Genomic DNA, 115343 nt, shown 5'->3' on the forward strand with positions numbered 1-115343 from the left:
CAAGATTTTCTGCAATTTTCCAGTCTTCAAAAAAATCAGCATGAAAACCCAGTCTTATGGAAAACCCAATTTTTAGCAGTAAAACAATAAGGTTGAATATTAAAAAAATATTCCAGTTTAAAAACCAGCGGTGATGTACAGCAGTGACTAATTTCGACATATTAAATCATAAATTTATGAAAATAAAAAAAGCGGATTAAAAAAATCCGCTTTTATATATACATAATCCTGTATTAAACCTTTTCAACCTGCATGAAGCTAAGCTCCATTGGTGTTTTTCTTCCGAAGATCAATACAGAAACTTCAATTTTCTTTTTGTCTTCAAGGATTTTTTCTACTGTACCGTTGAATCCGTTGAAAGGACCATCGATTACTTTTACATTCTCTCCTACGATGAAAGGAATTTCAAGATCAGTAGCGAATTCTGAAAGTTCATCCATTCTTCCGAGCATTCTGTTGATTTCAGACTTTCTCATTGGAACAGGATCACCTCCTTTTGTTAAGCTTAAGAAAGAAATTACTCCCGGAATGTTTTTTATGACGTGGGGAATCTCTCCCATTAAATCTGCTTCCACCATTAGGTAACCAGGATAATATGGTTTTTCTTTTGGAACCTTTTTACCGTTTCTCATCACGATAACTTTCTCCATTGGAATCACTACCTGAGTAACATACTGCTCAAACCCTAAACGTTTGATCTCTGTTTCAATGTAGTTTTTCACTTTATTTTCCTGTCCGCTGATGGCTTTCAGCACATACCATTTCAATTCACTCATTATGGGAAAATCCTTTTTTAGTTGAACATATTGATTAGCATTCCGATGATGTTGCTGATTGCTTTAGAGAAAAGCTCATCAACTCCAAAGGTAAACAATGCAAGAATCACAGTAGCTATAGTCACTACAATTGTAGAAGACTGAAGATCTGACCATTTCGGCCATTCAACTTTATGTCTGAATTCGTTATAAGAACCTTTTATAAAATCAACAAATGAACTCATAATTTATATTTGCACGGGCACAAGGATTCGAACCCTGATCAACGGTGTTGGAGACCGGTATCCTACCATTGGACGATGCCCGTAGATTAAAAAGTTCCGTAAGTTTCCTTACGGAACTTTATTTTATTTTAGATGATTAGTCGATAATCTCAGTAACCTGACCTGATCCAACTGTTCTACCACCTTCTCTGATCGCAAATCTAAGACCTACGTTAAGAGCGATTGGCTGAAGCAATTCTACAGTGATCTCTAAGTTATCACCAGGCATTACCATTTCTACACCTTCTGGTAAGAAAATCTCACCTGTAACGTCAGTAGTTCTTACGTAGAACTGAGGACGGTACTTGTTGTGGAATGGAGTGTGACGTCCACCTTCTTCCTTAGAAAGGATATAAACAGATGCTTTGAATTTTTTGTGTGGCTTCACAGAGTCTTTCTTAGCGATTACCATACCTCTCTTGATGTCAGTTTTTTCAATACCTCTCAACAATAGACCTACGTTATCACCAGCTTCACCTCTGTCTAGGATTTTTCTGAACATCTCAACTCCTGTAATAGTAGAAGTTAATTTCTCATCACCCATACCTACGATATCAACTGGATCTCCAGTGTTGATAACACCAGCCTCGATTCTACCAGTTGCTACAGTACCTCTACCTGTAATAGAGAATACGTCTTCGATTGGCATCAAGAATGGCTTTTCAGTATCTCTTGGTGGTTGCTCGATCCAAGTGTCAACAGCGTCCATCAATTCTTCAACTGATTTGAACCACTTGTCTTCAGTATCAGGAGTAGCAGCAGTAGCAGCAGTAAGAGCTCCTAATGCAGAACCTTGAATTACTGGAGAGTTATCTCCGTCGAATTCGTAAGTAGACAATAGATCTCTAAGTTCCATTTCAACTAGCTCTAATAATTCAGCATCGTCTACCATGTCAACTTTGTTCATGAATACAACGATTCTAGGTACGTTTACCTGACGACAAAGAAGGATGTGCTCTCTAGTTTGAGGCATTGGTCCGTCTGTAGCAGCACATACAACGATAGCACCGTCCATCTGAGCAGCACCAGTTACCATGTTCTTTACGTAATCCGCGTGACCTGGGCAGTCAACGTGAGCGTAGTGTCTTTTTTCAGTTTCGTACTCGATGTGAGCAGTATTGATCGTGATACCTCTTTCTTTTTCTTCAGGAGCAGAGTCAATAGCAGAGAAATCTTTTTTCTCAGCAAGACCTTTGCTCGCTAATACAGCAGAAATTGCTGCAGTAAGTGTAGTTTTACCATGGTCAACGTGACCAATAGTACCAATGTTCAAGTGTGGTTTGTTACGATTAAACGTTTCCTTTGCCATGATTTAAATTATTTATTTATTGTTATTCAAATTTTCGGTGTGCAAATATAACGATTTTTTAAATATCAAAAACTTTTTATTGAAAAAACTTTTCGAAACAAACCAAAATACCCGCGAACCTTTTGTTTTCCAAATATGGAATTGCAAATTTAAACAAATATTTCAATTAAAAAAATCTCAAAGCAAATCCGAATCTATTTTTATCTCGTATATGAGAGAACTATTAATTCAAATATTAAATATTATGAACAAACTACTTTCTCTACTTGTAGCAGGAGCTGTTATGAGTACAACATTATCATGTAACGACGACGATGTAAACGGAATGGATCCAATGGTACAGGGACCCGATCTTATGGTGTATGGACTGACGGACAGTAATGAGATCACCTCATTCAATGCCAAAAACACCGGAACATTTATCTCTAAAACTGCAATAACAGGTATCACGGCTGGCGAAAAACTGATGAGCATCGATTTCAGACCTGCAACCGGTGAGCTTTATGCATTATCCAGTGCGAGTAAACTGTATGTAATTAATCCTGCGAATGCATCGGCACGGGTAGTAAGCACAACAGCTTTTACTCCGGCAATTTCAGGAACGATTGCTTCGATTGATTTCAATCCTACAGTAGACAGAATCCGTTTGGTGACCAGTACCGGACAAAATCTAAGATTACATCCTGAAACCGGAGCAACTGCCGCAACTGACGGCGCTATTGCAACAACTTCATCGATAACTGGAATTGCATACACAAACAGTACATCTGGAGCCACAAGCACTACTTTATATGATATTGATGTAACTGCAGGAAAATTATTTAAACAAGACCCACCAAACAACGGTACTTTGGCAGAAGTAGGAAATTTAGGTTTTACTTTTACAGGTCAGGCTGCTTTTGACATCAGCCCAGATAATAAAAATGCATTAATGGCAGTAACAAGCGGCGGACAAAATGCTTTATACAGTGTAGATCTTGCTACAGGAAAAGCTTCCAGCATTGGTGCTTTACCTTCAAAAGTAGTTGATATTGCGATCCCGACTAATCCGGTGGCTTACGCTGTGAATAATGCTAATGAGTTACAGATCTTTAATCCTAACGATCCTTCACAGGGTATGGTTTCTAAAGCTATTGGAGGTCTACAGGCTGGTGAGGGCATTTTAGGAATTGACTTCAGACCGCTCAACGGACAACTTTACGCTTTGGGAAGCTCAAGCAGAATCTATACAATTAATCTCGGTACCGGTGGTGCAACGCAGGTTGGTACAGGTACACTTACAACTCCTTTAGTAGGAACTGAGTTCGGATTTGATTTTAATCCTACTGTGGATAAAATAAGAGTAGTCAGCAATACGGGACAAAACTTAAGACTAGACCCTGTTACCGGTGCTGTAACAGCGATTGATACTGTACTGAATCCAGGTACGCCTAATGTAAGTTCAGCAGCGTACACTAACAATTTCGCTGGAGCAACTGCTACAGAACTTTTTGTAATTGATCATAACACTGACAGATTGTATCTTCAGAATCCACCTAACGGAGGTGTTTTAGTTGAAAGAGGTGCTTTAGGAATCAATATCACATCAGCGAACGGATTTGATATTGGTGCGATGTCTCAGAAAGCTTATCTTTTGGCATCTGTAGGTACTGAAAATAAAATTTATGTTGTAAATCTTACGACGGGAGCTGCTACATCTTCAGCATCATTCCCGAATCCGGTGAAAGGATTTGCAGTTGGTTTAGGATTCTAATCATTCAAAAATAATTTCAAAAAAAAATCTCACGAAATTTTCGTGAGATTTTTTTGTTTATGACGTTAAGATTTACACAGTGGTCAGTCTTAATGTATTTGTTTTACCACCTTCGAATGACGGTGTTGCGTTGATGTTGATTACAAAATCTCCTGATTCGATGTAACCGTAGTTGTGCGTAAGCATATTAACCTGAATAATAGTTTCATCTGTAGATTTATTCATATCATAGTAATACGCTCTTACACCCCAAAGAAGATTCAGCATGTTGATTACTCTTCTGTTTCCGCTGTAGACGATGATGTGAGAATTTGGTCTGTGTGCGGAAAGCTGGAAAGCTGTGTATCCGGAATTCGTTAAGGTTACAATAGCAGAAACATTGGTCGTTTTGGCAATTCTTACTGCTGCAAGACAAACACGGTTTGTGATGAAACGCTCATCGATACAGTTGTAATCTTTTTCAATAGGCGCATTTTTGTGCTGATAAAAATGAGTCATCTCAATATTCTTCACAATTTTAGCCATATTTTCAACTACCTGTACAGGATATCTTCCCACTGAAGTTTCACCCGAAAGCATTACGGCATCAGCACCATCCAGTACAGAATTTGCAACGTCATTCACCTCTGCTCTTGTAGGCGTAAGGCTGTTGATCATTGTTTCCATCATTTGAGTAGCAATGATTACAGGTTTTGAAAAGAATCTCGCTCTTTCTACCAGATTTTTCTGAATAGCAGGAACTTCTTCCATAGGAACTTCTACACCGAGGTCACCACGTGCAACCATCAGTCCGTCACATTCCAATAAAATTTCGTCGATATTTTTTACACCTTCAGGCTTTTCAATTTTAGCAATAATTGGCGTTTTAAACTTACCGTTAGGGTGAGTCGCAATTAAATCTTTCAGATCAATAATATCCTGAGCATGACGGACGAATGAAAGTGCGATCCAGTCTACTTCCATATCCATCATAAAGTTGGCATCCTGAATGTCTTTTTCCGTCAAAGCCGGAAGAGAAACATTGGTGTTGGGAAGGTTAACCCCTTTTTTAGAACTTAAAGGTCCACCCTGAATGGTTTTAGCCTTAACGGTATCTAAATTATTAGTTTCCAGAACTTGTAAAACAAGTTTACCATCGTCGATAAGGATTCTTTCACCAACCTTTACATCCTGAGGAAACTGCTGGTAAGTCATGTAAACTTTTGTAGAATCTCCCTCAATTTTTTCATTGGTAAATGTAAGTACATCACCAGGATTGAGATAAGAACCTTCTTTTACAACCCCTACTCTCAGTTTAGGACCCTGAAGATCTCCCAAAATCCCTACTGAATAACCATATTCCGCATTCAGCTCTCTGATAATGGAGATATTGCTTCGAACCAAATCGTAATCTGCGTGTGAAAAATTTATTCTGAAAATATCAACACCTGCCTTCATTAATCCCAACATGACTTCCTTTGAAGATGAAGCCGGCCCAAGTGTTGCAATGATTTTTGTCTTCTTTAAATACTTATTCATAATACTGTATTATTTGATAAAGTTCTTCATCAGAACTCAATATATAATCCTGTATTGGAAATACAAGATTTTCAGGGAGCAAAATTACGGAAAAATCAGCATATTGTTCTGAACTGTGCAGAATATATTCCACATCAGGCTGATTATTTAATAAAAATTTAATGTTATCTTCTTCCGCAAAGAGCTCGGTCTGAATTTTTTTTTGCCTACTTTCAGATGATCTGTTTGATATGAAAGTGTAGCATGTTTTTGTAAATTTGTGATATGCTTCAAAACGGGGAAAGCAGTAATCGTAGTAGGAACCATTAAATATGAGATCCTTTATTCTGGAGAAACTCAGATGAGAATTCCTGTTTATTTTAAAGAAAAACTCGTGATCGTGCATAGACTTTACCAACCTCACCAATCCAATGGTGATATCTTCGGATTCTATCTCATCAAGATCATAAAGTTTTTGTACTTCCAAGAATATTTTCCTTTTTGTTTAAAATATAAAATGCCCGCTGCGCAGCTTTCTCTTCGGCTTTCTTTTTTGAAGTTTCTGTGGCATTGGCTATTTTTTCGTCACCAAAGCAGACATGACATCTGAAAACCACCGCCTTATTGGGCTGAATTTCTTCGCAGGTTTCGTATTTTATATTCAGTTTCTTCTTCTGAGCCCATTCTAAAAGAAGACCTTTGTAGCTTACAATTTTGTTTTCAAGCTTGATAATTTCTGACGGTGTCAAAAGTCTTTCCAGCACGATCCTTTTGCAGGTATCATACTGAAAATCAAGATAAACCGCGCCAACCAGAGCTTCAAACAGATTTCCGCAGATATTTTCTCCCAAAGCCATTACAGCAGTCTGCTTCTGCAGGAGCTGTGTAAGTTTCAGGTCTTCGCCCAGTTTATTGAGGTTCTTACGGTTGACGATTTTAGATTTCATCTGCGTAAGATATCCTTCATTAGCCTGAGGATAGTTTTGAAATAAATGGCAGGAAATAATAGTTCCCAAAACAGAATCTCCCAAAAACTCAAGTCTTTCGTAATTTCTTTCGCCGTTTTTAGAAGAACTTTTCAGCGAAAAAGCCTCACGATAAAGGTCGACATTATTCACCTCAGCACCTAAAATTTTGTATAATTCTGTACTGAGGAAAAAGTCTCTCTCTGTGAGTATTCTTTTTCTTTGTTTGAGTAGGAATTTAGAAAAATATTTCTGTAACTCCATTTGTAAATTTAGATTTTCTTAAAAAGAACGCAAGCATTGTGTCCACCAAATCCGAATGTATTGCTCATAGCAACCTTCACATCTTTCTTCGCCGCTTCGTTAAAGGTAAAGTTCAGTCTGCTGTCGATTTTTTCATCATCGGTAAAATGATTGATCGTTGGCGGCACAATACCGTTAATGATCGTTCCGATAGCAGCAATTGCTTCAATTACACCAGCTGCACCCAGAAGGTGACCGGTCATTGATTTTGTAGAATTAATCTGAATGTTATAGGCATGCTCGCCAAGTAATCTTGAAATTGCATTGGATTCTGCGATGTCTCCCAATGGCGTAGATGTACCATGCATGTTGATATGATCTACATCATCAGCAGTTAAACCTGCATCTTCCAGACAGTTTTTCATTACAAGATAAGCTCCCAAACCTTCAGGATGTGGCGCAGTCATGTGATGTGCATCAGCACTCATTCCTCCACCTAATAACTCTGCATAAATTGTTGCTCCACGTTTCACAGCGTGCTCATACTCTTCAAGAATAATACATCCTGCCCCTTCGCCCAGTACAAATCCGTCTCTGTCTTTGTCAAAAGGTCTTGAAGCTGTTGTAGGATCATCATTTCTTGTAGAAAGCGCCATCATAGCGTTAAAGCCTCCCACTCCACTTGCAGTAACGGCAGCTTCAGAACCTCCGCACACGATTACATCTGCCTTTCCGAGCTGGATCAGCATTTTAGAATCGATAATAGCGTTGGCAGAAGATGCACATGCTGAAACCGTAGTATAATTCGGACCGTGGAAACCATATTCGATAGAAATATGTCCCGGTGTGATGTCCGCAATCATTTTAGGAATAAAGAAAGGATTAAATCTTGGAATATCCGTATTTGCCCAGCCCAAAACTTCTGTTTCGAAAGTTTCAAGACCGCCAATTCCGGAGCCCCAGATTACCCCTACCCTCAGTTTATCTACGTTATCTTCAATAATTCGTGAATGAGCTACAGCCTCTCTGGCTGCAACCATTCCGAATTGTGTGTTTCTATCCATCTTTTTAGCTTCCTTCTTGTCGAAGTGCTGAAGAGGATCGAAGTTTTTTACCTCGCAGGCAAATTTTGTTTTAAAATTTGTGGCATCAAAAAGAGTAATCGGAGCGGCACCGCTCTCACCTTTTACAAGATTTTCCCAGTATTCCTGTGCATTGTTGCCTATTGGCGTTAATGCTCCGAAACCAGTTACAACTACTCTTTTTAATTCCATAAATTTTCTTTAAAGTTCTTTGTTGAAGAATATTATTTATTTACTACTTCTTCGATATAAGCGATAGCGTGACCTACAGTAGTAATTTTTTCAGCCTGATCATCAGGGATTTGAATATTGAATTCTTTTTCAAATTCCATGATTAACTCAACTGTATCTAGTGAGTCTGCTCCTAAATCGTTTGTGAAGCTAGCCTCAGGAGTCACTTCTGTTTCTTCAACGTCAAGCTTATCAGCGATGATAGCTTTTACTCTTGATGCAATGTCTGACATAGTAAATATTTTTTTTATTGTTAGATGGTGCAAATATATAAAATTCTTTACGATAAAACATTTTTTTAGTCTTTTTTGTCGGTAGACTATCGTTATTTTAATACGGTGCGTTTTAGTGTTTTCGTAATCAAGGGATTAGAATTTTTATTATTTTATGACAAAATAGAATAGAGTTATAGTTTTAAAGTAGGTAAATCTAACTCCTTGTTTTCTTAAGTTATTATTTAATAGTCTTTTAGTAAAACGAATGACCTACAAAAGAGTTTCTAAATAATTCTTTAATTATGGATTTCCACATTTTTCATTGAAAATTCATGTGTAACTTTACGCTTTTACACAACTACAACTTGTTTTTAAGTTAGGATTGCTATATTGGAATTTAATTATTTTTGTTTCTGTAATCATATATTTCAGTTAAAAATCCTATACAATATTAAATTTCTCTCATGTCAAAAATAAAGATTTCTAAAAAAAATGCTAGTTCAGTAGGATCCTTTAAAGGTCTTGTCAGGACAGTCTTTGCTTAGAGTTCAGTCATTAAAATTATATAAGTTTTAGATTTAATTAAAATAAAAATGCTCAATTATTATTACTCAGACTCAATTAAAAATTTTCTTCAAAAATCTTTACAAACTATAATTGGAGAAATTTCTGTAAATGGAAGACTTGGGCACATTAACACAGAACTTTTTGCCTGGGAATTTCAAATTAATCTACTTCAGGAAATCCTGGTTGATTATGAGGGACGATTATTCTTTGAGTTTTCAATACCCAGAATGGGAAAAAGAGTGGATTGTTTACTGATAATAAAAAATATTGTTTTTGTAATTGAGTTTAAGGTAGGCGAAAAAGAATATCTTAATCACAATGTTGAACAAGTTTGGGATTATGCTTTAGATTTAAAAAACTTTCACCAACCAAGTCATAATTTACTACTGGTTCCTATTTTAGTGGCTACGCAAGCAAATTCCTCTTATATTGAAATAATTAGCACAAGTCATCAGGATAATCTTATAAATCCACTAAAAACAAATGCTGCAGATTTGCAGAAAACAATAAATTCGGTATTAAATTTCTTTTCGTCAAATGAATCCATTGATAGTGAAGACTATGTGCAAGGAAGTTATTCACCTACACCTACTATAATTGAAGCAGCAGTAAGTTTATACAATAATCATAATGTTGAAAATATTACGAGAAGCGATGCGGATGCTAAAAATTTAAGTATTACAACAAATTATATTTCTGAAACGATTGAGCTTGCAAAAAATAATAACAAAAAAATTATATGTTTTGTTACGGGCGTTCCTGGAGCGGGTAAAACTCTCGTTGGATTAAAGGTAGCTGCTGAACACCTGGATAAGGAGAAAGGTAATTCAAGCGTTTTTCTTTCAGGAAATAAACCCTTAGTTGACATTTTACAAGAAGCCCTTACAAGAGATAGAGTTGTTCAGGAAAAGCTAAAAGGGAATAAAATCACAAAAAAACAGGCAAGAGAAAGTGTAAAAACTTTTATCCAAATCATTCACCATTATAGAGATGAATACTTAAGAGATCCTAAAGCGCCTTACGATCACGTTGCAATTTTTGATGAGGCACAGCGAGCCTGGACCAAAGAACAAACGGTCAAATTTATGCAGCAGAAAAAAGGTATTACTAATTTTCAGTTTTCTGAACCAGAGTTTTTAATTTCTTGTTTAGATCGACATCAGGACTGGGCTGTTGTGATTTGCCTTGTTGGTGGCGGACAAGAAATCAATACAGGCGAGGCAGGAATTTCCGAATGGCTTAATGCTGTAAAAAATAAATTTCCAGATTGGGAAACTCATATTTCACCAAATCTATTTGATAGCGAATATGCAGCACAATTAGCAATTGAATCATTGGGAAAAAGTAATCAAATAGTATATAATCCTGAACTGCATCTTTCTGTTTCAATGCGTTCCTTTCGAGCTGAACATTTATCAAAACTTGTTAAGCAAATTCTTGATATTGATGATAATTCACAACAGACTTTACTCGATCTTCAAGATAAATATCCAGTTGTTTTAACACGAGATTTAAATAAAGCCAAAGACTGGTTAAAAGAAAAAGCCAGAGGATCGGAACGATATGGTTTAGTTGTTTCATCACAAGCTTACCGTTTAAAGCCTTTAGCGATTGATGTAAAAACTCCAATCAATCACGTAAATTGGTTTTTAGATGATAAAAATGATATTAGATCTAGCTACTTTCTAGAAGATGTTGCAACCGAGTTTCAGGTGCAAGGACTTGAATTGGATTGGTCTTGCGTCATCTGGGATGGTGATTTAAGGTTTGTCAATAATGAGTGGAAGTCATACTCTTTCGTTGGCAGCAAATGGCAAAATATACATAAAGACGTTAGAAAAAAGTATCTTCTTAATGCTTACAGAGTTTTGCTTACAAGATCTAGGCAAGGGATGATAATTGTTGTACCTGAAGGAAATCCTGAGGATCACACTCGACTGCCAGAATTTTATAATTCAACTTTTGAGTATTTAAAAAGTATTGGCTTTGAAATATTGTAGGTACAACAAGATATTATAAAAAGCCTAATGAGAAATCATAAAAAAATTTGGTACTAAAGCCTACAATCAGATTTGAAACAAAAAAAAATAAACCACTGAAATCCAGTGGTTTATTTTATCCCTGTGGAGTTGGAGGTTTTCGAACCTTATATATTTTAACATAACTTAAAATATGTAAGTTCTCTANTTTATCAGCATTTTAACTATATTTGTATAAACTAATATACTTAGTTTTTATGTCTAAATATAGAAGAAGTAGCACCTAAACTGGCACCTGATGAATTACACTTTTAAACTCAAGCAACCCAATGGTACAAAGGAAACTCTGATTTATTTCCGTTCATTTTTCAACAATGAAAGTAAGAATTTTATCTATTCTACTGGTGAGAAAATAAAACCAACCGAATGGGATTTTGAAGGTAGGCAACCTAATGACCTAAACGGAAGAACTAAAAGGGCAGAGATTCATCGAAGTGTTAAAATGCAGTTGGATAGATATAGTAGTTTTTTTACAGAGATTGTTAATCGATATAAGAACATAAATGAAGAACTTACCGTTGATATTCTTAAACAAAGATTTGATGAAAAATTCAAAAAAATAACAGTTAAAAGTGATTTCTTTAGAATTTATCAGGAGTTTTTAGATGAGAAGGAAAACGACTATACTGGTAATTCGATTTCAAACTCAACTCTAAAGCGTTACAAATGCAATAAGAATTTACTCGAAGATTTTGAAAGCAATAGCAAAGTAAAGATCAGCTTAGGAAAATTTGACAATAAACTTTATAACAAATTTCTAAAATATTGTATTGAAGAAAAGAAACATTCTGCAAATACATTACATAGAAATGTTGGTCTGCTCAAGACTTTTCTTCTTTGGGCTCTAAATAAAAAATATACTTACAATAACAATTTTATTGCTTTCAAGAAACCTGCGAAATTTACAACTGATGAAATAGCTTTGAATTATGAACAAGTTGAACTCATATATAATTACAATCTCAGTGAAAACAAAAGATTAGAAAAGGTTCGTGATCTTTTTGTTTTTGGTTGTACTACAGGAATGAGGTTTGGCAATTACAGTACGATTTCCAGAAGTGATGTTGACGGAAATTTCATACGGGTTATTGATTTAAAAAGTAAATCTAAAAACTTAGCAATTCCTTTAAACAGTATTTCTAAATCAATACTTGAAAAGTATGATTATAATCTGCCAAGTATTACAAATCAAAAGATGAATGAATATATTAAAGAGGTTTTTAAAAAGTTAGAGTTTACCGATGAAATAAAAAAAACTATGAAATATGGTGATGAGCTGGTAGACCAAAAAGCTGAATTTTGGACGAGAATTTCCTCGCATACTGCAAGAAGAAGTTTTATTACTATAATGAAGAACAAACGAGTTCCGGATAAGGTAATTATGAGCTACACGGGTCATACCAGCTTAGAAGTGTTTAATGCCTACTACAGACCAAGCGAAGATGATAAAATCAACTATATGAATGAGGTTTTTAAATAATCACTATTATAATTATGGATCATAAAAAACTTTACGGACGTTGGAATTTTTGGGAGGAATTTGTCGGCTATCCGATGATGCTTTATCATTTGATAAAACGAGAAAAGATTCAGGAGCGGTTTCAAAGGAGAATTGAAAAAGCCAAGCAAAAATCCTCTAAAGTTGTACTCAATGAAAAATTGAGGAATGAGTATTTGATTAGATATGAAAAGTTAGATAACTTCTTCAGTTTTCATTTTAAAGATATTGATACATCACGAAATCATAATTTTGAAGACAAGATCCAGTATTGCTTAGATCAATATAAGAAAGAATCAAACAGCCTGATAAGTTCAAGTAATTTAATGAAGTTGCAAGGCAATTTTCTAAGTGGCGCCGAAACAACGCTTTTTCTATATTTTGCTTTACAAAGCAAAACAAATAGAGAAATTCATTTATCAGATATTATGATTGGTGAAAATAGTTCTAAAATTTTCATCGCTTTTTTAAAAGATAAAAAATTCATCGATGAAAATCACAATCTGCTCGTGGATCAGAAATCTTCTTTCATCAGAATCCACCGATTCTTAAAAGACAATCATATTATAAATCCGGATTTTCAAGATACCACTATTATTGAGGCTATGGAAAACGAATATAATTCCAATTTTGACAAAGGAACATTTTCACGGGCAATAACTGTGAAACCTAATGATTTTGAGGAAACTATCTATCACGAAATATCTAAGCTGTTTAATATCAGGCATTAAACTTTACGCAATTGAGTAGAATTGCATTATTAGTTATTCCAATCATACAATTTTGTCTGCAAATAAATATCACAGATTATGCAGACAACAAACCCATTCCAAACCATTCTCGACGAATTAGGGGAAGTGAAAGACTTACTCTATTCTCTCAAAAAAGAACCTGAAATTGAGTTGAAAAAGAAACTATACTCTATCAAAGAATGTTCAGAAATTCTAAAACTCGATTATCAAACCGTACGCTCACATATTTTAAAAGGTAACATTAAGGCGGAACAAATTGGAAGATTCTACAGAGTCAACCATTTTGATCTTATGGATGCTTTAAACGAAGTCAAGTCGCTTAAGTATAGAAGATAGATAGAGACTTTTTATTTATCAAGCATTCCAATTCACCCTTCCGTATTTCCTGTACGGAATCAAAACTTTAAAATATGAGCGAAAAAATCCCATATCTAAGAGTAGGGACAACCTACTATAAAACTATTGAGAAACCATTAATCTCAGGAGATAAGATCTCAATACTAACTCGATGGAATCGTGAAACCATTATCAGCGATCACGGAAAGATATACGTCTCAAAAGTTCCTAAGTATGACGGTTTCTGTTGTATACCATCCCATTTGCAATACCAACAAATTATCCAAGGATTCTATAATGTTTACAATGAGATTCCTTACCAGCCGATTAAAGAGACACTGGAGCAAACAACCCTACTAGGAAAGATTCCATTTTCACTTAGATTTATGGAGCATATTTTTGGAGAACAGTTGGAATTAGGATTGGATTACATCAAGATCTTACTGCAATATCCAACACAGATACTCCCTATTCTTTGTCTTGTAAGCAAAGAAAGGTCTACAGGAAAATCCACTTTCATCAAATGGCTGAAATCTATTTTTGGACTTAATATGACCTATATCAAAGGTGACTCATTTAGCAGTCAGTTCAATTCGGATTGGACATCTATGTTGATCGTTGCTATTGATGAAGTATTCTTTGATAAAAAGGAAATTACAGAACGTTTAAAATATCTTTCCACGACTGATAAAGATAAGAAAGAGGCAAAAGGAAAAGATCGTGAAGAAGTGGAATTTTTTGGAAAATTCATTCTCTGTTCCAATAATGAAGACAACTTCATCCAGATTGATGAAAATGAGATCCGATTCTGGATTATCAAAATTAGATCAATCAAAAGCGAGAACACTGAATTTCTACACAATCTAAACAAGGAGATTCCCTATTTCCTTCGTTACCTAATCCAAAGACCTTTTCACAGCCGTAAGGAGACAAGAATGTGGTTCACAGATTCACAGATTAGAACAAAGGCTCTTCAAAGATTGGTTTGGAAAAATAACAATAAACTGGAATCTAAGATCATCGAACTTTTATATGAGTTTTTCCAAAGTACCGAAGACAAGATTATTAACTGTATTCCGCAAGATATTTTCAATATGCTTGGTAAAATGTTCAGCAAACAATATTGGACAGTAAACGATATACGGAAACTGCTGAAAGAAATCTGGAAGCTCGAGCCTCAAAACAATTCATTAGCCTATATCAAATACGACCTAGATTATGGCTTAAGTTTTTTTCAACAGAATAAAACAGGGCGGTATTTTACAATAGAAAGGAATTTTATTCTCCAAAAATTTGATGAAATGATGAATTAATAGATAATAAAAAGAAAATCAATGTGTTATCTCTCATCAAAAGCCTCATCAAACTTTTAAACCTTGATTTTTGATGAGAGGATGATGAGAAGAATATTTCCACTTTGATGAGGTGATGAGACTTTGATGAGAGTTTAAATTATTGTTAATCAATTTTTTAAAAGGCTTTCTCATCAATTCATCAAACATTAGACAAAACTAAATCCGTCTACTTTACCCATCAAAATTCATACGCTTATTACTAAAAACATTAAAAAGTACAACAATGAACTGCAAACAATTCAACAGCATATCGTTGGAAGAAGTCCTCCTTTCTCTCGGACACCTTCCAACGAAACAAAATGAAAAAGAAGCTTGGTATCTCAACCCTTTTGCCAACGAATCCCAAGCCTCTTTTAAAATCAATAAAAGTCTAAACTATTGGTATTTATTTTCAGAAGGGATCGGAGGAACGAATACCGACTTTATGAAGAAATACCTGAACGCTTCGGTCAATGAAGTTTTAGTATGGGCAGAAAATCAAAATTTTTCTTCATTTCATCAGCAAAGTATTTCAAATCAGAAAGCAGAAAATTTATCTAAACACTATGAGATCATTGAAATTAAAAACGTTCAGCATCCTGCACTTTTGGAATATTTAAGAGAAAGAAAAGTTGGAAATCAAACTCAGTTCTTAGACGAAATTCATTACCGAATGAAAGATAAAAACTATTTCGGAATTGGCTTCAAGAACTATTCTGGCGGTTATGAAATCCGCAATAAATATTCGAAAATTTGTTTGGGCAAAAAAGATATTTCAACCATAAAAAACGGATCAGAATCGCTTCGGATTTTCGAGGGCTTTTTCGATTTTCTTTCCTTTAAAAATGTAGAGAACTTTTTAGAAAAAGAACCTGTCGATTATCTCGTTTTGAATTCCGTTTCGATGATTTCTAAGATTAAAAATTCACTTGAAAATTATAAAAATATTGAGCTTTATTTTGATAATGACGAAGCAGGAAATCGTGCCGTTGAAATGATTAAAAATGAAAACAAAAACGCAGAAGATTGTCGGGTTTTATATTCAGATTTTAAAGATTTAAATGATTGGATGATTCACAAAAATCCATCACCTGAAAGGCAAGTGAAGCAAAGACGAAGGTGAGTAAAATAAATACAGGTAAAATATGGTGGTATGTTAGTGCAAAAAGTACCCAAAGTTTACAATAAGCGTACCCGCTGATTGCAAAATTGGGATTTTTGATTTCTTCCTATCGTCAGAAATGTTTTTTAAATGCAATAAAATTTACACAATGGAAAAAGACTTTTTACAAGAATTTATAAACCAAGCCACCAAAGAAAATGAAGTCAAAATTGCTCAGGAAAAGAGAAAAAAATATTTTCAGGAATTAGGTCGTAAAGGTGGTTTAAAAACCAAAGAAAATAAAAAATTGGACAAAGTTATTTCAATACGAATGACCAATGCTGAATATGAAATTCTACTTAAAAAACAAGAAAAACATCCGCTGAAATTGTCCACTTATATTCGGAATGTTTTGTTCGAAAAGGAACTTAAAATTAATGAATTCCAAACTGATGAAGTGTTGCTTCAATATGGAAATCATTTCAAAAAAATCACTAATCTTTTAAGAAATCGGGAATGGAATGTTTTTGAAAACAAGAAAGATATTTTAGTAAAAATTGAAAATCTGATCCAATTAATTCATCAATATTTATATTCTAAAACTCAGAAAAATGAATAATTCGGCAACCACAAGAACCATTACAAAAATTGCTTTGGAATACAATGCAAACGATAAAGGAACAGCAGAAATGGTGGCTTCGAATTATCTTTTGAGTGACACTGCTGAAGGTCAATTTAACGAAATGAAGACCGTAGCTGAAAGAAATCTCAAAGTGAAGAAATGGGCATTGACGGGTTATATTTCTCAACCAGACGAGATAGGCAGAGTATTAAAAGATGAGGAATTAAAACAGATTGCGATGGAAACTCTTGCAAAAGTTGGTGTGACAAACAAAAATCAGTACCGACTGGATATTCACAATAGTACGAAACATAAGCATATTCATTTTATCGTGAACAGGATTGATATTTCGGGAAAGTGCACCGTGAAATCACACGATATCGGAAAGAGATTTGGTGAAGCTGTCAGAGAAGTTTGTAAAGAGAAAGGATTATTAACCGATGTTGAAATTGGAGTGCAAAAAAAAGCCGAGATGTTGAAAATCTTGACCGAAACTATCAGGGCAGAAGATAATTTTGATGATCTGATCTTATCAATGAAGAAAAAAGGTTACGAAGTTCAATTGTCTTCAAATGTCAAAGACGGGATTTCGGGAATGCGAATTGTGATGGAAAAAGACAAAAATTTTCAAACTGAAAGGATTTATATAGCTGGTTACAAATTGTCTGAAATTTCAAATCAATTGAAAATCTCTGAAATAAAATCTTTTTTTGAAGTTAAAACTGCGGTTAAGGAAGTACAAAAATACGCTAGCAACTTAAAGGAATTTCGGGAAAATATACAACAAAAAGGATTTTCTGTAAAGATGCAATACAATGGAGAATTTAAAGCCAATCAAAAAAATGAAATTCAAGATATATGGATCAATAAAGTTGATAGTAATCAACAGAAAAGCGGATTCTTCTTCCGGAAAAATGTCGGATTCTCTCTGTCGGCAATAGATCCTGGTCTTGATGATCTGGTAAAATCATTAAGTCAAAATAGTGTAAATAATGATGCAAGTAATCATCTGAAATCAGACCCAAATGAAAGCTTAATAGATATTGCAGGCGATTTAATACGCGACTTCCTTAATCCAACCTATGTTTCTCAGGACGAAGATGAACTCTGGAAAAAGAAGCGAAAATTAAGAAGATAATTAAAAATATAAAACAATAAATATGGATAGTGAAAATAAAGAATCTAAAAGTAACGCAATGGAACTTTTAGAAAACGTGATCAAATCAAATATGGAAAATATTGAACAAAATATCAAACTTCAGTTTGCCATTGAAGATCATACGACTCTATTGAATGATTTAAAGATCTGCTTGGAAGACGGACAGTCACTCAATAATGAAACTGTGGTCTTTTTCAAATTAATGCAAGCCAAAATAACTGAATTTCTTGCCAGTATTCCTACCCAGACAGAAATGGTTCTTTCAAAAGAAACTAAAGATTATTTGGAGGGTTTAGGAAAGGATATACGATGGAAGAAGAAATTTATTTGGAGCGGAATTGGAGTTTTTGTCTTTGCGGTTTTAGTACTGATCGCCTCCATTAATTTCTCAACCAATTGGTACAAAGAAAGCATCAAAGCTAAAAGTGAACTACGCCAAGATATTTTAAATGAAATTGCTGATGAAGGAAAAAAAATCTACGATGAAAATGAGATAACAATTTTGAGAGAAAACACTCAAATAATGCAATTATGGATTAAAAATAATCCTAAAAAAGCGGAAGATTTTCTGAGGTTTAAAGATGGATATAACGCAAGTAAGGAAAATCATTAAAGAATTATCAATCAGCTGGAAAATTACTTTGGAGGTGAAAATTAAGGTAAAAACCTTCGGTGAATATATTTTCTACTATTTGAATTCTTTTTGAATTGGATCCCTAAGCTTCTCTTTAGACAATTTATTAAAAAATATTTTGCGAAGTAAATATTATATCGTAATATTGCGATATAATATTTTTGGAATTATGGGAGCTACTAAAACAGAACATTTTACAGACAAACAAAATCAAATTGCAACTATTGCAAAAGCATTGGGGCATCCTGCCAGAATTGCTATTATTGAGTATTTGATGAAAGTTAATGAGTGTATTTGTGGTGACATCGTGAATGAATTACCATTAGCTCAACCAACAGTTTCCCAACATTTGAAAGAATTGAAAAACGCAGGGATTATAAAAGGTAACATTTCCGGAAACGCTATCTGCTATTGTATAGACGAAAAGACTATCGAAATTTTAAACACTTATTTTTCCGCAATAGTACAAACCGTTACCAAATCAAAATGCTGTTAGCATTTTTTTATCAAAATATATCGCAATATTGCATTTAAACTATAAAGATTCAATTATGAAATTATCAGAAGTCAAACAAATTTTGCCAACATTAGAAAATGTTGAATTCCAATTAGAGAATGGTGCTTTTGTTCCTGAACATTTTCACGTTACGGAAGTAGGAATGATCAATAAAAACTTTATTGATTGTGGCGGTGTCATCCGTTCAGAGAAGGTTGTCAATTTTCAGCTTTGGAATGCAGACGATTTTGAACATCGTTTGAAACCTAACAAATTACTCAACATTATCAAACTTTCTGAAGATAAATTAGGAATAGAAGATTTTGATATTGAAGTTGAATATCAAAGTGAGACAATCGGTAAATATGATCTGGAATTTAACGGGAAAACATTTATTCTAAAAAATAAGACTACAGCTTGTTTAGCACAGGACGCTTGTGGAATTCCATCAGAAAAAGAAAAGAAAAACTTATCTGAACTTAATGTAAATCAAAACAATTCTTGCACACCAGGTGGCGGATGTTGCTAATTCAGTTGCTATGGAAATAAAGCCTATTACCAAAGAAAATTTTCCAGAGCTGGTAGAAATCTATGGTCAGGGATTAGAAACCAATATTGCCACTTTTCAAAATGATTTGCCAATATGGAAAGATTGGGATAAAGGACACCTTAATTTTTGCAGGATCAGTATTTATGAAAATAAAGAAATGCTTGGTTGGGCTGCATTATCTCCTGTCTCCAGCAGATGTGTTTATTCGGGCGTAGCTGAAGTAAGTGTTTATGTAGCAACAATTGCAAGAGGGAAAGGGATTGGTGAAATGTTGTTGAATGAATTGATTAAACAAAGTGAGTCAAATGAAATATGGACTTTACAATCCGGGATATTTGCAGAAAACCAAAATAGCATAAGATTACACGAGAAATGTGGTTTCAGGATCATCGGCTATAGGGAAAAAATTGGAAGAAAGAATGGGGTTTGGAAAGACACTGTCTTGATGGAATGCAGGAGTAAAATTACTGGAATAGATTAAAAATAAAAATTATAAAATCAACAAAAAATGAAAATTGCATTATTCAGCGACATTCACGCTAATCTTCCTGCATTGGAAGCATTCTTTACAGATGTTGAAAAAAGAAATCCCGACAGCATTTATTGTTTGGGAGATTTAGTAGGTTACAATATCTGGCCAAACGAAGTGGTCAATGAAATCCGTAAAAGAAGAATACCAACTATTGCAGGCAACTACGATTTTGGTATTGGGAGAATGAGCAATGAATGCGGTTGCGCCTACAAAACAGACGCTGAGAAGGACAACGGAAACATTTCCATTTCTTTTACTAATTCTTTGATGAAAGACGACGAACGTGCGTACCTGCGTACACTTCCAGCACATATAAAAGTAGAATTTCAATTGAATGAAGACAAACTAAACCTGCTTTTGGTACACGGGAGTCCGAGAAAAATAAATGAATATCTTTTCGAAGACCGTGAAGAAAAAAGTATGCTCCGCATTATGGAACAGGCCGATGCCGACATTATGTGTTTCGGACATACACACAAACCATATCACAGAGTTTTAAATTCGGGTATTGATGGTCAAGATCATTTTCGTCACGCAGTAAATATCGGTTCGGTTGGGAAGCCGAAAGACAATGATATCAGAGGTGGTTATGTGATGTTGACAGTTGATGAAAACAGTTCTATTTTGAACAAAGAAAGCATCAGTGTAGAATTTATCCGTTTTGACTATGACTTTGAAAAGGCAGCAAAGGCAGTGGAAGACAGCCCTCTTCCAAACGAGTATGCAGAAAATCTAAGACGTGGCTATTAATCTTCAAAAATCTAAAAAATGGAACTTTTAAAAGATTTATATTATTCTAAAGAACATACTTGGGTTCGTATTGAGAACAAAATTGCAACTGTCGGTATTACAGCATTCGCTCAAAAAGAATTGGGAGAAATCGTATACGTTGACTTGCCGAATGTTAATCATAACTTCAAACAAGACGAAGTATTTGGTTCTGTAGAAGCCATTAAAACCGTCAGCGACCTATTTATGCCTCTTTCAGGGAAAATAATTGAAACCAATGAGCAACTTTTAAAAGAGCCAACGATTGTAAATTCTAATCCATTTGATAATGGCTGGATGGTGAAAATTGAAATTGAAGACCTAAGAGAAACTGAAAATTTATTAACAGCGGAACAATACGCTCAACTCAATAATTAGACGATGCAACCAAAATTAAAATTCCTCGACCGCTTTCTTACCTTATGGATTTTTTTAGCAATGCTTTTGGGCGTTGGGTTGGGATATTTCTATCCTAATATCTCTACTGTCACAAATTCTTTGTCTGTCGGAACAACTAATATTCCTTTAGCAATAGGATTGATTTTGATGATGTATCCACCGTTGGCAAAAGTGGATTATACTCTTTTACCAATGGCTTTTAAAGACAAGAAAGTAATGTCGGTATCATTACTTCTAAATTGGATTATCAGCCCTATTTTAATGTTTGTTCTAGCTATCATTTTTCTACGAGATGAGCCGGACTATATGATTGGTCTAATTTTGATTGGTCTGGCAAGATGTATTGCAATGGTCATTGTCTGGAACGATCTGGCAAAAGGTAATCGGGAGTACGCAGCACTGCTAATCGCATTAAACAGTATTTTCCAATTGGTGTTCTATAGTTTTTATGTCTGGCTTTTCATTAATGTACTACCACAAAAACTAGGCTTAGGTAATTTCAATGTTGCTGTACCAATGAAAGACGTTGCCGAGAGTGTATTCATTTATTTAGGGATCCCATTTATTGCAGGATTTTTGAGCCGCTATTTCTTGATTAAATTGAAAGGAAAAGAGTGGTTCAATAGAAAATTCATTCCGGCTATTTCACCTATTACTTTGTATGCTTTGCTGTTTACTATAGTATTGATGTTCAGTTTGAAGGGAGACAAAATTTTAGAGCTACCAATGGACGTTGTTAAAGTTGCTATCCCATTAGTAATTTACTTTGTTCTCACATTCTTCATCAGCTTTTTCATTAGTAAGGCATTGAAGGTGCCTTACGATAAAAACGCATCGATTGCTTTTACGGCAACTGGAAACAATTTTGAACTAGCGATTGCCGTTGCTATAGCAGTTTTTGGAATCCATTCTTCACAAGCATTTGTTGGGGTCATCGGCCCTCTTGTGGAAGTACCTGTTTTAATTTTATTGGTAAGGGTTAGTTTGTGGCTGAAACAAAAATATTAGAATTCATCTTAATTGTAAACAGCTCGTAATACAGAAATAGTTATTTTTACCATTTTGATGATTTTCTAAAGTGTTTATCCATCTCATTTATCCCTTGACATAATGTAGTCCTACGATAATTTTTCGTTACAACCAAAGACACAATAATAAAATTATATTTAATACTTTTGTAAAGTGAAAGTTTTAAGACTCATATTGACATTCTATTTCATCGCATTATTGGTAATGCCTTGCAGTGATATCAATGCAAAGTCTTTATCAAATCATTCTTCCAAAACTTCGATGCAGGCGGAGGATACTCATTCTGACGAAAGTGATGATACCTGTTCTCCTTTCTGTTTTTGTAGCTGTTGCCAAATCACGGTTATTGCATTTAAGGTTGAACCTTTATTAGAAATTCCAACAAAGATTTCCTTCTATTTTTCAAAAAAGATTCTTTTTCACAAGAATAATATTGCCTATCAGGTTTATGACCACATTTGGCAACCTCCCAAAATTTAATTTTTTACCGATTTTTTGAAAGACACTGTAATTGATGCATTGTCTTCAATATTATGTTTGCTGTACTATTATTATTGATATTCGGACAGGTTCTGCCTATTATTCAACAGCAATTTCTATAAAAAGTTAAATTAAAAATTCTGTGTTAGATAAAATCATAAAATTTAGCATCAACAACAAGATTGTTATTGGCGTAATGACCTTGTTGTTGATTATATGGGGCTCGTGGAGTGCAACGAGATTGCCCATTGATGCAGTTCCTGATATTACCAATAATCAGGTTCAGATCATTACAGTTTGCCCGACATTGGCGGGACAGGAAGTAGAGCAGTTGGTAACGTTCCCAATTGAACAGAGCATTGCCAATATTCCCAATATCGAAGAAACCCGAAGTATTTCAAGATTCGGTCTATCGGTTATTACCGTTGTATTTAAGGAAAATGTTGATGTCTATTTTGCACGTCAACTCATAACTGAAAAACTGAAGGAAGCTTCCGAAGAAATCCCGAAAGGCGTTGGAACGCCTGAGCTTTCGCCAGTCAGCACTGGTTTAGGGGAAGTGTACCAGTATATTCTCCATCCGAAAAAAGGTAGCGAGAAAAAGTATTCCTCCAAAGAACTGCGAACAATGCAGGATTGGATCGTAAGAAGACAGCTGAACGGAACTCCCGGTGTCGCAGAAGTCAATAGTTTTGGAGGAGAACTGAAACAGTATGAAGTAGCTGTCGATCCCAACCGTCTTAGGGCAATGGGAATCAGCATCACAGACCTTTTCACCGCTTTAGAAAAGAACAATCAGAATACAGGAGGGGCTTATATTGATAAAAAACCAAATGCCTATTTCATTCGTGGAATCGGCGTCGTAACTTCGCTTGAGGATATTAGAAATATTGCCATTGATAATAAAACTGGCAGTGTTCCCATCTTTGTCAAAGATGTTGCGGAAGTCCGTCTCGGCAGTGCAGTTCGCTATGGAGCAATGACCTATAATGGTCAGGTAGATGCTGTTGGTGGTATTGTTATGATGCTGAAAGGAGCAAACAGTAATGAAGTTGTCAATTTAATTAAGGATAAAATTCCGACGATCCAGAAGTCACTCCCAAATGATGTGATTATAGAGCCGTTCCTGGACCGTACAGATCTTGTTGGAAGAGCAATTAATACGGTTGAGAAAAATCTTATTGAAGGTGCACTCATCGTAATTTTTGTACTGGTCGTATTCTTAGGAAATTTCAGAGCAGGATTGATTGTTGCCTCTGCAATCCCACTATCACTCCTTTTTGCATTAGGGATGATGAATGTTTTCGGAGTCAGTGCCAACTTGATGAGTTTAGGCGCGATAGATTTTGGATTGATCGTTGATGGTGCCGTGATCATCGTGGAGGCTACACTCCATCATTTGGGTCTTAGAAAATCTACTCAAAGACTGACACAGTCAGAGATGGATGAAGAAGTTTTCCTTTCCGCTTCTAAAATCAGAAACAGTGCTGCATTTGGGGAAATTATTATCTTGATCGTTTATATTCCTATTCTAACTTTGGTGGGTGTTGAAGGTAAGATGTTCACGCCAATGGCAAAAACAGTTGGCTTTGCAATTTTAGGAGCTTTGATACTATCGTTGACCTATATTCCTATGATGAGCGCCTTGTTCTTATCTAAAAAGATTTCGACAAAAGCAAGTTTCTCTGATAAGTTGATGGATAAACTGCAAGGTATCTACCAGCCAATATTGCAAAAAGCGGTAAAAATTAAAGGAGTGATTGTTTCAGTGACTATTGCTTTATTCGCATTGAGCCTCATTATTTTTAGCAGGATGGGAGGAGAATTCATCCCGCAATTACAGGAAGGAGATTTTGCTTTTCACTGCATATTGCCCCAGGGAAGTTCACTGTCGCAAAGTATTGAAACGTCTATGCAGGCATCCCGAATCATCAAAGGTTTTGATGAAGTGAAAATGGTAGTGGGAAAAACAGGGGCTGCCGAAGTTCCCACTGACCCAATGCCTCCGGAAGCGACTGATCTGATCATTGTTTTAAAGCCACAGGATGAGTGGAAGAGTAAAAAGTCTTATGATGAGCTGGCAGATGAAATTTCAGAAAAATTAGAATTGATTCCCGGTGTATTTTTCGAGAAGAACCAGCCTATACAAATGCGCTTTAATGAACTAATGACTGGAATCCGTCAGGATGTGGCGGTGAAAATCTTTGGTGAAAATTTGGATTCCCTTACAATTTACGCAGATCAGGTCGGTAAAGTCATTCAATCTGTTGATGGGGTTACTGCTCCACAAATTGAACGCATCAGCGGGCTACCACAGATCAATGTAGAGTATGACCGCACAAGAATGGCAAACTATGGGTTGAGTATTGAGGATGTTAACAATACTTTAAGTACAGCTTTTGCAGGTAAATCTGCTGGTCAGGTTTTTGAGAACGAAAGACGTTTTGACCTGGTTGTCAGACTCGACAGTCTTCACCGAACCAATATCGATGACGTCAATAATTTGATGATCTCAACTGGTACCGGAAACCAGATCCCACTTTCCCAGGTAGCGAATATCAGCTATAAACTAGGCCCATCTCAGATCAGCCGTGATGAAGGGAAACGTAGAATTGTGATTGGATTTAATGTGAAAGACCGTGATGTTGAAAGTGTAGTAAAAGATATTCAAACTAAGTTGGATAAGCAAGTAAAATTACCTTCAGGGTATTACTTTACTTATGGCGGTCAGTTTGAAAATCTCCAAGCCGCAAGCAAAAGACTGATGATTGCGGTTCCGGTTTCTTTACTCCTGATATTTTTTTTGTTATACTTCACATTCCGCTCATTTAAGCAGGCTGCATTAATTTTTACTGCGATACCGATGAGTGCAATTGGCGGAATTTTCGCATTATTGATAAGAGATATGCCATTTAGTATCAGCGCTGGGATTGGTTTTATCGCTTTGTTTGGCGTTGCCGTTCTTAATGGGATTGTTCTTATCGGAACCTTCAATCAATTGGAAAAAGATGGCGAAACCGATATTCTCAAACGTGTTTTTGAAGGAACCAAAACAAGACTTCGACCAGTCTTAATGACCGCAGCCGTAGCTTCATTTGGTTTTCTTCCGATGGCCATTTCAACAGGAGCCGGAGCGGAAGTTCAGAAACCGTTGGCAACAGTGGTTATAGGTGGCTTGATCACTGCGACTTTCTTGACGTTATTTGTTTTGCCAATGTTGTACATTATTTTCAATACAAAATTCAGAAAGAATCATTTTAAAATGAAATCTTTGACAACGATTGTCGTTGTAGGATTTTTACTTGTAGGGCAAACTTTAAATGCTCAAAATATAAAAACATTATCGGTGGAGCAGGCGACAGAAATGGCTTTGAGTAATAATTATTTAGTAAAAACGAAGGATCTGGATATTAAAGTTTCTGAAGCCTTAAAACCTACAGCCAATGAACTTCCAAAAATGAATTTTAGTGCGCAGCTTGGACAATACAACAGTCCGAAGTTTGACCAGTCGTTTTCCATTTCTCAAAGTATTCCTTTCCCGACTTTGTTTAAGGCAAGAAAGGAACTTATTGCTCAGGAAATCAAAGGGAAACAGATCAGCAGAGAACTAACTGTTAATGAGCTTGCAAAACAGGTCAGAACGTATTTTTATCAGATTGAATATTTACACTACAATCAGAAGAAACTAATGAAACTCGATAGTCTGTATCAGGATTTTATCAGGATTGCAACCGTCAGATTTAATGCAGGTGACATCAAGAAGATAGAAATCAGTACAGCGGAAACGCAGAAAGGTGAGATCAATCTATTATTAAATCAGAATAAAATCTATCTTGATAATGCTTACAAAAATTTGAAAACGCTTTTAAATACAGATGATCAAATCGAGATTCCGCTTAGTGAAAATTATCAGCCACTGAAATTTGAATATATATTGGACAGCACTACAATTGCCAATCATCCAACCGTCAAAGCATTCTATCAGGAAATGGAAATTGCCGAGAAAAATAAAAATGTAGAAAAATCCCAGGGCTTACCTGAATTCAGTTTGGGTTATACGAATCAATCGATCATTGGTTTTCATACCGTGAATGGGCAGGAAAAATATTACAATGCAGGGAACCGTTTTAACGTTGCCAACATTGGGATATCAATACCGTTGACGTTTGGAGCAACCAAAGCAAGAATTCAGTCCTTGGATTATCAAAAGCAAATGGCAAAATCCAATGCGAAACTTCAGCAAAAACAATTGTCCGCCCAACTTGAAAACGTATTGAACCAATACAAACAGGATATTCTGCAATATGAATATTATGTCGGTCAGGCTTTGCCAAATGCCGAAAAAATTGTGAAAGCTGGTCAGCTCGGTTATAAAACAGGAGAAATCTCCTACGTTGAATACCTTTTTGCATTGCAGACCGCAACCAATATTCAGCTCAAATATCTGGAATCAATTCAGCAGGTCAATCAGTCTGTGATCAACATTAACTCTTTAATCAATAAATAATATGAAACAACATATCATCTACATCGCCTTTGTCTTGGTTTTTTTCGTAGGCTGTGGAAAAAAGGATGCTTCAACTGAAGTGGAGGGCGAAGTGAAAACCGAACAAGCCGAAGAGCACGGCGAAGAAGCCCCACAGACTATCGCTAGCTTGACTGGAGAGCAAATGAAAGCGGTGGGCATCACTCTGGGCAAAATCGAGATGAAAGAACTGACTTCTACCATCAAAGCCAATGGAGCACTTAGAGTTCCGAACAATAATAAAGCGACCGTCACATCAATGTATGGTGGGATTATTAAAACTTTGAATGTGCAGATCGGGGATTTTGTAAGAAAAGGACAGGTAATTGCCTCCATTTCAAATCCGGAATACATTCAGTTGCAAGAGCAATACCTGACTGTGAAAAGTAGGATTGCATTTGCAGAACAGGAATACAGGAGACAGAAGGAATTATTTGATAATGATGCCGGCGCAAAGAAGAACCTTCAAAGTTCAGATGCTGAACTGAAAACCCTGAGAACACAAAGATCTTCTGTGCAGAGACAGCTTCAGATTATGGGCATCAATCCCGCCAATGTCAATAATGGAAATTTGCGATCCGGTTTAGTGATCACATCACCAATCAGTGGAACGGTCAGTACTATTTCTGCACAAATTGGAAGTTACGTTGACATCTCATCACCTGTTGCAGAAATCATAGATAACGGTTCCCTGCATCTCGATTTGCAGGTTTTTGAAAAGGATCTGCCAAAAATGAAAGTTGGGCAAATCGTCCATTTTAAATTAACAAATAATCCTGAAACCGAGTACGATGCAAAAATCTACAGCATTGGTTCATCCTTTGAAAACGACAGCAAAACAATTTCGGTTCACTGTTCTGTAACCGGAAACAAATCCGGACTGATCGACGGAATGAATATCACAGGAATTGTCAGCCTGGATAAAAGTACAACACCCGCAGTTCCAAACGAAGCCATTATAGAAGCCGACAGCAAATATTTCATTTTTGTCAGAACAGACAAAAAAGCTGAAGAACATCACGAAGAGGCGGAAGGTGAACATTTAGATGAGAAGAAGATATCTGAGAAAGAAGAAAAAATGACAAATTTTGAAAAAATAGAAGTTGTAAAAGGTTCTTCCGATATGGGATATACTGCAATTACAACCGTTAATGAAATTTCTGCAAATGTGGAAGTTGTTATTAAAGGTGCATTTTTTGTCAATGCTAAACTGAGTAATTCCGGGGAACACGAACATTAATTTTAAAATCTACAACAATGGAACACAAACATATTTACGACAAGGAAGGAAATCAGCTTTGCTGCACACCTCAGGAAGGCAAAATCTACAATGATGCTGGCGCCAAAAAATTACTTGAGGATGACAAATGCTGTTCTACCAAAAATAACAAAGCTGAAACGCACAGCGAGGACGACGGGCACGACCACGACCATAGCACTGGTGAGAAAAATACATTTCAAATGTTTTTACCAGCAATTGTTTCTCTGGTTATTCTGTTGATAGGCATCGTACTGGATAACTTTTTTCCGCAGGAGTGGTTTCAAGGCTGGGTACGGATCGTATGGTATGCGGTGGCTTATTTGCCTGTGGGTCTACCCGTTCTAAAAGAAGCGTATGAAAGCATTGCCAAAGGTGACGTTTTTTCGGAATTTTTTCTAATGGGCATTGCTACTGTAGGCGCATTTGCAATCGGTGAATATCCGGAAGGGGTTGCTGTTATGTTATTCTACAGTGTAGGAGAGGTTTTCCAGACACTTGCTGTTTCGAAAGCAAAGAATAATATCAAAGCATTGTTGGATCAGCGTCCTGATGAGGTGACCATTCTGGAAGGTAACCAACCAAAGACCATCCCTGCCAAACAGGCGAAAATTGGAGATATTGTACAGCTAAAATCAGGAGAGAAGCTGGCTCTGGACGGAGAGTTGGTAAGTGAATCCGCATCGTTCAATACTGCGGCATTAACTGGTGAGAGTAAGCCTGATACCAAAAACAAAGGTGAAAGCGTGCTTGCCGGAATGATCAATCTACAAACTATTGCTCAGGTAAAAGTGACAACTGCTTACGAAGACAGTAAGTTGAGCAAAATTCTGGAATTGGTACAAAATGCGACAGCTCAGAAGGCACCTACTGAACTTTTTATCCGAAAATTCGCAAGGATTTATACACCCATTGTCGTCGGACTCGCAGTACTGATATGCCTACTACCATATCTGTTCGTGGAAAATTATGTTTTCCGTGACTGGCTTTACAGGGCATTAGTGTTCTTGGTTATCTCTTGTCCTTGCGCTTTGGTTATTAGCATTCCTCTAGGTTATTTCGGCGGAATTGGCGCAGCTTCAAAGAACGGTATACTGTTTAAAGGAAGTAATTTTTTAGACATTATTGCCAATATTAAAAATGTGGTGATGGACAAGACCGGGACAATGACCGAGGGCGTCTTTAAAGTTCAGGAAGTTACTTTAAAATCTGAATTTGATAAAGATGAAATTCTGAAGATGGTAAATGCTTTAGAAAGCAAAAGTACCCATCCGGTCGCTACGGCAATCCATCAATATGTCGGCGAAATTGACCATTCTATACAATTAGAAAATACAGAAGAAATCGCTGGGCACGGATTGAAAGCCAGTATCAACGGAAAAGATCTACTTGTGGGAAATTTTAAATTGATGGATAAGTTCAATATCAAATATGATCTTGACCCTACGCAAATCGTTTATACAATAATTGCAATCGCATATGATAGAAAATTTGCAGGCTACATTACTATTGCAGACAGTATAAAAGCTGATGCACAGCTGAGCATTGATAAACTTAAAGCCTTAGGTGTAAAAACCACGATGTTAAGTGGAGATAAGAGCACTGTTGTACAATTTGTTGCAGATCAACTGGGAATAACTAACGCCTTTGGCGATCTGTTACCGGAAGATAAGGTCAACAAAGTAAAAGAGATCAAATCACAAAATGAAACAGTTGCCTTTGTGGGAGACGGCGTCAATGATGCCCCTGTTGTTGCCTTGAGCGACGTAGGTATTGCAATGGGCGGATTGGGAAGTGATGCAACCATTGAGACCGCAGATGTAGTCATTCAAGACGATAAGCCAAGCAAAATACCGATGGCGATCAATATCGGAAAGCAAACCCGGAAGATCGTTTGGCAAAATATTTTTCTAGCTTTTGCTGTGAAAGCGATTGTACTGGTATTGGGAGCTGGTGGATTAGCAACAATGTGGGAAGCAGTTTTTGCGGACGTAGGAGTTGCTCTATTAGCTATATTAAATGCTGTCAGAATTCAAAGAATGACTTTTTAATAATGCTATTTATAAGTATTAAAAAAACAGAGATGCTTTAAAAGTACATTTACAACTTCATATTTAAGGCTCAACTAGATGGTTGAGCCTTAAATATAAAAGTTATTATCCTGAAGTAATCGTTTAATCTATTAATGAGCGTTTGAAGTATTTTAAAACATAAGTAAAAAAAGAGCCCACGCCGTTGTATATACTCACTGAGTATTTAGTGAGTGTTCAACACCTCACCCTGCGGGTGTACAAGCACCCTCGTTATTTTTTTCCTATCCAATGATCAATTCTATACCCGCCTTTTCTGCTTTGTATTTTATTTTGGTCTGCAATTCATAATAACTCCAGTTGCGAAGCACAAATTCCTGTTCTTTAGCAATACCTATCTTGTCTTCCTGATTTTTAAGTATCAATGTGCCTGCCTTTTGCTGGATACAGAAATCGATAAGTTTTCGGCTATAAAGGTGAAGCCGATGACTTACATATCTGCTTTCCAGATTCTCTGTCTTATACAATGCTTTCTGTTTGCGTTTAACTCCATTTCCTGAACGGGCATAGGCGATACCGTCTTGAATCCTTTTCTGACTTGCCTGGATCGCAAGCCTGCGATACAGGAACTCCTCTTTCGAGCCAATATTGATTCGCACATTGTTGGCCTTTACCACTATCGGGTGTTCCAAAGACAGGGAAGCCTCTGCAATGATTTCGGGTTTTAATTTATGTTCTTCTTTTTCAAATTCAAATACTGCAAGCCAATAGATCTTTGCGGCTTTCAGCTGGATCTGTGATGTGCAAAGCTTTATCTCTCCCCTTAAAAGACGTTCCATTATCAATCGCTTGTCGGTAAAATCTTTCCCTAAATAAGTTTTAACCGGAATAGCAAACATATTGAAGCTATATGCTTTCTTTTCGGGATCATACTTCATTTTGCTGATGCATTTGACCGGAAGCGGAATTGGAATATCTTTCTTAAAGTTTCGCAATGATTTTGTTCCCTGCCAATAGTCGGCTTTGTTTTTAGAGAAGGTCGATTGAATCGTATTGTTCAGGCTTCCCAGAATATCAGTAGGTATTTCTCCCTTGAAACGATCGAAGACCATCCGTGCAGTTGTGTGTGTTTTTGATCTTGTAAATATTCCCATTTCATCTTTATTTACATCCGCCAGCTTGTATTGTATTTCTTCTGTAAGGTAAAAGAAATCCTTAATCATTTCCTGAACATACAGATGGGAAACGATAAAATTAGCCGCTCGGAAACAGCGGTTCTGATACCGGTAGAGTTTTTCCCACATCTCTTTTTGTTCATTTGCAGGAAGATCGATCAGCAACTGAATTCTTCGGGTCAATGTCATCGTGGATTTTTCCATTTCAAAGAGGTATTTCAGAAGTGTTTTGATTTTGTAAATATTGATATGCATACAGAAATTCCCGATGTACTTCCTTTTCAGGTAATTTGAGTTCTCGGGCAATAACTGTAAATGAAGATTTCTGCTCAAACCTTCTTTTCAAAATATCGAGTTGTTGACTACTGAGTTTTTCTGACTGTTCCTTGTTATCGAAAGCTTTTTCCTGTGGCTGTTCAAAAGAACTTCTATTAAGAATTTTTCGAAGATCATTTATAGCTCTGCTTACCTCATTGCTGATGTCTTTCACACTACTTCCCATTGCTTCTGCGATTGGTTTGTGCTGAAAGCCATATACCAAGCAAAGCTCGATCAGGTGTTTTCTTTTGGGATCCAGAACGGGTAAAACTTTTTTGACTTCATCGAAATTTTTCTGATCCGACTCGTGACTGAGGAGATTCTCTTTATCAGTCAGGGGATCATAACCCACAAGATAATCCTGATAATTCTCAAAACTTTCAAGAGAAGCCATTAAGCGGCTGAATTTATTTCTTGGAGCGGTTACATACGATATAGAATCTCTTTTCATCACAAACCGTAAAAAGCCAGTAATATGATTAGGCGTTTCAATGGTGTCACGATGCAGCCACAATTTAAGGAAGGTGTCCTGAACGATAGTATTCACCACAAAATCATCCTTAAGCACCTGCCATCCAACCCAGAAAAGAAGTCTCTTGTAACGCAGATGAATATGTTCCAAAGCGGTTGGATTGCCTTTTTTCAACAGTTCGTACAACTGAAGATCGGTCAACTTTCTAGGCAATGATTCTGTTCTTTTCATAAGCAGCTTATTTTATCTAAATTATTGCTGGAAGTAACTGCTTAGATAAATAAGGTGAATTCCTTTGCATCATTGAAAATACTTACTACATTTTTCCTAAAAGAAAAGGCGTGGAACTCAGCTTACAGCATTAGAGGCACTGGTATACCTGTGTACGATAAGTGAGCCCACGCCGAAGTCGTGGGCACATTTACTTATCTCCTCGTACACATAAAATTACCAGTTTTCTAATGCGAGAATCTAAGCAATAGCTTCTATATTTCTTTGAACTATCGCAAAGTTACACTCTTGTAACTTGTATTACAAAGATAACAAAAATAATTTAATTACGGTCGAACGACCGTAGAATTTCAATAACAAAATATTTCTTTTGTTATATGATTGACATAAACGAGAAAATCTGTTCGTATATAACTAAAAATTGGTTGATTCCTTGGCTTAAAGAAAATAAGTCACAGAACTCGTTTGCTAAAAGCCACGATATTGAAGAAAGTACTGTACGGAAAATCAAGAGTGATGGTACATATAGAATTCCTGTTGAAACACTTTATAGAATTTGTAAAGCAAGAAAACTTACTCTTGAACAATTTTTCAACCTCATTAACGAATAAAATACCGACAATAGTTGCTATTTTATTATTATAAAAATCTGTATTAAGATTATCGTTTGGTTAGAATATTCGTCACGCAGTTAAAAAAAAGAAGAGGTTTATTTACAATGAAAATTGTGAAATTTAGGTTTAACTTGATTATGTCGAGATTATATAAAAAAGGATTATTAATGGTTAATATAAATTATAGCAACAAAATCCATCTCAAAAAGATGGATTTTGTTTTAATGTAGAATAAAATTTGTGCGAATTTCTTTACATAATTCGTTGAAATTAATAATTAAGCGAAATACCAAATCCCCATCCCATATCACTGTCATAATGTGTACGAATACCCACATTTTTATTGATAATATATTTTAGCTCAGTCATATATTCCATATCGGTGTTTACCATAAAACCCGCCCTCAATCTTTTTGTAATCGGAATGTCTTCACGCATCAACGACAATCGTACAATACCATCGTGATATACTTCTGCCTGAAAGTTTACTAACATTGGCAAAGTGTACATCAAACCTAAACTAATGGCTCTACGTGTATCTTTTTCATTTTTTTGTCCAAATAAATTGGTTTCGTGTTCATCCATACCCATTTTACGATATCTCCAATCAAAACCAATAAAGGGCATAAACCATTGCATTTTACCTATGTATCGTCCTAAGTGCGTTTCTACTTCATACCCGTGCATATCATTATAGCCTAAACGCCATTCTGTACCTAAACTCCATCTTGCATTCTGAAGCATTGCGTCACCATCATTCCCATTGGTAGCGAAATCATTCTGCGCCATAAAGTGTGGCATATTACTCTCTCGCTGCAACATATTATATGCTTGTTTTTTGTCAGGTAAATTCGGATTTTGATAATCGTCAACTGCAAAAACTCTATTCATCCCCGACATCATATGGTAAAGTATATGACAATGGAAAAACCAATCTCCTTCTTCATTTGCTAAAAATTCGATGATATCTGTTTCCATTGGCATTATATCCAATACATTTTTAAGTGGTGATTTTTCGCCTTTACCGTTGATTACCCTGAAATCAAAACCGTGCAGGTGCATCGGATGTCGCATCATTGAGTTATTGTAAAGGGTAATGCGTAAGATTTCTCCTTTCTTTACAGGGATTTTATCAACTTCTGATAGGATTTTGTTATCCATACTCCACACATAGCGGTTCATATTTCCTGTAAGGGTAAATTTCAATTCTTTTACTGGAGCATCTTTAGGAAGTTCCGTATTGGAAGGAGATTGTAACATTGCATAATTCAGCGTTTTGATTTCTCCCAAAGCATTTGCATTGTAACGGTTGGGATCATTTTCCATATTCATATTGTGTTGACTATGATCTTCTTTCTGCTTACTATCTCCTGTGATTTCGGGATACATTACCACATTCATATCCATTTGGTTCAAGCTCATTTTCATTCCCATATCGTCCAAATCGCCATTCATCTTCATCATATCATTCATCATTTTCATCCCCTCAAAATATTTAAGGCGAGGAAGCGGAGAAATAAGCTGTTTAATACCATTGCCCACAAAATAACTTGCAGATTGTGTTCGGTCTTCAGTAGTGGCTAGAAACTCATAGGCAACCCCATCGTTAGGAATTGTTACTACTATATCATAAGTTTCGGAAACTGCAATGATTAATCTATCTACCTCTACTGGCTCTACATCATTACCATCATTGGCTACTACAGTAATTTTACCTCCTGCATATCGCAACCAAAAATAAGAGGATGCCCCACCATTTGACACTCGTAATCTTACTTTATCTCCTGCTTTTAACGTTTTACCATCAACCTTTTTTAAATCAGTAGAATGATTTCCGTTAATTAATATTTTGTCATAATACACATCGCTTACGTCCATTGCCAGCATCCGCTTCCATTCATTCTTTACTTTTGTTTTAAAATAACCTTCTCTAATGGCTTCTGCGTAAGATTGTGTTGCATTTTTTTTAATAGCCGCCCAATCATTGGCATTATGTAACATTCTGTTAATGTTATCCGGGTTAAGGTTTGTCCACTCACTTAAAATGATGGGTACGGTAGGCAAATCATCAATTCCCTCTCTAAAAGTTTTATCATCCTCACGCTTTTTCATTACAAAACTGCCATACATACCAATCTGCTCCTGCAGACCCGAATGTGAGTGATACCAGTGCGTTCCGTGTTGGATAATCGGAAAACGATAGGTATAAGTTGAACCTGCTGGAATGGGTTTTTGAGTAAGCCAAGGCACACCATCCTCTTTATTGGGTAAAAAAACGCCATGCCAATGTAGTGATGTACTTTCTTTTAATTGATTATGTACAACAATTTCGGCTGTATCACCTTCTGTGAAAGTGAGCGTGGGCATCGGTATTTGTCCATTTACTGCTATGGCTCTTTTTTCTTCACCTGCATAATTTACTAGAGTATCTTTTACAAACAGTTCGTAACGGACTGTTTTTGGCGGTTTTGTGTTTACAATTCTTTTTACGGTTTGAGGCTTTTCTTTTGGCATAGACATATTGTTCATTTTGTCCACCATTTTCGGCTGCTCTTTTGGAGGTATCTGCATTTCATCGTTCTTTTTGTTTGATGACTGCTTTACCGTTTTAGCCTTTTCTTTTATCAATTTCATACCACACTTTAGACAGTTGCCTGGTTTTGCGGCGTGGATTTCGGGATGCATCGAGCAAGTATAAGTTGCCTGTTGCACCTTTTCGTTTTTACTCATATCCATACCTTTCATATCCTGTGCTTGTGCAAAGGTGTACATGGCAAGGATGAATATTACTAATGTTATCTTTTTCATTTTTATTTTTTTATTTTTAAAAAACTTGCATTGATTGCAACTACAACTGTACTAACCGTCATTAAAACCGCACCTGCTGCCGGACTTAATAAGATGCCTTGTTTATATAAAACACCTGCTGCCAAAGGCAACGCAATAACATTATAACCTGTTGCCCAAATTAAATTCTGTATCATTTTTCGGTAAGTGGCTTTGCCAAATAAAATGAGGCTTACTATATCTTTTGGATTGCTGTTTACTAAAACAATACCTGCGGTTTCGGCTGCTATATCGCTCCCGCTACCAACTGCAATACCAACATCGGCAACTGCTAAAGCTGGTGCATCGTTTACGCCATCGCCTGTCATTGCAACAAATTCGTCTTTGCTTTGCAGTTCTTTTATTTTTTCTAATTTTTGATGTGGCAATACTTCGGCAATAAAACTATCCATGCCTAAAGTGTCACTTACACTCTTTGCTACTTTGTTGTTATCGCCGGTAAGCAAAATGGATCTGATATTGTTTTCTCTTAAGGTCTTGATTGCTTCTGCTGATTCAGGGCGGATTTCATCTGACAAAGCAATGTAACCTGCCAACTGATTATTGACGATTAGAAACACAACTGTCTCTGTGTCGTTGGCAGTAAAGCTTTCGGGGATTGCTACATTGTTTTCTTTTAAATATCCCGGACTAACCACCAATATTTTTTTGCCCTCAACAGTTGCTTCAACGCCTTTACCTGTGATGGCATTGAAATTTTCTGTTGCAGGAATTGTGATTGATAAGTCTTTTACTTTTCGCAATATGCCTGTTGCAATTGGATGTTCTGATTTTTGTTCCAATGCTGATGCAAGGCGAATGATTTCATTTTCGTCCAACTCTTTTTGCAACGAAACGACTTTTGATACTTCAAATTTTCCTACGGTCAATGTTCCTGTTTTGTCAAAAACTACGGTGGTTATTTTTCTTGCATTTTCAAAGGCTGTCCTGTTTTTAATAAGCAATCCGCTTTTAGCTGATAAGGCTGTAGATTTTGCAACAACCAATGGAACTGCCAAACCCAAAGCATGAGGGCAACAAATAACAATTACGGTTACCATTCTTTCCATTGCAAAAGCCAATGATTGCCCTGTGAGATACCAATATAAAAATGTGGCAATGCCTGTAACCATTGCTATAATCGTAAGCCATCTTGCAGCTTTGTCTGCTAATAGCTGCGTTTGTGATTTTGATTTTTGCGCATCGTCCACCAATTTAATTACCTGTGATAAGTAAGAGTCTTTTGCTGCATGGGAAACGGTAACTTTTATAGAACCGTTGCCATTGATTGCGCCTGCAATTACTTTATCGCCTTTTACTTTTTGTACTGGTTTGCTTTCGCCGGTAAGCATACTTTCATTCAGGTAGCTTTCGCCTTCTAATATTATTCCATCGGCTGCCACTTTTTCGCCTGGCTTTACTAAAATAATGTCGTTCTCTTTTAATGTCTCGGTTTTTACATCATGCACCATGTTGGGCATTACCATATGTGCATCGGCTGGCATTAACTGTACCAATAATTCTAATTCTTTTGACGCACCTGCAACAGATTTCATTTCTATCCAATGCCCCAAAAGCATTATGAGTATTAGGGTTGCCAATTCCCAAAAGAAATCCATACCCTGTAACCCAAACACAATTGCAACGCTGTAGATGTAAGCAACTGTTATGGCGAACCCGATTAAAAACATCATGCCGGGGTTCTTTGCTTTTACTTCGTCAACCAATCCTTTTAAAAATGGAAAGCCGCCATAAAAAAACACAACGGTTGACAATGCAAAGAGTATGTATTGCGAACCTGCAAACTGCCAATCAACTTTCATAAAATGTTGTATCATGGTTGATAGCAACATGATTGGAATGGTTAGGATGAGCACAACATAAAACCTTTTTTTAAAATCGGCAATCATCATGGCATGGTGGTTATGTCCTGCCATGCCCATTGATGGGTTTGCTCCATGCTGCATATTGCTCATGTCATGCCCTGTATGGATTTCTTTATTTTCTGTATGTTGATGTTCCATATAAATAATTTTATTTGCAACAATCCTTTTTGCGAATATAGATTGTTTTAAGAATGGTGATTAATATTTTTTTTGTGCACTGCTTTTAATTTTCTATTGAAAGGCTGTCTGCTTTTTTGTTCATCCAATCCATTATCAAACTTTTTTGCTCTTTTGAGAGCTTTGCGTAGCTGTGCATTATTTTATATGAAGCTAAAGGCATTTCATCGTCTTTAATTTGGTTTGCTATTCCTTTCAATTTACTTATTTGCCTTCGACTACTAATACTGCCAAACTCACTAAAGTTTAATTTTTCTTTGCCATTATCAATATGCCTTTTCATCATCCACGCCATAGGCTGTATGTTGGAATACCACGTATTTTTGGTATTATTGCTATGACAATCGTAACAGGCATTTTGTAAAATGTTTTGCACATTTTCCGGAACGGTATAAACTTTTGCAAAATAGGTTTTGTCAACCTGCCCCTTATTTACATTGAGGGCAGGCTGATATAATTGTATAGCAATAAAAAAAAACAGTACTATTGCCAAAATTATCTTTATTACTTTTTTCATTTTATAAATCCTTTTTCACAGAACCGCAGGTAAGCATTTGGCTACCGTAATAAGGATTTTTAATTGCCTTAGCTTCGCTAATCCAAATAGCACCTTTGCCGTCATTGTACATTGGGCAGAAGTCCTGATACAGCTTTTGTGTAGTTCCAAACAAGGTAATAAGGTCGGAGACATCTTTACTTAAGGATGCGAAATGTTCTCTTTGGTGGTCTACCTTTCCTGCGTTGTCGCCAATATGTTCTGCATTTTCCTTGGCATCTTCAGCTATTTCCATATATTCTTTATGTTTATTTGCTGGGATAGCGTTCATATCCACATTTTTTAAGGTAGTAAACAATTGCTTTCCTGCATTAGCAGCTGTTTTGTCATTATCTGCAACAAGTGCATTTTTTAAAGCCAAATAATCCTTAATTATAGGTGCGATAGTAAACTTTTGAGTTTGCTTCACATCGGATTTTTCTGCCTCTTGAGAAGACGTATCCGTTGAAGTAACAGTTGCTACCGTATCATTGTGTATAGGTGATTGTAACTCCGGAGTTGCAGCAATTGTTGTGCTATCATTAGCTTGCTGGTCGCTATTTTTATTTGAAGATTGATTGCAGGAAATTGTTACCGTTGCAATTGTTACTAATGTAATGATTGAGAAAATTATATTTTTCATTTTATTTACTTTTGATATTATTGAAGAACTTTATCTTATTTATTTGTTTTCAAATTCATTTAGCTTATGCTTCATAAATTCGATTTCTTGTGCCTGTGTTTCCAGTATGTTTTTTTGTAACTGTATCAATTCGGGGTCGGTAAGTTTAGCTTTTTCAGACATCAATACTGCTGCTGCGTGATGCGGTATCATACCTTTTACAAACTCCTTATCGCCCACAAATAATTGCTCCCGAATACCAAACCAAGAAAAGATGCCAATCGCAAAGGAAACCGTTATGATTGCCCAGTTGATTTTTTTGTTTTCATACATTCCTTTCATTATCAATAGTTCTATGATCAACATTGCAGAAATCATCAGCAATGTCATATATAAATTATTGATGTTCAGGATAAGGTTCTGTAAGCCGTCAATCATAGCATACATAATGAAGTACATAGCTATGAACATAGCAACAGCCATTACAGTAAAGCGTTTGTACATTGCTAAAGAATGATTAGTATTATGCTTTTCATTCTTATGATTGTGTTGTATTTCGTGTTGGTTTTCCATACTTTCCATAACAATTGCGTTTTATTTGTTATTAATAGTTTCCTGTACGCTTCCGCAAGTAAGCATTTTGGAGCCGTAATACGGATTTTTAATTGCTTCTTCTTTGCTTAGCCAATTTGCTCCTTTACCATTATTGTACATTGGGCAATGCTGATAATAAACAGGTGTTTCTTGTTTTGAAACTTTGGCTAATTCGTACATATTATTAGCCAGTAAAGCGAAAATTTCTCTTTGTTTGGTAACATCTTTTGCTACTGCAATTTTTTCTGAATTAGCAGTTAAATCTTTCATTACTTTCATCCAAACGGTATGTTCTTCGTTGGAAAGTTTTGTCATTTCTACTGCTTTAATTGCTTTTATCAGTTCAGAAGCTTTTGCGGATGAAGTACCTGCGTCGGTTTTCACCAAAGCATCTTTCACAGAAAAATAATTATCGAAAACTGCTTTCAGTTGTGGTGCATATTGGGTAGTTGCCATTTCTTTTGAGTTGTGGTTACCGTGTTCTGCTTTCATATCCATATTTGCAACTTCAACTTTTGCAACTGGTTTTAATTCTCTGTTGTATTGGCAGCATCCGGATAGTTTAGCATATACATCATCTGGAGCTAAAAATTTCTCGCTGTCATAACCTGCCAAAGCAATACGTTTCAGTATTTCATCCTGGCTTGTTTTTTTATCATCGTATTTAAGTGTAGCCATTTTGGTGTCTTTATTCCATTCTACTGTGGCTACATTTTTTACGTTTCCTGCTTTTTCAATTGTGGTTTTACACATATCACAGTTGCCATATATTTTTACGGTTTCTCTTTTTGCATTTTTGATTTGTGCAAAACTGTTTACTGCTGATAGTAATACGGTGATTACCATCAATATTTTTGATATTGATTTCAATTTGAAAATTTTAAAATTAATAAGATTTATAAAAGGGTTGCGAAAACCGGATTTAGTTTTCGACAAGACGTAACTGTGGCTAGCAAGCCATAGTTTTATCCTATTTTAGGCGGTTGCCAAAAAGAATGGTAACCCGAAGAATAATAGGTTTGTTTGAAACCGAATTTTTGCGTTTTAATTTCCGCAAAGTGATTTTCTGTTTTTATATCTACAAGTATAGGTAAACTTAATGGAGATGAAGAAGTGCTACATTTGCAAGAACTGTGTTTACACTTACCGTTGCAGTCGTGACCATCGTTGCACTTAGTACAGGACTTATCCTTACATCTGCTTTTATGTTCTGATTTTGAATATTGATCTTTAGAGCAACTTTTCTGTTCTGTATTAGCTGTTTTTTTTGCACAAGCATAGCTTAAGCTTGGAATTAGAAAAAAGCCCAAACATAGTAAGATAATAAAGCTGATATGTTTACTAAAAGTTTTCAACACAACAAAATTATGAAATTATTTCTTTTTGATAGTTATAATATGATTATTTTAATTAAGTAAATGCAATAAGAGAGCTGGATTTGTTATCATTGGCAAAGTATGATGGTAATTATTTGATAATTCTTAATAAAATAGAATTTAATATAGCACCTACACTAGCACCTTTAAAAATAAAACTCTGTAAATCAGCAATTTACAGAGTTTTAAGTGGAGTTGGAGGNGATTCGAACCCTCGTCCAAACAAGCAATACATAAGATTTCTACATGCTTATTTTACTGTTGGTTTTCGACTGGAGGCAGAGAGCAAACACCCAACTTCCAGCTTATCTTCTGAGGTTTTCGAGTTTTGGTCAAAGCTCCCAAAACCTTATTTCTGCATTACTATATCTCAGAATCAAACGCCGCAGAACAGAGCATTTGTGAGACATCTTGCTTCCTTACTATCTTCGGGAAAGCGCTTGAAATCTTACTTTATTCGGATTAAGCTGCAAGAGCGAACTCTTCGTTGCCAGTTAAAATTTTGTAGCAAGGGATTTAAGAGATCGCGCTACGGTTCTCTGCATGCTTACTTACCCATTGACCTTGCTGTCGAAACCAGTCAACCCCATGTTTAAGTGAAAGGCAAAGATACAAATTTTTGTTTACATTTTATTCATATTAAGACGGAGCTTGAAGAATGTGTAAAAAGAATTGATTTATAGAGAACTTTTTAAGCCTTATTATTCCTACCCCAAACCTAAGAGCCTGTTTAAATTCTTATCAAATCAATAATGATTGTTTAAAAACTCTTCGACAGGCTCAGAGTGACACCGTTAAATTGAGCGGTTAGCATTAGATTTGTCAGTCTGAGCCTGTCGAAGACTCAATTAATCAAAACAGTAAAAATCAATATAATCAAACTATTTTAATAATATTTAAATAGGCTCTAAATGTTGGAAAATAGCTTGAAAACTTCATCAGATTATAACGTTTACAGGTTAACAGCAAGCTAAATTTAATGAAGATATAAGATGGATTTAAAATAAAATCAATTTTTAATTAGAAATACTTTGGTAATCAATAATAAATTTCTATTTTTGCAATCCAAAATGAGATGTAATTTATGTTAATAATTCCAGTAAAAGACGGAGAGTCTATCGACAGAGCACTTAAAAAATATAAGAGAAAATTTGACAAAACAGGTACTGTTCGTCAATTAAGATCAAGACAGGCTTTCATTAAGCCGTCTGTAACTTTAAGACAGGCAAGACTTAAAGCTGCTTACAAGCAAGTAAATCTTAGCAAAGAAGAGCAGGCTTAAGAAATTTTCTTAACACGCATACTAAATTCACTCTTTAAATAGTTATATTTATTGAGTGAATTTTTTGTTTTTACACTTTTTTATGATTGACAAGTTTCTTCAGTACATATCGTTTGAAAAACGCTATTCTTCACACACCGTAACGAGCTATAAAAAAGATCTGGAAGATTTCTATGAATTCTACCTTCGTACTGAAGGTTCAGAAAATCTTTTAAATGCAGATAAAAAAATCATCCGCAACTTCATTGTGGAACTCAGCGAAAAAAACATTGCCAAAAGAAGCATCAACAGGAAGGTTTCTACCCTCCGCAGTTTCTATAAATTTTTACTGAAAATTCAGGAAATTAAAACTTCACCCGTAGAAAACATCAGTTCACTGAAATTTTACGCAGAAAAGCAAATTCCGATTTCAAGTGATGAAATGAAAAATCTTGATGAGAAAATTTCTCTCGAAAAAGACAACCTGCTGGAACACTGCATCATCGAAACACTTTACCAAACCGGCATCCGGAAAGCCGAACTTTGTGGCTTGATATTTGGAAATGTAAATCTGGAATCACAGGAGCTGAAGATCATAGGAAAAGGAAACAAGGAACGCTATGTTCCCATTTCAGAGAAACTTACCCAACTTTTATCTGATTATCTCGGTATCAGAAATCCAAAGGAAGATTTTGATGAATACTTTTTCATCAACAAAAACGGTAAAAAACTCACAGAAAAATTTGTTTACCTTGCCGTTAATAAGTATCTTAGTCTTGTAACATCCAAGGAGAAAAAGAGCCCACATATATTAAGACACAGCTTTGCTACACATGTTTTGGATAATGGGGCGGAAATTTCGAAAGTAAAAAAAATATTAGGACATTCAAGTCTTGCCAGTACTCAAGTCTATACGAATGCCAATATAGAGCAACTAAAAAAAGTGTTTAATCTGGCTCATCCAAGAGCCGCAAAAAAAGAAGAATTATGAAGATCACAGTACAGTCAATTGGTTTAACACCACATGCACCATTAGAAGATCACATTGAGAAAAAAGTAAACAAACTTGCTACGTTTTACGACAAAATTCAGGATTGTAAGGTTTTCTTAAAAGTAGAAAACACTTCAGACAGAGAAAACAAAACTACAGAGCTTATTTTAGCCGTTCCGGGTGACGATATCGTTGTAAAAAAGACCTGCTCAAGCTTCGAGGAAAGCTTAGACCAGTGTGTTGATACAGCTAAGAAGCTACTAATCAAGAAAAAAGAACTGGCCTAATAAAAAAGTCAAAAAAAACATACTAAAAATTTGAGAATTCAAAAAATCCGTTCTATATTTGCACACGCAAAAAAGGAACAGCGATCTTTTGAATTCTTTTTTATTATGCTTCCATAGCTCAGCTGGCCAGAGCACGTGATTTGTAATCTCGGGGTCGTGGGTTCGAATCCCTCTGGAAGCTCATTTTTAATATAAACTCGGGGAGATTCCAGAGTGGCTAAATGGGACTGACTGTAACTCAGTTGCTTCGGCTTCGTAGGTTCGAATCCTGCTCTCCCCACGGTTTATATTGATAAAAAAACTTGCAGGTTTCAGAAGATTTTTCTAGATTTGCAAACCGTTACCAATGATTTTGGAAACAAAATTGCGGAAGTAGCTCAGTTGGTAGAGCGTCAGCCTTCCAAGCTGAATGTCGCGAGTTCGACCCTCGTCTTCCGCTCAAAGAATCACACCTCATCAGGGTGATTTTTTTTTCACTGCTGAATTGTTGCAGAGTAGCTTTTCTCTCAGCCTTCAGTTTAGAATTATTAAAATGCTTCCATAGCTCAGCTGGCCAGAGCACGTGATTTGTAATCTCGGGGTCGTGGGTTCGAATCCCTCTGGAAGCTCATTTTAATATAAACCAAGGGGAGATTCCAGAGTGGCTAAATGGGACTGACTGTAACTCAGTTGCTTCGGCTTCGTAGGTTCGAATCCTGCTCTCCCCACAGTTTATATTCAAAAAAAAGTTTGCAGATATTGGCCAAAAAGCCTAAGTTTGCAAAGCGTTTACCAATAATTTTGGAAACAAAATTGCGGAAGTAGCTCAGTTGGTAGAGCGTCAGCCTTCCAAGCTGAATGTCGCGAGTTCGACCCTCGTCTTCCGCTCAGTAAAAAATCACGCTTCTGGTGTGATTTTTTGTTTCAGGCCGACTTAGCTCAGCGGTAGAGTGCTTCCTTGGTAAGGAAGAGGTCACGGGTTCAAGTCCCGTAGTTGGCTCACAGCAAATCCCGATTTCTTCGGGATTTTTTGTTTTCTGAAGGTTTGTAAATGATTTTTTTTGTTCAGATATTGTTCAGACATTTTATTTACTTTTAATTTGAATCTACATTCATTTTAAAAAAGTTTTATGAGTTTATTTTAGTTGTAATAGACTTGTCCGGCTTATTTGTCATTCCGCAGGAATCTCAGCACAATGAAATAAGCGGTTTAGATTCCTACGGAACGACAAAACTACTGTGAAATCAGCTTTAAGATAAAAATGGACTTTCATTAAAATCTGTAATAGAAAAAAAACTTAAATTATTTCTGAAGATTTATAAAAATTTAATCATAATTAAAATTTAATTAAACCTTTCTCTCAAATCCCATTTTCAAGCCACATCAAAATTATTTTTTCTACTTTAGTAAAAAATTAGTTCCAATATGAATATCCTTTTACTGGAAGACGACCTTATCCTTTCTGCAGAGTTGTGTAAATTTTTAGAATCCAATCAGATTACCTGTGCGAAGGTTTTTGATGGAGAGACTTTTCTGAGAGAAATTAAAAATAATGTTTACGACCTCTATCTTCTGGACATCAATGTTCCGAAAATGAACGGCCTTGACGTCTGCCAGACTTTAAGAACTTTCGACAAAACTACGCCTATCATTATTCTCTCGGCTTACGGCGACCTTTCAGATAAAAAGGATGCTTTTACAAGACTTGCCGATGATTATCTCGTGAAACCTTTCCAGTTTGAAGAACTTTTACTGAGGATCAATTCACTTCTCCGCAGAAAAACACAGTCTGATAACATTGAGCTCGACGTTATTACAGTGGAAGACCTCATCATCAACAAAACCGAACAGAAGGTTTTCAGATCCGGGAACGAAATTGCTCTTACTTTAAAAGAATTCCAATTGCTGGTTTATCTTGCCGAAGCGCAGGGCAGAACAGTTTCCAAACAACAGATTACAGAGCACGTATGGGAACATAATTTTAATACCAACACCAACACAGTCGAGGTTTACATCAACTTTTTGAGGAAAAAATTAGATAAAGATTTTCCTGTAAAACTCATTCACACAAGATCCGGTTTCGGGTATTATTTAAGTCCTTTATAAATGTCGTTAAAACGGAAAATTGCGCTTACTTTATGTATTTCATTTTCGATTCTGCTGGGGATCGTGATGGTAATTATTTATATTCTGTTTAATGACTTCAGAAGAGAAGAATTTAAAGAAAGATTTGTTCAGAGACTTGAATTTACCTCACATTTTATTTTAAAATCAAAAGATTTTGAAGAAGAAGCTCCTGTTTTCTTTAATGAAAATTCAGATAACGTTCTTTTAAATGAAAAAATTCTTATCTTCAATTCTGATAAAGAACTCGTTTATTCGACCATAAAAGATCAGAAAGTAACCTGGGATGCAAAACTTCTGAACGACCTCGACAAAAAAAAAGCTGTCTTCACCGAAAAGACTTTTCCCGAAATTTATGCCGCCAAAAGAAACATCAACGGCGAAAATTACTACATCATCACGAGTGCCTACGACACCAACGGAAAATCTAAACTTGCCTACCTGAAATATCTTCTGATTACCGCCTACATCGCAAGCACTCTCCTGATCGGCTTTTTCAGTTATTATTTCATGGGGAAATTCCTGCATCCTCTTGAACAGCTTAATCAGGAAGTTTCTGAGATAACGGCACACAAGCTTACCACCCAGATTCCGGTGAACAATTCAAAAGATGAAATCAGCATTCTCGCCCAATCTTTTAATACCATGATCGTAAGGCTGAACGATGTTTTTCAGTCACAGAAAGACTTTACAGCCAGTGCTTCCCACGAAATCCGTACTCCGATCACGAGAATTGCCTTTCAGATTGAAAACCTGATTAAACTCGAAGAGCACTCTCCCACTACTCTTTTGGGACTGCAGCAAATGTTGAGAGATGTGTACCTTCTTTCAGACCTTACCAATTCACTTTTGCTGCTGACGAAATTTGACAAAGAAAACATTCAGACCATCTACGAGGAAGTGCGTGTGGATGAAGTTATTTTTGAATCTTTCGACCGTCTCCAGAAAAGTTTTCCAAAACTGAAAATGGATTTCAACATTTCTGAACAATCTACAGAAGATGCCCTTCTTACCATCAGCGGCGTGCAGTCTTTGCTCGTAATAGTATTTGTAAATCTTCTCAAGAATGCAGCAATCTATTCTGATAATGAAGAAGTGGATATTCTGCTTAATGAGGATGTGAACAATATCACGGTTGACGTTATTTCCTGTGGAGACACGATCCCCGAAAAAGAACAGCCAAGGTTGTTCGACGCTTTCACAAGAGGTAATAATTCTCAGAATATCTCCGGTTCAGGATTGGGTTTAAGAATCGTGAAAAGAATTTTAGAATATCACGGAGCTGCTATTCTGTACTCGTCACCTGCTGAAAATTTAAATAAATTCACCGTTATTTTTAAGAAATAATTTACCGCGTATTGATGCACCTTTGCAGCTGCCTGAAAATTCATGCGGATGAATTACTGAATTCATGTGGGTGTATTGACCAAGTCATGCGGGTGTATTGACAACTTTATGCAGATCAATTTTTAAGAACAATAATTATTGGTTTCCTCAGAACTGTAAATAAGCAATCTGCTTATATCAATTTTAACTGATCCTTAAAATTCTTAATCCTTTAACTGACCTTAATGGTTCAAAATTTTTTAAACAATTCCCGTCATTTTTATAATTTAATTTTATTTTAAGCATCCTTTAAGTTCCTTTTAATCGGGTAGCCGCACATTTGTCATCAAAATAATGATAATGAACAAATTTGCAGGGCTGTTGATTGTTGTCTCGTCTTTCGTGGCCGCACAGCAGCAAATGTCGCTTCAGGATTGTGAGGAAGCCTTTCACAACAACAACCTTCAGCTTTTGGCAGAGCAGTATAATATCAACATGGCCGATGCGGATATTATTCAGGCTAAAATCTGGGAACTCCCTCAGCTAAGCGGTTACATCAATGCCTATAACCCCGAAGATAAAAGAGCTTTTGATGCCGGAAGAGCCAAAGGTGCCGAAATTACTCAGCTTATTTATCTTGGCGGAAAGAAAAAAAACGAAATCGCTTTTGCCAAATCCAATAAAGAACTTGCACGTCTGCAGTTTACACAGCTTTTAGCCAGTTTAAAAACAGAACTTCACATGGCTTACTTCAATCTGTACTATCAGAAAGTGAAGCTGGAAAGCATTACCAAACAGCTTGGCTACATGAATGAACTTTTAAAGGCGTACAAAGTACAGTCGGCAAAAGGAAATGTGTCTTTGAAAGATGAAGTAAGGCTTCAAAGCATCGTTGTACAGCTGAATGCAGACAAAACCGACATCAACCGGGAAATTCTTGAAGTACAGCAAAGCCTGCAGATACTCACCGGGATCAATAACACTATCGAACCACAGATCGCTGATTCTGAAGTGAAAGAAATTCTGGCGTCACAGCCGTTTGGAGATCAGGAAACGCTCAAGGAAAAAGCCCTGCAAAATAATGCGGAGTATCAATATAATTTAAAACTGATTGACAACAGTAAACTCTTTGCACAGTGGCAGAAGTCATTAAATGTTCCTGATCTTAATCTGGGTGCGCAATACGATCAGGCCAGCGGAACTTTCAGAAATGAAATCAATCTGATGGTGGGCATCCCGATCCCTCTCTGGAAAAGCAATAAGGGAAATGTAGAAAAGGCAAAGTTTGCGATTCAGCAAAATGAAAAGAATGCAGAATTCCAGAAGTTTTCGCTCGAAACAAAAGTGCAGGCCGCGTTCAATATCTGGAAAAACAATTATGATCAGCTTTCTGAAATCAGAACCAAAGACCAAAACAATCTGGAACTGGTTTACGACGGGATTCTCAAAAATTTCAGAAACGGAAATATCAGCCTTATTGAGTTTACCGATTTTATGGAGACTTACAGACAAACCGTTCTTCAGGTTTATGATATGAAAAACGATCTGATTCAGTCTGCCGAAAACCTCAATTTACTTGTCCAAACTAAAATCTTCTATTAAAATGAAAAATCTAATTATACCCATATTTTCAATATTTCTTGTATCGTCATGTTCAAAAAAAGAGCAGCCAAAAACGCCTGAGCCTAAAGGTTTTGAGCTGAGCAATACCATGCTTGAATCTATCTCCACAGCCAAAGTGGAAAATACAGTCATAGAAGATTTTTACAGCTTTTACGGTAAAATTTCTGCCGACAAAAATTCCTACATCGACGTTTTCCCACTCGTTGGAGGAAATGTGATGAGCGTAAATGTTGAACTGGGCGATTATGTAAGAAAAGGTCAGGTTCTGGCGACTATCAGAAGTACCGAACTGGCTGAAGTACAGCGTGAAGTGAGTGATGCAAAAACAGATCTGGTCGTTGCACAGAACAATCTCCGTGTTGCGAAGGAAATGTACGACGGTAAGCTGAATACTGAAAGAGAAGTTCTGGAAGCAAAAAGCCAGCTGCAGAAAGCACAGGATCAGCTGCAGAGAGCAAGTGCGGTGAGTACCGTTTATAATGTGAAAAACGGAAATATCTACAGCGTTCTAGCGCCGATTAACGGTTATATTGTTCATAAAGACATCAATAAGGATATGCAGTTGCGAAGTGACAGAAGCGAAAATATTTTTGATGTTGCCAATACCACCAACGTCTGGGCAATTATGAATATCAACGAATCTGATATTGATAAAATTACTCTGGGAATGCCTGCCCAGGTTTCCACACTATCTTATCCTGACAAGATTTTCAACGGTAAGATTGATAAAATATTTAAAATCATAGACCCCGAAACCAATGCCATGCAGGCGAGAGTTGTTTTAGACAATGCCAACGGATTGCTGATTCCCGACAGTAAGGCGACGGTAAAAGTTTCAAAATCTGACAACAAAACAGCTCTTTCCATCCCTTCGAAAGCGGTTATATTTGATGATAACAGAAGCTATGTTGTGGTTTTTAAATCAAGAAATGATATTAAAATTAAAGAAATTCAGATTTTAAAACAGAACAGAGATGTAACCTATATTTCTGAAGGTGTGAAGGAAGGTGAAAACGTGATTACCAATAATCAGCTGCTCATCTACAGATCTCTGAACAATTGATTTCAAGGCCATTGAGACATTTTACAGTAATTAAGTTTTATAGGTATATACCTTTACTTAACCATTCTCATAGCTTCGATGCTGCTTATTTAATTTAAATACACTTGTTCTCGATGGTTTTTTAATCATTCAGATTTCACTCAACATTTAGTTATTCATTCAATATCTAAAGCTTAACCTTTAATTTCTATCATGAATAAATTCATAAAAAATATTATCTCATTCTCACTGAAAAACAAGGCATTTACCTTTATCTGGGTCGCCGTTTTGGCAGTGGCGGGATTTATCAGTTTCAAAAATATGCCAATTGAGGCGTTTCCTGATGTTACCAATACCCAAATTGTGATTATCACACAGTGGGACGGCCGTAGTGCTGAGGAAGTGGAACGTTTTGTAACGACACCGATTGAGCTGGCGATGAGTCCGGTTCAGAAAAAAACAAGCGTGAGGAGTACCACAATGTTTGGGCTTTCCATTGTGAAGATTCTTTTTGATGACGGTGTAGACGATATGTTTGCCCGAAATATGGTCAACAATCAGCTGCGGAATATCAGTCTTCCCGAAGGAATTGATCCCGAAGTTCAGCCACCTTATGGCCCGACCGGAGAGATTTTCAGATATACATTAGAAAGTAAAAAGAAAGATTCCCGTGAACTTCTGACGTTACAGAACTGGGTGATCGACAGAGCACTTCGTGGCGTTCCGGGAGTGGCAGACATCAATGTTTTTGGCGGTCAGGACAAAGTTTTTGAGTTAAGTATCGACCCGAGAGCGTTGGACAAATACAATCTGACGCCATTGCAGGTTTATGAAGCGGTTACCAAAAGTAATCTGAATGTCGGCGGAGATGTTATCGAAAAAAACGGTCAGGCCTACGTAGTTCGTGGAATCGGTTTGGTGCAGTCTACAGATGATATCGCCAATATTACCATCCACAATGACAACGGAAACCCCATTTTGGTAAAAAATGTTGCTGAAGTGAGAGAAAGTTCGAGACCGCGGGTAGGACAGGCCGGATTAAATAATCAGGATGATACCGTAGAAGGAATTGTGGTAATGCGAAAAGGCGAAAATCCCCGTGAAGTTTTGATTGGCGTAAAAGCTAAAATTGCCGAACTGAATGAGAAGATTCTTCCTAAAGACGTGAAAATGGTCACTTTCTACGACCGTGATCACCTGATGGATTTCACTACAGAAACCGTGATGCACAATTTGCTGGAAGGAATTATCCTTGTGACAGTAATTGTATTAATTTTCATGGCAGACTGGCGGACGACACTTACCGTTTCCATCATTATTCCGCTCTCTCTGCTTTTTGCTTTTCTATGTTTAAAACTTTGCGGGATGAGTGCCAATTTACTGTCACTCGGAGCCGTGGATTTCGGGATTATCATCGACGGTGCGGTCGTAATGGTAGAAGGAATTTTTGTAATGCTGGATCATAAAGCCAAAAAATATGGCCCTGAGAAATTCAACAAAATGGCGAAGGCAGGCTGGATCAAACAGACAGGAACAGGTTTGGGAAAAGCAATTTTCTTCTCAAAATTAATCATCATCACTTCACTGATCCCAATTTTCGCATTCCAGAAAGTGGAAGGTAAAATGTTTTCACCTTTGGCATTTACTCTTGGTTTTGCACTGATGGGCGCTTTGATTTTCACCCTTACTTTGGTTCCGGTTTTGACGCATTTGCTTTTAAATAAAAATGTAAGGGAGAAGAACAATCCGTTTGTAAATTTCTGGGACAGGATTGTTTTAAGAGGTTTCAGATTTACATTTAAAAATAAGAGAATAAGTTTAATTGTTTCCATTTCGATTGTTGCCGTTACTTTATTTTCAGGAAAATTTTTAGGAACGGAATTCTTACCGCAACTCAATGAAGGTTCTCTTTGGATCACCGCCGAAATGCCGATGAGTTCTTCTTTAAATGAATCTTTAAAAACCGCAGATATTTTAAAGAAAGACATTATCAGTGTTCCGGAAGTGACGGATGTTTTGGCACAAACCGGCCGAAGTAATGACGGTACCGATCCGAATGGATTTGGATTTGTACAGTTTGCCGTCAACCTGAAACCAAAAGATGAGTGGAAACGCAAAATTACCTACGACCAGCTGATTGAAGACATCGACAAAAAACTGAGCAATTATCAGGGAATCACATTCAATTATTCTCAGCCGATCTCCGACAACGTGGCGGAAGCTGTTGCAGGATTTAAAGCCGAAAACGGAATCAAGATTTACGGTGATAATCTTGAAACTCTGGATGAACTTGCCGATAAAGTTTTAAAATCAATCAAAGATGTCGACGGTGTGCGTGATGCCGGAATTATTAAAAATATCGGTCAGCCGGAAGTCAATGTGGTTTGGGACAGGAATAAAATGGCGGCTTATGGCGTAATGCCCGAAGATGCACAGACCGTTCTGGAAATGGCTTTCGGAGGAAAAACAGCTTCAGAAATGTATGATGGCGAAAGAAAATTCCCGATTCGTCTGCGGTATTCCCACGAGTACAGGAAAGATGAAAACGATATGGCGTCCCTGATGATTCCTACACAGGACGGAACGATGATTCCTCTGAAGGAAGTGGCGACTATCGAAAGAAACAACGGTGCCGCATTTATCTACAGGGATGATATCAAAAGGTATATCGGAATTAAATTTTCGATCCGTGACCGTGATTTGGGTGGAACTATTGCTGATGCCCAGAAAGAAGTTTCAAAAATAAATCTTCCCGAAGGATACAAAGTAGGCTGGACAGGCCAGTTTGAAAACCAGCAGAGAGCAACGGCAAGATTAACGCAGGTAGTTCCCATCAGTATTTTAGGAATATTTTTCCTGCTGTTTATTCTTTTTGGAAATATGAAAGATTCATTTTTGGTTTTGGCGAATGTACCTTTTGCTTTAATCGGAGGAATTATCGCACTGCATCTTACCGGAATGAATTTCGGAATTTCTGCCGGCGTCGGAATGATCGCCTTGCTCGGAATATGTATTCAGAACGGAGTCATTCTGATTACCGAATTCCATCAGAACATAAAAGACGGACTGTTGCTTGATGATGCCGTTCTGAGCGGAGTAAAATCCCGTACAAGACCTGTAATTATGACTGCTCTGATGGCATCCATCGGACTTTTACCGGCAGCTTTATCAACCGGAATTGGTTCTGAATCTCAAAAGCCTTTAGCCATCGTCATCATCGGAGGTCTGATTACCGCGACCGTTCTCACCTTATTAATTTTTCCAATTATATTCTGGATTTTTAACCGAAGTAAAAAATCACAGGAAATTGTATAAATTATTTTTTAACCTAAAAAAAATCTCCCGGAATATTTCGGGAGATTTTGATTTTTATGACTAAATTTTTGAACCGTTAAGAGCAGTAAGTTGTTAAGAAATTTTTGATGCAGATCTAGCAAGTTACCAAGGTAAATCATTAAGCGGAGCGCTTAAACAATTTTCATTGATTCTTAACCAATAATGTCAGCTTACAAATATTAACGGTTTGAATTTTAAATTGTGAGATCTACTTTCCAATGATGGTTTTGATATTTACAAATTCTTTCAAAGCATGTAAAGAAAGCTCAGTCCCATAACCGGAAGTTTTGGTTCCTCCGAATGGAAAACGCGGATCTGAACTCGTCATTCTGTTAATATTTACAGTTCCGGATTCCAGGCCGTCAATGAAAAACTGCTGTCTGTTTTTGTCATTTGTCCAGACTGAATTAGACAAACCAAACGGAATATTATTGGCCATCTCTAAGGCTTCATTATCATTTTCTGCAATCATGATCATTCCCAAAGGACCGAATAATTCTTCCTGCAAAATTGGATTTCCTTCTTCCACTCTTATCAGTCCTGGATTAAATTCATTTTCAGAAATTCTTTCTAATGGAATAATCGCTTCTGCACCATGATTCAGAGCTTTCTGATATTGTTTTTCCAAGTCATCCGCTAAATCCGGTCTTGCCATTCCACCTAATTTTGTTTCCTTTACTTTTGGATCTGCGGGAACATATTTTTTGTATTCCTCAATAAATTTTGGTAGAAAATCGAATTCAATATCTCTCTGAATAATAAATCTTTTAGCAGCAACGCAGGTTTGTCCGCAATTCTGAAGTCTTGCCAAAGCACCAACTTTTGCAGCTTCATCGAGATCAGCATCATCCAAGACGATGAAAGCATCGCTTCCACCTAATTCCAGTAAAGATTTTTTGATATTTTTTCCGGCAATGGCAGCCACTTCCGCTCCTGCTTTTTCGCTTCCGGTAAGACTCACGCCCTGAATAGTTTTATGTTCCAAGACCTCCTGAACTTCTCTATGCCCAATTTCAAGATTCTGGAAAACACCTTCGGGAAAACCGGCTTCTGCAAAAACTTCTTCAATGGCATTTCCACTACCGAAACAGATGGATGCGTGTTTTAAAACCACTGTATTTCCAGCTAAAATTGCCGGTGTTGCAAATCTCAAAACCTGCCAGAAAGGGAAATTCCATGGCATCACACCGAGAATTACACCTTTGGGAACATACTTTATTTCTGAAATACTGTATTCGGAATCAATTTTTTCCGGACTTAATATATTTTCTGCTTCTGCATAATAATTCATCATCAGAGCACATTTCTCAACTTCTGCGATGGATTGCGAAATGGGCTTATTCATTTCACCGGTAATGATTTCACCAAATATTTCTGCTTTGGTTTTAAAAATATCTGCAGCTTTTGCAATAAGTTTCTGCTTTTCTTCAAACGGTACATTTTTCCATTCCTGAAAAGCCTGGTCAGCTTTTAAAAGCTTGTTTTCTATTAAATTTTCCATGTTAGATTTCCATTTTTAAAGATTCGGTTCAGAATCTTCTGCTTTTGGATAAAGCATTTTTAAGGCAACAAATGTTGTTCCTTATACCGTTTTAAATTAATGATAAATTCTATGAAATTGATTTATTATAAAGAAGAAAAATTTAAGTTTAATTAAAATATATCTCCCGCAGATCAAAAAGTTCAGGCAGATTTATTAATGTAAAAAACTGAATTATTTGCCAAATCTGAAAGATCATCGATCCTTAAATCATAAACCACTCATTCGCCAGACTCGCCGCCAGTCTCGCTGTACGCTCCTGAATATCAAAGTGCGGATTTACTTCTGCAATATCCAGTGCAAGCAGCTTTTTATTTTTGAGAATATGTCTGTAGATTTTCATAAAAGCTGCGTCTGCAAAAATCCCATTGTACGCAGCAGCAGAAACTCCCGGCGCAATTGAAGCATTGAAAACATCCATACAGATTGTTACATACAAAACGTCTACAGCATCAGTAAGTTCGCTGACTCTTTCGTATACCGACGGTAGATTTTCAAAAAATAATTCGTCTGCCAGAATATATTTCATTCCAAACTGATGTGCCGTATCAAACAGTTTCAAAGTATTTGAATTTTTCTGAATTCCGATATGCAGAGAATTGATTTCACCTTCCTGAGCAATCTGCCAAAAACCTGTTCCGGAGCTGGCTCCTACTCCATTTTCAGGTTGCCTGTTGTCGAAATGGGCATCGAAATTAATAATTCCTATTTTCTGTTCCTGAAAAGCTGTTTTTACACCACGGTAATGAGCGAATGTGACTTCATGACCACCACCAACAACGATAGACTTTCCACCTTTCAGTAAAACTTTAGAAACATTTTTCGCCAGCTGATTCTGTGTATTCTCCAGATCGCCATCTTCACAGGTGACATTCCCAAAATCAAGCAGTGAAAAATCCGGATGGATTACCGGAAAATTAGACATATTTTTCCTAATTACATCCGGTGCATCTTTAGCGCCCTGTCTTCCTTTATTTCTGCGAACGCCCTCATCTACGGCGAACCCGAGTAAAACGAAATCGTTAGTTGAAATAGAATCATAGTTTTTTTCTTCTTTTACTCTTTGAAATATTCTGTGATGCAATAATTCATCACCATCATTTCTTCCCTGCCAAATCATNGATAACTGTTTTAAATCTATTCTCTAAACTTCCCTCTCAAAGCAGGAATTATTGTTTTCAAAAATAGTCCTAGAAATAAAGTGGATGCCAAACCAAATTTCAATTGAAGACTACTATTTCGTCCCATACCCAAAGTAACTAAAAGTAATGCACTAAATGCAACACCGTAAAAAACGGAATAAAGATATCCGTTTCTATTTTCGTACTTGAACTCACCTCCATTTGCAGAAAACATCTCATCTATCATGTTGTTAGCTAAATCAGAATCAACATTTCTCACATCAGAGGTTAAGTTATTTATAATAACATCCCTTTTTTTTCCAGCTTTTACGGCTTCAAATGCATAAAGAACATGTTTTTCCTCAATACCTAAAGACAAATACTTTGATTTTATTTCACTTATCTTTTTCATTTTTAATCTATTTTTTTTATCAACATAAAATATTTCTCATCTTAATTAACCTCTATTTCTTCTATAAACGTTATGAGTAGTAAAACCATGAAAAACGAAGTAGTTAGTTGAAACAGAATCGTAATTTTTTTCTTCTTGTACTCTTTGAAATATTCTGTGATGCAATAATTCATCACCATCATTTCTTCCCTGCCAAATCATNTTCAATTTAATTTTGATTTACGTTATAACGTTCAAAACTCTGCCAGTATTTATCCTTATAAATTTCAAGTGACATTTTATATTCAGGATGATTTTTGATAATGCTCTGCAAAACCTTTGAAGGCTTTCTGAAATCTTTGCTTGCAAAATAAATCTCTCTTACATTATTGGCACTTTCCCTCCCGATGTAAACACTTCCGCCTTCTGTTTTCAGATTTTGATAAGCGTTTTCTTCGATACTGTCTAATTTTGCATAATCACCGCTCTCAGGAAGGCCGTTGTTTTCGTTTCCGTTGTATTCAATTTTCAACGCAGAAATCCATGGATAGGACGCTTTGGCTTCGTAGTTCAGCGCAGTTGTATTCACTGTCGCAATCAGAGGTAATCCGTTATTCAGGACAGCTTCTAAAATCGAGTAAGCGTCTTCGTCACCCATATCTTTCAGATCCTTATATTTCTCAATAAATTCTCTTTCCCTCCACGATAAAAAATCTCTTAATTTGGAAACAGGAACAAGCTCAGCTTCTGCCTCATCTGTACCGACAACATTAAATGTATCGATCTGCGTTGCAAAATTAAGTTCGCCCAGAAAATTATCCAGAAAAATGCAGACTCCGGTTACGCAGTCGTTTTTATTTTCTTCAGTAAGACCTTCGTAGACAAAAGTCACATCAATTTCATCCGGATAACCTTCGATTTCGTTGGAATAGAAGAAAATATTATCCAGCGAAAAGTCTTTGCCATCCATTTTTATTCCGTGGTCGAGATTCATTTCAGGTTTCAAGGCTGTGAATTTCCAGCGCTCAGATTTTGGAGCCTCGGCAATGATTTCTTCAGCAAAAACGATATTTTTAACATCTCCGTCCGCTGTAATGATGAGTTCGGCTACAGCATCGTCGCTCATCCCGCACAGGAAATAGTAGCCTTCATTAAGTTGCTTCAGCTTGGGTGAAATGATATCAAAAAAATCAGTCTCAATGTTTTTATGATTTTTAATGACTTCATAAAACTCTTTTTCTTTCGTTAAAAACCAATCCCAGAAATCTTTATAGGTTTTGATTTCCACTTCCTTTTTTTCTTCTTTCTTTCCGAAAACTTTATTGAAAATTCCCATATTATTTTATTTTTTCTCCATCAATAAAAACATTTTCCGCCTTCAGACTTCCCTGACTGTAAAGTACATTCTGGAAATTATCTGTTTTGAAAGTAACAAAATCTGCTTTTAAACCTTCCTTTAATATTCCTCTGTCTTCCAAACCTAATGCAAAAGCTGAACGGAAAGTCATTCCTGACAAAACTTCTGCGGTGGTCAGTTTTTCAAATGTGGCTAAGATGGAAGCCTGTGTAATCAGATTTCCCATCGGCGCTGACCCCGGATTCCAGTCGCTTGCAATGGCAACGATGGCTCCTGCATCCAACAGTTTTCTTGCCGGAGTAAATTTTTCACCTAACCCTAAACTCGCACCTGGCAATGCTGTCGCAACTGTATCTGAATTTGCTAAAAACTCAATATCCTCATCGATGGTTGCTTCCAGATGGTCGGCAGATTTTGCTCCGACTTCCACAGCGATTCTCGAACTTCCCGGCGTAAACTGGTCGGCATGAACTGTAATTTCAAAACCTAAATCTTTAGTTTTAAGTAAAAAATCTTTACTCTCTTCCGGCTGAAATGCTGATTTTTCGATAAAAATATCAACACGTTTTGCCAGATTCTCCTCTTTCACTTTTGGTAAAATTTCTGTTAAAATATAATTTAAATATTCTTCGTTTGTTCCCTCAAAATCTCTTGGTTTTAAATGTGCCGAAAGACAGGTCGGAACTAAAGTTGCCTTTGTCTGTTCCTGAGTTTTTTTAATGATCCGAAGCATTTTCAGTTCGTTTTCTACGTCTAAACCGTAGCCACTTTTTACTTCAATTGTTGTAATTCCCAAAGAAATTAAAAAATCAATTCTTTCTAAAAGCGTTTTGAGCAATTCGTCTTCTGATGCTTTTCTTGTATGCTGAACGGAACTCCAGATTCCACCTCCACTTTCAGCGATTTCCAGATATGTCTTTCCTGCATTACGCATTGCAAAATCATTCGCACGGTTTCCGCCAAAGCAGATGTGCGTATGAGAATCCACGAAGGCTGGAAGAACAATTTGATCTCCCTCAATGTTTTCAATTTCTATATTTTGATTTTCAGTTTTTAGCGTTTCGAAATTTCCGATTTGCAGGATTTTACCATTCTGAATTAAAATTCCGCCATCAACAATAATTTCGAGTTGTGTGTCTGAAAGTTTTCCTCTTAACGGAAGATTGGCAAGTGTGACAACCTGCCTGAAAGGACCAATTAGTTTCATTAAAAATTAGGTTAAGGTTGAGGTTGAGCCTAAAAAGTACAACGCTGCAATTTTCTATTTCAAAAATACTTAAAATATATCAATTCAGTGAACGAGATACGGCACGTCTTCCAATCTTTCACATTGTCGTAAATTTATCTCAGTCTCAACCTTTGCCTAAACCTAAATTTATTATCTTTACGATAAATGAAACTGAATTAATGCCCGATTTTTTACATCCAGATAAAGACAATTACTCCAATGAAGAGCTGATGCAGGAAGAGCAAATCCGTCCGCAGAGCTTTAAGGATTTCGCCGGACAGCGAAAAACACTGGAGAATCTTGAAGTTTTCGTCAGCGCTGCCAAAAGACGTGGCGGTGCGCTCGATCATGTACTGCTGCACGGTCCGCCCGGCCTGGGAAAAACTACTTTAGCCAATATTATTGCCAATGAACTGGGAGTTGGCTGCAAAATCACATCAGGGCCTGTTTTGGATAAGCCCGGAAGTTTAGCTGGTTTATTGACGAATCTTGAAGAAAACGACGTGCTTTTCATCGATGAAATTCACAGGCTTTCTCCCGTTGTTGAAGAATATCTGTATTCTGCAATGGAAGATTATAAAATCGACATCATGCTGGAAACCGGCCCGAACGCGAGAAGTGTTCAGATTGGTTTAAATCCTTTCACTTTAGTTGGAGCTACGACGAGAAGCGGAATGCTGACAAAGCCCATGTTGGCAAGATTTGGAATTCAAAGCAGGCTGGAATATTACACGATTGAACTCCTGTCGATGATTATTATCAGAAGCGCAAGGGTTTTGGGTGTGAAAATTTATGAAGATGCTGCGATTGAGATTGCGAGAAGAAGCCGTGGAACACCAAGGATCGCCAATGCTCTGTTACGGAGAGTGCGTGATTTTGCTGAGATAAAGGGTGACGGTGAGATTGAAATTGAAATTACAAAATATGCTCTGAATTCTCTGAACGTTGACGAATTTGGTTTGGATGAAATGGACAATAAAATCATGCGCGTGATGATTGAAAACTTCAGAGGAAAACCTGTAGGAATTTCTGCTTTGGCAACTTCCATCGCCGAAAACCCTGAAACTTTGGAGGAAGTTTATGAACCTTTTTTGATTCAGGAAGGTTTTATCATCAGAACACCGAGAGGCAGAGAGGTTACGGATAAAGCGTATCGACATTTGAATATCGCTGTGCCGAGAAATCCAGGGGAACTTTTTTGAAGAAAAAAAATGATTCTTCATCTTTTACAGTTTACCGAAATTGCACCATAACTTAAAATAAATAACATAAAATAATAAACAAATATGAAACTATATCCAATCCAATGCGGAAAATTTAAGCTCGACGGCGGAGCGATGTTTGGGGTCGTCCCGAAGAGTCTGTGGGAAAAAACAAATCCGGCAGACGAAAGAAATCTAATTGAGCTCGGAACAAGATCTCTGCTTGTGGAAGACGGCAAAAAATTAATTTTAATTGATTGCGGTCTCGGAAATAAGCAGGATGATAAATTTTTCGGACACTACTCGCTTTGGGGTGATGATACTTTAGATAAAAATTTAAAAAAATACGGTTTTGTAAAAGAAGATATTACAGATGTTTTTCTTACCCACCTTCATTTTGATCACTGCGGTGGCGCGATTGAATGGAATGATGACAAATCAGGTTACAGACCGGCATTTAAAAACGCCCAGTTCTGGACCAATGAAAACCATTGGCAATGGGCAACTGAACCCAACCCGAGGGAAAAAGCAAGTTTTTTAAAAGAAAATATTCTTCCAATACAGAAAAGCGGACAGCTGAACTTTTTACCGCTCCCGACAACCGGAAATTATGGCTTTGCTCCGGATCTAAAGATGGATGTTATTTTTGTAGACGGTCATACGGAAAAGCAAATGCTTCCGGTGATTCAGTATCAGGAAAAAACAATTGTTTTTGCAGCTGATTTAATTCCAACTACAGGACATATTCCACAGGTGTATGTGATGGGGTATGACACAAGACCTTTATTAACTGTTGAAGAGAAAGCAAAGTTTTTAAAACAGTGTGTGGACAATGATTACTTACTGTTCTTTGAACATGATGCGCACCATGAACTGGCAAGTTTAAAAATGACTGAAAAGGGTGTCCGTCTGGATGAAACGTTCACTTTTAATGATGTTTTCGGATATTAATTTTAGTTATGGAAGGACTGAATTCAGAAAATCAGAAAAACGACCCCGATCCCTTATCCGCTCCCAAAATTATTGGTCTGACGGGAGGAATCGGTTCAGGAAAAACAACCGTTGCCAAATTCATTGAAGACTGCGGATTTCCGGTGTATTATTCGGATGACCGCGCGAAAGACATCGTGAATGACAATGAAGATTTAAAATTAAAAATTAAAGCACTCCTCGGTCAGCAAGCCTATGATGAAAAAGGACTTTACGACCGCAAATTTGTGTCAGAAATAGTTTTTAACGATAATGAACTGCTTCATGCACTGAATGAAATTATTCACCCCGCTGTGCGTATTGATTTTGAAGAATGGGTAAAAGAGCAGAAGAAGTATCTGATTTTTAAAGAAACCGCTCTTTTGTTTGAATTAAAATTAAACAGGCAATGTCACCGCTCAATTTTGGTTACTGCAGAAGACAATATCAGAATAAAAAGAGTGATGGACAGAGACGGAAAAACCTACCGTGAAGTACAGACCGTGATGGAAAAGCAAATGCCCGAAAAGGAAAAGATCAAGCTGGCAGACTGCATCATTTACAACAACACCAATCTTGACGATTTGAAAGATCAAACTGAAAAAGTCATCTTTGAAATTGAATAAACAAAAAATCCCGCTGAAAAATTTTCAGCGGGATTTTTTGTGAGTTATAGTCCAACCATTTTTACTTTTGATTGTAATTCTACACCCAATGTTGTCGAAGGCACGAAGCGTTATGCTGAGATGTTTACAACTGTCTTAATTAAACAGATCCTTTAGAACTGAGAATTATTTGCTAAAAATAACAGGCTCCCATTTCTGAGAGCCTGTTCTATTTTAAAATTTAATTTATTATTCTTTAATAAATTTCTTCTGAACAGTTTTGTCGCCATCAACCAGTTCAATCACGTAAAGTCCGTTAATTAATCTGGTAACGTCAATTTTGTTGTTCAGGATCAATCCGTCTGATACCAGCTGACCTGCTGCACTGTAAATTTTGTAATTAGCTTTTTTGCTAATGTTTTTCACGTTCAGTATTGTACTTACCGGGTTAGGGTAAATCATAATATCAGTCTGGTTAAGTGGATTAATTACAGCCTGCTTAACAATTCGTACAAGATAATCTTCAACCTCACCATTAGCAAAACTGGTACAGTTTACAGGAACACCGTCCTTCTGCATTGCTACTCTCATCATTACGTATTTGTAATCTGTAAGGCTTACGAAAGCATCATCAGGAACTGTAAATGCGGCGCTTGCATTATCTGCACTGTTCGGTCCGTTTGAAAGGATTTTCTCGTTTACATCGAAGTATCCGTTTCTGTTAAAGTCAATCCATACTGCCACTCCGGTATTGGTACCGGTAGATGAAGTTTTATTAACTCTGATTACGTTACCCTGACTTCCCTGAACTAAAACAATCTGCTTACCGTCTGTGTTGGTTTCATAATAATGATATCCCGGAGCACCACCTGTAGTCTCATTAACATAGGCCTGACCCTGATAAGGTGTAACAGTAACCTTGTTAATGTATTCACTTCCAGCGTTGCTTCCTCCCATCTGACAGTAGGTTACAGTAGGAGTTGTAAAGTAGTACAGCGGTGTAAAGTTACCTGGAGTACCAGTACATACGTTGGCTATCTGCATTTCGTATTTGGTAAGTTCAAGTAAACCGGTTATTAAGTGAGTATTGGTATTATTTACTGTAACCGTCGTCCAGCTCGGAATTCCCACTTTTCTGTATCTTAAAATATAGCTGTTGGTAGCTCCGGTTCCGGTGTAAGCATCCCAGGTAACTTCAGCACTTGTAGGATTCAGCTGTGTAATCGTTAATCCCGGAGGCGGAATTTCACAAACTCTCACTGTTGTAAACACTACCGGATTAGACCATGGGTTTGGAGTGGTTTCTCCCACACAGATATTGGCAATCTGAACCTCATAAGTTACATATGAACTTAAACCAGTTAAGATATAAGTATTTGTAGGAGGAGCTGGTAATATAACATCGATCCATGTATTAGAACCAACTACTCTATATCTAAGGATGTAAGTTGCACTTGGCACAATAGGGTTCCATGTAACAGTTGCAGAACCTGAAGTCACATTAGAAATCGTCACGTTTGGAGGTGTAGGATCACATCTTGTAGTGAATGTTCTGATTGCTCCCGGAGTTCCGGCGATACCATTACAAACTGCAGATATCTGAACTTCGTACGTTGTAGCAGGCGTTAAACCTGTTAACGTCAATGGAGGGTTATTTGTTATTGTTGAAGCATTTACATTAGTCCATGTGGTAGTACCAATTGGTCTGTACTGTACAATAAAGTTAAGGTTGTTATTAGCATTAACCCAGTTTACAATAGCAGAATTATGTGTAACTGTAGTAAATGTAGGTGGTGCCGGAGCAACATTATTACAAGGTCTCAGTTTTACATAATAGTCTTCAACTTCTCCATTTGCAGGGCTCGTGCACATCGTTGGCGCAGCACCTCGATTTAATACAACTCTCATAGTAGTATTAAATGGTCCTGTATAAACCCCTGTTGCCGGCACATTAAATGTTGCCGTCACCGGTGTTGTAGTATTTGATGGAGAGATCAATATTCTCTCATCATTGGCAAAAGTTCCGTCTCTGTTATAATCAATCCAGGCCGTCACTGCGTCAGCAAATGTAGAACCTGTCCAACCTTTGGCAACTGAAATTTGGTTATTGGTAGAACCAATTTCCAGATTGATTAAAGTTGCAGGAGTATTGTATAATGTATAACCATTCTGAGTTGAGGTATTACTCATCACAGCCTGGCCTGTAGGACTCACTGTAACGTTGGCAATATGATCAGTAGTTCCTCCCCCAATCATCGGACAGTAAGTAAGTGGTGGAGTAGTGAAAGGCCATGATGCTCCCCATGCTCCCCAAGTAGTTCCACACTTAGCCTGAACCTGTACCTGATAAGCGGTTTGCTCTGTAAGTCCGGTAATTGTATGCCAGCTCTGACCTGCAGGCAACTCCAGATATCCAAGTGTTGCAGGCAACCATGCACCGGCCGTTCCCTGTCTCCATCTGATTCTGTATGTGGCATTTGCTGTCGGCATCCATGATACATACTGCGTAGTTGCAGTAGCTGTTCCGAAGTTCACTGGTGTTGGTGCAACAGTACTGCACGGCTGAAGATCAATCAGTTTAACAGAGTAGTCTTCCACTTCTCCCCAGCTGAAAGTTCCACACGCAGTAGGCGTAGTGCTTTCTCTGATGATAACTCTCATTCTGAGATTAAGATTGCCTGCATAAGCACCTGCCGGAACAGCAAAACCTGTTGAAGTATTAACCGGCGTATTATTAGATGCTTGATTTAGAACTCTCTCGCTATCTTCAAAAACACCGTTTCTGTTCCAGTCAATCCAAACTACAGTAGCACAGCTGTAAACTGTTCCCGGCCATGATCTGGTTACAGATACTATATTATTTGCAGCTGTACCTCGGATAAGTGTTATCAGACGGGCAGGATCTGCCGTATAATCTGAGTAATATGGGCTTGCAGTAGCCATTGTAGAGGTGCTCACCATTGGTGGCATTCCTACTGGGGTTACCGTTACATTAGAAATAAACTCATCGGCAGAAGTTGCCCAGGCAGTACAATAGGTAACCGCAGGTGTGGTAAACGTTGTTGTAGCTGAAAATGCTCCTGTTGTCCCTCCACAGATAGTGGCAATCTCTACGTCATAAGCTGTAAGCTCATTTAGTGAAGGTATCATGTAACTGCTTGTAAGAGGAGTATTAAGTGGAACAGTAATCCAAGGACCGCTTGGAGACAATCTGTATCTCAAAATATAAGTTGCTCCTGTAGCCGGTACCCAGTTAACCATTGCTGTAGTAGGTGTTATCGGTCCTACAGTAATATTAGACGGTGGATTTGTTGTACAGGCAGGAAGCGGAAGAACATTCACATTATAATCATGAGTTTCTCCCCATGTTGCGGAAGCACAGGCGTCAACATTTGTTGTACTGTAGATTAAACGGACACGCATTCTGTGAACACCAGGAGGTGCATTGGCAGGAATAGCAATGTTTGCTGTGGCAAAAGCCGGGCTTTGTGCCATCGGTAGATCTGTCAGCAGTTTTTCTGATGCGTCAAAAACTCCGTTGTCATTAAAGTCTATCCAGATACTTACAACTTCTGATGTTGGTGAGCTGTAAGTGGTATTCATTTGTACAGGGTATGACTGAGCAGGTAAAATATTAACCGGTGTAAATGCAGATGTTCTGTCATAATATCCATTACCGTTACAGCCGGTATTGAGATCACTGATTACAGATCCTGCCACCCCTGTAATCACAACGCTGTTGAGATTGTCACCACTACTACACCCAGTACTGTATACTGGAGTACAGTATGTTAAGCATTGCAATGGTGTATTCTGAGCTACAGAAACTACATTGGAAGTTTGAGTGCTTCCTCCGTTAGTACATGTCACAACACAACGGTAATCTGTTGCTGCAGTTTGGTTTGTAACAGAATAAGACATTGTTGTAGCTCCCACAATGTTGGTAAATGTGTTGGCTCCAGCAGGTGATGCCTGCCACTGATAGGTAATACCTCCTGCAGAAGTAGCACCTGCAAGTGAGAGTGTGAACGGAGTATTCGCACAGGCTGAAGATACTGATGCAGATGCTACACCAGCTGTTACTGCACCTGAACATGGCGTTCCCGGAGTATAGCCTATCTGTAAAAACGGTCGTCTGTCATCTATCGTACTGATTGAATTGGTAGTTGATGACAGTGTAGTAATAGGAGCTAAAGTTGTATTACCACTACCATAAATACGATTCGGCACTGTACTCCACAACCAGTCAAAAGTTCCGGTAGATGGACTCCCCGAAACCTGGTTAATATCCCATTCTACAGAGATTTCCAGAGATCCACCAGTGTAGGTAAATGGTGAATTCAATGCAAATACAATATAATTGGGAACTTGCGTAGCAGGGATTGCCTGGTTTAAATTCTGATAAACCATCGTCGCACCTGTATTTAAGTTAGCCCAGGTTTCTGATGCAGCTGCAAAGGCAGTCGCAGTTGTATTTTTCATATAAATGCGGAAGATTCCCCCTCCTGTCGTGGTGGCATTATTGTTTTTTACCCACCCCAGATCATTGATAATAGTTCCAGCGGTAATACCGGCAGTGGCAAGCTCACTGGAAGTATACAGGTAAGTATACCTGCTGGCATCGTATGAACTGGCCGCACTTGAACGGTAGACCGGTCCTGCATTGTAAGCCGGTGTCCCTGCTGTTCCAGTGGTTATCTGAACCACCTGAGCAGAAGAAAACAGACTGATCAGCAGACCACAAATCAGTAATAATTTTTTCATATTTTAAAATATTTATATCCGAAAGGATAATAAGAATTACACATAGTTTTATTGATAAAATTGTTTGAACTGCTTAAAACAGGGAATCTGTATTAAACCTTTTTGTGTGTTGAAATGAGTAAAATGTAAAGAATTTCTTCATAGGCTATAAAATTTTATATTAAATACAAATCTAATCATTTTTAATCATTATCATAAAGTTTAAATATAATTTTTTACGAAAATTTTATTAAAACCAATAAATGACGCCTGATTAGAAAATTATATATTTATTAATATACGAATATATAAGTAAATCAGATGCTTTAATCAGAATATTTCAAAACAAAAAACCCCAGAAAATTCTGAGGTTTTAAAAGATTTTTAGAAAAATCTATTTTTTAATAAACTTAACCGTCTCTGTAAGATCTTTATCTTTAATTGTAATCAAATATGTACCTTTCACCAATTCGGCTACTCTTACCTGATTATCATTAATCGTTCCAGATTTCACCAATTGCCCAACTGCACTGTGAATTTCAAATTTAGCATTACCTGAAACTTTTGTAATATTTAAAACATCAGTAGCAGGGTTCGGATAAATCTGAATACTGTTTTTAACCAGAGAAGTTTCGCTGGTACTTAAAGATGGAATTAATAAATTATAATCCTCTACTTCACCATAGCCAAAGGTACCGCAGCCCGCAAAGGTACCGCCTAACGATAATCCAGCATTTGCAGATCCAGCGTAATACAGGATAACTCTCATTCTAAGTGGAACACCTATTACAGCAGATGCAGGAACTGTAAATGATCCAGTAATAGGCGCAGTAGGAACTGCGGTTGGATAATTTAACACTCTTTCCGTACTTTCAAAAACACCGTTTGCATTAAAGTCAACAAAGACTGCTGAGGTATCCCAATCCGGAGTTCCGACAGTGATCGACAATCCGTAGGTATTTCCTGCTGCTACTGTTGTCTGAAGCGCAGTGTTGGTTGTATAATTTGTGTAATTTGAAGGTCCTGACGTATTATTCAACAAAGCCGTGCCATTGTATGACAATGTAACATTTGAAATATATTCGTACTGCGTAGCGTTAGTTGCTGTGATAGTACAGTACGAAAGTGTAGCTGTGGTAAAGTTTGTACTTGTAGAAAATGGACCCTGTGTTCCACAAACTGCAGCGACCTGGACTTCATAGGCAGTATTGTCAGAAAGACCTGAAATATTAACCGTGCTTGTTGTAGAAGTTGTTTGTTGCCACGTAGTTAATGAAGTTTTCTTATACCGAATAACGTACGAAGTGGCACCAGACACTGCAGGCCAGCTTACGGTAGCACCTGAGGGACCTATATTTGACACTACAACACCTGTAATTGCTGTACCACAAGCAACCTGTGCTGCAACCGTCATTTTCTTTAAAGCGTAAAATACATTTCCTATTGAAGAAATTCTCAGTGCAACAGTTTGTCCATTTAATGTTGCAGGCAAAGCAGCGATGGATTCTGTTCCGTCATTAGATGTTGATGCCAAAATAACTGTCCATGTAACACCATTATCTGTAGAATAATCAATCTTTACATTTGGAGAGTTGTACGCTCCAGCTCCTGTGTTGGCAACGTCCCATGTAATTATGTTGGCAGCATTGCTGAATAAAAATCCACCGGTAGTTAATTTAAAAGGTCCGTCAGCTCCTACATTGATGGTTTGTATTGCAGACTGTGTCTGCTGCTGCGTAGGTATTGGATGATTATCTCTTACTGTTATCGCAAAATTTGATTCTCTCGCAACATTAGAAACAGACTCCCATCCGCTGTTTGAATTATTCAGAACACCGTTTAATACCGAAGAAAGTTTTGGAAAGTAACGTGTAGGACTTGTAACAGGAGCAAACGATCTGAAAGAAGCACCGAATGTTGTTGTTCCTAAATTGCTTGCCGTAATCGGATCATCATTTACATTCGCAAAAACATCTGCTGCATCAAACTGCTCCCACGTGTAGGTAAGTGGGTCATTTTCCGCGTCTGTTACCGGTGCCGTCAGTACATAAGCAGTTCCTTTTGGAATAGTGTAAGTAGGCAATGTACCAATGACTGGTGCATTATTGGCAATTGTAGTTTCTACATCACACGTTTTAGCGATAAGATTGTTTTGAATCTGCACAATACTTGCTACATGAAAGTAAGGATCAGAGTTCATCTGAACATCCGTATTCGGGCCACCGGTAATACCCGCATATCCCATAATAGTAGACCCTGAACCCGGCTCCATATTTACTCCTGCACCTTCAAGAACGTGTGAGTAGGTATGATTTCCTCCCAACTGATGCCCCATTTCGTGAGCAACAAAATCAATATCAAAAGTATCTCCTACCGGACTTGTACTTTGAGTAAAAGCAGAACCTTTTCTCAGAGGAGCCGCTGTCGTCGGAGCTATACAGACACAACCAATACATCCTGCATTACCGTTGTTTCCGGCAGCATTAAAAACGTGTCCGATATCATAATTTGCGTTTCCGACACTAGCAGTCAAAGTCTGTTGCAACTGTAAATTCAAATTTCCGGTATACGGATCAGTTGCAGCATTTGTATATATAATTCCAGGATAATTCTGAATATTTAAATGCAATGCAAGATCTTTTTCGAAAACGAAGTTTACCCTCGTCATTGTAGCATTAATTGCCGCCAGTGCACTTGCAACAGTACCACCATGAAAGGCAGTATATTCTCCTGTAGCAGAGATTGCAAGCCTCATTGTTCTGTATTTCTTATCCGACATCTTGGAAAAATCACCAGGCTGATGAGAGAAAGACTGACCAGGCAGCTTCAATTTTTCAAGTTGTTCAACAGCTACAGGGCTTTCTGATGTGCTACACTGGAACACCTTATCTGAGCCACCAGATTTAGGATGAACCAAGTAAACAGTCTTTGCTGTATCCTGTGGATCAATAAATTCATAACTGCCATTGTGGCTTATCATCGACTGGAAATCATTGGGAGAAAGAGAGAATCTCACCAATTTGGTTGGGTCATCCAAACCTACACCAGAGTAAGATCCCAACTGATATTGGTCTGCGAGCTCCTTCACCATTACAGGAAAACTGTAAACAGCAAATCTTTCCATCTTTCCGTGCAACGTGGGGATTAAAATTTCAACAGGCTTGGCATTTGGGCCAGACTCCTGTGCGTTTTTTAATTTTGATCTTAATAAGTTCAGATCCAGTTTGTAGTACTCACCTATTGTTGCAGCTCCTATAGTAGACGTTCTTTTGCCACTCGCTGACGCTGCAGAAGCCTTCGTCCATTGCGCAGAAGCTGTAACTCCCAACACGCTACAAAACAAAACAGTAATCAATTTTTTCATATAATGAACTATTTTTGAATTATTTGTAAATTTTTGAATCTCAAATGTAAGCATTATCTTACAATTGATAATACGATTTATTTGATTTAACATAATAATTAGATTATAAGTATCAATAATATAAAAAAAACCTCCGAAGTTCGGAGGTTAATAAATATAATAAATTAAAATGTATTATTATTTTTTGATAAATTTCATTGTTTCTGAAATTCCTTTGTCTTTCACAGTAATAATGTAAGTTCCTTTTACCAATTCGGCTACTCTAACCTGGTTGTTGCTGATATTACCAGCTCTAACCAACTGACCTGCTGCATTGTGAATTTCATACTTAGCTTTATCTGAAACTTTTGTTACATTTAAAACATCTGTAGCAGGATTAGGATAAATCTCAAATTTTTCCAGCTTAACTTCACCTGTAGATAAAACTACTACATTGACAGCTCTTGTTTGAATATCCTGATATTGAGTACCTTGAAAAACTGTATTTCCTAAAGCATCTTTCAGATTATAAAACCCTCCAGTATCATAAATACCATCACCGTATTCATCTTCGATTGTAAATGTATAACAACCAGGAGCTAGAGTCCAGTTTTGGGTAATGACAGCCGGCAGCGGACTTGTTGCAGGAGTGTCCGTGTAGGGACCACCACTTTGAAGCGTTGTACCACCACTATTTTTTAAATTCCATGTGATTTCAGAACCATAACGATCTCTCTGTAAAGTAAATGTAAAGACACCCTGTCCAGCAGTAACAGGCCCCACACCTACATAGTAAGAGGTGAATGAATTGTTAGATGCTCTCTGATCCGCAGATCCGTTAACCGTAGTTACTGTAACAACCATATCGCCTGTAGGCATAGTTGCAGGAACTACTAAATCTACTAATGCATATCTGTTAGGAGCAAGATTGCCAGTCCAGTTTTGAGACACAATATTGGTTCCTACGCCAAAAGTGATTACAGCAGAAGTCATATTTGCAGTCCCTCTGTTATAAAGAGAAATTTTTACGTTGCGCGTGGCAGTTGCAGTACAGGCTGAACTAAAACCTAAACACTGAGTCTCCAATTTCACTTCACCGTCATTAGCAAATAATGGAATTGCAATATCTTTTGTAGAAGTTTTAAGGGAAGTTCTGCGTGGCGAATTATTCATTACTGTAATCATTCTCGCGGTTTGATCCACCGTGAAAATATTCATACAGAGATCGTAAGTATAGTTCATATAATTTCTCACCATATCTAACCCCGGTTGTGTAGGACATGAGTCCTGATTTGGGTTACAGATATAATGAGCGTTTCCTGCATTGGAAGAGAATGGTGTATCATTACAGTAATCTGTTGCACATGGACCATCACCCCATAAATGTCTCAATCCTAAAAAGTGACCCACCTCGTGTGTCATTGTACGGCCTAAATCAACGTCATCTGCCAATGAGAATGTTCCATCGTCATAATCAGCACTACCAAAACACCAGTAACCTGCCACTACTCCATCGGTTGTAGCCAAACCACCATTTACGTCCAAACCTGTTAAGGTTGAATTTGATGGAAATTGTGCATATCCCAAAAGACCTGTATCAGAAAAGTTTACACTCCACATATTCATATATTGTGTCGGATCCCAGATTGTTTTCGGTTTCACGTATGAATTCACGCTTGCCATTGTCCATGCAGAATAGCAAAGATTCACACGGTCAATACCATTAGTAGGATTTCCGTTTGGATCAACTTTTGCCAGAGCGAACTGAATTTTTGTATCAGCACCTACCGCCACATTGTTAAATCCACGGGTACCAGTCATTCTTCTGAAGTCTTCATTCATTACGGTAATTTGTGAAGTTACCTGACCGTCAGGAATGTTTGGAGCTGTACCATAAGCCTGACCGGAATGGATTACGTGCACTACTACCGGAATAGTGATGATATCCCCATTTTGCGATTTTGCAGCAGAATTTTTGATCAATGGAGCCAGCCATGCTTCAAATTCGGCATCAGACATTCTCCCAGGATACTTAGTCTGTAAGTATTTTTCGTATTCAGTTGAAGAACAACGTATAAGACCATTCATATCTCTCAGCTGATCTACAGTATACACCTTTCCAAACTCAAGTTTACTATTTTCATCAACTCTCTGCCCGTACATTGTGGCAAAAATGATAAATGAGAATAGAAAAACTACTTTTGAAATTGTAGAATTATTCATCATAACAAATATTATTTTACTTTCGCAAATATAATTTAATTTCTATTTAGATTAAAATTTTTAATACTTAATTTAAAAAAAATAAGAAAACCATCCTATATTTACAATAATTTTCACAAAATAAAATAATATGAAGAATTACGTTATTTTCGCTTCTGCCTTATTTCTAGCAGTTAGTTGCAATACAAACAAAGAAGTCGTAAACAAAACGAATAATGATCAAACTGTGGTAGATAAAGCCTTAATTCAAAGTATATCTCTCTCCGAAAGCACAAGAGGAACACAACGTGTTTTCAAGGTTACTCCCGGTAAAATAGAGACTACCAAGAATGGTGTTGTAACAGGCAGCATTTTATCTGATTCTGAATGGAAAACTTTATCCGGGCAAACCGTTAAGTTAAATCTCGCTGAAATAAGCACTTATCCTTCACCAACAACAAAAAGATACAGTGACGCTGCATTAGCTTCTGTAATCACAATTGAAAAAGACGGTAAAACATACAGCTCATCAGAATTTGATTCGGGAAATCCTCCGCAACAGCTGAGAGATCTGTATATGAGCATTCAAAATGCTGCAGGAACGAAAAAGGGCGGAAATTGATTCCACCCTTTTTTATTTAAAATTTATAAGCCAAACTCCAGGAGAATCCCATATTGAATTTGCCGGAGCTTCTTCCAAAACCCGGAACAATCATCGGTTCTACTTCGTCCTGTTTTGATGTGGCAATAAGATACCTCGGCTGCGCCTGTACGTCAATGAAGAAATTGGTTTCAAAGAGCTGTACTCTTCCACCAAGAACACCTTCCAGCCAGAATGAAGACTGTGAAGAGGCAGGCATTGAAACACTCGACGAGCTTCCTCCAAAACCTCTCACCGGAATTGCCTTATATTCCTGACTGTAAAAAGATCCTGCCACCTTTCCGCCGCCGTAAAAACCGTTGAAAGGGTTTTCTTTGTCGGTAGCCAACATGTAGAATGCACCAATTTTCGCAAACGGTCCGTTTGCTGTTGCATCATAACCGTTTTTCTGATATACATTTTTCTCAAAACCAGCTTCTATAATGGCGTGGGTATTTCCCTTCACTCGTGATGAAATAAAACCCTGAAAAAGCTGACGGTCTGAGAAGAAAGAAACTGTAGTATTCAATACGTCAATACCGACCATAAAGTTGGGTTCGTATTTCCATTTTTCTTTAGCCTCTTCTTCTTTTTTTTCCTGTGCAGAAATCTGCAGAGTCATCAGACTAAAAAGTAAGGAAAAGATTAGTCTTGTCTTCATTTTCGATAAAGTTTTGTCCGTTTTCTGCTGAAGTTACCACACCAGGTGTTACCAATTGTGAATTTACATTCTGATAGGTCTTTTTTATACCGCAACCCGGCGACACATAAGATGAAGTAGTGGTATAATTAACACGCACTTTTGATTCGGGATTGTTTCTTCTGGTTTTAAAATACAGATCTGTGTACTCAAAATCGTCTACTCTTAAAGGAATCAGAAGCGAATCTGCATTCGTTGTTTTTCCGAAGTTTACAATCCGTGTACCGTAATCAACTCTTAAATAAAGAGAATCAACAGTTCTCAGCTGCCCTCCTGCATTTCTGAATTTTACTTTCATTCTGGGTGTTCCTTCACCGCTTTCGCAGATATCGTCATCGCCGCCGCAACTTACCACGGTTCCGAGACAAAAAATAAGGAATGTATATTTTAAAAACTGCTTCATTTTATTTTGGGTCTAAAGCTTTTTCTATTCTGAAAACAAGATCTTCATAATGGTATTTATTCACAGTATTGTTATCTGTTTTTGCTGCCAGCTCTTTTTTAATTGAATTTAAATTTCCTCTAGCAATTGCTGAAACATCAGTTTTATCAAAAGATTTCGAATCTGCCAGTTTAATCTGCTGATCCACGTAGCTTCTCTGAAGATTTCTCACATAAACATCAGGATTATCTTTTCTGATAATGGATGTATTTAAATCTGAAAACAACTCGATTAAAGTATACGTTCTAGGATCAACAGTTTCCATCTGAGCCATTTTCTGTAAAACCATCGGGCTCAAAATTCTGGAAAGCACTCCGTTTTGTACATCCGAAACTGTTCCCGCAGGTGTTTTTCCTGTTTTCTCGAAAATTTCTTTTTTAATCAGCCAATTTGGCGTCGTAAAAATGTTTTCATCTAAAAATTTCATCGCCTCTTTCTGATCTTTTTTTGAAACCGGCTCGTAAACTACACCAGACTGCTCCACATTTTTAGGCGTTTCCATTTCACCGCCGATGTATTTTGAAACATGACCGGAATACCTTTTAAACTGAGTCACCACCTGATCATACATCATTCCGAGGTTATCGTAATCTTCGTTTGGCTTTTCAGTCCATTTTTCGAGATTGTCTACGATTCTTTTCAGATTTTTAATTCCGTATGTGCTTGCAATCATGGCGTTGTCACCTACCTGCTCGCTTTGAGATCTCGGGTCAAAAGGATTGGTTTCAGTTCCGAACCAAAGTCTTTCGTTTTTGAGGTTTTTGATGACCCATTTATTTAAAAATTCCTTTTCAGCTTCAGGAGTTTTGTATTCATTAAATCTTCTGTAGCCCCACTCAATCGCCCAGTCGTCATAGTCACCAATTCTTGGCATGATACCGGCATCGCTGATGTTATCTTCCGGCTGTGCAACATAATTAAATCTTGCATAATCCATAATCGACGGAGTGTGACCGTTTTTTTCAACCCACTTTTTATCTCTCAATTTCTCGACAGGAACAGTTGAGCTTGAACCATAATTATGTCTTAAACCTAAAGTATGACCCACTTCATGAGAAGAGACGAATCGTATTAATTCTCCCATCAGTTTATCATCGAAATCCACCATTCTCGCTCTCGGATCGTTCGGAGAAGCCTGTACGAAGTACCAGTTTCTCAGCAACAACATTACGTTGTGATACCAGTTGATATGACTTTCCAGAATTTCACCGGTTCTCGGATCTGAAATTGATGGACCTGAAGCGTTCGGCACGTCTGAAGGTTTGTAAACAATCGCAGAAAATCTCGCGTCTTCAAGGCTCCAGTCTGGATTGGTTTTTAAGTCAGGAACTTTTGCGATGATGGCATTTTTGAAACCTGCTTTTTCAAAAGCTTTCTGCCAGTCGTTTACGCCCTGCATTAAATAAGGAACCCACTTTTTCGGGGTTGCGGGATCGATGTAAAATACAATTGGTTTTGCAGGCTCTACCAGTTCACCTTTTTTATATTTTTCCAAATCCTGAGGCTTAGGCTCAAGTCTCCATCTTTTAACTAAAGAAACTTTCTTGACACCTTGGGGATCCAAATCGAAATCTGTGTATCCAACAGCAAAATATCCAACTCTCGGGTCGAAATATCTTGCCTGCATTTTGTTTTCAGGAAGGAGAACGAAAGAAGAATTCACTTCCACTGTATAATTTCCGCTGATTTTGGGTGCATCCTTTGCCAGTTCCGGCGGTAATTTACCTAAAGTTCTTGCGAAAGTTTTAGTGGTATTGATCTCAATATTTGTGGGATATGATTTTACGAAGTTCACGAAAGACATATCTTTCTGAAAAGCTCCAACACGAAAAGCGTCTTTTGCCCAAACGGAGAATGAAGTAAGCTCTGTATCTGCGTTCAAAACATCCGTAACTTCAATTACTGTTGTTTTTCTATTAACTCCGTACGTTTTAACATCAAAAGATTTGATGATGCTCTGCACATTATTTCTTGTTACAGAATTGTACATGTCTGAAGTAGAATCTTTCGCATAATCTACGAAGGAAATCGATCTTAAAAGAATTTTGTCTTTCGGACCTTTTTCGAAAGCTACAACCTGTTGACCAATCTGGTCGCCGGCATAACCTGACATTCCGGAACGCATTCCTGCAGCGGCTTTGGTTAATCTTGTCACGAGAAGAAATTCTTTTTTCAGTACAGAATCCGGAATTTCGAAGTAATATTTATCGTCAACTTTATGAACTGTGAAAACGCCGTCGTCTGAAACCGCTTTATCTGTAATGATTTCTTTGTAAGGCTTTATCGGAGATTTCTTTTTTTCATCTTCCTTTTTTGCACCAGCAGCAGCTGGTTCTTTTTTTGTAGCTGCAGAATCTTTTTCCTGAGCAAATAAAGTCTGCGTTGACAACATCATTGCAGCGGCAGCCATTGCTAAGCTTATGTTTTTCACGTTTTTCATTCAGTTCTTAAAATTATAATTTCAAAATTAAGCAATTATTTCTTGATAAGCAGAGCAATATTCTCCACGTGGTGGGTCTGCGGGAACATATCGACAGGGAGAATCTTTACCACATCATACTGTTCTTTCATCAAAGCCAAATCTCTTGCCTGAGTAGCTGAATTACAACTCACGTATACCACTTTTTGAGGAGCTAATTTTAAAATCTGCTCTACCACTTTCTGATGCATACCGTCTCTTGGCGGATCGGTAATTAAGACATCTGCCGGTGGATGATTTTCTAAAAACTCGTCGTTGAACACATTTTTCATGTCTCCACAGTAGAATGTTGTGTTGGTTAGACCGTTCAGTTCAGCGTGTTCGATGGCTGCATCGATAGCTTCCTGTACAGATTCAATTCCTATAACGTGTTTTGCATTTCTGGCAACATACTGCGCGATGGTTCCCGTTCCGGTGTATAAATCGTAAACGACTTCATCGCCTTTCAGATCAGCAAATTCAAGTGTTTTTCTATATAATTCTAACGCTTGCTTATAATTCGTCTGGAAGAATGATTTAGGTCCTATTTTAAATTTCAGTCCATCCATTTCTTCCATTAAAAATCCTTCGCCGAAATAGGTTTTCACATCTAAATCATAAATGGAATCGTTTTGTTTTGGATTGATGGCATACACCAAAGTTTTAATCTGCGGAAACTGCTCCAGAAGAAAATCAAATAGCTCGATGCGGTTTTCTTTTTCTTCTCTGTGAAGTTGGAATAAGACCATCCATTCACCCTTCGAATTCTGTCTCATCATCAAAGTTCTCAGGAAACCTTTCTGAATTTTAACATCAAAAAAGTGTAATCCTTTATTCTCTGCAAATTTCTTAACAGCAAGACGGATTGCATTGGACGGATCCTCTTGAAGCCAGCATTCCTTTAAATCTAAAATCTTGCTCCACATCCCCGGAATATGAAATCCTAAAGCATCTCTGCTTCCGAAATTTTCCTCTGAACTGATTTCATACTGAGTAAGCCATCTTGCGTTGGAGAAAGAAAACTCCATTTTATTTCTGTAGAAATACTGTTCTTCAGCGCCCAAAATAGGAACGGTTTCAAAATTTTCAATACCGCCGATTCTTTTAATATTGTTGTAAACCTCTTCCTGTTTAATTTCAAGCTGTTTTTCATAGCTCATATTCTGCCATTTGCATCCGCCACAAACACCAAAGTGAATGCATTTCGGCTCCACTCTGAAGGGAGATTTCTCAACAAGTTCTTTTACTTCAGCCTCGTAATATTTTGACTTCGACTTTTTAACTCTTGCGTTTACCACATCACCGGGAATCGCTCCGGATACCAAAACGGTTTTTCCTTCTTCAGTTTTTCCGATGGCTACACCTTTTGCGCCGGCGGCAAATAATTTTATATTTTCAAGAATGACGTCTTTCTTCTTTCTCATAACAATTTCTATCGCTACGGATTTAACTTTCTATTTTTATATCCGTAAAATTTCTATTTTTTTCTAATAAACTTTCAGAAACTTTTCAGTTTCAGTCTGCAAAAGTACAAATAAAAAAAACCTTATCCGAAGACAAGGTTTTGATCTATTTTGATATATATATTATTTTGTCTGAGCAGGTTGCTGTTGTTGTTGCTGTTGTGCTGCCATTTCCTGCATCTGCTGCATTTGCTCTGGCGTCAACATTTGCTGTTGCTGAGGATTTGGTGCTGCCATTGGAGCAGATAATCCTGTCTGCTTGTCAAGAATTGTAACCAATTCCTGCTCGCCTAAATTCATGTAAGGTCTGCTTGCCACTTTTCCTGCTTTGTCGAGTACGATATAACAAGGTAATTTGAAACCGTAGATTCCGAATTTTTTAGCGGCGTCAGAGTTTAAACCTCCTTCTCCATAAACGTTTGTTCCCTGTACTCCACTGAACATCGCTTTGCTAGTTTTTGTGAACTGATCTTTTGTATCATCAAGATTTACGAATACAAAATTCATTTTAGCCTTATAGAAATTCACCACTTCTTTCACTACAGGTACTGTGCCTTCTGAAATATAGGGATTCCATGAAGCGTAGAACATTACCACTGTTGGCTTACCTCCATTATCAGAAAGTTTGAAAGTGCTACCGTCCTGTTTAGTTAATTTCACATCAGGAGCCGCTTCACCGATTTTAACACCATTGATGGCAAACTGCATTTTTTTAAGATCTTCTTTCACTGTAGAATCTTTAATATCTTTTTCGATAATTTCTAAGATTTTCGCTGAGGCTTTCGCAGGTGTACCCAAATGCATATCGCGCTGGGCAATTACGAATGCCAAAAGATAATCTTTGGTAGTTTGAGAAAGGTCTTTTTTAGTTTTAAGGAAATCATTGAAAAGTTCTGATGTAGAAATATCTGTTTTTCCTTTAGCTTTAGCTTCAGCAAATTTCTCAAAATCCATGCTGACTTTCTGTAAAAGATACTGTCTGAAAAACGGGCTTGAAGCTACCATTTTTTCTTTGTCTTCCTGAAGTTTGTTTTCGTAATCTGTAAACGCTTTAGAAACTTTGAAAGAAGGATTTCCTGCATTCTGTTGCTTCTTAGACATTTCGTAACCAGCCATTACATTAAGAATCGCAGTGTTTACATCATTCTTTTTCCATTCAATAACCTCTTTTCCGGGATTGAATTTCTTTACGTTTTCTTCAATGTTTTTATTTAAATCTGCTGAAATTTTTTGAATTCCTTTAAGGAATGCATCTTCAGTTCCGCTGCTTAATGTCTGAATATCGATCGTCTGACCGTAAGTCATTAAGAATTTCTGACAAGCCTGATAAAATTCGTTATCTGCTTTACCATCTCCGGTTACTGTAAATTCGTTTGGAAATGTAGCAGAATTCCCTGAAATATTAATGTTCTGACCACCTTTCAAGAAAATTAGGTTAGATTTCCCTGCATAATTCATCAGGTACATTCCGTCTTTAGGAGCTTCAAAAGTTCCTGTAAAATTTCCGTCTTTGTCTAAACCGATATTGGTTAACGGTAAAGTAGCCACACCGGAAGCCTCCACAAACTCGATTCTTTCAAGCGGTGAACTTCCAGCGATCTTTCCTTTGATCTCAACTTTTTTTGAACAAGACATTACAAATATTGCAATGACAAATAACAAAAGATATTTCTTCATTTTTGATTTTAAATAATTAGGCAAAAATAAGTTTTTCAAATCAACTATAAACACTGTTTAAACTTATTTTATGAAAGATTTAACTAAAAAATCGTCCTCACAATAGAAGACGATTTTATAAAATTTATTTTAAAACAGATTATCCTCTGTCTGCATAAGCAGCCATGTACTCTCTGTTCATTCTTGCGATATTTTCAAGAGAAATTCCTTTAGGACACTCTACTTCACATGCTCCTGTATTTGAACAGTTTCCGAATCCTTCTTCATCCATAGCTTTCACCATATTCAGAACTCTACGTTTCGCTTCTACTCTACCTTGAGGTAAAAGAGCGTACTGAGAAACTTTAGCTCCCACGAACAACATTGCTGAACCGTTCTTACAGGAAGCTACACAAGCTCCACAACCGATACATGCTGCTGCATCCATTGCTTTGTCTGCATCTTCTTTAGGAACAGGAATTGCGTTGGCATCCAAAGTATTTCCTGAAGTGTTTACCGAGATAAATCCACCTGCAGCCATTACTCTGTCAAATGCGCTTCTGTCTACCATCAAATCTTTGATTACAGGGAACGCAGCACTTCTCCAGGGTTCGATCACGATGGTTTCACCGTCTTTGAACATTCTCATGTGAAGCTGACACGTTGTGATTCCTGTATCAGGACCGTGAGCTCTACCGTTGATGTAAAGAGAACACATTCCGCAGATTCCTTCACGACAGTCGTGATCGAAAGCGATAGGTTCTTTTCCTTCGTTGATAAGGTTTTCGTTCAGAATGTCGAGCATCTCCAGGAAAGAAGAATCTGTAGAAACATCTGATATTTTATAGGTCTCAAACTGACCTTTAGTTTTCGTATTTTTCTGTCTCCAAATTTTCAGCGTAAGATGAAGGCCTTTTTTTGCACTCATAATTATTTATTTATAGATTGGAGATTATTTATAACTTCTTGCTTTAACTTCGATGTTTTCATAGATAAGATCTTCCTTGTGCAGAACCTCATTTTTGATATCATCTCCCTGATATTCCCAAGCTCCTACATATTTGAAGTTTTCATCATCTCTTTCTGCTTCACCTTCCGGAGTTGCGTGATCTTCTCTGAAATGCCCACCACAAGATTCGTTTCTGTGTAATGCATCGATAGCCATAAGCTGTCCTAATTCAATGAAATCTGCTACTCTGAACGCTTTTTCAAGCTCTGTGTTCATTCCTTCAGTTTCACCCATTACTTTTACGTTTTGCCAGAAATCTTTTTTCACTTCGTCAATTTCTGCAATCGCTTCTCTTAAACCTTCAGGAGTTCTTCCCATTCCAACCTTATTCCACATAATGTGTCCCAGTTTTTTATGGAAATAATCTACTGAATGCGTTCCTTTATTATTAACAAAGAAATTTACTTTGTCTTTAATCTCTTTTTCAGCTGCGTCAAATTCAGCAGAATTTGTAGGAATTTCTCCTGTTCTGATGTCTGCAGAAAGATAATCTGCAATCGTGTAAGGAAGAACGAAATATCCGTCTGCCAAACCTTGCATCAAAGCTGAAGCTCCCAATCTGTTGGCTCCGTGGTCTGAGAAGTTAGCTTCACCGACAACGAAACATCCAGGGATTGTAGACTGTAAGTTGTAATCAACCCAAACACCACCCATTGTATAGTGAACGGCAGGGTAAATCTTCATTGGAGTTTTATAAGGATCATCCGCAGTAATTTTTTCATACATTACGAATAAGTTACCGTACTTCTCCTCGATCCAGGCTTTTCCAAGATCATAAATCTGCTGATCTGTAGGGTTGTTGATATGCTTTTCAATAGCGGCTTCTTTACCTTTTTTCATGATTTCTGTAGAGAAATCTAAGTAAACACCCTCTTTAGTATCATTATTTTCGATTCCGTAACCGGCATCACATCTTTCTTTACCAGCTCTGGACGCAACGTCACGGGGAACAAGGTTACCGAATGCAGGATATCTCCTTTCCAAATAGTAATCTCTGTCTTCTTCTTTAATATTTTCAGGTCTCAGTTTACCTTCTCTGATGGCAACTGAATCTTCAATATTTTTAGGAACCCAAATTCTTCCGGAGTTTCTTAATGATTCAGACATCAAAGTCAGTTTAGACTGCTGTGTTCCGTGAACCGGAATACAGGTTGGGTGAATCTGAACATAACAAGGATTTGCGAAATACGCTCCTTTCTTATGAATCTTCCAAGCTGCAGAAACGTTTGAACCCATTGCATTGGTTGAAAGGAAATAAACATTTCCGTAACCTCCTGAGGCAATTACCACTGCGTGAGCTGAGTGTCTTTCGATCTCACCTGTTACAAGGTTTCTTGCGATAATTCCTCTTGCTTTTCCGTCTACGATGACCAATTCAAGCATTTCGTGACGGTTGTACATTTTTACTCTTCCTTTTCCGATCTGACGGCTTAATGAAGAATATGCACCTAATAATAACTGCTGACCAGTCTGTCCTTTTGCGTAGAAAGTTCTTTTAACCTGAACCCCACCAAATGAACGGTTATCTAACTGTCCGCCGTAATCTCTACCGAATGGAACCCCTTGAGATACACACTGGTCGATGATATTAGCAGAAACTTCAGCTAATCTATAAACGTTTGCCTCTCTTGCTCTGTAGTCACCACCTTTGATGGTATCGTAGAACAGTCTGTATGTTGAGTCACCATCACCCTGATAGTTTTTAGCAGCGTTGATACCACCCTGAGCCGCAATCGAGTGCGCTCTTCTTGGTGAATCCTGGTAACAGAATGCCTTTACATTATATCCCTGCTCAGCCAGAGTAGCTGCTGCAGAACCTCCTGCCAAACCTGTACCTACAACAATAATATCAATCTTGTCTCTGTTGTTTGGTGCAACAAGGTTCATATGGTCTTTATGATTTTTCCATTTATCCTTAAGTGGACCACCTGGAATTTTTGAATCTAATTTACTCATATTAGTATATTGAAAATTATTGAGTTACGTAATGAAAAACTGCGATGATAATAAACCCAAGCGGAACGATTACCGAAAACCAAAAACCAATCGCTTTGATTACCGGAGTATATTTTGGATGTCTTGCACCAACAGACTGGAATGAAGACTGAAAACCGTGAGCTAAGTGCATTCCTAAAAGAACGAACGAAATCACATAAAGAACGACTCTCCAGATATCGTGAAATTTATGGTGAAGTTCGTCCCAGTATCTTGTTTCATCAGGAGTATTGGCCTGAATAAATTTATAATCCAGTTCCGGAAACCAGAAATCATAAAAGTGTAAAGCAAAGAATGCTAAAATTACAGCACCTGAAATAATCATATTTCTGGAAACCCATGTAGAATTTGCCGAACCGTTGTTGTTGGCATATTTTATCGGACGTGCTTTGTTGTTTTTGATTTCAAGGATGAATCCCATAATAAAATGGAAAAGTATCCCGATGGTAAGTACAGGCTGCAAAGCGTACTGAACCAAAGGATTGTAACCCATGAAATGAGCTACTTCATTGTAAACATCAACGCTAAAAATCGATGTGATGTTAGACGACAAATGTATCACCAAGAAACTCAGCAGAAACATTGCCGAAAGTGCCATTGCATACTTCCTACCTATAGTAGAACTTGTTAAACCTGCCATAATCAGCTTTTAATTTGAATTTCCACAAAATTAAGAAATGTTAACAAGACTAAAAACTGATGAATCTCACTATTAGGCAGTTTGTAATGTTTCTAAATAAGATTGTTCACGGCTTTTTAAGCAATATATTCAGCAGGATTTTAAGTTTATTTTAATGGATAAATTTTCCCTTTAAAAACAAACATTTCGGAAGACGGAGGAATTGTTTTGATTTTAAATTCTTCAATTCTACGGGAAGACAGATAGGGATTAATAATGTACTGCTGAATTTTATCTTTTTCATTTTCAGAATTCATCCAAAATTCTACCTGATTTCCGGTTTTCACCGAGATGATAATTTCTTTTTTGTAATGATGTACGAGCAATTCATCCTTTTGATTTTCAATTATATTAAATGAAATTCTTATGATAAAAAATAGGGAAACGGCAAGAATTACATTTGAAATATTTCTCAGATTAAATTTACTGAGCATGAACTTCAATAAATACACTATTCCGAAAAGAATAAAAACCTCAGCAAGATTCATCGGAATATTTTCGAAGAAGACCGAATCGAAACCGGCAAACCAGTGAATGATTTTGAGCAGCATCTGAATCACAAAGTCATAAATCAGATTTATAAAGTGGAAATCTACGTTTAAACCAATCAAAGACGTCATCAGAAAAGACAAAATGATAATCGCTTCAGAAAACGGAACGATGAAAAAATTCGCCAGAACTGAAATCAATGAAAACTGATGAAAATAATACAGAACCAATGGCAAAGTTGCCAGCTGCGCCGAAATGGAAATTGAAATGGTGTTAAAAATGAGCTTCTTAAAATAATTATCCTGTCTCGGGAGGTATTTTAAAATCGGTTGATTGAGCCAGTAGATTCCTAAAACCGCAAGAAAACTCAACTGAAATCCGACATCGAAAATCTGCTGCGTATCGATGATTAAAATGATGAACGCCGAAAGTGCCAAAGAATGAAGTAAATCTGGTTTTCTCTGAAGCAAAACATAAATAAAATAAACCGAAATCATAATGCAGGAACGCACTACTGAATTTCCAAAACCAATGAAAACTGCAAAAATCCAAATGAAAATGAGACTGATGACGATCGCATATTTTTTAAACCTTACCGGTGAAAACCTCATCATCAGGAAATAAAACATTCCAAAAATGACAACGATATGCGTTCCCGAAATCGCCAGAAAATGTACCAAACCAGAACGGTTGAAATCCTGAACGGTTTCAGAATCGATCTCTGTGCGGTCTGCGAGAATAATTCCTTTTAAAAATTCACGGCTTCGGAAATTCATTTCAGAATGATCGATTTCCTGTAAAGTTTCAAGACGTTTCTGCCGGATTTTTTCAGTTAAATCTAAATCATTTCTCGGAGCAGACGAAATTTCGCCATTGACAAAACACTGATAATAAATATTTTTCCGTTTCAGATATTTCGAATAATTAAACTGGAAATCATGCTCGGGAGATTTTGGCTGAATAACATAAGCTTTTGCCTTGTAATAATGATTAAAATCTAATTCTTTCTGATCTTTTCCAACACTAAAAACTGCATCAAAAGATTTTTGCCCCACCTGAGCCACAACTTCATATTTCTTATATTTCTCATTGGAATTTAATTTTTTGGAGACTTTAAAAACGACGGTTTCGTTTGTCTTTAAATTTAAATTTCCGGTATTCGAATTATTATAAAAATGAAAAGAAATTCCCAGTCCTAAAAACAGGATGGGTAAAAGAAAATTTCTGATTTTAAACAAAACGTTATTCTTTAAAAAAAGCAACCCTGAAATGATGAGCAAAGACAGCAGAATCCCGAAAACCGGTTTTTGCCCAAAAGAAAAATGATCCTGAAAGAAAATTCCGAGGATCAAGGAAATGACAAGAATCAAAAGAGGCTGCCTGTTCAAAATCATCTGTGTTTGAACAAACTAAATTAAAAAATTTTATAATATGAAAGTTAAAATATTTCTACTTTTTTAGATTTAAGATAATATCGGCTGCATTTTCACTCGCTCCTCTCCCACCTAATTTTTCCCTTAAAAGTTTGAAATCATTCAGCATTTCAGCTCTTTTTTCGCCTTCAATAATGAGTTTAAGCTCCTCAACAAGATTTTTCGTATTGAGCTCGCTTTGAATTAATTCTTTCACTACTTCCCTGTCCATAATCAAATTCACCAATGAAATATATTTGATATTCTTCACAAGTCTTTTGGCTATGGCGTAAGAAATTTTACTTCCACGATAGCAAACCACTTCCAGAATATTTAGCAAAGCCGTTTCCAAAGTTGCGGTTCCTGATGTGACCAAAGCAGCTTTCGAGCACCTCAGCAAATCATAGGTTTTGTTGGAAACGAAATGTACATTTTCATCCACATATTTTTGATAAAAAGATTGATCCAGACTCGGCGCACCTGCAATTACAAACTGATAATTCTGAAAATGAGGACGCACAGACAGCATAATTTCCAGCATTTTTTCTACTTCCTGCTTTCTGGAACCTGGCAGAAGAGCGATAATTTCTTTTTCGTTTAAACCATTTTCAGATTTAAAATCATCAACATTAATTTCATTCAGATTTGAAATGGCATCTAAAAGCGGATGGCCTACAAAATGAGATTTTACATTGTGTTTTTGATAAAATTCTTTTTCAAAAGGTAAAATCACCATCATTTCATCTACATACTTTTTGATGATTTCTACACGACCTTCCTTCCACGCCCAAAGTTGTGGCGAAATGTAGTAAACTACTTTAATTCCCAATTCTTTTGCAAATTTTGCAATCCTCAGATTGAAGCCCGGATAATCAACCAAAATCAAAACATCTGGCTTATTGTTTCTGATGTCTTCTTTGCAGATTTTAATATTGTTTAAAATGGTTCTCAGATTCATCGCCACTTCAAGGAAACCCATGAATGCGAGGTCGCGGTAGTGTTTTACCAAAGTGCCTCCCTGCTTCTGCATCAGATCTCCACCCCAGAACCGAAATGCTGCGTTGGAATCTTTTTCCTTTAAAGCTTTCATTAAATTGCTTCCGTGCAAATCTCCGGAAGCTTCACCTGCGATGATGTAATATTTCATAAATGATGAATGATGAGCGATGATTGATTTTCTAAATTTCAAATATCAAACCTTAAATTTCAAATTTGAAATGAGTAAATTTGCTTCAAAGATAATGATTAAAAATGTCAGAAGAATTTGAAATAAAAAATAAAGTAGCCGCCAGCGGATTAATCAACTTTGACCTTACAGATCTGGTTCCGAAAGGTGCAAGAAAAGGGATCGACCTTAAAGATTTTCTTTTTATGGAAATGGTTTTAAAGGAAAAGGATTTTCGTGAAAAAGTCGCTGCCATCAACATTGAAGATTACAGAGATTCGTTTGTTTATGTTTACAATTCTGCAGATGCGATTGTTCCGCTCTGGGCCTATTTTTTAATCACCGCTAAACTCAGTGATGTCACCAGAAAAATTGTTTTCGGAAACCTGCAGAATTTAGAAGTCATTCTTATGCACGACGCTATTTCCAGTCATGATTTTTCTGAAATGCAGGGAAAAAGAGTTTTGGTGAAAGGCTGTTCAGACAAAGAGATTCCTGAAAATGCTTATGTGGAACTGGTTGAAAAAATTCAGCCCATTGTAAAATCTCTGATGTTTGGTGAAGCCTGCTCGAATGTTCCTATTCTGAAGAATTAATTGAAAGTTTTAGCTTAGTGGGTTCCGATTAATATTTTTTATTAAATTTGACATCTAACAAATAAAATTTAAACACAATATGAGTTTATTAGACCTTTTAACAGGAAACACAGGCAACCAGGTTGCTGAGCAGGCAGAAAACAAATATGGAGTAAGCAAAACCCAGATTCTTGCACTTTTGGCGGTAGCTGCACCATTGGTAATTTCTTACCTTCGAAACAAATCGCAGGATGCAAAGGAAGCAGAATCTCTAAATAATGCTTTGGATAAAGATCACGACGGAAGTATTCTGGATGACGTATCACAGGCGGGTGCAAGACAGGGCGAAGGCGGATCTATCCTTTCCCACATTTTCGGAAACGAAAAAAACACAGTAGAAAACAATCTTTCACAAAATACAGGAATTTCAATTGATAAAATCGGACCTATTCTGGCTATGCTCGCACCTGTGATCATGGGTTATATCGGTAAAGAAAAGCAACAGAATAATGTAGGAGCAGGAGGTCTCGGCGACCTTTTAGGAGGAATTTTAGGAGGCGCACAGACCCAGGCGCAGGCATCAAATGATCCTTTGAGCAACATTCTTGGAAGTGTTCTTGGCGGTGGTAATTCTCAATCATCGGGAGGCGGACTTGGTGACATCCTTGGAAGCGTTCTTGGTGGAGGCGGAAACAACAATAAGCAAGGCGGCGGTTTGGGTGATATCTTAGGCGGTTTTCTTGGCGGAAAATAATAGATTTAAACTTAAATACTGAATACCGGAGATTTTTGTCTCTGGTATTTTTTTGTTTTAAAATTTTTAAATTTCAATAAATATTTATTGTTTTACGATAATAAATTATATATTTGCAATAATAAAATATTTAAACATGAAATTACTCGGACCAAAATCTATCTCCACAGGATTATCCTATCTTTTTTTATCAGTATTTATATTTCTTTTATTATATACCATTTACAGGAGTTTTTTGTTAAGCATAGGTTGGTATAATTACACTTACTCTGAAAATCTACTACCAAATTTGGTTAAGACAGGAAAAGCTCCGGCGGATAACCCCACTGATCTACAAATCTATTTAAAATTTAGATTTCCATTTTTTAAAGAATTTGTGCATACGTACCTCAATGGCAAGATTTCTTTTGTCTCCGTGTTTACAAATATGTTCTCCACTTTGTTTTTTTTCTTTGCTTATAAAATATTTAGAGAACTAAACAAACCAACACTTTTTAATCAGAAAATTATTATAAAGCTAAAAGCTTTTTCAATAATCAATTTCATTTATGCGCCAGTTTATATTCTATCTATAAAAATATTGTTCAAAACAGGTCTTGAAAGTTCAATGATAATCTCTTGTTTTGCTTTTACATTTTTAGGGCTAATCTCCTATTTCATAATGGTATTTTTTCAAAACGCATATCAATTACAATCTGAAAACGATTTAACCATTTAAAATTATTTACCAATATTTCATAAAATTAAAATCATGAAACTTTTAGGAAAAAACTCTCTGCTCTACTGGCTCAAATATCCTTTTGGAATCTACACCGTCGGATTTACACTGATGTCCATCTGGATTTTAGGCTTAATGTCAGTCTACGCATCCACCAATTCAACCAATCAATTTACGTCCGTTGATCACTGGAAAACTGAAAATCACAACCAACAGGATAATTCTGAAACTGTACAGTTTCATTATCCTTTTACAAAAATGGTTCTGACAACAGAAAATTCTGTGGAAGGCATTTCTCTGGCGTTTTTAGGTTTGGCGTCTCTCAGTTTTATATTAATTGTTGTTTTTAAAATTCTAAATGAACTTTCAAAAGACAATTTTTTTACTGAAAATGCAGTAAAGAATTTCAAAATTTTAGGTTTCGGCCTTATTGCTTTCGGAAGCATTCATTTAGCCATCGATCTGTTCACCTCTTCACAGAGATTCGATTTAACACCGCCACTTATCTTCATTATCACAGGATTAATTTTTATTTTTCTGAAAGAGATTTTTGCAAAAGGAAGAAAAATTCAGGAAGAAAACGATTTAACGATTTAAACTATGCCAATCATCATCAATGTAGACGTCATGTTGGCGAAAAGAAAAATGCAGTCTCAGGAACTTGCAGAAAAAATAGGAATCACTCAGGCCAATCTTTCCATTTTAAAAACCGGAAAAGCCAAGGCTGTGAAACTGTCAACTCTGGAAGCCATTTGCAAAGCATTGGATTGTCAACCCGGAGATATTCTAGAATTTAAACCTTAAAATAAATATGACAATGAAAAAACTATTATTTATATTAGCCATCGCAGCATTCAGCGTTACATCAGCACAGGAATTATCTGATGACCACAAAAAAATGATCAGTTATGATGCTACAGAAGAATTTACCAAACTTGTCAACAGAGAAAATATTGATCTTTGCTACAAAACGAAAGATGCATCCTATTCTCTGTTAGCCTTGGCCATCAAAGCAGACCGCCCGAAAGTGTTCCAGAAACTTCTTGACAGCAATGCCGATCTGGAAAAGGTTTGCGACGGAAAAACGCCTCTGATGTTTGCAGCAAAATATGGAAATGCAGAATTTGCTAAAAAACTGATTGAAAAAGGCGCCAACAAATCAGCTAAAACAGAAAAAGGTTACACCGCTCTGGATTATGCAAAAAAGTACGAGAAACCGGAAATCATAAAACTTTTGGAATGAAAAATTCCTGAGAAAATCTCATTATGATTTGTCTCTTTGAAAGTTGCATGAAAATTTATCAAAAAAAATATTTAGATTTGTAAATAATTAATCAGTAATATCTACAATATGAAAAATATAATTTCTACTTTTTTATCACTGGCATTCATTGTCATTTCTGTGTCAGTAAATGCACAGCAAATTACGAAAGAGCAACAAAAACGTTTTCAGACGGGAAATGTGGAGCAGTTTAAGAACGCTTTCCCAACAGATTCTTACAATAAATGCTTTTACGTAAAAGGAGAATCGTTTACACCGCTTGCATTCAGCACGAGACACAGTAAAACTGAAATTTTCAATTATCTTCTGGCAAATGGTGCAGACGTAAATCTTGCCTGCAACGGAAATACGCCTTTAATGGAAGCTGCAAAATTTGATGCTCCGGAATTGGCAAAACTACTTCTGAAAAAAGGAGCTGACAAAAATGCAAAGGACGCTGAAGGTCTTACCGCGAAAGATTATGCCGTAAAATATAAGCGTACAGAAATTTTGAAACTTCTGAAATAGAAAAATCATACAGACAATACTTAAAACTTCCTTCGGGGAGTTTTTTTTGTTTAGAATGCCCTTCAAAAATCTTATCTTTGCCCACGAAAATTCAAAGTTCAAAGTTCAATCATTCAAAGTTGATATACTGAACTTTAAGCTCTGTAATTTGAACTTTGAATTTTAAATATTGAATTTTAAATCAAAAAAAGCATGTTTCGATCGCACACAAACGGAGAATTATCTCTGAAAAATCTTAATGAAGAAGTTACACTTTCAGGATGGGTACAGACCATTCGTGATAAAGGATTTATGATTTGGATAGATCTTCGGGACCGTTACGGAATTACGCAGCTGGTTTTCGACCAGGACCGTTCTACAGCAGAGCTGATGGAAAATGCTAAAAAACTGGGACGCGAGTTTGTAATTCAGGTAACAGGAAAAGTGATTGAAAGAGTCAGCAAAAACCCAAATATTCCAACGGGAGAAATAGAAATTTTAGTTGAAAAACTAACCGTTCTTAATGAATCTCAACTTCCGCCTTTCACGATTGAAGATGAAACAGATGGTGGCGAAGAATTGAGAATGAAATACAGATATCTCGACATCAGAAGAGCTCCGGTAAGAGACAAACTGATTTTCCGTCACAAAATGGCGCAGAAAGTGAGAAATTATCTTTCAGACGAAGGTTTTATCGAGGTTGAAACGCCGGTTTTAATTAAGTCTACTCCGGAAGGAGCAAGAGATTTCGTTGTGCCAAGCAGAATGAATCCAGGACAGTTTTACGCATTGCCACAATCGCCACAAACTTTCAAACAGTTGTTAATGGTTGGCGGAATGGACCGATATTTCCAAATCGTGAAATGTTTCCGTGATGAGGATCTGCGTGCTGACAGACAGCCGGAGTTCACCCAAATTGATTGCGAAATGGCATTTGTAGAGCAGGAAGATATTATGAATGTTTTTGAAGGAATGACCAAAGTTCTTTTGAAAGACATTACCGGAAACGAATTCGGAAATTTCCCAAGAATGACCTTCGCCGATGCGATGCAGAAATACGGAAACGACAAACCGGACATCCGTTTCGGAATGGAGTTTCACGAACTGAATGATTTAACAAAAGGAAAAGATTTCAAAATACTCGACGATGCAGAACTGGTAGTCGGAATCAATGTTGAAGGCATTGCAGATTACACCAGAAAACAAATCGACGAATTGGTAGATTGGGTAAAACGCCCTCAAATTGGCGCAACAGGCTTGGTCTGGATTAAATTCCAAAATGATGGTGTCGTGACTTCTTCGGTAAATAAATTTTACAACGAGGAAGATTTGAAAAAAATCACAGAGGAATTCGGAGCAAAAGCTGGAGATTTAATCTTCGTAATGTCAGGAAATGCAGACAAAGTAAGAACGCAACTTTCCGCTTTGAGAATGGAACTCGGAAACCGTCTTGGCTTGAGAAAAGGAAACGAATTCGCACCACTTTGGGTGGTAGATTTCCCGTTGCTGGAATTTGACGAAGAAAGTGGACGTTACCACGCAATGCACCACCCTTTCACGTCGCCAAAAACCGAAGATTTCCACCTTTTGCAGACCGACCCGGGAAAAGCAAGAGCCAACGCATACGATTTGGTTTTGAACGGAAACGAAATTGGCGGTGGTTCTATCAGAATTTTTGATAAAGATTTACAATCCAGAATGTTTGACCTTTTAGGCTTCTCAAAAGAAGAAGCAGAAGCGCAGTTCGGATTCCTGATGAACGCCTTTAAATATGGTGCTCCACCTCACGGTGGTTTGGCGTTCGGATTTGACCGATTAGTAGCAATTCTTGATGGAAATGAGGTGATTCGAGATTACATCGCTTTCCCGAAAAACAATTCAGGGCGTGATGTGATGATCGATGCACCAGCGTCTATTGCTGATGAACAGCTCGATGAACTGGAACTGAAATTAAATTTAAAATCATAAATTAGAAGCGGGAATTTTTTTCTCGCTTTTTTATTATGAAAAAACTAATACCTTTTATTCTTTTACTGAGTTTCAATTTTTGCAATTGTCAATTTTTAGAGGAGCATTATTCACAGAGTAAAATTTACAAGCTCAAACAAAAGCTCGAATCAGGTCAAAAAAATGCTTTCTATGAATTAGCTTCTTATCTTGACAGTCATAAAAAACTGGCTGAATTTTTAGGTCATCATTATTTAGAAACTGAAGAAAGTTCTTTAGCAAAAAGAGCTATTGAAGAAAATTCAGTTTTCACAAATCAAGAAATTATTATCGACAGTATTTCCAGTTCGAAACAATTTTTAGATTTTCTGAAGAAAAATGATGGTAAAATAAAATATTCTACTGAGATACAGGCTTTTTATATCACGCCAATTGCACGAAGAAAAGAATCTGTAGAATTCAGAGAACTTCCGAAAGCAAAGTTTGAAAAACTGTCCAAAAGAATTCCCAAAATCCTTCAACAAGATTGGGCTACAAATGCTGGAATAGATGTTTTAATTCAACAAAATAAACCAGAAAGTCTACTGAAAATCTGCGAAGAATTTTATCGTAGAAGAGACAAATTCAATTTTTATAATCCTAACAAAGATGACCTTTATGACGTATTATCATTTTTGATTCGGAAAGATATTGGTTTGATAGGCAGAAACAACGGCTTGACTTGGAACACTACAGATTTCAATTTTGATAATAACTCTATTCTAAACTTACTGATTTATTTTTCGAAGAATTATAAAAATTTTGTTTGGAATGATTCTGAAAAGTATTTCATCAATAAAAATTTACAGTCAGAAAAAATAGATAACATTGCAGATTTATTCGAAGATTTGTACAATGAAAATGATACGATTGCTTTGAATTCATATATTAAACTATCCCAAAGCAATTCAAAAAGAGTTGGAGAATTGTCCACTGAAAAAAATAAAAACTTTCTTGATGGAACAAATTATGTAATTCCAATGTTTCCCTTTAGGTTTTTAATTCAACTTTCTTTACTGACAGAATATTGCCATCACAACAATATTGATTTTTTGGGAAATGATGTTTTAAAATCCAATATCGAAAAATTGAGTTCCAAATTAACTTTTGCAGAAAGGCGAAAACTTGAAAATCAATTAATAGATGACCTTAAACCCGAAGAGATTACGCCTTTAGAATATTGGACTCTGATTTATCAGAAGAAATCAAATCTGCAAGAATCCGTTTCCCGAATTCTGGATATTTATTTTACTAAAAACTGGGATGGAATTTTAAAAGATGACCAAAAACTAAAGTTCTATTTGAAAAAATCTATATTCTTTGCAAGAATTGGAATCAATGGGAATCTTAATTATTACATTTATAAATTCCTCGGAAATGGCTCTGAGACGATAGATATTCTAAGCAAAATCAAAACGGATGACACAGAACTACAATTGCAAATCAATCTCGCCAAAAAACTTTGTTTGGAAAAATTTGATTATCCTATTGATGATAAAAAAATCAGTGGTGGAAACTTTAATAGTCAGAAAATAAATATCCAACAGGAAGTAGATAAATTAAGAATAACCGCAAAAAACGATGATGATTTTGAATATGATGTTTTAAAAATATTCTCCAAAATTGGTTACTCTCAAATACTCGAAGCAATCAAAGTTGCGGATAAAATTAAATTTAAGAAAGAAAATTACAGAGATAAATACTCTTTCCTGAAACGGGACTTTGGATTTTTCAGTATTGACAATTGGGAAGCTGAGGATGTGAGAAGAGATTTTCTTTCCGTATATCATTCTCATAAAGAAAAGCAACTTTATGAATACTACCTGGACAAAGCAGGAATCGATTATAAAAATAATGATAAAAGTCTCGATTATGACAAAATCTACGAAATCCTAAAGTTTAATATTGTAACTCCATATACAGGAAGTCAAGAATACGAAAATGAAGTTGGATCGATCATCAAGCTTTTGGAACTGAATCACAAAACAACGTTAGGATATCCTGACAAACTATGCAATTCAGCGGGAATATACATCTGTCCACCTTCTGATAGAGCTTGGGAATGGAGAAAATATCTGAAAGATAAAAAGCTTTTAAAACAAAAACATTCTGACATTGTTTCGTTTAATTATGGATATTATTTAGATAAAGTTTTGCTTTACAAATCGCTTAACAAATAATCGATATCAATCTCTTAAAATTAAATTTGCTGAGAAAAGTAAATCAGAATTCACTAATTTTACTCAAACACAAAATATTTAATGATGAACTCTCCCCTGCAAATCTTACAGCAATATTTCGGCTACGACAACTTCCGCCTCGAGCAAGCCAACGCCGTTGAAAATATAATTTCGAAAAAAGATACATTTGTTTTAATGCCAACTGGTGGTGGAAAATCACTTTGTTATCAGGTTCCGGCGTTAGTTTTGGAAGGCACTGCCATCGTCATTTCTCCATTGATTGCATTGATGAAAGACCAGGTTGATGCGTTGCGCGTAAACGGAATTCCTGCTTTGTACATCAATTCTTCCATGTCTTCTTTTGAACAGAATGAAACTTTAAATCAATTAAAAAACGGTCAGCTCAAACTTTTATATGTTGCACCCGAAAAATTAAGTGCAGATAATGGTGCGTTTTTAAAATTGTTGAACGACGTCAACATTTCCCTGTTTGCAGTAGATGAGGCGCATTGTGTTTCGCACTGGGGTCACGATTTCCGTCCGGATTATTTGTTTTTAAATGGCTTAAAAAAACAATTTCCAGAAATTCCAATCATCGCTTTGACGGCAAGTGCAGACGAAATTACGAGGAAAGACATCATCAAACAGCTGAATCTTCAGAATCCTTTGGTTTTAGTTTCTTCGTTCAACAGAGCCAATATCAAATATTTTGTTCAGCCGAAAAAATCTGTCTTAAAAAATATCATTCAATACCTCAATGAGCATCCTGACGATTCGGGAATTATCTACTGCTTATCAAGGAAAGGAACTGAAGAAATGTCGAATAACCTGAGAGAAAACGGCATCAACTCGGCTTTTTATCATGCAGGAATTTCTTCTGCGGAAAGGGCAAAAGTTCAGGAAGATTTTTTGAAGGATAAAACCCGCGTAATGGTGGCTACGATTGCTTTCGGAATGGGAATCGACAAGAGCAATGTCCGTTTTGTGATGCACGCAGATTTGCCTAAAAATATCGAAAGTTATTATCAGGAAACGGGAAGAGCTGGACGGGATGGTTTGCAGAGTGAAGCGATTTTGTTTTATTCGAATGCGGATGTGATCAAACTGAAACGGTTTGCAATGATAGAAGGCAATGAGGAGCAATCCGAACTGATGTTGCGAAAGCTGAAACAAATGTCTGATTTTGCCGAAATGCAAAAATGCAGACGACAGTATTTAATGGAATATTTTGGCGAAAAGCACGATGGCAACTGCAACTCCTGCGATTATTGCCTCAGTGATTTTGAAACTTTTGACGCAACGGTTGATGCTCAGAAATTATTGAGTGCTGTTTACAGATTGAAAGAACGTTACGGAAAAACAATGATTATTGACTTTCTGCGGGGTTCCCAAAGTGTGAAAATTACAGATTACATGCGCAGTTTACCGACCTACGGCGTTGGAAATAATCAGGATAAAAATTACTGGCAAAACTTAATAACTCAGTTGCTCATCAAAGGTATTTTAGCTGAATCGAATGAGGAATTTTCTGTTTTAAAACTGAATGACGAAAGCAAATCAGTTTTATTTAAAGATAAAAAAGTAATCTTCGAGAAAGTAAAAGAACGGGCAAAAGCTGTGACCGTTGCAGAAATAGAAACTGACTATTCCACTCCAGATATCGATGCAAATGAAGAACTTTTTGCAGAACTGAAAACTTTAAGAAGGGAAATTGCCGAGCGTGAAAATGTTCCGCCTTACGTCATTTTTTCGGATGCTACTTTGCTTGAATTATCAGCTTACCTACCTAATTCAAAAGAAGAATTGAATCAGATCAGTGGGTTCGGAGTTTTTAAAATTGAAAAGTATGGAGAAATATTTCTTCCGACAATCATTGAGTTTTGTATTAAGAATAATTTGAGCAGTAAAATCTCCGAGAAAAGGCCTAAGAAAGCACGTGAACCAAAGAAAGCAGCTAAAAGTACATCGGGAACTTTCGCCACCACTTTTGAGCTGTACAAACAAAATCACAGTGTTGAGGAAATTGCCAGGCTGAGAAGTCTTTCAATAACTACAATTCAAAATCACCTATCAAGATTCGTTGAATCCGGAGAAATCGAAGCCAGTACTTTAATGGATATCGCCAAAGTTGCACCGATTATTGAAATCGCAAGAAGCCAGACCATTCAATCTCTGAAAGTCATTAAAGAACAATTAGGCGATGATTTTTCTTACTTTGAAATTCATGTTGCGATTGCTTACCATAAATTGCTGCAGAAAGATGTAACATAATTTTCTGATGCATTTGATCATTTCAAATATATTTTTTTTAGAACCTTAATAAAGTGGAGTAAATACCACTTTCAGAATAAACAAATTAGAACATAAAAATATGAATCCCACAAGTCTAACATACAATACACCAACTTCCGGGGAAATTACCAAAACGATTTATGAGTATGAATTTAAAAGGCTTTGGAAAAAAAATCTGGATGAAAATGTTGCAAATCTATTTTTTGGAATTTTCTGCCTGTTAATCGTAGTACTTACTCTTATTTTTGAACCGGATTTATTTACAGGCTTTTTTGCAGGAATGGGACTGATCGCATTTTCAACTTATATTTCCCGCTATCTTTCATACCGAACATCCAAAAAAAAATTAAAGGAAATAATTGAGAAAGACAATTCGGATCTGAAATTAAATTCAAACGATGTGATTTGGGAATTTACACCTGATCATTTTAAATTTAAAAACTATAAATCTGAGTACATATGTATTTGGAGTGAAATTACCTATTGCGTTTTAGATGACCAATTTCTCTATATTACAGCATCTTCACGACTCAATTTTGTTTTAGACAAAGCCAACGTAGACGAGGAAAACCTGAATAAAACCATTCAGTATCTGGAAGAGAAAGCTCAATTTAAAGAAATTTGATAAACTTCCTCGTTAAAATACATTAAATCTCACGGCACAATCATTGTAAGTTTTAAACAAAATAAAGACAATGAAAGCAATTTGGAACGGTGCCATTGGTTTTGGCTTAGTCAATATTCCTGTAAAGATTTATTCTGCGACAGAAACCAGCAAACTGGATCTCGATATGCTGGATAAATCTGATTTTTCTAATATTAAATTTAAAAGAGTTAACGAAAAAACGGGCAAGGACGTCAAATGGACAAACATCGTAAAAGGTTTTCTGATAGACGATAAATACGTTGTTCTGGAAGATGAAGATTACAAAGCTGCAAGTCCTGAAAAGACGAAAATACTCGGCATCGAACACTTTGTGAAAGAAGCCGAAGTGGATTCCGTTTATTTTGAAACTCCCTATTTTCTGGAACCTCAAAAGAATGGTGAAAATGCATACAGACTTTTAATCAAAGCCTTGCAGCAGACTAAAATGGTCGGTATCGGAACTTTTGTTTTACGTGATACTGAAGCGATTGGGATGATCCGTCCTTATAATGATGATGTTCTGGTTTTAAACCGGTTGAGATTCGATCAGGAAATCCGCGATTATAAACAGTTGAAAATTCCTGCTAAAAAAGCACCGAAACCTGCAGAGCTGAAGATGGCAAAAAATCTGATAGAGCAACTCTCCGAGCCTTTTGATCCTACTTTTTATAAAAACACCTATTCCGAATCACTGCTTAAAATCATTAAGAAAAAGGCCAAAGGAAAATCTGTAAAAGTGAAAAAATCTGAACCTGCAAAACAGGGCAAAGTAATCGATTTAATGGCTCAACTAAAAGCCAGTTTACAAACTCCGAAATCTAAAAACGCTTCCTGATCATGGCTCTTAAAGATTACAACGATAAACGAAAGTTCGATAAAACGACCGAACCCAAAGGAAAAACAAAAAAGAGTGATGACAAACTCGTTTTTGTAATTCAGAGACATGCGGCATCCCGTCTGCATTACGATTTTCGTCTGGAGATGGAAGGTGTGTTGAAAAGCTGGGCAGTTCCGAAAGGGCCATCACTGAATCCCGAAGACAAACGTCTGGCGATGATGGTGGAAGATCACCCATACGATTACAAAGATTTTGAAGGAAATATTCCTGAAGGAAATTATGGCGCCGGACAGGTGGAAATCTGGGACAGCGGGACATACGAACCTCTTGATGATACAAGCAAACTTTCTGACGAAAAAGAACTCTTGAAAGAGCTGAAAAGCGGTTCATTAAAATTTATTTTGCATGGTAAAAAACTGAAAGGAGAATTTGCTTTGGTGAAAATGAAAAATGCTGAGAACAATTCATGGCTTCTGATTAAACATAAAGATAAATTTGCTAAAGATGAATACGATGCTGAAGAAAATGTTTCGCCGAAATCATTAGTTTCAAAATTCATCGAGGAAAAAAAAAGCCTAAAAAGCAGCAAAAAGAAGTCATAACTTCCGAAACCAAACCTAAATTCCAGCGGTTCAATTCTTTGGTGGATGAGAAGAAATTAGAAAAATTCATCAAACCAATGCTCGCAAAATCTTCTGAAGATGCGTTTGACGACGAAGACTGGATTTTTGAGATTAAATGGGACGGTTACCGTGCAGTAGCCGATCTCAGCAAAAAACAGCCGTTGTTTTATTCCAGAAACGGAATTTCATTTTTATCTAAATTCAGTTCCATTACCGAAGATTTTAGTCAGCAGAAACACCACATGATTTTGGATGGTGAAATTGTTGCCTACGACGAAAACGGAAAACCAAGCTTTCAGCTGTTGCAGCAGATTGGCGACAATCCCCATTTGGCTTTGACGTATCAGGTTTTTGACCTTTTGTGGCTGAATGGTCATTCTACCGAAGAACTTTCCTTACTTCAGCGAAAAGAGCTTTTAAAAGATGCTTTAACTGAAACTGATCTGATCAAATTCTGCGACCACGTTCCTGAAAAGGGAATAGAGTTTTTTAATCAGATGAAAAAAATGCAGCTGGAAGGCATGATTGCCAAGAAAGCCGACAGCGTCTATACCGAAAGTTCCCGAAGCACCGACTGGCTCAAAATAAAATTCACCAATACTGAAGAAGCAATTATCTGCGGTTTCACAGAACCAAAAGGCTCCCGACAGGGTTTTGGCGCTTTGATTTTAGGAAAATACATTGATGGGAAAATAATCTACTCCGGACATACAGGAACAGGTTTTAACAACGAGTTGTTGATTCAGATTCATGAGCGGCTGAAAAAACTGGTGGTCAAATCGTCACCCTTTGAAACCGTTCCTAAAACCAATATGCCTGTGACATGGACAAAACCTGAATTGGTCTGTGAAATTAAATTCTCAGAAATCACCAAAGACGGAATGTTCAGACATCCTGTATTTGTAGCGATCCGTGAAGATAAAGAGGCAAAAGAAATCAGCAGTTCAGTTAAGAAACCTGCTCATAAAACTTCAAAATCCAAAACTATGACGACAAAAAAATCTACCGAAAACACAGAAGATGCCAGCGAAAAAGACAGTGAAATTACGCTGAACCGTCACAAAATAACACTGACCAATCAGGATAAAATCTATTTTCCAAAAGACAAAATCAGCAAAGGTGACGTGGTGGATTATTATCAGTCGGTAGCAGATTATATTTTACCGCATCTGAAAAACCGGCCCCTTTCACTCAACCGTTTTCCAAGTGGAATTGATCACTCAGGATTTTATCAGAAAGATGCAGGTGATTCTTTTCCGGACTGGATAAAAACGACCAAAGTTCACTCTGAATCCACCGATAAATACATTGATTACGCCATCTGCAACGATAAAGCTACATTGGCTTATCTCAACAATTTGGGTTGCATCGATTTCAATCCGTGGAATTCTTCGCTTCCCGATCTCGAACATCCTGATTATTTGGTTTTGGATCTCGATCCGTCGAAGAAAAACACTTTTGATCATGTAATTGAAACGGCACAGCAGGTGAAAGAAGTTTTAGATTTAATTAAGATAAAAGGCTACTGCAAAACTTCCGGAAGTACAGGAATTCACATCTACATTCCGATGGGCGGCAGTTACGATTACGATCAGGTGAAAGATTTTGCGTTGATCCTGATGCAGCAGGTTCACGAAAAGCTTCCGAAAATTACAACCCTGGAACGCAGTCTGCAAAAGAGAGATGATAAAAAAATCTACCTCGACTACCTTCAAAACCGACAGGGACAAACTTTAGCCAGCGTTTACAGCCTAAGGCCGAAAGAAGGTGCGGCCGTTTCAATGCCACTGGAATGGGCTGAACTGAAAAAAGGTTTGAAACCCACAGATTTCAATATTGAAAATGCGTTAGAAAGAATAAAATCAAAAGGAGATTTGTTTAAACCTGTTTTAGGAAAAGGAATTGATATGATGAAGGCGCTGGAATTGTTGGAATAGATAAATCGATGCCCGCACATAATAACAGTCTTTTTTTACAGTAGGTTTGTCATTCTGAAAGAATCTAAGCATAAATTGTAATATATTGAATCTACTGCTATATTGAGATCCCTACGGGATGACATACTGAGTGCTGATGAACTGAAATACATAATCAAGGTAACTTCGCCACCAAACTCTCCGGCAAAATTTTCAAAATAAAATAAATCAGTTTCCATTTAAAATTGGGAACGATGGTGAAAGAATTTCCCGCATCAACGATATGTTTTGCCACATAATCAGGTTCCATCAGAAGATTTTTATTGAGTTCCAAACCGGCATTGATCTTTGTATTGATATATCCGCTAACCAAAACGTTCACTGTAATATTTCGTTGAGCCAATTCCTGTCTTAAACCTGCAAGATAGGTTGTGAACGCAGCTTTTGTGCTTCCGTAAACAAAATTACTTTTCCTTCCACGAACACCCGAAAGTGATGACAGTCCGATGATTCTTTCTAAATTTTTATTGGATTGATCCATCGCCACAATATTCAAAATAGAAACACCGCCCATGTAATTGACCTGCATCATTTCCTGAGTTCCTTTAAAATCTCTCAAAGCATCAATGTTTTCTACCAAAAATCCTGCGGCGTAAACGACGATATGAGGTTTAGTAGAAAGTTCATCATAAAATTTTTGATGGGAATCAAAATCTGCTGCATCAAAATATAAAACAGAAACTTTATCTGACAAATTATTATCTTCAACAAAATCTTTCAGAGAATCTGTACTTCTAGAAGCGGCGGTGATGACAAAACCTTTTTCAACATACTGTAAAATACACTGTTTTGCCACATCGGAATTGGCACCGAGAATAAGAACGTTTTTGGCTTTGTTTTGATTCATGGAGCAAAGATATTTTTTAAAATATAGTTTTACAAATCGTTGTCTGCATTAAACACAAATTTCACGGATGGCTTTCACAAATGATTCTTCGATTCCCTGATTTGCATTGGAATTTTTAATGAAACTCAAGTTATTTAAAACGGTTAAAATATCTAAAAACATCAATCCTTAATTAGAAACCGACAGAAAATCTTCCGAAAACCCATTTTCGCTGTACGATGCATAAAAGCTGCATTCCGAAGTATTGGCGCTGCGTTCCGAAGCATTAAATCCGCATTCCGAAGCATTGGCGCGTCATTCCGAAGCCTCCGGGAGGGCATCTTTTTGCCTTCAGAATGGGAATTCTTGCCAGCTGACAACTTTGACCTTGCTTAAATCACAAAAAAACGGCTGGATAAAAATTTACCCAGCCGTTTTATCTTTATTTTAAATCTGAAAATTATTTCTTCTCAGTATCAATTACTTCTTTTTTATCACCGTCTTTCGCAGCTTTTGCTCCGAAACGTGCATCTGTAAATTCTCTCGAAATTGCAGCTTTCTCAAATTTTAATTTTCCGGAAAGTGTTTCGATCACAATTCCGTCATCATGAATCTGGGCAATTCTTCCGTGAAGACCGGAAGTAAGCACTACTCTGCTTCCCACTTTCAGCTCTTCCTGAAATTTTTTCTCCTGCTTCTGCTTTCTCATCTGAGGTCTGATCATCAGGAAATAAAACCCGACAAACATTACACCCATCATAATCAGCATCATTGAAGAATTACCTCCCTGTGGTGCCTGTAAAAATATTGTTAGCATAAGTATTATTGGATATTAGCTGTAAATGTAAGTTTAATCGGAGCTTTTTCCACATTGGCAAAAACATCCGCGTATTTGTTTACCATACCTGCATCAAAACTTGAAGAATCGAAGCTTAATGTAATCTGTCCTTTTTTACCTGGCAGGATTGGATCTTTCGTAAATTCCGGAGCTGTACATCCGCAGCCAGGCTTCACTTCAGAAATAACCAAAGGATTTTTCCCGGTGTTGGTGATTTCGTAAACATGGTTTACTTTATCACCTTTTTTAATTTTTCCGAAATCGAAATTGCTTTCAGAAAGTGCAATAGATGTTGTTGGCTGAGTAGAAACCGGTGCTGCTGCAGCAGAATCTCCTGAAACCGCCGGAGCTGTAAGAGAATCCTGAGTTGGTGCTGCAGTTGAATCTGCGTTCATACCTGCTGAATTTGTAGTTTCTGTTGTTTCTTTTTTACACGAAACCAAACCAAAACCTATGATCGACAATGCGATGATTGATAATGTCTTTTTCATTTTATATTCTGTTTAAATCTTTGCAATATTTATCTAAAATCCCGTTGATGAAAATGTTTGAACGGTCTGTAGCAAACACTTTGGCAATTTCAATATATTCGTTGATGATTACTCTTGAAGGTGTAAGAGGAAATTTGTCGATTTCTGAAATCGCACAGGATAAAATCACTTTATCCATTACAGCAACTCTTTCCAGATCCCAGTTTTCCAATCTTTCTGTAAGCACTTTTTCGGTGTTTTCCCAACCGTTCAAGGTTTCGCGGAGAAGTTTTCCGGCAAATGCTTTATCATCCTGATCTTTGATCATTTTAATCAGCGTTTTGCTTTCCTGATCTTCCTTTAAAAAACCGATTGTTTTCTGTACCATAGAATTGGCGATGTGCACATCATCAGACCAAGAAAGTTCCTTGTCTGAAATATAGTCCTGAAAATCTTCGTTTTCTGCCATATATCTTAGGAAAAGTTTACCGATGAATTTCTGATCAGCTTCAAAAGAATATCCTTCTTCCTTCATAAAATCCTGATACCTCTTTCCGGAAGTCATTCTCTGGAACGTTTTCTTCAAAAGATCATCATGCAGATCCCATTTAAGATCTTTGTGCAGACCTGTAAAAAATAATCTTTCCGGATTTTCTTCCAGTTTTTTGAGAACCTGATTGTTGATGAATTTCTGATTAGGGTTGGTGTCTGAATCAGTCTTTAAATATTTGTTCTTACTGATTTCGATCTGATTTTCTGCCAAATCTTTAAGGGCTACCAGAAAATTCAGTTCATAGATATACAGATGGTAGATCTTTTCGATTGAGGAGAACATATTTTTCTCCAAAACATCAAATTTGATCGGGTTTTGACAGTACGAGTACACCGATTCTACAACTTTCTCACGGATTTGTCTTCTTCCTAACATTCAAAGAGCTTTTTATGGGTGCAAAGATATGAAATTTAAAATTATTGAAATTCGTAGTCTGAACCTATTTTCGTAATTTTGTAAAAGTTTATGAAAGCGCTTAAAACCTTAAATCCATATTTCTGGAAACACAAAACACTCCTGTTTTGGGGATTACTTTTCATCATCGCAAGTAATTTTTTCAACATATACAAAGTACAGTTTATCGGGAAATCTGTAGACGAACTTACCAAAGGCGGTCATCTGGGGTTTAACAGACAGGTGTTGATATATGTTGCAATTATTGTCGGCTGCTCACTTCTTACGGGAGTTTTCACCTTTATGATGCGGCAGACTATCATTGTGGCATCCCGGAGAATTGAATATGAACTGAAAAATAAAATTTACAGGCATTATCAGGATCTTTCACTTACAGATTACAAGCAAACTACGATTGGGGATTTAATGAACAGACTCAGTGAAGATGTGGTGGCAGTAAGAATGTATCTGGGACCTGGCGTAATGTACGTTGTGAATCTCATCATTCTTTTGATTATCACCAGCATCTACATGCTCACAACAGATGTTTCAATGACGCTTTGGACGTTGTTGCCATTACCTGTACTTTCTTATGTGATTTTCAAAGTGAGCTCAATCATTAATCAGAAATCGAAGATCATGCAGAGAAGCCAGTCTGGCATTTCAACTTTTGTGCAGGACAGCTTTTCGGGAATCAGAGTGGTGAAATTTTTTGCTAAAGAAAGTTATATCAGGAAGAATTACGGTGCGAAAGTTTCCGATTATCAGGATAAGGCACTGGATTTAGCGAAAACAGAAGCGTATTTCTTTACCATTATTTTATTTGTAATCGGAATCCTGAATGTAGTTGTGATTCTAATTGGCGGTCAGAAATATATTGCGGGAGAACTTTCAGTTGGTAAAATTGCGGATTTCTTTATGTACATCAATATTTTGATATGGCCATTCTCTATGGTGGGTTGGGTAACTTCTATCAATCAGCGTGCAGATGCATCAATGGAAAGAATCAATGAGTTTTTGGATAAAAAATCTGAAATTCTTAATACCAATTCAGACAGTTATGGGATTATAGGAGAAATTGAATTCAGAAACGTCTCTTATATCTATCCGAACACAGGAATAAAAGCACTTGAAAACCTAAGTTTTAAAATTGAGGCAGGGAAATCGCTGGTCATCATGGGAAAAACAGGAAGCGGAAAATCTACGGTTGCTCTCCTTCTCTGCAGGCTGATAGACCCTACTTCGGGAGAAATTCTGATTGACGGTAAAAATCTGAAAGATCACAACTTAAAAAATTACAGAGACCACATCGGTTACACTCCTCAGGAAAGTTACCTTTTCTCTGATACCATAGAGCACAATATCGGTTTTGCAATTGACAATCCTTCACACGAGAAAGTTGTTGAATACGCTAAAATTGCAGATGTAGACAAGAATATCATTGGTTTTAAAGATCAGTACCAGACTACAGTTGGCGAGCGTGGCGTAATGCTTTCCGGAGGTCAGAAGCAGAGAATCTGTATTGCGAGAGCTTTAATTAAAAATCCTAAAATTATTATTTTTGATGACTCTCTTTCTGCACTGGATACTGAAACAGAACAGAATATTCTTGAAAATATTGAGCGTAAAATCAAAAATGCAACCTCGGTGATTATTACCCACAGAGAATCGAGTGCTCAGCGGGCAGACAAGATTATCAACCTGTCTGAAATTAACAATTCTGTAACTCCTTAACAGTTTCTTTCACAATTGTTAAATAAATCATAAAAAAAATTTCGTGGTTAAAAGAAAACTTTTATATTTGTTCTAAACAAGATTAAAAATTTATCTAACAATGAGTGATTATAAGGAACGCCATGAAAATGAAATTTTCACGAAGGTGTTAAAGGCAGGAAGAAGGACGTATTTCTTTGATGTGCGCGAGACAAAAGCGGGAGATTATTATCTTACGATTACCGAAAGCAAAAAGAATTTCGGAGACAATGGAGAAGCAACTTTTGAGAAGCACAAAATTTATCTCTACAAGGAAGATTTCAAAAATTTTCAGGATATGTTTAATGAATCTACAGACTTCATCATCAACGAAAAAGGTGAAGATGTCATCTCTGAAAAGCATGATAAAGACTTTAAAAGCAAATCATTCACAATCGATTCTGACGACGAAGTTTAAGTTTTAGAAAAATAAAAATATACAGCATCTTTTTTTGAGATGCTTTTTTTGCGCGAAACCGAAACCTGGAAGTTTTAGAGAATAAAAAAAGTACACTGTAAAAAGTGTACTTTTTTAGGGTGAATGAGGGGTCTCGAACCCCCGACCTCCGGAACCACAATCCGGCGCTCTAACCAACTGAGCTACAATCACCGTTTTTCGTGGTGCAAATATAAGAAAGATTTTTTAATTACAAAATTATTCCGTCAAAATTTTTCAAAGCCATCAACTTTTCCGTGGTAAAGCCCTCTGCGTAAGAAACTCCCGACAATCTGCCAAGATCCTGCGCACGGTAAGTTAAGCTTTCGTAGAAATCTTTTGAGGTAATCGGAGTTTCGGGCTCTGTAGATTTTGGATCGTAGAACTGAGTTTTGAATGCCATGCATGCTTCAATCTTCCTATCAAGATGTTCTGAGATATCCATTACAAAATCCGGTTTCACATCCTTCCACTGAATGTAGTGGTAAATTTGTTTCGGCCGCCATACTTCCTGTACTTCTCCCTCCAGTACTGTTTCTATCTTTCTCAAACCGGCTAAAAAGCACGCGTCCGACTCTAATTTGGCGGCTTTTGCGTGATCCGGATGTCTGTCATCAATTGCGTTGGCTAAAACTATTTCCGGTCTGTATTTACGGATTATTTTTACAAGTTCCATCTGATATTCTTCCGAGTTCACTAAAAAGCCGTCTTTCAAACCTAAATTTTCTCTTGCAGCCACACCCAAAATCTTAGCAGCTTCTGTTGCCTCTTCTTTTCTGGTCTGGTCTGTTCCGCGGGTGCCCAATTCACCTCTTGTTAAATCAACGATTACACAGGTTTTTCCTTCTGAAATTAATTTAGCTATTGTTCCGCCGCAGCCCAGTTCTACATCGTCTGGATGAGCGCCGAAAGCAAGTATATCTGTTTTCATAAATCAAAGATAATAGTTTCAGTTAAATAAAAAGAGACTGTTAAAAAACAGTCTCTCAATTTATGTATTGTGAAAATTATTTAGACATACTTTCTTTCAATGATACTGCCTCAGGAGTAGAGAAAGTTTCGATTGATTTATTGATATATTCTAAACTTTTTGCTTTATCACCTTTTGTAAGATTCGCAAGATTGTAATATACAGTTGCTAATGTTTCTTTACCTTTTTCCTTTTCAGCAGGAGTTTTTGTTGCCAGAGTAGAAACAAATCTTTCGTATGAAGCGATTGCATTATCAGCATCACCTGCTTTCTGGAAAGCGTAACCCAATCCATAGTATCCGGATTCCCATGTTGGAAGGACATCTGTAAGTCTCTGCCAAGCATAAGCTGCACCTTTCCAGTTTTCTACATTCTGATATTCTGTTGCAAGTTTATACAAAGCGTCAGAATCTTTAGGATCAGCTGCCAGCTGCTTGTTTAAAGCATCAATTGCCGGACTGGTAGGTCCATCTCCAGGACCCGCTACTGTTGTAATTGATTTTTTACTTCCGCTTACAATTTCAAATTCTTCATCCCAGTTGAATGTTTCATCTTTAGCCGCTTTTGCAACAGCAACCTTTGCTTTGGCATCCGCTAATGAAGACTGGTCATTATTTGCCTTCGCAAGCCCAGCCTGAATTAATCCCTGAAGACCAGTATCACTTGGCTGTACTCTAGACTTTTCAGCCTGTGAAATGAATGTTTCAATATTGGTTTTAGCTGAAGCATAATCTTTCTTCTGATAATCAAGATATGCTTTGATTCTGTACTTAATAGGATCCTGAACTTTATCAAAAACAGAATTCAATGACGTACCTGCTCCTTCAAAGTCTTTTGAAAGGAAAGCAAGTTTAGCATAATCCAGAACAGTATTCGGATCATTATCTGCTAACGAAAGGTATTTTTTGTAGTTTGCTGAAGCCTGTGCCCAGTCCTGATACATACTGAAGAATGTACCCAGATATTTGTAAGCCGGCGCATAACCCGGATCAGCTTTTACTGCCTGATCAAGATTAGTTTTTGCTTTATCCCAAGCCTTTGCATTCATCCAGAGCGCTCCCATTCTTGTATAAACTACAGCTTTTGATTTTGCAGACGGCAAAGCTCTTTCGAAAGCTGTCATTGCATTTCCGTAGTCTACTCCACTTTTTGTCTGAACACCTAAGGCACTGTGTGCATCACCCAGTGAATAAAGATACCATGCAGGAGTTCCGTTCTTCTCAGATTTTGCTATTGCGAGGTTAAGAACTTCAATTGCATATCTGGGATCATTATTTTTCTCGTATTTTACAAGCGTCTTTCCGGCTTCAGCTAAAAGATCTGTATCCTTTTCACGGGAATCCTTCACAATATTTTTGATGTCTGCTACCGCACCTGCTTTGTCCCCTTTACCTAATTTTACTGAGGCAAGACCCAATCTGCTGTAGAAAGATTTTTTAGCATCAAGTGCTACTCCTTTATTAAATGCTTCAGTAGCTTTTGCAAAATCCGGTTCCGGCTGCGACAGATAGGTGTTTCCTAAATAGAAAAAGTTTTTATCTGTAGCTTCTTTTGCAACCAACTGTGAAAATACCTCCTTAGCCTGACCAAATTTATAGCTCTCAACAAGATTCATTCCCTGCTCGGCAGTCTGTGCATAAGCAACATTCGCAAACGAGAATGCCGCAACTCCTACCATTGCTAATTTTTTTGATATTCCAACTCTTACTTCCATTGACATATTTTTGAAATTATAATTTTTTTTTAATTTTTTGACCGTTTATATTTATCAATTATCAGACCAATAATCTATTACTCACTGATTTTCACCTCTCTCGGAATAATATAAAATGGCTGTAATCCCTGTTTTTTTACGATGATCTGACCCGGCTGTGAACATGAAAATCTGATAAATCCATTTCCCAGACCAAAGTATGCTTCATTTGTAATGAAATATAGAACCCTTGTAAAAGGATAAGTATTATTTTTCATTGTCTGAGGCGAAATTGCCACGCTATTACCATTTGCATCTGTAACCGGTAAAATCTTCACAGATTCACGAAACATTTTTGACTCTGTATTGTGTGGTCTGCTTAAAGCATTAAATCCTACGACACCAATGCTGTTCGGATATTTATTGATCTGAGTGATAATATCCTCGTTGGATGCCAGCGTAGAATATTGTAAATCATTGGGTGCAATCCCGAGCCTTTTGGCAATAAAACTTGTGTTTGCAGAATTGGATCCGTCAAAAATTAATGAATTCTTGCCGTCAAGCAATCTTCTTTTAATTTCATCTACTGACACATTCTCCAGTGTTGAAGCTTTTGACACTATAAAAACAAGACCATCAGCCGCGAATCTCGCAGGTTCAATCTCAGATTTAAATTTCTGCTTAAATGCCGTTTTTTCATCTGCTGTAAGATCCCTTGACATTACAATTACCCGTGCGTTACCTTTTAGAAGATCCTGCAAAGCCTCATTCTCTTTTTTAATCTTCAGATTAATTTTTGTCTTAGGATAAAAAAGCATGTAACGGTCTTTTAAAACCCTTGTAACGTTTTCAAAGGATTCATCAGCAACTACTGTAATATCACCTGTCTGCGGAGAATCTGTTTTATCAGCAGAACATGACAGAAATATTGCCAGTGTAAAAAAGACGTAAAGAATATTCTTACTCATCCTGATCAGATTTTTTAATTTGATAAAAGCCCCTTGTTATTCTGAAAACTCCGTATCCGATCAGAACAGCACCTAAAGCATAAGCTGTTAACTGCTCCAGAGGAAATACGATAAATGCTTTGTAAATAATGGTAAAAACACCTACAAGAATGTAGCATAAGCCTACCAGGATTGATAAATATCTAAAGACCATATAGCAAAAATACTAAAATAATATCAGTCTCAAAGTTAAAAAAAGTTAATAAAAAAGAGCAACAAAATAAATTGCTGCCCTTTTAGTATTTAATTAAAAATCAGATTATTCAAATGCCATTTTTAATGGAAGTCTGAATCTTGATCTTACTGATTCTCCCTGCATTTTACCTGGAGACCATTTTCCTCTGATTCCTCTGATCGTTCTTTCTGCTTCTTTGTTGAATGCTGAATTCGGACCTGTAGCTTTTACGTCTGAAATGGTACCATCTCTTTCAACTACGAAACTGATGCTTGTACTTACTGTTTCACCAAGACCTTCAAAATCAGACTGATCGAAGTTTTCACCTACTAATCTTCTGAATTTCTCAATACCTCCAATGAAATCAGCCTGCTGCTCAAGACCTCCTTCAACGATCTTGTTAGGATCTACTTTAGGAGTTTCCATCACTCTACCCTGACCTGTCTCTTTCGGCATTTCAGGAGCTTTCCATACAACCTTCTTCTCACCTTCCTGATCCTTAGTACCGATGTTTGTATCTTTGGTTTCCTCCATTTTTTTAGGTGGTTCCTCGATTTTCGGGTTTGGTTTTGGCTCAGGAATCATATCCTTCACAATTTCCACTTTAGGCGGTTCAACCGGCGGTGGTGGAGGTGGTGGAGGCGGTGCTTTTTCTTCGATAGGAGGCGGAGGTAAATCTTTGATTTCATCTAAATTTACTTCCACAATTTTCTCTTCCTTCGCCTCTTCCTGGGTCATTTTTAAATATAAAAACGGACCTACAACGATGAGAACGAAAATAAGAGTTCCTAAAAGAAATGCCTTTGTTAACAATGGTCTGTACGCCTGTCTCAGATCATACGCACCATATTCTTTATTTCTGCGTTCAAATACCACCTCATCAAGAGTAGGACTTGTAGCATTATAATTATCTGTTGACATACTTTTTTAATTTATTTATTAATCAACTATTTATTACCAACTTTTTGGTCATAAACAGCTTTTTCCCAAGGCTTTACTTCACCAATACCGTAGTGGTCTGTTTTAGTAATTGCCATTTCATCCAGAATATCTACGAAATTCTCATAATTTGAGTCATCAGTAGGTTTAATGATTACTGTAAAGATATCCGGTCTTTTTGCTCTCGCTTTCGCAGTAGCAATCACTTTAGCAATATCTTCTGAATCAAGTGTAGATTCTGTAAGTTTACCTGGATCTGTAAGACCATTCTGATCTAACTGATGGTAATACATTTTATCATCCTTCCCCAAAAGAAATGTTACTGCATTTGATAGGTCAATTTCTGGTATATCCGTAATCTGCTGATCTTTTGGAGGTTTAGCCGGCAACTTCATATCCATAATATTGGGTTTACTGAAAGTTGTGGTAAACATAAAGAATGTGATCAAAAGGAAACCTAAATCCACCATCGGAGTCATGTCTACTCTGGCGTTATGTTTTTTCGAGCGGACCTTTCCGCCTTTCCCGCCTTTTTCCTGTACTTGTACTTCTGCCATTGTTCTCTTTTTTAATCCGATTACTCAGACGATGTAATCAGTACAAATTTATAAAACTCAATCTCTTTCAATCCATCAAACAATGCCTTGAACTGCGGATACTGTGCTTTAGCATCACCCTTAATAGCCAATCTGGCTTCAGGATTTGCCTGCAGAGAATATTTTACCCAGCTGGTCAATTCTTTATTCACAGAATCCATAGGAATTGAAACTCCTTTGATCTGTTGTCTCACATCTTCCGGCTTATCAAGATAAGATGGAAGCTGCTTCATTGGAACTCCGATGGCACTTGCATTTCTGAATGCTTTTTTCTGAGCCTCTGTAAACCCGATTCTGTACTCACCAGCCATATTATCAAGAATTTCATCTCTCTCGGTTGGTGTAACAGTAGGTGTAAAGAAGAATCTTCCGTCCGGAGTTACACTTATCGTCATCAAGTTGGTATCATCCAACTTTTGCGTTGAAACTGAAGATGGCGTAGTAATCTGCTCTGCATCCGGCTTTTTAAACTGCGTTGTAAGGATGAAGAACGTAAGGAGCAGGAAAGCAACGTCGCACATTGCCGTCATATCCGTAACTACCCCGTGTCTTTTTGGTTTGACTCTCGCCATATTAAATATTTATAAAATTTAACAAAATAAGATTGTGTCTGTTTGCAGACTAAATTCAATTCTTAGTTGAATTCTGCAAAAGATTGCTGAATGCTTAATCCGATTTCGTCTATTTTATAAGTTAATCCATCAATTTTAGATGTAAAATAGTTGTAAAGGATAATTGCAATCGCAGAAGTACCAATTCCTAAAGCTGTGTTGATCAATGCTTCAGAGATACCTGTTGATAATGCAGCAGCATCCGGAGATCCTCCACCTGCACCTAGAGCAGCAAATGCTTTAATCATACCAAGTACTGTTCCTAATAGTGCAACTAACGTTGCTACAGTACCTAAAGTAGAAAGAATCATCATGTTTTTCTCAAGCATAGGCATTTCCAAAGTTGTAGCTTCTTCCAAAGACTTGCTTAATGCTACCAATTTCTGCTCCTTGTTCAGAGTAGCGTCTTTCTCAAGAATTTTGTAAGTAGTAAGACCTTCTTTTACAACGTTCCCTACAGAACCCTGTTGTCTGTCGCACTCTTCCAAAGCTTCGTTGATTTGGTTTTTGTTCAGATACGTTCTGATTGTTGTTACGAAGTTATCCAAGTTGTTTTTACCGCTTGCTCTACCCAATACCATAGCTCTCTCGATTGAGAACACCAATACCGTGATCATAAATGTAAGCAAGATTGGAACTACAGGACCCCCTTTGTAAACGATACCCATCATTGATCCTTCAGCAGGCTCAATTTTCTTTCCTTCAACATCAGTTAAAGCAACAGAAGCTGCACCTTTAAACTGATCTGGATGTTGGAAGTTTGAAGGGTTACCCAATACAAACATATAAATTGCAACCCCGATCAGGAATAATACAGGAATTACAATTGCAGGGTTAAGACCACCCTTCTTTTTAGCAACTACTTGCTCATCATTTTTTGAAACATTCATTTCCATATTTAACTAAATTATATTGTTTAAAAATTTCAGATTGTAAAATAAAGATAAAATAATTTAACATGCAAGAGACATAAATAAACATTTTGTATTTTTAGAATAACAATTTATTAATCTGTTCCACTTTCATCAAAAATAAAAAACTATTTTATCAATCTTCTACTAATAATTAAAAAAACATTGAATATTCAAAAAAATAGATTGTGTATTTTTTTGAATATTCCAATGTTAATTATTTTTTAAATTACTATGTTCACTATTTTTTTGGGTACTACAATAACTTTTTTAGGAGTTTTACCCTCCAAAATCTGTTCCATTTTGTCATTTTGAAGCACTAAATCTTCCACTTCTTTAGCAGAAAGCTGTGCGGGCAATAAAATCTTGAATTTTGTCTTCCCGTTTACACTTACAGGATACTCAATTTCATCTTCTTCAAGATACTTTTCGTCAAGCACCGGAAAGTTTTTATATTCTATTGATTCATTATTTCCCATGAGACTCCACAATTCTTCGCAGATGTGTGGTGCATAGGGAGAAATTACAACGGCTAGAGGTTCCAAAATATTGCGTTTGTTGCATTTTAATTTCTGTAATTCGTTTACAGCAATCATAAATGATGAAACCGAAGTGTTGAATGAAAAGTTTTCTATATCATAGACTACCTTTTTAATTAAGGTATGCAAAACTTTATATTCTGCTTTTGTAGGCTCTTCATCCGATACTTCAAAAACCTCTCCATTAAAATAGAGATTCCAGAATTTTTTAAGAAAACCGTAAACTCCGCTTAATCCCTGAGTGTTCCAAGGCTTGGATTGCTCTAACGGACCGAGGAACATTTCGTATAATCTTAAACCGTCAGCTCCGTATTCTTCGCAGATATCATCGGGATTTACAACATTGTATTTTGACTTGGACATTTTTTCGACCTCACGGCCAGTAACGTATTTTCCATCTTCCAAAATAAATTCTGCGTCTGCGTAATCCGGCCTCCAGGATTTAAAAGCTTCGGTGTCTAACTCATCGGTAGTTCCTTTTAATAATGATACATCAACGTGAATTGCCTGAGTCTGATAATCTTTTGCCAAATTTTTAGAAACATATTGATTGGTTCCTTCAACCCTGTAAACAAAAGCACTCATCCCCAAAATCATTCCCTGATTGATCAGCTTTTGGAAAGGTTCATCATTATTAATATATCCTCTGTCCTTCAAGAACATATTCCAAAAACGGGAATACAGTAAGTGACCAGTGGCATGCTCGCTTCCACCAATGTATAAATCTACCTGTCCCCAATAGTCTGATAAATCTTTTTCAGCAAAAACCTCATCGTTATTCGGATCCATGTATCTCAGGAAATACCATGAGCTTCCTGCCCAGCCAGGCATTGTAGATAATTCTAAATGAAATACAGTTTTACCATCAATTAAATCTGTTGCGACTACTTTCTCAATTGCTTCATCCCACGCAAATGTTTTTGAATTTCCTAAAGGCGGATCTCCGTCTTCAGTCGGCAAATATTTTTCAACTTCAGGAAGTTCCAGAGGCAAAGCAGATTTTGGCAAAGTATAAGGCATTCCATCTTTATAATATACAGGAACGGGCTCTCCCCAGTATCTCTGTCTTGAGAAAATTGCATCACGCTGTCTGTAGTTTGTAGTGCCGTGACCAATTTTTCTGTTTTCTATTTCTGCAATTATCTTTGATTTTGCATCCTTATAATTTAAACCGTTTAAGAAATCAGAATTTACACAGACAGAATCTTTGGAATCAAAAGATTTTTCCTGAATATCCTCTTCAGTTTCTACAACTTTTATAATTTCTAAATTAAATTTCTTAGCAAAATGGTGATCACGCTCGTCATGTGCAGGAACAGCCATTACCGCTCCGGTTCCGTAACCCATCAGTACATAATCTGAAATATAAACCGGCATCTTTTTTCCGCTGAACGGATTCACTGCATAACTTCCCGTGAAGGCACCACTCACGTTTTTCACGTCTGCCATTCTATCACGTTCGGTTTTCTTGGAAGTTTCTTCTATATAAGAATCAACTTCAGCTTTCTGCTCCGGCGTTGTGATATTTTCCACCAAAGGATTTTCGGGAGCCAAAACCATGAAGGTTGCACCGAAAATGGTGTCGGGTCTTGTTGTGAAAACCTCAATAATCTCGTCGTGATTTTCTATCTCAAATTTAACCTGCGCTCCCTGCGATTTCCCTATCCAGTATTCCTGAGAATCTTTCAACGGCTGCGGCCAGTCTAATGTTTTTAAACCCTGCAACAATCTTTCTGAGTAAGCTGAAATTCTCATGCTCCACTGCATCATTTTCTTTTGGAAAACAGGGTAACCGCCTCTTTCGGATTTACCGTCTTTAATCTCGTCGTTGGCCAAAACTGTTCCTAAAGCAGGACACCAGTTTACTGTAGTTTCAGCTCTGTAGGCCAAACGGTAATTTAATAAAATATCTTCTTTATCAATTTCAGAAGCAGATTTCCATTCTTCTGCTGTGAAATTTAATTCTTCGTTTTGATTTGCATTTAAACCTTCCGTACCTTTTTCTTCAAAATATTGAATCAAAGTTTCGATAGATTCAGCCTTGTCGGTAATTTTATTGTACCACGAATGAAACAGTTCGATGAAAATCCACTGCGTCCATTTGTAATAAGAAGCGTCGGAAGTTCTCACTTCCCTGCTCCAGTCGAATGAGAAACCAATTTTTCTTAACTGCTCTTCGTATCTCGTGATGTTTTGTTCGGTGGTAACCGCAGGATGCTGACCAGTCTG

98 protein-coding genes, 9 tRNA genes and 1 other RNA gene (2 of these 108 cut by a window edge) are annotated in these 115343 nt (G+C 36.9%); 56 read left to right on the forward strand and 52 right to left on the reverse strand.

Translation table 11 applies throughout. The features are described from left to right. The 5 genes from ASG21_RS01225 to tuf all read right to left on the reverse strand — a co-directional run. Nucleotides 1–160 carry the 5' portion of a hypothetical protein gene (locus tag ASG21_RS01225; protein WP_056074828.1) on the reverse strand. The gene continues 1088 nt to the left of window position 1, outside the view, so the window shows 160 of its 1248 coding nt (coding positions 1–160); the start codon lies at nt 158–160; its stop codon lies off the left edge, out of view. A gap of 73 nt (nt 161–233) precedes the next feature. Beyond that, nucleotides 234–776, reverse strand: coding sequence for a transcription termination/antitermination protein NusG (nusG, locus tag ASG21_RS01230; RefSeq protein WP_056074830.1), 543 nt, complete (start codon nt 774–776; stop codon nt 234–236). Nucleotides 777–793: 17 nt separating this feature from the next. After that, a complete protein-coding gene (gene secE, locus ASG21_RS01235; protein WP_056074831.1) occupies nt 794–1000 on the reverse strand; it encodes a preprotein translocase subunit SecE in 207 nt (68 codons plus the stop codon). Nucleotides 1001–1012: 12 nt separating this feature from the next. Then, nucleotides 1013–1083 (reverse strand) — tRNA-Trp (locus ASG21_RS01240). 53 nt (nt 1084–1136) lie between these two features. Then, entirely contained in the window at nt 1137–2348 is a 1212-nt protein-coding gene (gene tuf, locus ASG21_RS01245) for an elongation factor Tu (protein ID WP_048508468.1), read from the reverse strand. Nucleotides 2349–2592: 244 nt separating this feature from the next. Between tuf and ASG21_RS01250 the strand changes: the two genes are divergently transcribed. Next, nucleotides 2593–4101 (forward strand): DUF4394 domain-containing protein, encoded by a 1509-nt coding sequence (locus ASG21_RS01250; RefSeq protein WP_056075230.1) that lies wholly within the window; start codon nt 2593–2595, stop codon nt 4099–4101. A 72-nt stretch (nt 4102–4173) separates the two neighbouring features. On the opposite strand, the gene pyk is transcribed toward ASG21_RS01250, so the two are convergent. The 5 genes from pyk to ASG21_RS01275 are packed head-to-tail and all read right to left on the reverse strand — an operon-like array spanning nt 4174 to nt 8352. After that, entirely contained in the window at nt 4174–5619 is a 1446-nt protein-coding gene (gene pyk / locus ASG21_RS01255; protein WP_056074834.1) for a pyruvate kinase, read from the reverse strand. Continuing rightward, nucleotides 5612–6085 (reverse strand): IPExxxVDY family protein, encoded by a 474-nt coding sequence (locus tag ASG21_RS01260; RefSeq protein ID WP_056074836.1) that lies wholly within the window; start codon nt 6083–6085, stop codon nt 5612–5614. The genes pyk and ASG21_RS01260 overlap by 8 nt, the downstream gene beginning before the upstream one ends. Further along, nucleotides 6063–6827, reverse strand: a complete 765-nt coding sequence (rnc, locus tag ASG21_RS01265) for a ribonuclease III (protein ID WP_056074838.1) — start codon at nt 6825–6827, stop codon at nt 6063–6065. The genes ASG21_RS01260 and rnc overlap by 23 nt, the downstream gene beginning before the upstream one ends. Before the next feature lie 8 nt (nt 6828–6835). Further along, nucleotides 6836–8080, reverse strand: a complete 1245-nt coding sequence (fabF, locus tag ASG21_RS01270; protein WP_056074840.1) for a beta-ketoacyl-ACP synthase II — start codon at nt 8078–8080, stop codon at nt 6836–6838. Nucleotides 8081–8112: 32 nt separating this feature from the next. Continuing rightward, nucleotides 8113–8352 (reverse strand): acyl carrier protein, encoded by a 240-nt coding sequence (locus ASG21_RS01275; RefSeq protein ID WP_002976354.1) that lies wholly within the window; start codon nt 8350–8352, stop codon nt 8113–8115. A 575-nt stretch (nt 8353–8927) separates the two neighbouring features. Here ASG21_RS01275 and ASG21_RS01280 point away from each other — a divergent pair. The 19 genes from ASG21_RS01280 to ASG21_RS01370 all read left to right on the forward strand — a co-directional run bounded on the left by ASG21_RS01280 (nt 8928) and on the right by ASG21_RS01370 (nt 30465). Then, nucleotides 8928–10901, forward strand: coding sequence for a DUF2075 domain-containing protein (locus tag ASG21_RS01280; protein WP_056074842.1), 1974 nt, complete (start codon nt 8928–8930; stop codon nt 10899–10901). A gap of 277 nt (nt 10902–11178) precedes the next feature. Next, nucleotides 11179–12420 (forward strand): tyrosine-type recombinase/integrase, encoded by a 1242-nt coding sequence (locus tag ASG21_RS01285; protein ID WP_056013289.1) that lies wholly within the window; start codon nt 11179–11181, stop codon nt 12418–12420. A 14-nt stretch (nt 12421–12434) separates the two neighbouring features. Continuing rightward, complete coding sequence (locus tag ASG21_RS01290) at nt 12435–13169, forward strand: hypothetical protein (RefSeq protein ID WP_056013291.1); 735 nt, start codon at nt 12435–12437, stop codon at nt 13167–13169. A 78-nt stretch (nt 13170–13247) separates the two neighbouring features. Further along, nucleotides 13248–13526, forward strand: a complete 279-nt coding sequence (locus tag ASG21_RS01295; protein WP_002976362.1) for a helix-turn-helix domain-containing protein — start codon at nt 13248–13250, stop codon at nt 13524–13526. A 74-nt stretch (nt 13527–13600) separates the two neighbouring features. Further along, a complete protein-coding gene (locus tag ASG21_RS01300) occupies nt 13601–14839 on the forward strand; it encodes a primase-helicase family protein (RefSeq protein WP_056074844.1) in 1239 nt (412 codons plus the stop codon). A gap of 265 nt (nt 14840–15104) precedes the next feature. Then, nucleotides 15105–15983 carry a toprim domain-containing protein gene (locus ASG21_RS01305; RefSeq protein WP_056074846.1) on the forward strand — a complete coding sequence of 293 codons (879 nt, stop codon included), beginning with the start codon at nt 15105–15107 and terminating at the stop codon, nt 15981–15983. A gap of 148 nt (nt 15984–16131) precedes the next feature. Beyond that, a complete protein-coding gene (locus ASG21_RS01310; protein ID WP_056075232.1) occupies nt 16132–16581 on the forward strand; it encodes a hypothetical protein in 450 nt (149 codons plus the stop codon). Next, nucleotides 16574–17722 carry a relaxase/mobilization nuclease domain-containing protein gene (locus ASG21_RS01315; RefSeq protein ID WP_082482326.1) on the forward strand — a complete coding sequence of 383 codons (1149 nt, stop codon included), beginning with the start codon at nt 16574–16576 and terminating at the stop codon, nt 17720–17722. The genes ASG21_RS01310 and ASG21_RS01315 overlap by 8 nt, the downstream gene beginning before the upstream one ends. Before the next feature lie 22 nt (nt 17723–17744). After that, nucleotides 17745–18356, forward strand: a complete 612-nt coding sequence (locus ASG21_RS01320) for a hypothetical protein (protein ID WP_056013305.1) — start codon at nt 17745–17747, stop codon at nt 18354–18356. A gap of 190 nt (nt 18357–18546) precedes the next feature. Next, nucleotides 18547–18873, forward strand: a complete 327-nt coding sequence (locus ASG21_RS01325; protein WP_002981116.1) for a metalloregulator ArsR/SmtB family transcription factor — start codon at nt 18547–18549, stop codon at nt 18871–18873. A 55-nt stretch (nt 18874–18928) separates the two neighbouring features. Further along, nucleotides 18929–19402: a DUF6428 family protein gene (locus ASG21_RS01330; RefSeq protein ID WP_027377091.1), complete on the forward strand. Its 474-nt coding sequence runs from the start codon at nt 18929–18931 to the stop codon at nt 19400–19402. Nucleotides 19403–19412: 10 nt separating this feature from the next. Next, the gene (locus ASG21_RS01335) at nt 19413–19904 is read left to right on the forward strand and encodes a GNAT family N-acetyltransferase (protein ID WP_056075235.1); all 492 of its coding nucleotides are present in this window, start codon (nt 19413–19415) and stop codon (nt 19902–19904) included. Nucleotides 19905–19931: 27 nt separating this feature from the next. After that, nucleotides 19932–20705 (forward strand): metallophosphoesterase family protein, encoded by a 774-nt coding sequence (locus ASG21_RS01340; RefSeq protein ID WP_056013307.1) that lies wholly within the window; start codon nt 19932–19934, stop codon nt 20703–20705. Between the two features lie 18 nt (nt 20706–20723). After that, nucleotides 20724–21101, forward strand: a complete 378-nt coding sequence (gene gcvH / locus ASG21_RS01345) for a glycine cleavage system protein GcvH (RefSeq protein WP_056013310.1) — start codon at nt 20724–20726, stop codon at nt 21099–21101. Between the two features lie 3 nt (nt 21102–21104). After that, complete coding sequence (arsB, locus tag ASG21_RS01350; RefSeq protein ID WP_056013313.1) at nt 21105–22130, forward strand: ACR3 family arsenite efflux transporter; 1026 nt, start codon at nt 21105–21107, stop codon at nt 22128–22130. Between the two features lie 174 nt (nt 22131–22304). After that, nucleotides 22305–22631: a DUF6660 family protein gene (locus tag ASG21_RS20705; RefSeq protein WP_082474554.1), complete on the forward strand. Its 327-nt coding sequence runs from the start codon at nt 22305–22307 to the stop codon at nt 22629–22631. Between the two features lie 142 nt (nt 22632–22773). Next, nucleotides 22774–27138 (forward strand): CusA/CzcA family heavy metal efflux RND transporter, encoded by a 4365-nt coding sequence (locus tag ASG21_RS01360; protein WP_082482327.1) that lies wholly within the window; start codon nt 22774–22776, stop codon nt 27136–27138. 1 nt (nt 27139) lies between these two features. Further along, nucleotides 27140–28396 (forward strand): efflux RND transporter periplasmic adaptor subunit, encoded by a 1257-nt coding sequence (locus tag ASG21_RS01365; protein ID WP_056013321.1) that lies wholly within the window; start codon nt 27140–27142, stop codon nt 28394–28396. A 17-nt stretch (nt 28397–28413) separates the two neighbouring features. Then, nucleotides 28414–30465 (forward strand): heavy metal translocating P-type ATPase, encoded by a 2052-nt coding sequence (locus tag ASG21_RS01370; protein ID WP_056074849.1) that lies wholly within the window; start codon nt 28414–28416, stop codon nt 30463–30465. Between the two features lie 263 nt (nt 30466–30728). On the opposite strand, the gene ASG21_RS01375 is transcribed toward ASG21_RS01370, so the two are convergent. Beyond that, entirely contained in the window at nt 30729–31823 is a 1095-nt protein-coding gene (locus tag ASG21_RS01375) for a hypothetical protein (RefSeq protein ID WP_056075237.1), read from the reverse strand. 1 nt (nt 31824) lies between these two features. Next, complete coding sequence (locus tag ASG21_RS01380; RefSeq protein ID WP_056012979.1) at nt 31825–32640, reverse strand: sigma-70 family RNA polymerase sigma factor; 816 nt, start codon at nt 32638–32640, stop codon at nt 31825–31827. 377 nt (nt 32641–33017) lie between these two features. On the opposite strand from ASG21_RS01380, the gene ASG21_RS01385 reads away from it, so the two are divergent. Next, on the forward strand, nt 33018–33251 hold the full coding sequence (locus ASG21_RS01385; protein ID WP_056012977.1) for a helix-turn-helix domain-containing protein: 234 nt from the start codon (nt 33018–33020) through the stop codon (nt 33249–33251). A 273-nt stretch (nt 33252–33524) separates the two neighbouring features. Here ASG21_RS01385 and ASG21_RS01390 read toward each other — a convergent pair whose 3' ends face one another. From ASG21_RS01390 to ssrA, 8 genes are all read right to left on the reverse strand, one after another. Further along, nucleotides 33525–36062, reverse strand: a complete 2538-nt coding sequence (locus ASG21_RS01390; RefSeq protein ID WP_117590171.1) for a multicopper oxidase domain-containing protein — start codon at nt 36060–36062, stop codon at nt 33525–33527. A 2-nt stretch (nt 36063–36064) separates the two neighbouring features. Continuing rightward, a complete protein-coding gene (locus tag ASG21_RS01395; protein WP_056012974.1) occupies nt 36065–38104 on the reverse strand; it encodes a copper-translocating P-type ATPase in 2040 nt (679 codons plus the stop codon). 85 nt (nt 38105–38189) lie between these two features. Further along, on the reverse strand, nt 38190–38660 hold the full coding sequence (locus ASG21_RS01400; protein ID WP_056012971.1) for a heme-binding domain-containing protein: 471 nt from the start codon (nt 38658–38660) through the stop codon (nt 38190–38192). A gap of 1 nt (nt 38661) precedes the next feature. After that, nucleotides 38662–39321: a DUF3347 domain-containing protein gene (locus ASG21_RS01405; protein ID WP_056012968.1), complete on the reverse strand. Its 660-nt coding sequence runs from the start codon at nt 39319–39321 to the stop codon at nt 38662–38664. A gap of 39 nt (nt 39322–39360) precedes the next feature. After that, complete coding sequence (locus ASG21_RS01410; protein ID WP_056012966.1) at nt 39361–39882, reverse strand: DUF305 domain-containing protein; 522 nt, start codon at nt 39880–39882, stop codon at nt 39361–39363. A 12-nt stretch (nt 39883–39894) separates the two neighbouring features. Beyond that, nucleotides 39895–40764: a DUF3347 domain-containing protein gene (locus ASG21_RS01415; protein WP_185113696.1), complete on the reverse strand. Its 870-nt coding sequence runs from the start codon at nt 40762–40764 to the stop codon at nt 39895–39897. Nucleotides 40765–40990: 226 nt separating this feature from the next. Beyond that, nucleotides 40991–41167, reverse strand: coding sequence for a hypothetical protein (locus ASG21_RS20135; RefSeq protein WP_157844499.1), 177 nt, complete (start codon nt 41165–41167; stop codon nt 40991–40993). A gap of 290 nt (nt 41168–41457) precedes the next feature. Further along, nucleotides 41458–41858, reverse strand: a transfer-messenger RNA (tmRNA) gene (gene ssrA, locus ASG21_RS19815). A gap of 496 nt (nt 41859–42354) precedes the next feature. Here ssrA and rpsU point away from each other — a divergent pair. The 15 genes from rpsU to ASG21_RS01500 all read left to right on the forward strand — a co-directional run bounded on the left by rpsU (nt 42355) and on the right by ASG21_RS01500 (nt 53219). Beyond that, complete coding sequence (gene rpsU, locus ASG21_RS01430) at nt 42355–42552, forward strand: 30S ribosomal protein S21 (RefSeq protein ID WP_056028873.1); 198 nt, start codon at nt 42355–42357, stop codon at nt 42550–42552. Nucleotides 42553–42634: 82 nt separating this feature from the next. Further along, a complete protein-coding gene (locus ASG21_RS01435; protein WP_056074854.1) occupies nt 42635–43522 on the forward strand; it encodes a tyrosine-type recombinase/integrase in 888 nt (295 codons plus the stop codon). Further along, nucleotides 43519–43809: an HPF/RaiA family ribosome-associated protein gene (locus ASG21_RS01440; RefSeq protein WP_056074857.1), complete on the forward strand. Its 291-nt coding sequence runs from the start codon at nt 43519–43521 to the stop codon at nt 43807–43809. Before ASG21_RS01435 ends, ASG21_RS01440 begins: the two co-directional genes overlap by 4 nt. Nucleotides 43810–43916: 107 nt before the next feature. Next, nucleotides 43917–43990: transfer RNA gene (locus ASG21_RS01445), tRNA-Thr, on the forward strand. Between the two features lie 18 nt (nt 43991–44008). Next, nucleotides 44009–44089: transfer RNA gene (locus tag ASG21_RS01450), tRNA-Tyr, on the forward strand. Between the two features lie 86 nt (nt 44090–44175). Then, a tRNA-Gly gene (locus tag ASG21_RS01455) sits at nt 44176–44248 on the forward strand. Between the two features lie 95 nt (nt 44249–44343). Next, a tRNA-Thr gene (locus ASG21_RS01460) sits at nt 44344–44417 on the forward strand. 18 nt (nt 44418–44435) lie between these two features. Continuing rightward, nucleotides 44436–44516, forward strand: a tRNA-Tyr gene (locus tag ASG21_RS01465). Nucleotides 44517–44603: 87 nt separating this feature from the next. Then, nucleotides 44604–44676 (forward strand) — tRNA-Gly (locus ASG21_RS01470). Between the two features lie 40 nt (nt 44677–44716). Further along, nucleotides 44717–44788, forward strand: a tRNA-Thr gene (locus ASG21_RS01475). Nucleotides 44789–45214: 426 nt separating this feature from the next. Then, nucleotides 45215–45895, forward strand: coding sequence for a response regulator transcription factor (locus ASG21_RS01480; RefSeq protein WP_056074859.1), 681 nt, complete (start codon nt 45215–45217; stop codon nt 45893–45895). Beyond that, complete coding sequence (locus tag ASG21_RS01485; RefSeq protein WP_056074861.1) at nt 45896–47260, forward strand: ATP-binding protein; 1365 nt, start codon at nt 45896–45898, stop codon at nt 47258–47260. Between the two features lie 339 nt (nt 47261–47599). After that, complete coding sequence (locus ASG21_RS01490) at nt 47600–48841, forward strand: TolC family protein (protein ID WP_082482328.1); 1242 nt, start codon at nt 47600–47602, stop codon at nt 48839–48841. Between the two features lies 1 nt (nt 48842). Further along, nucleotides 48843–49925, forward strand: a complete 1083-nt coding sequence (locus ASG21_RS01495; RefSeq protein ID WP_056074862.1) for an efflux RND transporter periplasmic adaptor subunit — start codon at nt 48843–48845, stop codon at nt 49923–49925. A gap of 192 nt (nt 49926–50117) precedes the next feature. Then, a complete protein-coding gene (locus ASG21_RS01500) occupies nt 50118–53219 on the forward strand; it encodes a CusA/CzcA family heavy metal efflux RND transporter (RefSeq protein WP_056074864.1) in 3102 nt (1033 codons plus the stop codon). A gap of 229 nt (nt 53220–53448) precedes the next feature. Here ASG21_RS01500 and ASG21_RS01505 read toward each other — a convergent pair whose 3' ends face one another. The 5 genes from ASG21_RS01505 to hutI form a co-directional block, all read right to left on the reverse strand. Then, on the reverse strand, nt 53449–54741 hold the full coding sequence (locus tag ASG21_RS01505; protein ID WP_056074866.1) for an aldehyde dehydrogenase family protein: 1293 nt from the start codon (nt 54739–54741) through the stop codon (nt 53449–53451). A 244-nt stretch (nt 54742–54985) separates the two neighbouring features. Further along, a partial coding sequence (gene hutG / locus ASG21_RS01510) for a formimidoylglutamase (RefSeq protein WP_056074869.1) occupies nt 54986–55900 on the reverse strand: 915 nt, incomplete at its 5' end. Nucleotides 55901–55917: 17 nt separating this feature from the next. Continuing rightward, nucleotides 55918–56313 carry a hypothetical protein gene (locus tag ASG21_RS01515; protein WP_056074871.1) on the reverse strand — a complete coding sequence of 132 codons (396 nt, stop codon included), beginning with the start codon at nt 56311–56313 and terminating at the stop codon, nt 55918–55920. Nucleotides 56314–56521: 208 nt separating this feature from the next. Further along, nucleotides 56522–57628, reverse strand: a complete 1107-nt coding sequence (locus tag ASG21_RS01520; RefSeq protein ID WP_056074872.1) for a DUF695 domain-containing protein — start codon at nt 57626–57628, stop codon at nt 56522–56524. A gap of 1 nt (nt 57629) precedes the next feature. Continuing rightward, the gene (hutI, locus tag ASG21_RS01525; RefSeq protein WP_056074874.1) at nt 57630–58856 is read right to left on the reverse strand and encodes an imidazolonepropionase; all 1227 of its coding nucleotides are present in this window, start codon (nt 58854–58856) and stop codon (nt 57630–57632) included. Nucleotides 58857–59056: 200 nt separating this feature from the next. On the opposite strand from hutI, the gene ruvB reads away from it, so the two are divergent. The 3 genes from ruvB to coaE all read left to right on the forward strand — a co-directional run bounded on the left by ruvB (nt 59057) and on the right by coaE (nt 61674). Beyond that, nucleotides 59057–60079: a Holliday junction branch migration DNA helicase RuvB gene (gene ruvB / locus ASG21_RS01530; protein WP_056074876.1), complete on the forward strand. Its 1023-nt coding sequence runs from the start codon at nt 59057–59059 to the stop codon at nt 60077–60079. Nucleotides 60080–60163: 84 nt separating this feature from the next. Beyond that, nucleotides 60164–61030 carry an MBL fold metallo-hydrolase gene (locus ASG21_RS01535; RefSeq protein WP_056074878.1) on the forward strand — a complete coding sequence of 289 codons (867 nt, stop codon included), beginning with the start codon at nt 60164–60166 and terminating at the stop codon, nt 61028–61030. A gap of 8 nt (nt 61031–61038) precedes the next feature. After that, nucleotides 61039–61674 (forward strand): dephospho-CoA kinase, encoded by a 636-nt coding sequence (gene coaE, locus ASG21_RS01540; RefSeq protein WP_056074880.1) that lies wholly within the window; start codon nt 61039–61041, stop codon nt 61672–61674. Between the two features lie 228 nt (nt 61675–61902). On the opposite strand, the gene ASG21_RS01545 is transcribed toward coaE, so the two are convergent. The 3 genes from ASG21_RS01545 to ASG21_RS20515 all read right to left on the reverse strand — a co-directional run bounded on the left by ASG21_RS01545 (nt 61903) and on the right by ASG21_RS20515 (nt 71965). Then, complete coding sequence (locus ASG21_RS01545) at nt 61903–66417, reverse strand: GEVED domain-containing protein (RefSeq protein WP_056074882.1); 4515 nt, start codon at nt 66415–66417, stop codon at nt 61903–61905. Between the two features lie 373 nt (nt 66418–66790). Next, nucleotides 66791–69760, reverse strand: coding sequence for a reprolysin-like metallopeptidase (locus ASG21_RS01550; protein WP_056074884.1), 2970 nt, complete (start codon nt 69758–69760; stop codon nt 66791–66793). 177 nt (nt 69761–69937) lie between these two features. Then, the gene (locus ASG21_RS20515; RefSeq protein ID WP_082482329.1) at nt 69938–71965 is read right to left on the reverse strand and encodes a M43 family zinc metalloprotease; all 2028 of its coding nucleotides are present in this window, start codon (nt 71963–71965) and stop codon (nt 69938–69940) included. Nucleotides 71966–72092: 127 nt separating this feature from the next. Between ASG21_RS20515 and ASG21_RS01560 the strand changes: the two genes are divergently transcribed. After that, the gene (locus tag ASG21_RS01560; protein WP_056074888.1) at nt 72093–72563 is read left to right on the forward strand and encodes a hypothetical protein; all 471 of its coding nucleotides are present in this window, start codon (nt 72093–72095) and stop codon (nt 72561–72563) included. A gap of 16 nt (nt 72564–72579) precedes the next feature. Here the strand turns inward: ASG21_RS01560 and ASG21_RS01565 are convergent, their stop codons facing one another. From ASG21_RS01565 to lpxB, 10 genes are all read right to left on the reverse strand, one after another. Further along, nucleotides 72580–73242, reverse strand: a complete 663-nt coding sequence (locus ASG21_RS01565; RefSeq protein WP_056074890.1) for a DUF6048 family protein — start codon at nt 73240–73242, stop codon at nt 72580–72582. Next, entirely contained in the window at nt 73208–73684 is a 477-nt protein-coding gene (locus ASG21_RS01570) for a DUF6452 family protein (protein WP_056074892.1), read from the reverse strand. The genes ASG21_RS01565 and ASG21_RS01570 overlap by 35 nt, the downstream gene beginning before the upstream one ends. 1 nt (nt 73685) lies before the next feature. After that, nucleotides 73686–76154, reverse strand: coding sequence for a zinc-dependent metalloprotease (locus ASG21_RS01575; RefSeq protein WP_241773429.1), 2469 nt, complete (start codon nt 76152–76154; stop codon nt 73686–73688). A 44-nt stretch (nt 76155–76198) separates the two neighbouring features. Next, a complete protein-coding gene (gene rlmD / locus ASG21_RS01580) occupies nt 76199–77605 on the reverse strand; it encodes a 23S rRNA (uracil(1939)-C(5))-methyltransferase RlmD (RefSeq protein WP_056074896.1) in 1407 nt (468 codons plus the stop codon). A 162-nt stretch (nt 77606–77767) separates the two neighbouring features. Next, nucleotides 77768–79321, reverse strand: a complete 1554-nt coding sequence (locus ASG21_RS01585) for a redoxin domain-containing protein (protein ID WP_056074898.1) — start codon at nt 79319–79321, stop codon at nt 77768–77770. Between the two features lie 139 nt (nt 79322–79460). After that, a complete protein-coding gene (locus tag ASG21_RS01590; protein ID WP_056074900.1) occupies nt 79461–80228 on the reverse strand; it encodes a succinate dehydrogenase/fumarate reductase iron-sulfur subunit in 768 nt (255 codons plus the stop codon). Nucleotides 80229–80252: 24 nt separating this feature from the next. Next, complete coding sequence (locus ASG21_RS01595) at nt 80253–82265, reverse strand: fumarate reductase/succinate dehydrogenase flavoprotein subunit (RefSeq protein WP_056074902.1); 2013 nt, start codon at nt 82263–82265, stop codon at nt 80253–80255. A gap of 16 nt (nt 82266–82281) precedes the next feature. Beyond that, the gene (locus tag ASG21_RS01600; protein ID WP_056074905.1) at nt 82282–82944 is read right to left on the reverse strand and encodes a succinate dehydrogenase cytochrome b subunit; all 663 of its coding nucleotides are present in this window, start codon (nt 82942–82944) and stop codon (nt 82282–82284) included. 146 nt (nt 82945–83090) lie between these two features. Then, nucleotides 83091–84866 (reverse strand): ComEC/Rec2 family competence protein, encoded by a 1776-nt coding sequence (locus tag ASG21_RS01605; protein WP_056074908.1) that lies wholly within the window; start codon nt 84864–84866, stop codon nt 83091–83093. Between the two features lie 55 nt (nt 84867–84921). Beyond that, the gene (gene lpxB / locus ASG21_RS01610) at nt 84922–86031 is read right to left on the reverse strand and encodes a lipid-A-disaccharide synthase (RefSeq protein ID WP_056074910.1); all 1110 of its coding nucleotides are present in this window, start codon (nt 86029–86031) and stop codon (nt 84922–84924) included. Nucleotides 86032–86135: 104 nt separating this feature from the next. Here lpxB and ASG21_RS01615 point away from each other — a divergent pair, with 104 nt between their 5' ends. From ASG21_RS01615 to ligD, 14 genes are all read left to right on the forward strand, one after another. Further along, a complete protein-coding gene (locus ASG21_RS01615; RefSeq protein WP_056074912.1) occupies nt 86136–86645 on the forward strand; it encodes a DUF2480 family protein in 510 nt (169 codons plus the stop codon). 79 nt (nt 86646–86724) lie between these two features. Then, nucleotides 86725–87378, forward strand: coding sequence for a DUF937 domain-containing protein (locus ASG21_RS01620; RefSeq protein ID WP_056074914.1), 654 nt, complete (start codon nt 86725–86727; stop codon nt 87376–87378). 136 nt (nt 87379–87514) lie between these two features. Continuing rightward, a complete protein-coding gene (locus ASG21_RS01625; protein WP_056074916.1) occupies nt 87515–88096 on the forward strand; it encodes a DUF2975 domain-containing protein in 582 nt (193 codons plus the stop codon). 33 nt (nt 88097–88129) lie between these two features. After that, the gene (locus ASG21_RS01630) at nt 88130–88693 is read left to right on the forward strand and encodes a DUF2975 domain-containing protein (protein ID WP_056074918.1); all 564 of its coding nucleotides are present in this window, start codon (nt 88130–88132) and stop codon (nt 88691–88693) included. A gap of 3 nt (nt 88694–88696) precedes the next feature. Further along, nucleotides 88697–88900, forward strand: a complete 204-nt coding sequence (locus ASG21_RS01635; protein ID WP_056035798.1) for a helix-turn-helix transcriptional regulator — start codon at nt 88697–88699, stop codon at nt 88898–88900. Between the two features lie 13 nt (nt 88901–88913). Continuing rightward, nucleotides 88914–89339, forward strand: a complete 426-nt coding sequence (locus tag ASG21_RS01640) for an ankyrin repeat domain-containing protein (RefSeq protein ID WP_128414184.1) — start codon at nt 88914–88916, stop codon at nt 89337–89339. A 108-nt stretch (nt 89340–89447) separates the two neighbouring features. Further along, the gene (locus ASG21_RS01645) at nt 89448–89885 is read left to right on the forward strand and encodes an ankyrin repeat domain-containing protein (protein WP_056074922.1); all 438 of its coding nucleotides are present in this window, start codon (nt 89448–89450) and stop codon (nt 89883–89885) included. Between the two features lie 192 nt (nt 89886–90077). After that, nucleotides 90078–91832 (forward strand): aspartate--tRNA ligase, encoded by a 1755-nt coding sequence (gene aspS / locus ASG21_RS01650; protein WP_056074924.1) that lies wholly within the window; start codon nt 90078–90080, stop codon nt 91830–91832. A 35-nt stretch (nt 91833–91867) separates the two neighbouring features. Continuing rightward, nucleotides 91868–94030 (forward strand): hypothetical protein, encoded by a 2163-nt coding sequence (locus ASG21_RS01655; RefSeq protein ID WP_056074926.1) that lies wholly within the window; start codon nt 91868–91870, stop codon nt 94028–94030. Between the two features lie 81 nt (nt 94031–94111). Further along, on the forward strand, nt 94112–96301 hold the full coding sequence (gene recQ / locus ASG21_RS01660; protein ID WP_128414185.1) for a DNA helicase RecQ: 2190 nt from the start codon (nt 94112–94114) through the stop codon (nt 96299–96301). Nucleotides 96302–96401: 100 nt separating this feature from the next. Next, nucleotides 96402–96947, forward strand: a complete 546-nt coding sequence (locus tag ASG21_RS01665) for a hypothetical protein (protein WP_056074928.1) — start codon at nt 96402–96404, stop codon at nt 96945–96947. Between the two features lie 70 nt (nt 96948–97017). Beyond that, a complete protein-coding gene (locus ASG21_RS01670; protein WP_056074930.1) occupies nt 97018–97803 on the forward strand; it encodes a Ku protein in 786 nt (261 codons plus the stop codon). 2 nt (nt 97804–97805) lie between these two features. After that, nucleotides 97806–98408 (forward strand): DNA polymerase ligase N-terminal domain-containing protein, encoded by a 603-nt coding sequence (locus tag ASG21_RS01675; protein WP_056074932.1) that lies wholly within the window; start codon nt 97806–97808, stop codon nt 98406–98408. A 41-nt stretch (nt 98409–98449) separates the two neighbouring features. Then, nucleotides 98450–100366 (forward strand): DNA ligase D, encoded by a 1917-nt coding sequence (ligD, locus tag ASG21_RS01680; protein WP_241773430.1) that lies wholly within the window; start codon nt 98450–98452, stop codon nt 100364–100366. A gap of 154 nt (nt 100367–100520) precedes the next feature. On the opposite strand, the gene ASG21_RS01685 is transcribed toward ligD, so the two are convergent. The 4 genes from ASG21_RS01685 to ASG21_RS01705 all read right to left on the reverse strand — a co-directional run bounded on the left by ASG21_RS01685 (nt 100521) and on the right by ASG21_RS01705 (nt 103467). Beyond that, complete coding sequence (locus tag ASG21_RS01685; RefSeq protein ID WP_056074937.1) at nt 100521–101252, reverse strand: SDR family NAD(P)-dependent oxidoreductase; 732 nt, start codon at nt 101250–101252, stop codon at nt 100521–100523. Nucleotides 101253–101691: 439 nt separating this feature from the next. Next, the gene (gene yajC, locus ASG21_RS01695; RefSeq protein ID WP_056074939.1) at nt 101692–102048 is read right to left on the reverse strand and encodes a preprotein translocase subunit YajC; all 357 of its coding nucleotides are present in this window, start codon (nt 102046–102048) and stop codon (nt 101692–101694) included. 5 nt (nt 102049–102053) lie between these two features. Further along, a complete protein-coding gene (locus ASG21_RS01700; RefSeq protein ID WP_056074941.1) occupies nt 102054–102560 on the reverse strand; it encodes a DUF1573 domain-containing protein in 507 nt (168 codons plus the stop codon). Nucleotide 102561: 1 nt separating this feature from the next. After that, the gene (locus ASG21_RS01705; RefSeq protein ID WP_056074942.1) at nt 102562–103467 is read right to left on the reverse strand and encodes a transcription antitermination factor NusB; all 906 of its coding nucleotides are present in this window, start codon (nt 103465–103467) and stop codon (nt 102562–102564) included. A 90-nt stretch (nt 103468–103557) separates the two neighbouring features. On the opposite strand from ASG21_RS01705, the gene ASG21_RS01710 reads away from it, so the two are divergent. Both ASG21_RS01710 and ASG21_RS01715 read left to right on the forward strand, forming a co-directional pair. Next, the gene (locus ASG21_RS01710) at nt 103558–105219 is read left to right on the forward strand and encodes an ABC transporter ATP-binding protein (protein WP_056074944.1); all 1662 of its coding nucleotides are present in this window, start codon (nt 103558–103560) and stop codon (nt 105217–105219) included. A gap of 100 nt (nt 105220–105319) precedes the next feature. Then, on the forward strand, nt 105320–105655 hold the full coding sequence (locus tag ASG21_RS01715) for a DUF3276 family protein (protein ID WP_056035754.1): 336 nt from the start codon (nt 105320–105322) through the stop codon (nt 105653–105655). A gap of 117 nt (nt 105656–105772) precedes the next feature. Here ASG21_RS01715 and ASG21_RS01720 read toward each other — a convergent pair. From ASG21_RS01720 to leuS, 10 genes are all read right to left on the reverse strand, one after another. Next, nucleotides 105773–105848 (reverse strand) — tRNA-His (locus tag ASG21_RS01720). Between the two features lie 36 nt (nt 105849–105884). Further along, nucleotides 105885–106604 (reverse strand): bacillithiol biosynthesis deacetylase BshB1, encoded by a 720-nt coding sequence (gene bshB1, locus ASG21_RS01725; RefSeq protein WP_056074947.1) that lies wholly within the window; start codon nt 106602–106604, stop codon nt 105885–105887. A gap of 76 nt (nt 106605–106680) precedes the next feature. Next, nucleotides 106681–108357: a tetratricopeptide repeat protein gene (locus ASG21_RS01730; RefSeq protein WP_056075244.1), complete on the reverse strand. Its 1677-nt coding sequence runs from the start codon at nt 108355–108357 to the stop codon at nt 106681–106683. Between the two features lie 77 nt (nt 108358–108434). Beyond that, nucleotides 108435–109304: a substrate-binding domain-containing protein gene (locus ASG21_RS01735; protein ID WP_082482330.1), complete on the reverse strand. Its 870-nt coding sequence runs from the start codon at nt 109302–109304 to the stop codon at nt 108435–108437. Then, nucleotides 109297–109497, reverse strand: a complete 201-nt coding sequence (locus ASG21_RS01740) for a hypothetical protein (protein WP_056074950.1) — start codon at nt 109495–109497, stop codon at nt 109297–109299. Before ASG21_RS01740 ends, ASG21_RS01735 begins: the two co-directional genes overlap by 8 nt. 105 nt (nt 109498–109602) lie before the next feature. Then, a complete protein-coding gene (locus ASG21_RS01745) occupies nt 109603–110439 on the reverse strand; it encodes a hypothetical protein (RefSeq protein WP_056074953.1) in 837 nt (278 codons plus the stop codon). 26 nt (nt 110440–110465) lie between these two features. Continuing rightward, on the reverse strand, nt 110466–111014 hold the full coding sequence (locus tag ASG21_RS01750; protein WP_056074956.1) for a biopolymer transporter ExbD: 549 nt from the start codon (nt 111012–111014) through the stop codon (nt 110466–110468). A 20-nt stretch (nt 111015–111034) separates the two neighbouring features. Then, nucleotides 111035–111625, reverse strand: a complete 591-nt coding sequence (locus tag ASG21_RS01755) for a biopolymer transporter ExbD (RefSeq protein WP_056074958.1) — start codon at nt 111623–111625, stop codon at nt 111035–111037. A gap of 62 nt (nt 111626–111687) precedes the next feature. Beyond that, a complete protein-coding gene (locus ASG21_RS01760) occupies nt 111688–112560 on the reverse strand; it encodes a MotA/TolQ/ExbB proton channel family protein (protein ID WP_056074961.1) in 873 nt (290 codons plus the stop codon). A 239-nt stretch (nt 112561–112799) separates the two neighbouring features. Further along, nucleotides 112800–115343: the 3' portion of a leucine--tRNA ligase gene (leuS, locus tag ASG21_RS01765; protein ID WP_056074964.1), read on the reverse strand. 270 nt of this gene lie beyond the right edge of the window; 2544 of the gene's 2814 nt are visible here — the last part of the coding sequence; the start codon falls outside the window, past its right edge — the gene reads right to left on this strand; its stop codon occupies nt 112800–112802.

It is taken from the genome of Chryseobacterium sp. Leaf394 (assembly GCF_001424105.1).
GTDB lineage: Bacteria > Bacteroidota > Bacteroidia > Flavobacteriales > Weeksellaceae > Chryseobacterium.

Excerpts from the sequence above, each read along its gene's own strand:
- nusG (WP_056074830.1), bottom strand. The coding sequence starts at position 776 with ATGAGTGAATTGAAATGGTATGTGCTGAAAGCCATCAGCGGACAGGAA.
- secE (WP_056074831.1), bottom strand. The coding sequence starts at position 1,000 with ATGAGTTCATTTGTTGATTTTATAAAAGGTTCTTATAACGAATTCAGA.
- tuf (WP_048508468.1), bottom strand. The coding sequence starts at position 2,348 with ATGGCAAAGGAAACGTTTAATCGTAACAAACCACACTTGAACATTGGT.
- ASG21_RS01250 (WP_056075230.1), top strand. The coding sequence starts at position 2,593 with ATGAACAAACTACTTTCTCTACTTGTAGCAGGAGCTGTTATGAGTACA.
- pyk (WP_056074834.1), bottom strand. The coding sequence starts at position 5,619 with ATGAATAAGTATTTAAAGAAGACAAAAATCATTGCAACACTTGGGCCG.
- rnc (WP_056074838.1), bottom strand. The coding sequence starts at position 6,827 with ATGGAGTTACAGAAATATTTTTCTAAATTCCTACTCAAACAAAGAAAA.
- fabF (WP_056074840.1), bottom strand. The coding sequence starts at position 8,080 with ATGGAATTAAAAAGAGTAGTTGTAACTGGTTTCGGAGCATTAACGCCA.
- ASG21_RS01275 (WP_002976354.1), bottom strand. The coding sequence starts at position 8,352 with ATGTCAGACATTGCATCAAGAGTAAAAGCTATCATCGCTGATAAGCTT.
- ASG21_RS01280 (WP_056074842.1), top strand. The coding sequence starts at position 8,928 with ATGCTCAATTATTATTACTCAGACTCAATTAAAAATTTTCTTCAAAAA.
- ASG21_RS01285 (WP_056013289.1), top strand. The coding sequence starts at position 11,179 with ATGAATTACACTTTTAAACTCAAGCAACCCAATGGTACAAAGGAAACT.
- ASG21_RS01290 (WP_056013291.1), top strand. The coding sequence starts at position 12,435 with ATGGATCATAAAAAACTTTACGGACGTTGGAATTTTTGGGAGGAATTT.
- ASG21_RS01295 (WP_002976362.1), top strand. The coding sequence starts at position 13,248 with ATGCAGACAACAAACCCATTCCAAACCATTCTCGACGAATTAGGGGAA.
- ASG21_RS01300 (WP_056074844.1), top strand. The coding sequence starts at position 13,601 with ATGAGCGAAAAAATCCCATATCTAAGAGTAGGGACAACCTACTATAAA.
- ASG21_RS01305 (WP_056074846.1), top strand. The coding sequence starts at position 15,105 with ATGAACTGCAAACAATTCAACAGCATATCGTTGGAAGAAGTCCTCCTT.
- ASG21_RS01310 (WP_056075232.1), top strand. The coding sequence starts at position 16,132 with ATGGAAAAAGACTTTTTACAAGAATTTATAAACCAAGCCACCAAAGAA.
- ASG21_RS01315 (WP_082482326.1), top strand. The coding sequence starts at position 16,574 with ATGAATAATTCGGCAACCACAAGAACCATTACAAAAATTGCTTTGGAA.
- ASG21_RS01320 (WP_056013305.1), top strand. The coding sequence starts at position 17,745 with ATGGATAGTGAAAATAAAGAATCTAAAAGTAACGCAATGGAACTTTTA.
- ASG21_RS01325 (WP_002981116.1), top strand. The coding sequence starts at position 18,547 with ATGGGAGCTACTAAAACAGAACATTTTACAGACAAACAAAATCAAATT.
- ASG21_RS01330 (WP_027377091.1), top strand. The coding sequence starts at position 18,929 with ATGAAATTATCAGAAGTCAAACAAATTTTGCCAACATTAGAAAATGTT.
- ASG21_RS01335 (WP_056075235.1), top strand. The coding sequence starts at position 19,413 with ATGGAAATAAAGCCTATTACCAAAGAAAATTTTCCAGAGCTGGTAGAA.
- ASG21_RS01340 (WP_056013307.1), top strand. The coding sequence starts at position 19,932 with ATGAAAATTGCATTATTCAGCGACATTCACGCTAATCTTCCTGCATTG.
- gcvH (WP_056013310.1), top strand. The coding sequence starts at position 20,724 with ATGGAACTTTTAAAAGATTTATATTATTCTAAAGAACATACTTGGGTT.
- arsB (WP_056013313.1), top strand. The coding sequence starts at position 21,105 with ATGCAACCAAAATTAAAATTCCTCGACCGCTTTCTTACCTTATGGATT.
- ASG21_RS01365 (WP_056013321.1), top strand. The coding sequence starts at position 27,140 with ATGAAACAACATATCATCTACATCGCCTTTGTCTTGGTTTTTTTCGTA.
- ASG21_RS01370 (WP_056074849.1), top strand. The coding sequence starts at position 28,414 with ATGGAACACAAACATATTTACGACAAGGAAGGAAATCAGCTTTGCTGC.
- ASG21_RS01375 (WP_056075237.1), bottom strand. The coding sequence starts at position 31,823 with ATGGAAAAATCCACGATGACATTGACCCGAAGAATTCAGTTGCTGATC.
- ASG21_RS01380 (WP_056012979.1), bottom strand. The coding sequence starts at position 32,640 with ATGAAAAGAACAGAATCATTGCCTAGAAAGTTGACCGATCTTCAGTTG.
- ASG21_RS01385 (WP_056012977.1), top strand. The coding sequence starts at position 33,018 with ATGATTGACATAAACGAGAAAATCTGTTCGTATATAACTAAAAATTGG.
- ASG21_RS01390 (WP_117590171.1), bottom strand. The coding sequence starts at position 36,062 with ATGAAAAAGATAACATTAGTAATATTCATCCTTGCCATGTACACCTTT.
- ASG21_RS01395 (WP_056012974.1), bottom strand. The coding sequence starts at position 38,104 with ATGGAACATCAACATACAGAAAATAAAGAAATCCATACAGGGCATGAC.
- ASG21_RS01400 (WP_056012971.1), bottom strand. The coding sequence starts at position 38,660 with ATGAAAAAAGTAATAAAGATAATTTTGGCAATAGTACTGTTTTTTTTT.
- ASG21_RS01405 (WP_056012968.1), bottom strand. The coding sequence starts at position 39,321 with ATGAAAAATATAATTTTCTCAATCATTACATTAGTAACAATTGCAACG.
- ASG21_RS01410 (WP_056012966.1), bottom strand. The coding sequence starts at position 39,882 with ATGGAAAGTATGGAAAACCAACACGAAATACAACACAATCATAAGAAT.
- rpsU (WP_056028873.1), top strand. The coding sequence starts at position 42,355 with ATGTTAATAATTCCAGTAAAAGACGGAGAGTCTATCGACAGAGCACTT.
- ASG21_RS01435 (WP_056074854.1), top strand. The coding sequence starts at position 42,635 with ATGATTGACAAGTTTCTTCAGTACATATCGTTTGAAAAACGCTATTCT.
- ASG21_RS01440 (WP_056074857.1), top strand. The coding sequence starts at position 43,519 with ATGAAGATCACAGTACAGTCAATTGGTTTAACACCACATGCACCATTA.
- ASG21_RS01480 (WP_056074859.1), top strand. The coding sequence starts at position 45,215 with ATGAATATCCTTTTACTGGAAGACGACCTTATCCTTTCTGCAGAGTTG.
- ASG21_RS01485 (WP_056074861.1), top strand. The coding sequence starts at position 45,896 with ATGTCGTTAAAACGGAAAATTGCGCTTACTTTATGTATTTCATTTTCG.
- ASG21_RS01490 (WP_082482328.1), top strand. The coding sequence starts at position 47,600 with ATGAACAAATTTGCAGGGCTGTTGATTGTTGTCTCGTCTTTCGTGGCC.
- ASG21_RS01495 (WP_056074862.1), top strand. The coding sequence starts at position 48,843 with ATGAAAAATCTAATTATACCCATATTTTCAATATTTCTTGTATCGTCA.
- ASG21_RS01500 (WP_056074864.1), top strand. The coding sequence starts at position 50,118 with ATGAATAAATTCATAAAAAATATTATCTCATTCTCACTGAAAAACAAG.
- ASG21_RS01505 (WP_056074866.1), bottom strand. The coding sequence starts at position 54,741 with ATGGAAAATTTAATAGAAAACAAGCTTTTAAAAGCTGACCAGGCTTTT.
- ASG21_RS01515 (WP_056074871.1), bottom strand. The coding sequence starts at position 56,313 with ATGAAAAAGATAAGTGAAATAAAATCAAAGTATTTGTCTTTAGGTATT.
- ASG21_RS01520 (WP_056074872.1), bottom strand. The coding sequence starts at position 57,628 with ATGGGAATTTTCAATAAAGTTTTCGGAAAGAAAGAAGAAAAAAAGGAA.
- hutI (WP_056074874.1), bottom strand. The coding sequence starts at position 58,856 with ATGAAACTAATTGGTCCTTTCAGGCAGGTTGTCACACTTGCCAATCTT.
- ruvB (WP_056074876.1), top strand. The coding sequence starts at position 59,057 with ATGCCCGATTTTTTACATCCAGATAAAGACAATTACTCCAATGAAGAG.
- ASG21_RS01535 (WP_056074878.1), top strand. The coding sequence starts at position 60,164 with ATGAAACTATATCCAATCCAATGCGGAAAATTTAAGCTCGACGGCGGA.
- coaE (WP_056074880.1), top strand. The coding sequence starts at position 61,039 with ATGGAAGGACTGAATTCAGAAAATCAGAAAAACGACCCCGATCCCTTA.
- ASG21_RS01545 (WP_056074882.1), bottom strand. The coding sequence starts at position 66,417 with ATGAAAAAATTATTACTGATTTGTGGTCTGCTGATCAGTCTGTTTTCT.
- ASG21_RS01550 (WP_056074884.1), bottom strand. The coding sequence starts at position 69,760 with ATGAAAAAATTGATTACTGTTTTGTTTTGTAGCGTGTTGGGAGTTACA.
- ASG21_RS20515 (WP_082482329.1), bottom strand. The coding sequence starts at position 71,965 with ATGATGAATAATTCTACAATTTCAAAAGTAGTTTTTCTATTCTCATTT.
- ASG21_RS01560 (WP_056074888.1), top strand. The coding sequence starts at position 72,093 with ATGAAGAATTACGTTATTTTCGCTTCTGCCTTATTTCTAGCAGTTAGT.
- ASG21_RS01565 (WP_056074890.1), bottom strand. The coding sequence starts at position 73,242 with ATGAAGACAAGACTAATCTTTTCCTTACTTTTTAGTCTGATGACTCTG.
- ASG21_RS01570 (WP_056074892.1), bottom strand. The coding sequence starts at position 73,684 with ATGAAGCAGTTTTTAAAATATACATTCCTTATTTTTTGTCTCGGAACC.
- rlmD (WP_056074896.1), bottom strand. The coding sequence starts at position 77,605 with ATGAGAAAGAAGAAAGACGTCATTCTTGAAAATATAAAATTATTTGCC.
- ASG21_RS01585 (WP_056074898.1), bottom strand. The coding sequence starts at position 79,321 with ATGAAGAAATATCTTTTGTTATTTGTCATTGCAATATTTGTAATGTCT.
- ASG21_RS01590 (WP_056074900.1), bottom strand. The coding sequence starts at position 80,228 with ATGAGTGCAAAAAAAGGCCTTCATCTTACGCTGAAAATTTGGAGACAG.
- ASG21_RS01595 (WP_056074902.1), bottom strand. The coding sequence starts at position 82,265 with ATGAGTAAATTAGATTCAAAAATTCCAGGTGGTCCACTTAAGGATAAA.
- ASG21_RS01600 (WP_056074905.1), bottom strand. The coding sequence starts at position 82,944 with ATGGCAGGTTTAACAAGTTCTACTATAGGTAGGAAGTATGCAATGGCA.
- ASG21_RS01605 (WP_056074908.1), bottom strand. The coding sequence starts at position 84,866 with ATGATTTTGAACAGGCAGCCTCTTTTGATTCTTGTCATTTCCTTGATC.
- lpxB (WP_056074910.1), bottom strand. The coding sequence starts at position 86,031 with ATGAAATATTACATCATCGCAGGTGAAGCTTCCGGAGATTTGCACGGA.
- ASG21_RS01615 (WP_056074912.1), top strand. The coding sequence starts at position 86,136 with ATGTCAGAAGAATTTGAAATAAAAAATAAAGTAGCCGCCAGCGGATTA.
- ASG21_RS01620 (WP_056074914.1), top strand. The coding sequence starts at position 86,725 with ATGAGTTTATTAGACCTTTTAACAGGAAACACAGGCAACCAGGTTGCT.
- ASG21_RS01625 (WP_056074916.1), top strand. The coding sequence starts at position 87,515 with ATGAAATTACTCGGACCAAAATCTATCTCCACAGGATTATCCTATCTT.
- ASG21_RS01630 (WP_056074918.1), top strand. The coding sequence starts at position 88,130 with ATGAAACTTTTAGGAAAAAACTCTCTGCTCTACTGGCTCAAATATCCT.
- ASG21_RS01635 (WP_056035798.1), top strand. The coding sequence starts at position 88,697 with ATGCCAATCATCATCAATGTAGACGTCATGTTGGCGAAAAGAAAAATG.
- ASG21_RS01640 (WP_128414184.1), top strand. The coding sequence starts at position 88,914 with ATGAAAAAACTATTATTTATATTAGCCATCGCAGCATTCAGCGTTACA.
- ASG21_RS01645 (WP_056074922.1), top strand. The coding sequence starts at position 89,448 with ATGAAAAATATAATTTCTACTTTTTTATCACTGGCATTCATTGTCATT.
- aspS (WP_056074924.1), top strand. The coding sequence starts at position 90,078 with ATGTTTCGATCGCACACAAACGGAGAATTATCTCTGAAAAATCTTAAT.
- ASG21_RS01655 (WP_056074926.1), top strand. The coding sequence starts at position 91,868 with ATGAAAAAACTAATACCTTTTATTCTTTTACTGAGTTTCAATTTTTGC.
- recQ (WP_128414185.1), top strand. The coding sequence starts at position 94,112 with ATGATGAACTCTCCCCTGCAAATCTTACAGCAATATTTCGGCTACGAC.
- ASG21_RS01665 (WP_056074928.1), top strand. The coding sequence starts at position 96,402 with ATGAATCCCACAAGTCTAACATACAATACACCAACTTCCGGGGAAATT.
- ASG21_RS01670 (WP_056074930.1), top strand. The coding sequence starts at position 97,018 with ATGAAAGCAATTTGGAACGGTGCCATTGGTTTTGGCTTAGTCAATATT.
- ASG21_RS01675 (WP_056074932.1), top strand. The coding sequence starts at position 97,806 with ATGGCTCTTAAAGATTACAACGATAAACGAAAGTTCGATAAAACGACC.
- ASG21_RS01685 (WP_056074937.1), bottom strand. The coding sequence starts at position 101,252 with ATGAATCAAAACAAAGCCAAAAACGTTCTTATTCTCGGTGCCAATTCC.
- yajC (WP_056074939.1), bottom strand. The coding sequence starts at position 102,048 with ATGCTAACAATATTTTTACAGGCACCACAGGGAGGTAATTCTTCAATG.
- ASG21_RS01700 (WP_056074941.1), bottom strand. The coding sequence starts at position 102,560 with ATGAAAAAGACATTATCAATCATCGCATTGTCGATCATAGGTTTTGGT.
- ASG21_RS01705 (WP_056074942.1), bottom strand. The coding sequence starts at position 103,467 with ATGTTAGGAAGAAGACAAATCCGTGAGAAAGTTGTAGAATCGGTGTAC.
- ASG21_RS01710 (WP_056074944.1), top strand. The coding sequence starts at position 103,558 with ATGAAAGCGCTTAAAACCTTAAATCCATATTTCTGGAAACACAAAACA.
- ASG21_RS01715 (WP_056035754.1), top strand. The coding sequence starts at position 105,320 with ATGAGTGATTATAAGGAACGCCATGAAAATGAAATTTTCACGAAGGTG.
- bshB1 (WP_056074947.1), bottom strand. The coding sequence starts at position 106,604 with ATGAAAACAGATATACTTGCTTTCGGCGCTCATCCAGACGATGTAGAA.
- ASG21_RS01730 (WP_056075244.1), bottom strand. The coding sequence starts at position 108,357 with ATGGAAGTAAGAGTTGGAATATCAAAAAAATTAGCAATGGTAGGAGTT.
- ASG21_RS01735 (WP_082482330.1), bottom strand. The coding sequence starts at position 109,304 with ATGAGTAAGAATATTCTTTACGTCTTTTTTACACTGGCAATATTTCTG.
- ASG21_RS01740 (WP_056074950.1), bottom strand. The coding sequence starts at position 109,497 with ATGGTCTTTAGATATTTATCAATCCTGGTAGGCTTATGCTACATTCTT.
- ASG21_RS01745 (WP_056074953.1), bottom strand. The coding sequence starts at position 110,439 with ATGTCAACAGATAATTATAATGCTACAAGTCCTACTCTTGATGAGGTG.
- ASG21_RS01750 (WP_056074956.1), bottom strand. The coding sequence starts at position 111,014 with ATGGCAGAAGTACAAGTACAGGAAAAAGGCGGGAAAGGCGGAAAGGTC.
- ASG21_RS01755 (WP_056074958.1), bottom strand. The coding sequence starts at position 111,625 with ATGGCGAGAGTCAAACCAAAAAGACACGGGGTAGTTACGGATATGACG.
- ASG21_RS01760 (WP_056074961.1), bottom strand. The coding sequence starts at position 112,560 with ATGGAAATGAATGTTTCAAAAAATGATGAGCAAGTAGTTGCTAAAAAG.